This is a genomic window from Escherichia sp. WS1451 (assembly GCF_046487365.1).
Classification (GTDB): domain Bacteria; phylum Pseudomonadota; class Gammaproteobacteria; order Enterobacterales; family Enterobacteriaceae; genus Escherichia; species Escherichia coli.
On record NZ_JBJQJP010000002.1, the window covers coordinates 229,675 to 345,017 of the forward strand.

Annotated in this window: 112 protein-coding genes, 2 tRNA genes, 1 other RNA gene and 1 other annotated feature (2 of these 116 only partly in view); of the genes, 62 read left to right on the forward strand and 53 right to left on the reverse strand. The window is 49.9% G+C overall.

All coding sequences use genetic code 11. The annotated features are described in order from the left end of the window. The 3 genes from ydjY to xthA all read right to left on the reverse strand — a co-directional run. A protein-coding gene (gene ydjY, locus ACJHX7_RS03975) for a lipoprotein YdjY (RefSeq protein ID WP_000939207.1) crosses the window boundary here: on the reverse strand, positions 1-189 show its beginning. 489 nt of this gene lie to the left of the window's left edge; the window shows 189 of its 678 coding nt (coding positions 1-189); the start codon lies at positions 187-189; its stop codon lies beyond the left edge, outside the window. 4 nt (positions 190-193) lie between these two features. Further along, on the reverse strand, positions 194-904 hold the full coding sequence (locus ACJHX7_RS03980) for a TVP38/TMEM64 family protein (protein ID WP_088170228.1): 711 nt from the start codon (positions 902-904) through the stop codon (positions 194-196). 166 nt (positions 905-1,070) lie between these two features. Beyond that, on the reverse strand, positions 1,071-1,877 hold the full coding sequence (xthA, locus tag ACJHX7_RS03985) for an exodeoxyribonuclease III (protein WP_000673939.1): 807 nt from the start codon (positions 1,875-1,877) through the stop codon (positions 1,071-1,073). 445 nt (positions 1,878-2,322) lie between these two features. On the opposite strand from xthA, the gene astC reads away from it, so the two are divergent. The 7 genes from astC (at position 2,323) to ves (ending at position 9,943) form a co-directional block, all read left to right on the forward strand. Continuing rightward, positions 2,323-3,543 (forward strand): succinylornithine/acetylornithine transaminase, encoded by a 1,221-nt coding sequence (gene astC, locus ACJHX7_RS03990; protein ID WP_000081988.1) that lies wholly within the window; start codon positions 2,323-2,325, stop codon positions 3,541-3,543. Beyond that, positions 3,540-4,574, forward strand: coding sequence for an arginine N-succinyltransferase (astA, locus tag ACJHX7_RS03995; protein ID WP_000989419.1), 1,035 nt, complete (start codon positions 3,540-3,542; stop codon positions 4,572-4,574). The genes astC and astA overlap by 4 nt, the downstream gene beginning before the upstream one ends. Next, on the forward strand, positions 4,571-6,049 hold the full coding sequence (gene astD / locus ACJHX7_RS04000; RefSeq protein ID WP_094029633.1) for a succinylglutamate-semialdehyde dehydrogenase: 1,479 nt from the start codon (positions 4,571-4,573) through the stop codon (positions 6,047-6,049). Before astA ends, astD begins: the two co-directional genes overlap by 4 nt. After that, positions 6,046-7,389 carry an N-succinylarginine dihydrolase gene (astB, locus tag ACJHX7_RS04005; protein WP_094029634.1) on the forward strand — a complete coding sequence of 448 codons (1,344 nt, stop codon included), beginning with the start codon at positions 6,046-6,048 and terminating at the stop codon, positions 7,387-7,389. Before astD ends, astB begins: the two co-directional genes overlap by 4 nt. Then, positions 7,382-8,350, forward strand: coding sequence for a succinylglutamate desuccinylase (gene astE / locus ACJHX7_RS04010; protein WP_000368502.1), 969 nt, complete (start codon positions 7,382-7,384; stop codon positions 8,348-8,350). Before astB ends, astE begins: the two co-directional genes overlap by 8 nt. A gap of 329 nt (positions 8,351-8,679) precedes the next feature. Then, positions 8,680-9,165 (forward strand): ATP-independent periplasmic protein-refolding chaperone Spy, encoded by a 486-nt coding sequence (spy, locus tag ACJHX7_RS04015; protein WP_001228990.1) that lies wholly within the window; start codon positions 8,680-8,682, stop codon positions 9,163-9,165. A gap of 202 nt (positions 9,166-9,367) precedes the next feature. Beyond that, entirely contained in the window at positions 9,368-9,943 is a 576-nt protein-coding gene (gene ves / locus ACJHX7_RS04020) for an environmental stress-induced protein Ves (RefSeq protein ID WP_000455601.1), read from the forward strand. Here the strand turns inward: ves and cho are convergent. Then, a complete protein-coding gene (cho, locus tag ACJHX7_RS04025; protein WP_001563456.1) occupies positions 9,903-10,790 on the reverse strand; it encodes an excinuclease Cho in 888 nt (295 codons plus the stop codon). The genes ves and cho overlap by 41 nt on opposite strands. Before the next feature lie 229 nt (positions 10,791-11,019). Continuing rightward, positions 11,020-11,847: an ammonia-dependent NAD(+) synthetase gene (gene nadE, locus ACJHX7_RS04030; RefSeq protein WP_000175037.1), complete on the reverse strand. Its 828-nt coding sequence runs from the start codon at positions 11,845-11,847 to the stop codon at positions 11,020-11,022. Between the two features lie 201 nt (positions 11,848-12,048). Here nadE and osmE point away from each other — a divergent pair, with 201 nt between their 5' ends. The 7 genes from osmE to chbG all read left to right on the forward strand — a co-directional run bounded on the left by osmE (position 12,049) and on the right by chbG (position 17,919). After that, on the forward strand, positions 12,049-12,387 hold the full coding sequence (gene osmE / locus ACJHX7_RS04035) for an osmotically-inducible lipoprotein OsmE (RefSeq protein WP_001039044.1): 339 nt from the start codon (positions 12,049-12,051) through the stop codon (positions 12,385-12,387). Positions 12,388-12,685: 298 nt separating this feature from the next. Continuing rightward, positions 12,686-13,006 carry a PTS N,N'-diacetylchitobiose transporter subunit IIB gene (gene chbB, locus ACJHX7_RS04040; protein WP_000412169.1) on the forward strand — a complete coding sequence of 107 codons (321 nt, stop codon included), beginning with the start codon at positions 12,686-12,688 and terminating at the stop codon, positions 13,004-13,006. An 84-nt stretch (positions 13,007-13,090) separates the two neighbouring features. Beyond that, positions 13,091-14,449, forward strand: coding sequence for a PTS N,N'-diacetylchitobiose transporter subunit IIC (gene chbC, locus ACJHX7_RS04045; protein ID WP_000073041.1), 1,359 nt, complete (start codon positions 13,091-13,093; stop codon positions 14,447-14,449). 50 nt (positions 14,450-14,499) lie between these two features. Beyond that, positions 14,500-14,850, forward strand: coding sequence for a PTS N,N'-diacetylchitobiose transporter subunit IIA (gene chbA, locus ACJHX7_RS04050; RefSeq protein WP_000968919.1), 351 nt, complete (start codon positions 14,500-14,502; stop codon positions 14,848-14,850). A 7-nt stretch (positions 14,851-14,857) separates the two neighbouring features. Beyond that, the gene (gene chbR, locus ACJHX7_RS04055; RefSeq protein WP_000983576.1) at positions 14,858-15,700 is read left to right on the forward strand and encodes a transcriptional regulator ChbR; all 843 of its coding nucleotides are present in this window, start codon (positions 14,858-14,860) and stop codon (positions 15,698-15,700) included. Positions 15,701-15,804: 104 nt separating this feature from the next. Continuing rightward, positions 15,805-17,157 carry a 6-phospho-beta-glucosidase gene (gene celF, locus ACJHX7_RS04060; RefSeq protein ID WP_000078718.1) on the forward strand — a complete coding sequence of 451 codons (1,353 nt, stop codon included), beginning with the start codon at positions 15,805-15,807 and terminating at the stop codon, positions 17,155-17,157. Between the two features lie 12 nt (positions 17,158-17,169). Continuing rightward, entirely contained in the window at positions 17,170-17,919 is a 750-nt protein-coding gene (chbG, locus tag ACJHX7_RS04065) for a chitin disaccharide deacetylase (RefSeq protein ID WP_094029635.1), read from the forward strand. Between the two features lie 46 nt (positions 17,920-17,965). On the opposite strand, the gene katE is transcribed toward chbG, so the two are convergent. After that, complete coding sequence (gene katE / locus ACJHX7_RS04070) at positions 17,966-20,227, reverse strand: catalase HPII (protein ID WP_094029636.1); 2,262 nt, start codon at positions 20,225-20,227, stop codon at positions 17,966-17,968. Positions 20,228-20,409: 182 nt separating this feature from the next. On the opposite strand from katE, the gene cedA reads away from it, so the two are divergent. Both cedA and ydjO read left to right on the forward strand, forming a co-directional pair. Then, entirely contained in the window at positions 20,410-20,673 is a 264-nt protein-coding gene (cedA, locus tag ACJHX7_RS04075) for a cell division activator CedA (protein WP_001241566.1), read from the forward strand. A gap of 288 nt (positions 20,674-20,961) precedes the next feature. After that, positions 20,962-21,765, forward strand: a complete 804-nt coding sequence (ydjO, locus tag ACJHX7_RS04080; protein ID WP_032171366.1) for a protein YdjO — start codon at positions 20,962-20,964, stop codon at positions 21,763-21,765. A gap of 3 nt (positions 21,766-21,768) precedes the next feature. Here the strand turns inward: ydjO and tcyP are convergent, their stop codons facing one another. The 3 genes from tcyP to hxpB all read right to left on the reverse strand — a co-directional run bounded on the left by tcyP (position 21,769) and on the right by hxpB (position 24,714). Beyond that, positions 21,769-23,160, reverse strand: a complete 1,392-nt coding sequence (gene tcyP, locus ACJHX7_RS04085) for a cystine/sulfocysteine:cation symporter (RefSeq protein ID WP_001010711.1) — start codon at positions 23,158-23,160, stop codon at positions 21,769-21,771. Between the two features lie 132 nt (positions 23,161-23,292). Then, positions 23,293-23,883 carry a metal-dependent hydrolase gene (locus ACJHX7_RS04090; RefSeq protein WP_001295408.1) on the reverse strand — a complete coding sequence of 197 codons (591 nt, stop codon included), beginning with the start codon at positions 23,881-23,883 and terminating at the stop codon, positions 23,293-23,295. Between the two features lie 162 nt (positions 23,884-24,045). Beyond that, positions 24,046-24,714 carry a hexitol phosphatase HxpB gene (gene hxpB / locus ACJHX7_RS04095; RefSeq protein WP_000106834.1) on the reverse strand — a complete coding sequence of 223 codons (669 nt, stop codon included), beginning with the start codon at positions 24,712-24,714 and terminating at the stop codon, positions 24,046-24,048. A 146-nt stretch (positions 24,715-24,860) separates the two neighbouring features. On the opposite strand from hxpB, the gene ACJHX7_RS04100 reads away from it, so the two are divergent. After that, a complete protein-coding gene (locus tag ACJHX7_RS04100; RefSeq protein ID WP_000222172.1) occupies positions 24,861-25,397 on the forward strand; it encodes a YniB family protein in 537 nt (178 codons plus the stop codon). A 40-nt stretch (positions 25,398-25,437) separates the two neighbouring features. Here the strand turns inward: ACJHX7_RS04100 and ACJHX7_RS04105 are convergent, their stop codons facing one another. The 3 genes from ACJHX7_RS04105 to pfkB form a co-directional block, all read right to left on the reverse strand. Beyond that, positions 25,438-26,298, reverse strand: a complete 861-nt coding sequence (locus ACJHX7_RS04105) for a fructosamine kinase family protein (RefSeq protein WP_000267670.1) — start codon at positions 26,296-26,298, stop codon at positions 25,438-25,440. Between the two features lie 105 nt (positions 26,299-26,403). Continuing rightward, positions 26,404-26,694: a type V toxin-antitoxin system endoribonuclease antitoxin GhoS gene (gene ghoS, locus ACJHX7_RS04110; RefSeq protein ID WP_000146149.1), complete on the reverse strand. Its 291-nt coding sequence runs from the start codon at positions 26,692-26,694 to the stop codon at positions 26,404-26,406. A gap of 100 nt (positions 26,695-26,794) precedes the next feature. After that, on the reverse strand, positions 26,795-27,724 hold the full coding sequence (pfkB, locus tag ACJHX7_RS04115; RefSeq protein WP_000251740.1) for a 6-phosphofructokinase II: 930 nt from the start codon (positions 27,722-27,724) through the stop codon (positions 26,795-26,797). Positions 27,725-28,010: 286 nt separating this feature from the next. Here pfkB and ACJHX7_RS04120 point away from each other — a divergent pair, with 286 nt between their 5' ends. Further along, positions 28,011-28,769, forward strand: a complete 759-nt coding sequence (locus ACJHX7_RS04120) for a YdiY family protein (protein WP_000771396.1) — start codon at positions 28,011-28,013, stop codon at positions 28,767-28,769. 52 nt (positions 28,770-28,821) lie between these two features. Here the strand turns inward: ACJHX7_RS04120 and yniD are convergent, their stop codons facing one another. Together yniD and espL1 are read right to left on the reverse strand one after the other, a co-directional pair. After that, positions 28,822-28,929 (reverse strand): small membrane protein YniD, encoded by a 108-nt coding sequence (gene yniD / locus ACJHX7_RS04125; protein WP_001142445.1) that lies wholly within the window; start codon positions 28,927-28,929, stop codon positions 28,822-28,824. Positions 28,930-29,095: 166 nt separating this feature from the next. Further along, on the reverse strand, positions 29,096-30,994 hold the full coding sequence (gene espL1, locus ACJHX7_RS04130) for a type III secretion system effector EspL1 (protein WP_094029637.1): 1,899 nt from the start codon (positions 30,992-30,994) through the stop codon (positions 29,096-29,098). A 522-nt stretch (positions 30,995-31,516) separates the two neighbouring features. On the opposite strand from espL1, the gene thrS reads away from it, so the two are divergent. The 14 genes from thrS (at position 31,517) to selO (ending at position 44,135) form a co-directional block, all read left to right on the forward strand. Beyond that, on the forward strand, positions 31,517-33,445 hold the full coding sequence (thrS, locus tag ACJHX7_RS04135; RefSeq protein WP_001144202.1) for a threonine--tRNA ligase: 1,929 nt from the start codon (positions 31,517-31,519) through the stop codon (positions 33,443-33,445). Positions 33,446-33,448: 3 nt separating this feature from the next. After that, the gene (infC, locus tag ACJHX7_RS04140; protein WP_001700733.1) at positions 33,449-33,991 is read left to right on the forward strand and encodes a translation initiation factor IF-3; all 543 of its coding nucleotides are present in this window, start codon (positions 33,449-33,451) and stop codon (positions 33,989-33,991) included. A gap of 96 nt (positions 33,992-34,087) precedes the next feature. Continuing rightward, positions 34,088-34,285, forward strand: coding sequence for a 50S ribosomal protein L35 (gene rpmI / locus ACJHX7_RS04145; RefSeq protein WP_001124225.1), 198 nt, complete (start codon positions 34,088-34,090; stop codon positions 34,283-34,285). A 53-nt stretch (positions 34,286-34,338) separates the two neighbouring features. After that, on the forward strand, positions 34,339-34,695 hold the full coding sequence (gene rplT, locus ACJHX7_RS04150) for a 50S ribosomal protein L20 (RefSeq protein ID WP_000124850.1): 357 nt from the start codon (positions 34,339-34,341) through the stop codon (positions 34,693-34,695). Between the two features lie 116 nt (positions 34,696-34,811). Beyond that, positions 34,812-34,936: a sequence feature (Phe leader region), on the forward strand. Then, positions 34,818-34,862 (forward strand): pheST operon leader peptide PheM, encoded by a 45-nt coding sequence (gene pheM / locus ACJHX7_RS04155; protein ID WP_001386830.1) that lies wholly within the window; start codon positions 34,818-34,820, stop codon positions 34,860-34,862. It overlaps the preceding feature by 45 nt. Before the next feature lie 64 nt (positions 34,937-35,000). Further along, positions 35,001-35,984 carry a phenylalanine--tRNA ligase subunit alpha gene (pheS, locus tag ACJHX7_RS04160; protein WP_000018588.1) on the forward strand — a complete coding sequence of 328 codons (984 nt, stop codon included), beginning with the start codon at positions 35,001-35,003 and terminating at the stop codon, positions 35,982-35,984. A 14-nt stretch (positions 35,985-35,998) separates the two neighbouring features. After that, positions 35,999-38,386, forward strand: coding sequence for a phenylalanine--tRNA ligase subunit beta (gene pheT, locus ACJHX7_RS04165; RefSeq protein WP_094029638.1), 2,388 nt, complete (start codon positions 35,999-36,001; stop codon positions 38,384-38,386). Between the two features lie 4 nt (positions 38,387-38,390). Next, complete coding sequence (ihfA, locus tag ACJHX7_RS04170) at positions 38,391-38,690, forward strand: integration host factor subunit alpha (RefSeq protein ID WP_001229265.1); 300 nt, start codon at positions 38,391-38,393, stop codon at positions 38,688-38,690. Positions 38,691-38,790: 100 nt separating this feature from the next. After that, positions 38,791-39,771, forward strand: coding sequence for a vitamin B12 ABC transporter permease BtuC (gene btuC / locus ACJHX7_RS04175; protein WP_000956528.1), 981 nt, complete (start codon positions 38,791-38,793; stop codon positions 39,769-39,771). Positions 39,772-39,833: 62 nt separating this feature from the next. Then, positions 39,834-40,385, forward strand: coding sequence for a bifunctional thioredoxin/glutathione peroxidase (gene btuE / locus ACJHX7_RS04180; RefSeq protein WP_001154187.1), 552 nt, complete (start codon positions 39,834-39,836; stop codon positions 40,383-40,385). Beyond that, complete coding sequence (gene btuD, locus ACJHX7_RS04185; protein ID WP_000029466.1) at positions 40,385-41,134, forward strand: vitamin B12 ABC transporter ATP-binding protein BtuD; 750 nt, start codon at positions 40,385-40,387, stop codon at positions 41,132-41,134. Before btuE ends, btuD begins: the two co-directional genes overlap by 1 nt. Positions 41,135-41,211: 77 nt before the next feature. After that, complete coding sequence (locus ACJHX7_RS04190) at positions 41,212-41,676, forward strand: NlpC/P60 family protein (protein ID WP_001209780.1); 465 nt, start codon at positions 41,212-41,214, stop codon at positions 41,674-41,676. A gap of 246 nt (positions 41,677-41,922) precedes the next feature. Continuing rightward, positions 41,923-42,636, forward strand: coding sequence for an anti-FlhDC factor (gene ydiV / locus ACJHX7_RS04195; RefSeq protein WP_001330300.1), 714 nt, complete (start codon positions 41,923-41,925; stop codon positions 42,634-42,636). Between the two features lie 62 nt (positions 42,637-42,698). Next, positions 42,699-44,135: a protein adenylyltransferase SelO gene (gene selO, locus ACJHX7_RS04200; RefSeq protein ID WP_094029639.1), complete on the forward strand. Its 1,437-nt coding sequence runs from the start codon at positions 42,699-42,701 to the stop codon at positions 44,133-44,135. A gap of 3 nt (positions 44,136-44,138) precedes the next feature. Here selO and hemP read toward each other — a convergent pair whose 3' ends face one another. The 3 genes from hemP to ppsR all read right to left on the reverse strand — a co-directional run bounded on the left by hemP (position 44,139) and on the right by ppsR (position 46,498). Continuing rightward, positions 44,139-44,330: a hemin uptake protein HemP gene (gene hemP, locus ACJHX7_RS04205; RefSeq protein WP_001270810.1), complete on the reverse strand. Its 192-nt coding sequence runs from the start codon at positions 44,328-44,330 to the stop codon at positions 44,139-44,141. A gap of 131 nt (positions 44,331-44,461) precedes the next feature. After that, positions 44,462-45,508: a 3-deoxy-7-phosphoheptulonate synthase AroH gene (aroH, locus tag ACJHX7_RS04210; RefSeq protein ID WP_089582795.1), complete on the reverse strand. Its 1,047-nt coding sequence runs from the start codon at positions 45,506-45,508 to the stop codon at positions 44,462-44,464. 156 nt (positions 45,509-45,664) lie between these two features. Then, positions 45,665-46,498 (reverse strand): posphoenolpyruvate synthetase regulatory kinase/phosphorylase PpsR, encoded by an 834-nt coding sequence (gene ppsR / locus ACJHX7_RS04215; protein ID WP_000368054.1) that lies wholly within the window; start codon positions 46,496-46,498, stop codon positions 45,665-45,667. A gap of 331 nt (positions 46,499-46,829) precedes the next feature. Between ppsR and ppsA the strand changes: the two genes are divergently transcribed. Further along, positions 46,830-49,208 carry a phosphoenolpyruvate synthase gene (gene ppsA / locus ACJHX7_RS04220; RefSeq protein ID WP_000069370.1) on the forward strand — a complete coding sequence of 793 codons (2,379 nt, stop codon included), beginning with the start codon at positions 46,830-46,832 and terminating at the stop codon, positions 49,206-49,208. Positions 49,209-49,264: 56 nt separating this feature from the next. On the opposite strand, the gene fadK is transcribed toward ppsA, so the two are convergent. Genes fadK through ACJHX7_RS04245 form a run of 5 tightly spaced genes read right to left on the reverse strand, consistent with a single transcriptional unit; the run spans position 49,265 to position 54,324 of the window. Next, the gene (fadK, locus tag ACJHX7_RS04225; RefSeq protein WP_094029660.1) at positions 49,265-50,911 is read right to left on the reverse strand and encodes a medium-chain fatty-acid--CoA ligase; all 1,647 of its coding nucleotides are present in this window, start codon (positions 50,909-50,911) and stop codon (positions 49,265-49,267) included. A 56-nt stretch (positions 50,912-50,967) separates the two neighbouring features. Next, positions 50,968-51,261 carry a ferredoxin family protein gene (locus ACJHX7_RS04230; RefSeq protein WP_000081071.1) on the reverse strand — a complete coding sequence of 98 codons (294 nt, stop codon included), beginning with the start codon at positions 51,259-51,261 and terminating at the stop codon, positions 50,968-50,970. Next, the gene (locus ACJHX7_RS04235; protein WP_094029640.1) at positions 51,258-52,547 is read right to left on the reverse strand and encodes an FAD-dependent oxidoreductase; all 1,290 of its coding nucleotides are present in this window, start codon (positions 52,545-52,547) and stop codon (positions 51,258-51,260) included. Before ACJHX7_RS04235 ends, ACJHX7_RS04230 begins: the two co-directional genes overlap by 4 nt. Before the next feature lie 54 nt (positions 52,548-52,601). After that, positions 52,602-53,540, reverse strand: a complete 939-nt coding sequence (locus tag ACJHX7_RS04240; protein WP_088170233.1) for an electron transfer flavoprotein subunit alpha — start codon at positions 53,538-53,540, stop codon at positions 52,602-52,604. Positions 53,541-53,559: 19 nt separating this feature from the next. Continuing rightward, positions 53,560-54,324 carry an electron transfer flavoprotein gene (locus ACJHX7_RS04245; RefSeq protein ID WP_000692121.1) on the reverse strand — a complete coding sequence of 255 codons (765 nt, stop codon included), beginning with the start codon at positions 54,322-54,324 and terminating at the stop codon, positions 53,560-53,562. 315 nt (positions 54,325-54,639) lie between these two features. Here ACJHX7_RS04245 and ACJHX7_RS04250 point away from each other — a divergent pair, with 315 nt between their 5' ends. Then, complete coding sequence (locus tag ACJHX7_RS04250) at positions 54,640-55,551, forward strand: AraC family transcriptional regulator (RefSeq protein ID WP_000284798.1); 912 nt, start codon at positions 54,640-54,642, stop codon at positions 55,549-55,551. A 42-nt stretch (positions 55,552-55,593) separates the two neighbouring features. Here the strand turns inward: ACJHX7_RS04250 and ACJHX7_RS04255 are convergent, their stop codons facing one another. The 9 genes from ACJHX7_RS04255 to ydiK all read right to left on the reverse strand — a co-directional run bounded on the left by ACJHX7_RS04255 (position 55,594) and on the right by ydiK (position 64,870). After that, positions 55,594-56,745 carry an acyl-CoA dehydrogenase gene (locus ACJHX7_RS04255; protein ID WP_000347850.1) on the reverse strand — a complete coding sequence of 384 codons (1,152 nt, stop codon included), beginning with the start codon at positions 56,743-56,745 and terminating at the stop codon, positions 55,594-55,596. 13 nt (positions 56,746-56,758) lie between these two features. After that, positions 56,759-58,354: an acyl CoA:acetate/3-ketoacid CoA transferase gene (locus ACJHX7_RS04260; RefSeq protein ID WP_000805657.1), complete on the reverse strand. Its 1,596-nt coding sequence runs from the start codon at positions 58,352-58,354 to the stop codon at positions 56,759-56,761. 145 nt (positions 58,355-58,499) lie between these two features. After that, the gene (aroD, locus tag ACJHX7_RS04265) at positions 58,500-59,258 is read right to left on the reverse strand and encodes a type I 3-dehydroquinate dehydratase (RefSeq protein ID WP_000860201.1); all 759 of its coding nucleotides are present in this window, start codon (positions 59,256-59,258) and stop codon (positions 58,500-58,502) included. Between the two features lie 30 nt (positions 59,259-59,288). After that, a complete protein-coding gene (gene ydiB / locus ACJHX7_RS04270; RefSeq protein ID WP_075861829.1) occupies positions 59,289-60,155 on the reverse strand; it encodes a quinate/shikimate dehydrogenase in 867 nt (288 codons plus the stop codon). An 11-nt stretch (positions 60,156-60,166) separates the two neighbouring features. Then, a complete protein-coding gene (locus tag ACJHX7_RS04275; RefSeq protein WP_001296106.1) occupies positions 60,167-61,432 on the reverse strand; it encodes an MFS transporter in 1,266 nt (421 codons plus the stop codon). 226 nt (positions 61,433-61,658) lie between these two features. Then, positions 61,659-62,873, reverse strand: a complete 1,215-nt coding sequence (locus ACJHX7_RS04280) for an MFS transporter (RefSeq protein WP_000795578.1) — start codon at positions 62,871-62,873, stop codon at positions 61,659-61,661. Between the two features lie 99 nt (positions 62,874-62,972). Next, the gene (locus tag ACJHX7_RS04285) at positions 62,973-63,329 is read right to left on the reverse strand and encodes a YdiL family protein (RefSeq protein ID WP_001301287.1); all 357 of its coding nucleotides are present in this window, start codon (positions 63,327-63,329) and stop codon (positions 62,973-62,975) included. Positions 63,330-63,464: 135 nt separating this feature from the next. Beyond that, positions 63,465-63,572: antisense sRNA RprA (gene rprA, locus ACJHX7_RS04290), an RNA gene on the reverse strand. A gap of 185 nt (positions 63,573-63,757) precedes the next feature. Beyond that, positions 63,758-64,870 carry an AI-2E family transporter YdiK gene (gene ydiK / locus ACJHX7_RS04295; protein ID WP_410231529.1) on the reverse strand — a complete coding sequence of 371 codons (1,113 nt, stop codon included), beginning with the start codon at positions 64,868-64,870 and terminating at the stop codon, positions 63,758-63,760. A gap of 388 nt (positions 64,871-65,258) precedes the next feature. On the opposite strand from ydiK, the gene ACJHX7_RS04300 reads away from it, so the two are divergent. From ACJHX7_RS04300 to ldtE, 10 genes are all read left to right on the forward strand, one after another. Further along, a complete protein-coding gene (locus ACJHX7_RS04300; protein ID WP_094029661.1) occupies positions 65,259-68,315 on the forward strand; it encodes an FAD-binding and (Fe-S)-binding domain-containing protein in 3,057 nt (1,018 codons plus the stop codon). Then, the gene (menI, locus tag ACJHX7_RS04305; RefSeq protein ID WP_000637986.1) at positions 68,312-68,722 is read left to right on the forward strand and encodes a 1,4-dihydroxy-2-naphthoyl-CoA hydrolase; all 411 of its coding nucleotides are present in this window, start codon (positions 68,312-68,314) and stop codon (positions 68,720-68,722) included. The genes ACJHX7_RS04300 and menI overlap by 4 nt, the downstream gene beginning before the upstream one ends. Before the next feature lie 99 nt (positions 68,723-68,821). Continuing rightward, the gene (locus ACJHX7_RS04310) at positions 68,822-69,010 is read left to right on the forward strand and encodes a YdiH family protein (RefSeq protein ID WP_001296104.1); all 189 of its coding nucleotides are present in this window, start codon (positions 68,822-68,824) and stop codon (positions 69,008-69,010) included. A gap of 548 nt (positions 69,011-69,558) precedes the next feature. Then, the gene (sufA, locus tag ACJHX7_RS04315; protein WP_000367171.1) at positions 69,559-69,927 is read left to right on the forward strand and encodes a Fe-S cluster assembly scaffold SufA; all 369 of its coding nucleotides are present in this window, start codon (positions 69,559-69,561) and stop codon (positions 69,925-69,927) included. Between the two features lie 8 nt (positions 69,928-69,935). Further along, positions 69,936-71,423 carry a Fe-S cluster assembly protein SufB gene (gene sufB / locus ACJHX7_RS04320; RefSeq protein ID WP_001308677.1) on the forward strand — a complete coding sequence of 496 codons (1,488 nt, stop codon included), beginning with the start codon at positions 69,936-69,938 and terminating at the stop codon, positions 71,421-71,423. A 9-nt stretch (positions 71,424-71,432) separates the two neighbouring features. Beyond that, positions 71,433-72,179, forward strand: coding sequence for a Fe-S cluster assembly ATPase SufC (sufC, locus tag ACJHX7_RS04325; protein WP_000948872.1), 747 nt, complete (start codon positions 71,433-71,435; stop codon positions 72,177-72,179). Next, complete coding sequence (sufD, locus tag ACJHX7_RS04330; RefSeq protein WP_094029641.1) at positions 72,154-73,425, forward strand: Fe-S cluster assembly protein SufD; 1,272 nt, start codon at positions 72,154-72,156, stop codon at positions 73,423-73,425. The genes sufC and sufD overlap by 26 nt, the downstream gene beginning before the upstream one ends. Continuing rightward, positions 73,422-74,642, forward strand: coding sequence for a cysteine desulfurase SufS (sufS, locus tag ACJHX7_RS04335; RefSeq protein ID WP_000222526.1), 1,221 nt, complete (start codon positions 73,422-73,424; stop codon positions 74,640-74,642). Before sufD ends, sufS begins: the two co-directional genes overlap by 4 nt. Before the next feature lie 12 nt (positions 74,643-74,654). Beyond that, on the forward strand, positions 74,655-75,071 hold the full coding sequence (gene sufE / locus ACJHX7_RS04340) for a cysteine desulfuration protein SufE (protein WP_001196530.1): 417 nt from the start codon (positions 74,655-74,657) through the stop codon (positions 75,069-75,071). A gap of 148 nt (positions 75,072-75,219) precedes the next feature. Further along, positions 75,220-76,224, forward strand: coding sequence for a L,D-transpeptidase LdtE (gene ldtE, locus ACJHX7_RS04345; protein WP_032171351.1), 1,005 nt, complete (start codon positions 75,220-75,222; stop codon positions 76,222-76,224). 63 nt (positions 76,225-76,287) lie between these two features. On the opposite strand, the gene lpp is transcribed toward ldtE, so the two are convergent. The 3 genes from lpp to ACJHX7_RS04360 form a co-directional block, all read right to left on the reverse strand. Beyond that, a complete protein-coding gene (gene lpp, locus ACJHX7_RS04350; protein ID WP_000648420.1) occupies positions 76,288-76,524 on the reverse strand; it encodes a murein lipoprotein Lpp in 237 nt (78 codons plus the stop codon). A gap of 310 nt (positions 76,525-76,834) precedes the next feature. After that, on the reverse strand, positions 76,835-78,247 hold the full coding sequence (pykF, locus tag ACJHX7_RS04355) for a pyruvate kinase PykF (RefSeq protein WP_001295403.1): 1,413 nt from the start codon (positions 78,245-78,247) through the stop codon (positions 76,835-76,837). A 7-nt stretch (positions 78,248-78,254) separates the two neighbouring features. Next, positions 78,255-78,449 (reverse strand): protein YnhH, encoded by a 195-nt coding sequence (locus ACJHX7_RS04360; RefSeq protein ID WP_240806354.1) that lies wholly within the window; start codon positions 78,447-78,449, stop codon positions 78,255-78,257. A gap of 354 nt (positions 78,450-78,803) precedes the next feature. Between ACJHX7_RS04360 and fumD the strand changes: the two genes are divergently transcribed. The 7 genes from fumD (at position 78,804) to ydhT (ending at position 85,199) form a co-directional block, all read left to right on the forward strand. Then, complete coding sequence (gene fumD, locus ACJHX7_RS04365) at positions 78,804-79,013, forward strand: fumarate hydratase FumD (RefSeq protein ID WP_000528342.1); 210 nt, start codon at positions 78,804-78,806, stop codon at positions 79,011-79,013. A 455-nt stretch (positions 79,014-79,468) separates the two neighbouring features. After that, positions 79,469-80,095, forward strand: coding sequence for a ferredoxin-like protein (locus tag ACJHX7_RS04370; protein ID WP_001070227.1), 627 nt, complete (start codon positions 79,469-79,471; stop codon positions 80,093-80,095). A 20-nt stretch (positions 80,096-80,115) separates the two neighbouring features. Continuing rightward, positions 80,116-82,218, forward strand: a complete 2,103-nt coding sequence (locus ACJHX7_RS04375; RefSeq protein WP_063814958.1) for an aldehyde ferredoxin oxidoreductase — start codon at positions 80,116-80,118, stop codon at positions 82,216-82,218. Between the two features lie 12 nt (positions 82,219-82,230). Next, entirely contained in the window at positions 82,231-82,869 is a 639-nt protein-coding gene (locus ACJHX7_RS04380; protein ID WP_001571509.1) for a YdhW family putative oxidoreductase system protein, read from the forward strand. 63 nt (positions 82,870-82,932) lie between these two features. Continuing rightward, complete coding sequence (locus ACJHX7_RS04385) at positions 82,933-83,601, forward strand: 4Fe-4S dicluster domain-containing protein (protein WP_001361451.1); 669 nt, start codon at positions 82,933-82,935, stop codon at positions 83,599-83,601. Then, a complete protein-coding gene (phsC, locus tag ACJHX7_RS04390) occupies positions 83,598-84,383 on the forward strand; it encodes a thiosulfate reductase cytochrome B subunit (protein WP_001070011.1) in 786 nt (261 codons plus the stop codon). The genes ACJHX7_RS04385 and phsC overlap by 4 nt, the downstream gene beginning before the upstream one ends. 3 nt (positions 84,384-84,386) lie before the next feature. Further along, positions 84,387-85,199 (forward strand): protein YdhT, encoded by an 813-nt coding sequence (gene ydhT / locus ACJHX7_RS04395; protein ID WP_000587589.1) that lies wholly within the window; start codon positions 84,387-84,389, stop codon positions 85,197-85,199. Positions 85,200-85,210: 11 nt separating this feature from the next. On the opposite strand, the gene ACJHX7_RS04400 is transcribed toward ydhT, so the two are convergent. The 4 genes from ACJHX7_RS04400 to ACJHX7_RS04415 form a co-directional block, all read right to left on the reverse strand. Next, on the reverse strand, positions 85,211-86,815 hold the full coding sequence (locus ACJHX7_RS04400) for an FAD-NAD(P)-binding protein (protein ID WP_094029643.1): 1,605 nt from the start codon (positions 86,813-86,815) through the stop codon (positions 85,211-85,213). 125 nt (positions 86,816-86,940) lie between these two features. Next, positions 86,941-87,246, reverse strand: coding sequence for a monooxygenase (locus tag ACJHX7_RS04405; RefSeq protein WP_000212678.1), 306 nt, complete (start codon positions 87,244-87,246; stop codon positions 86,941-86,943). 108 nt (positions 87,247-87,354) lie between these two features. Then, a tRNA-Val gene (locus ACJHX7_RS04410) sits at positions 87,355-87,431 on the reverse strand. Between the two features lie 4 nt (positions 87,432-87,435). Further along, positions 87,436-87,512, reverse strand: a tRNA-Val gene (locus ACJHX7_RS04415). Between the two features lie 307 nt (positions 87,513-87,819). Here ACJHX7_RS04415 and ACJHX7_RS04420 point away from each other — a divergent pair. Further along, complete coding sequence (locus ACJHX7_RS04420; protein WP_000534266.1) at positions 87,820-89,076, forward strand: AIDA repeat-containing protein; 1,257 nt, start codon at positions 87,820-87,822, stop codon at positions 89,074-89,076. A 40-nt stretch (positions 89,077-89,116) separates the two neighbouring features. Here the strand turns inward: ACJHX7_RS04420 and mdtK are convergent, their stop codons facing one another. Further along, positions 89,117-90,490, reverse strand: a complete 1,374-nt coding sequence (gene mdtK, locus ACJHX7_RS04425) for a multidrug efflux MATE transporter MdtK (RefSeq protein ID WP_001174939.1) — start codon at positions 90,488-90,490, stop codon at positions 89,117-89,119. A gap of 214 nt (positions 90,491-90,704) precedes the next feature. On the opposite strand from mdtK, the gene ribE reads away from it, so the two are divergent. Continuing rightward, the gene (gene ribE, locus ACJHX7_RS04430; protein WP_000493947.1) at positions 90,705-91,346 is read left to right on the forward strand and encodes a riboflavin synthase; all 642 of its coding nucleotides are present in this window, start codon (positions 90,705-90,707) and stop codon (positions 91,344-91,346) included. A gap of 39 nt (positions 91,347-91,385) precedes the next feature. Here the strand turns inward: ribE and cfa are convergent, their stop codons facing one another. Together cfa and punC are read right to left on the reverse strand one after the other, a co-directional pair. Then, complete coding sequence (cfa, locus tag ACJHX7_RS04435; RefSeq protein ID WP_000098896.1) at positions 91,386-92,534, reverse strand: cyclopropane fatty acyl phospholipid synthase; 1,149 nt, start codon at positions 92,532-92,534, stop codon at positions 91,386-91,388. A 290-nt stretch (positions 92,535-92,824) separates the two neighbouring features. After that, on the reverse strand, positions 92,825-94,036 hold the full coding sequence (gene punC / locus ACJHX7_RS04440; RefSeq protein ID WP_094029644.1) for a purine nucleoside transporter PunC: 1,212 nt from the start codon (positions 94,034-94,036) through the stop codon (positions 92,825-92,827). 112 nt (positions 94,037-94,148) lie between these two features. Between punC and punR the strand changes: the two genes are divergently transcribed. After that, positions 94,149-95,081 carry a DNA-binding transcriptional activator PunR gene (gene punR / locus ACJHX7_RS04445; RefSeq protein ID WP_000269493.1) on the forward strand — a complete coding sequence of 311 codons (933 nt, stop codon included), beginning with the start codon at positions 94,149-94,151 and terminating at the stop codon, positions 95,079-95,081. Here punR and purR read toward each other — a convergent pair. Then, positions 95,078-96,103 (reverse strand): HTH-type transcriptional repressor PurR, encoded by a 1,026-nt coding sequence (gene purR / locus ACJHX7_RS04450; RefSeq protein ID WP_000190982.1) that lies wholly within the window; start codon positions 96,101-96,103, stop codon positions 95,078-95,080. The two genes, punR and purR, sit on opposite strands and share 4 nt — an antisense overlap. A 298-nt stretch (positions 96,104-96,401) precedes the next feature. On the opposite strand from purR, the gene cydH reads away from it, so the two are divergent. Together cydH and ACJHX7_RS04460 are read left to right on the forward strand one after the other, a co-directional pair. Beyond that, positions 96,402-96,491, forward strand: coding sequence for a cytochrome bd-I accessory subunit CydH (gene cydH, locus ACJHX7_RS04455; RefSeq protein ID WP_000102278.1), 90 nt, complete (start codon positions 96,402-96,404; stop codon positions 96,489-96,491). Between the two features lie 165 nt (positions 96,492-96,656). Then, entirely contained in the window at positions 96,657-97,826 is a 1,170-nt protein-coding gene (locus ACJHX7_RS04460) for an MFS transporter (protein WP_000701040.1), read from the forward strand. 145 nt (positions 97,827-97,971) lie between these two features. Here ACJHX7_RS04460 and sodB read toward each other — a convergent pair whose 3' ends face one another. Both sodB and mepH read right to left on the reverse strand, forming a co-directional pair. Then, positions 97,972-98,553: a superoxide dismutase [Fe] gene (gene sodB / locus ACJHX7_RS04465; protein ID WP_000007283.1), complete on the reverse strand. Its 582-nt coding sequence runs from the start codon at positions 98,551-98,553 to the stop codon at positions 97,972-97,974. A 127-nt stretch (positions 98,554-98,680) separates the two neighbouring features. Continuing rightward, on the reverse strand, positions 98,681-99,508 hold the full coding sequence (mepH, locus tag ACJHX7_RS04470) for a peptidoglycan DD-endopeptidase MepH (RefSeq protein WP_000101179.1): 828 nt from the start codon (positions 99,506-99,508) through the stop codon (positions 98,681-98,683). Between the two features lie 334 nt (positions 99,509-99,842). On the opposite strand from mepH, the gene grxD reads away from it, so the two are divergent. Further along, positions 99,843-100,190: a monothiol glutaredoxin 4 gene (gene grxD / locus ACJHX7_RS04475; protein WP_000108172.1), complete on the forward strand. Its 348-nt coding sequence runs from the start codon at positions 99,843-99,845 to the stop codon at positions 100,188-100,190. A gap of 50 nt (positions 100,191-100,240) precedes the next feature. Here the strand turns inward: grxD and ACJHX7_RS04480 are convergent, their stop codons facing one another. The 5 genes from ACJHX7_RS04480 to nemR all read right to left on the reverse strand — a co-directional run bounded on the left by ACJHX7_RS04480 (position 100,241) and on the right by nemR (position 107,921). Next, positions 100,241-104,857: an ATP-dependent helicase gene (locus ACJHX7_RS04480; RefSeq protein WP_094029645.1), complete on the reverse strand. Its 4,617-nt coding sequence runs from the start codon at positions 104,855-104,857 to the stop codon at positions 100,241-100,243. A gap of 92 nt (positions 104,858-104,949) precedes the next feature. Next, positions 104,950-105,597: a ribonuclease T gene (gene rnt, locus ACJHX7_RS04485; protein WP_410231530.1), complete on the reverse strand. Its 648-nt coding sequence runs from the start codon at positions 105,595-105,597 to the stop codon at positions 104,950-104,952. A 102-nt stretch (positions 105,598-105,699) separates the two neighbouring features. Further along, positions 105,700-106,107, reverse strand: a complete 408-nt coding sequence (gene gloA / locus ACJHX7_RS04490; protein ID WP_001237796.1) for a lactoylglutathione lyase — start codon at positions 106,105-106,107, stop codon at positions 105,700-105,702. 80 nt (positions 106,108-106,187) lie between these two features. Beyond that, entirely contained in the window at positions 106,188-107,285 is a 1,098-nt protein-coding gene (gene nemA / locus ACJHX7_RS04495) for an N-ethylmaleimide reductase (RefSeq protein WP_000093589.1), read from the reverse strand. Between the two features lie 36 nt (positions 107,286-107,321). Beyond that, positions 107,322-107,921, reverse strand: coding sequence for a DNA-binding transcriptional regulator NemR (gene nemR, locus ACJHX7_RS04500; protein WP_001032934.1), 600 nt, complete (start codon positions 107,919-107,921; stop codon positions 107,322-107,324). Between the two features lie 102 nt (positions 107,922-108,023). On the opposite strand from nemR, the gene ACJHX7_RS04505 reads away from it, so the two are divergent. The 3 genes from ACJHX7_RS04505 to sodC all read left to right on the forward strand — a co-directional run bounded on the left by ACJHX7_RS04505 (position 108,024) and on the right by sodC (position 109,810). Further along, the gene (locus tag ACJHX7_RS04505) at positions 108,024-108,263 is read left to right on the forward strand and encodes a DUF1289 domain-containing protein (protein ID WP_000840481.1); all 240 of its coding nucleotides are present in this window, start codon (positions 108,024-108,026) and stop codon (positions 108,261-108,263) included. A gap of 48 nt (positions 108,264-108,311) precedes the next feature. After that, entirely contained in the window at positions 108,312-109,208 is an 897-nt protein-coding gene (locus ACJHX7_RS04510) for an aldo/keto reductase family oxidoreductase (protein WP_089581809.1), read from the forward strand. A gap of 80 nt (positions 109,209-109,288) precedes the next feature. Next, complete coding sequence (gene sodC, locus ACJHX7_RS04515; protein ID WP_001298528.1) at positions 109,289-109,810, forward strand: superoxide dismutase [Cu-Zn] SodC; 522 nt, start codon at positions 109,289-109,291, stop codon at positions 109,808-109,810. Here the strand turns inward: sodC and ACJHX7_RS04520 are convergent, their stop codons facing one another. Genes ACJHX7_RS04520 through ACJHX7_RS04530 form a run of 3 tightly spaced genes read right to left on the reverse strand, consistent with a single transcriptional unit; the run spans position 109,811 to position 112,919 of the window. Continuing rightward, positions 109,811-111,823, reverse strand: coding sequence for an FUSC family protein (locus ACJHX7_RS04520; protein WP_089582802.1), 2,013 nt, complete (start codon positions 111,821-111,823; stop codon positions 109,811-109,813). Then, positions 111,823-112,680, reverse strand: coding sequence for an HlyD family secretion protein (locus ACJHX7_RS04525; RefSeq protein ID WP_001300356.1), 858 nt, complete (start codon positions 112,678-112,680; stop codon positions 111,823-111,825). The genes ACJHX7_RS04520 and ACJHX7_RS04525 overlap by 1 nt, the downstream gene beginning before the upstream one ends. Positions 112,681-112,682: 2 nt before the next feature. Next, entirely contained in the window at positions 112,683-112,919 is a 237-nt protein-coding gene (locus tag ACJHX7_RS04530; RefSeq protein WP_000670998.1) for a DUF1656 domain-containing protein, read from the reverse strand. A gap of 200 nt (positions 112,920-113,119) precedes the next feature. On the opposite strand from ACJHX7_RS04530, the gene slyA reads away from it, so the two are divergent. Beyond that, complete coding sequence (gene slyA / locus ACJHX7_RS04535) at positions 113,120-113,554, forward strand: transcriptional regulator SlyA (protein WP_000445640.1); 435 nt, start codon at positions 113,120-113,122, stop codon at positions 113,552-113,554. Between the two features lie 46 nt (positions 113,555-113,600). Here the strand turns inward: slyA and slyB are convergent, their stop codons facing one another. After that, positions 113,601-114,068 (reverse strand): outer membrane lipoprotein SlyB, encoded by a 468-nt coding sequence (gene slyB / locus ACJHX7_RS04540; RefSeq protein WP_000597196.1) that lies wholly within the window; start codon positions 114,066-114,068, stop codon positions 113,601-113,603. A gap of 273 nt (positions 114,069-114,341) precedes the next feature. Here slyB and anmK point away from each other — a divergent pair, with 273 nt between their 5' ends. After that, positions 114,342-115,343, forward strand: the 5' portion of a protein-coding gene (gene anmK / locus ACJHX7_RS04545; protein WP_000835076.1) for an anhydro-N-acetylmuramic acid kinase. The gene runs 108 nt beyond the window's last position; 1,002 of the gene's 1,110 nt are visible here — the first part of the coding sequence; it begins with the start codon at positions 114,342-114,344; its stop codon lies off the right edge, out of view.

Consider the following 115,343-nt stretch of genomic DNA (forward strand, 5'->3'; position numbering starts at 1 on the left):
AATTTGCACCAGCATGGTTACCGTATGGTTATTGGCATCGACACGCAGCGGTTGGCTGTTCGAAAGTCCGTCGTATTCCACTTTTGCCGCCGCATTCTCTTTTTGATCGCAGCCGCTAAGCCCAGCAACAGCCAGTAAGCAGAGTGCAGCCAGTCCTTTTTTCCATGACACTGAATAATGTTGCAACATCGTTCTATCCTTTATTTTTTGGGTGAGAAAGTGGGCTGCGGCGAGAAGCAGACAGATCCACATGTTTGTGTCGGGCGTAGAGTTTGGCGAGCTGGACGAGAATAAACAGCGCCAGGCCCGCCAGACAGAGTTGTAAAATAAAGCGCAGCGTAATGCCTTCATTGGCGAGATCGCTTGCCATCACGGTATAAATAACAATACCGGGCAGAGTCGTGAGTGCTGAAATAAGGGTATAAGGCCAGAAGGCGATTGTGGTTAATCCGTAAGCGTAATTTTGAATATTGTAAGGAAACAACGGGATTAAGCGGGTCAGAATAAGAAAATCAATACCGTTACGCGCAATGCCTTTTTCAATGGCCTTAAAAGTATGGCTATGGCCCACATATTTCAGCAGTAAATCACGCCCCAGCCAGCGCGCCAGCAGGAATGAGCACGAGGAGGCCAGCGTGGCGGCAATTAATGAGAGTAGTGTCCCTAAGAACGGGCCAAAAACTATTCCTCCAGCGATCACCAGTATGCTTCCTGGTAACAGAAAGAGGGTGGCAATGATGAATAACAAAATATAGAGGCTATAACCGAACAATCCGCTCTGGCGGATGAGTGTTTGTAAGTGAGGTAAATCGGTGAGCAGATCGAATAAACCGAAAGCGTGGATAGCGTAAATGAGCAGCGCAAAAATAAGACAGGCAAAAAGAAATTTACGCTCAGCGTTCATCGTGGAGTTTCCTATATCAAACTTGATAATAGAGAAGTGGTCAGACAACTAAAAACGCAGTGACGGTATAACAAAGGGCGGCAGGCAACAAATCATTACTGACAGTTTGTTGATTTTTCTCAAGGTTAATTCTCCTGACCCAGTTTGAGCCAGGAGAACAGCTAAATTAGCGGCGGAAGGTCGCCCAGACGGGGGCGTGATCGGACGGTTTTTCCATGCTGCGGATTTCATAGTCGATGCCGGTTTCTACGCAACATTCTGCCAGCGGTTGGCTGGCGAGAAGCAGGTCGATACGCAGACCGCGGTTATCGTCAAAACCTTTTGAGCGGTAATCAAACCATGAGAAACGATCGGCTGTTTGCGGATTCGCATGGCGGAAGGTATCGACCAACCCCCAGCTCATCAGTCTCTCCATCCATTCGCGTTCTTCCGGAAGGAAAGAGCATTTTCCGGTACGCAGCCAGCGCTTACGGTTTTCTTCGCCAATGCCGATATCCAGATCTGTAGGGCTGATATTCATATCGCCCATAATCAGTACCGGATTATCACGTTTGAGTTCGGTTTCGAGATAGTTTTGCAGATTCTGATAAAACTGCGCCTTTGCCGGGAATTTTATCGGATGGTCGCGGCTTTCACCCTGCGGGAAGTAACCGTTGATCACGGTAACATTGCCCAGCGGCGAGGGGATTTCAGCCATAATAATCCGCCGTTGTGCCTCTTCGCCGTCACCGGGAAAGCCGCGGCGCACGGCAATCGGCGTCTCTTTGGTCAGCAGCGCCACGCCATAATGGCCTTTCTGCCCGTGATAAAACACGTTGTAGCCGAGCTTCGCCACCTCTTCGAGCGGAAACATATCGTCATGAACTTTTGTCTCCTGCAGGCCAATCACATCCGGTTGGTGCTTTTCGACGATGGCTTCAAGCTGGTGAGGTCTGGCGCGCAGGCCGTTGATATTAAAAGAGACAAATTTCATAGTCGCTGCCATTTATTCAGATAAAGAGTGCGTGGATGGTAGCAGAATTTCGCTTTGCTTACCGCCTGTTGTTAAGTGATTTGATCGATGGTTGTTAATGATGTCAACGATGGCGCAAAAAATGCCCGCTTTTGGTGCGCGCTGCGTCAGAATGGCGCAGTAATTTCCAGTAAATTTCGTCAATGATCACAATTCCAGAATTATATTTTACTTCTGCATAACATTGCGTTTTTTATTCTTTTTATTCACCCACATCGCAAACGTATTCACTTTATATGCACTTTAAATGCATATGGTTTGGTTATAACTGCTTGATTTCCAGTTAGCCTCCGCCGTTTATGCACTTTTATCACTGGCTGGCACGAACCCTGCAATCTACATTTACAGCGCAAACATTACTTATTATTAACATATAAATAACGAATTATTTACTGTAGAGGTCGCTATGTCTCAGCCAATTACGCGTGAAAACTTTGATGAATGGATGATACCTGTTTACGCCCCGGCACCGTTTATACCGGTACGTGGCGAAGGTTCGCGCTTGTGGGATCAGCAGGGGAAAGAGTATATCGACTTCGCGGGTGGCATTGCGGTGAACGCGCTGGGCCATGCGCATCCGGAACTGCGTGAGGCGCTGAACGAACAGGCGAGTAAGTTCTGGCATACCGGCAACGGTTACACCAACGAGCCGGTACTGCGACTGGCGAAAAAATTGATCGACGCCACGTTTGCCGATCGCGTCTTCTTTTGTAACTCCGGTGCGGAAGCCAACGAAGCGGCGCTAAAACTGGCGCGTAAATTCGCTCACGACCGCTACGGCAGCCATAAGAGCGGCATCGTGGCGTTCAAAAATGCGTTTCATGGTCGCACGCTGTTTACTGTCAGTGCGGGTGGGCAGCCAGCCTATTCACAGGATTTTGCGCCACTGCCGCCGGATATTCATCATGCTGCATATAACGATATTAACTCTGCCAGTGCGCTGATTGACGACGCCACCTGTGCGGTGATTGTCGAACCCATCCAGGGGGAAGGCGGTGTGGTGCCAGCCAGCAACGCATTTTTACAAGGTCTGCGTGAATTGTGTGACCGCCACAATGCGTTGCTGATCTTTGATGAAGTACAAACCGGTGTCGGGCGCACCGGGGAACTGTATGCCTATATGCACTACGGCGTGACGCCTGATCTGTTAACTACCGCCAAAGCGCTGGGCGGCGGTTTCCCGGTTGGTGCGTTGTTGGCAACCGAAGAGTGCGCCAGCGTGATGACCGTTGGCACTCACGGCACCACCTATGGCGGCAATCCGCTGGCCTCGGCGGTGGCAGGCAAAGTGCTGGATCTCATCAACACGCCAGAGATGCTTAACGGGGTTAAACAGCGTCACGACTGGTTTGTTGAGCGTCTAAATTCCATTAATCACCACTACGGTTTGTTCAGTGAAGTTCGCGGCTTAGGTTTGTTGATTGGTTGCGTACTGAATGCCGATTACGCCGGGCAAGCGAAACAGATCTCTCAGGAAGCGGCGAAAGCAGGCGTGATGGTACTGATTGCGGGTGGCAACGTGGTGCGTTTTGCGCCTGCGCTCAATGTCAGCGAAGAAGAGGTGACGACCGGACTGGATCGCTTTGCAGCTGCTTGCGAACACTTTGTTAGCCGAGGTTCATCATGATGGTCATCCGTCCCGTTGAGCGCTCAGATGTCTCGGCGCTGATGCAGCTTGCCAGCAAAACGGGCGGCGGCCTGACGTCGCTTCCCGCCAATGAAGCCACGCTTTCGGCGCGTATCGAAAGGGCAATCAAAACCTGGCAAGGCGAACTGCCCAAAAGTGAGCAGGGCTATGTGTTCGTGCTGGAAGATAGCGAGACAGGCACAGTGGCGGGGATTTGTGCCATTGAGGTGGCAGTTGGGCTGAACGATCCCTGGTACAACTATCGCGTCGGCACGTTGGTTCACGCCTCAAAAGAGCTGAATGTCTATAATGCATTGCCGACGCTGTTTCTCAGTAACGATCACACCGGCAGCAGCGAGCTGTGCACGCTGTTTCTCGACCCGGACTGGCGCAAAGAGGGCAACGGCTATTTGCTGTCGAAATCGCGCTTTATGTTTATGGCGGCTTTTCGCGACAAGTTTAATGACAAAGTGGTCGCCGAAATGCGCGGGGTGATTGACGAACACGGCTATTCACCGTTCTGGCAAAGCCTCGGTAAACGCTTCTTTTCGATGGATTTTAGCCGCGCTGATTTTCTCTGCGGCACCGGGCAAAAGGCATTTATTGCAGAACTGATGCCGAAACATCCGATCTATACCCACTTTTTATCCCAGGAAGCACAGGACGTCATCGGTCAGGTACATCCGCAAACCGCGCCTGCCCGTGCGGTACTGGAGAAAGAAGGTTTTCGCTACCGTAATTATATCGACATCTTCGACGGTGGGCCGACGCTTGAGTGTGACATCGACCGCGTGCGCGCCATCCGTAAAAGTCGGCTGGTGGAAGTGGCAGAAGGGCAGCCTGCGCAGGGCGATTTTCCGGCCTGCCTGGTCGCCAATGAAAATTATCACCATTTCCGCGTGGTGCTGGTGCGTACCGATCCGGCAACCGAGCGTTTGATTTTAACCGCCGCACAACTGGATGCCCTCAAATGCCACGCAGGGGATCGCGTTCGTCTGGTGCGCCTGTGCGCAGAGGAGAAAACAGCATGACTTTATGGATTAACGGTGACTGGATAACGGGCCAGGGCGCATCGCGTGTGAAGCGTAATCCGGTATCGGGCGAGGTGTTATGGCAGGGCAATGATGCCGATGCTGCTCAGGTCGGGCAGGCTTGTCGGGCTGCCCGTGCGGCGTTTCCGCGCTGGGCTCGGCTCTCATTTGGCGATCGTCAGGTAAGAGTTGAACGCTTTGCTGGATTGCTGGAAAGCAATAAAGCCGAATTAACCGCGATTATTGCCAGAGAAACCGGCAAGCCGCGCTGGGAAGCGGCAACCGAAGTGACGGCGATGATCAATAAAATCGCGATATCAATTAAGGCGTATCACGTTCGTACCGGTGAGCAGCGTAGCGAAATGCCGGACGGCGCGGCGAGCCTGCGACATCGTCCACACGGCGTGCTGGCGGTGTTTGGGCCGTATAATTTCCCCGGTCATTTACCGAACGGACATATCGTTCCGGCATTGCTGGCAGGTAACACCATTATCTTTAAACCCAGCGAACTGACACCGTGGAGTGGCGAAGCGGTAATGCGTTTATGGCAGCAGGCTGGCTTGCCGCCGGGCGTGCTGAACCTGGTGCAGGGCGGGCGCGAAACCGGTCAGGCGCTGAGTGCACTTGAGGATCTCGACGGCTTGCTGTTTACCGGTAGCGCCAATACCGGCTACCAGTTGCATCGCCAGCTCTCCGGTCAGCCGGAGAAAATTCTCGCCCTTGAGATGGGCGGTAATAATCCGCTAATTATCGATGAGGCGGCGGATATCGATGCCGCTGTCCATCTGACCATTCAGTCGGCGTTTGTCACAGCCGGGCAACGCTGCACCTGTGCCCGCCGTTTATTGCTGAAAAGCGGGGCGCAGGGCGATGCGTTTCTTGCTCGTCTGGTTGCCGTCAGCCAGCGGTTAACGCCGGGCAACTGGGATGACGAACCGCAGCCGTTTATTGGCGGGCTGATTTCTGAACAGGTCGCACAGCAGGTGGTTACTGCCTGGCAGCAACTGGAAGCATTGGGCGGGCAAACGCTGCTTGCGCCTCGTTTGCTACAGGCGGGAACATCGCTGCTGACGCCGGGGATCGTTGAAATGACGGGCGTTTCAGGCGTGCAGGATGAAGAAGTGTTTGGGCCGCTACTTCGCGTATGGCGTTATGACACTTTTGATGGGGCGATAAAGATGGCGAATAACACCCGCTTTGGCCTCTCTTGTGGGCTGGTTTCCCCAAAACGGGAAAAGTTCGAGCAACTGTTACTGGAAGCGCGGGCAGGGATTGTTAACTGGAACAAACCGCTAACCGGCGCTGCCAGTACCGCGCCATTCGGTGGCATTGGCGCTTCCGGCAATCATCGCCCCAGCGCCTGGTATGCGGCGGATTATTGTGCCTGGCCGATGGCAAGTCTGGAGTCGGACTCGTTAACGTTGCCCGCAACGCTTAACCCCGGGCTGGATTTTTCTGATGAGGTGGCGCGATGAATGCCTGGGAAGTCAATTTCGATGGATTGGTGGGGCTGACGCACCATTACGCTGGCTTGTCGTTTGGTAATGAAGCCTCTACCCGTCACCGTTTTCAGGTATCGAACCCACGACTGGCGGCGAAGCAGGGCTTACTGAAAATGAAAGCCCTTGCCGATGCGGGATTTCCCCAGGCGGTGATCCCGCCGCACGAGCGTCCGTTTATTCCGGTGCTGCGTCAGTTGGGATTCAGCGGCAGCGATGAGCAGGTAGTGGAAAAGGTTGCCCGCCAGGCGCCACACTGGCTTTCCAGCGTCAGTTCAGCATCGCCAATGTGGGTAGCTAATGCGGCCACGGTCGCGCCATCCGCCGATACGCTGGATGGCAAAGTGCATTTCACGGTCGCCAACCTGAACAATAAATTTCACCGTTCGCTGGAAGCGCCGATTACCGAATCGCTGTTAAACGCCATTTTTAACGATAAAGAGAAATTTAGCGTCCATTCGGCGTTGCCACAGGTGGCATTGCTCGGTGACGAAGGGGCGGCAAACCACAATCGACTCGGCGGTCATTACGGTGAACCCGGTGTGCAGATTTTTGTTTACGGGCGAGAAGAGGGTAACGGTACGCGGCCTTCCCGCTATCCGGCGCGGCAGACCCGCGAAGCCAGCGAGGCGGTAGCCAGACTGAATCAGGTTAATCCGCAGCAGGTGATTTTCGCCCAGCAAAACCCGGACGTTATCGACCAGGGCGTTTTTCATAATGACGTGATTGCCGTGAGTAACCGCCAGGTGCTGTTTTGCCATCAACAGGCGTTCGCTCGCCAGTCACAGTTATTGGCAAGCCTGCGTGCGCGGGTGAACGGTTTTATGGCGATAGAAGTTCCGGCGACTCATGTTTCCGTGTCAGATGCGGTGTCTACATATCTGTTTAACAGCCAACTGCTGAGCCGCGATGATGGTTCCATGATGTTGGTGCTGCCTCAGGAGTGTCGGGAACACGCCGGAGTATGGGGTTATCTCAATGAACTCCTTGCCGCTGACAACCCTATTAGCGAACTAAAAGTCTTTGATTTACGTGAAAGCATGGCGAATGGCGGAGGCCCGGCGTGCCTGCGGTTGCGCGTGGTATTGACAGAAGAAGAACGCCGGGCAGTGAATCCGGCGGTGATGATGAACGATACGCTGTTTAATGCGCTCAATGACTGGGTGGATCGTTACTACCGCGATCGCCTTACTGCTGCCGATCTGGCCGACCCGCAATTGCTGCGCGAAGGGCGGGAAGCACTGGATGTATTGAGCCAATTACTGAATCTCGGTTCGGTTTATCCGTTCCAGCGCGAGGGAGGGGGCAATGGATAATTTTCTTGCTCTGACATTAACGGGTAAAAAACCGGTTATCACCGAGCGAGAAATCAACGGCGTTCGCTGGCGCTGGCTGGGCGATGGCGTGCTGGAACTGACGCCATTAACGCCACCGCAAGGCGCACTGGTGATTTCAGCGGGAATACACGGTAATGAGACGGCACCTGTGGAAATGCTGGATGCGTTGCTTGGCGCGATATCTCACGGCGAGATCCCGTTACGTTGGCGGTTGCTGGTGATCCTCGGGAATCCTCCTGCGCTGAAGCAAGGGAAACGTTATTGCCATAGCGATATGAACCGAATGTTTGGCGGTCGTTGGCAGCTATTTGCTGAAAGCGGGGAAACCTGTCGGGCGCGCGAACTGGAGCAGTGCCTGGAAGATTTTTATGACCAGGGCAAAGAATCTGTGCGCTGGCACCTTGATCTACATACCGCAATTCGTGGCTCCTTGCATCCGCAGTTCGGTGTATTACCGCAACGCGACATTCCCTGGGACGAGAAATTTCTGACGTGGCTGGGTGCGGCGGGGCTGGAGGCGCTGGTGTTCCATCAGGAGCCTGGTGGTACGTTTACCCATTTCAGCGCCAGACATTTTGGCGCGCTGGCCTGTACGCTGGAACTTGGCAAAGCGTTGCCCTTTGGGCAAAACGATCTTCGCCAGTTTGCAGTCACTGCCAGCGCAATTGCTGCGCTGCTATCTGGTGAGAGTGTCGGTATCGTGAGAACACCGCCGCTCCGTTATCGGGTGGTTTCGCAAATTACTCGCCACTCGCCGTCCTTCGAAATGCATATGGCAAATGACACGCTGAATTTTATGCCGTTTGAGAAAGGAACATTGCTGGCGCAGGACGGGGAGGAACGTTTTACCGTAACCCATGATGTAGAGTATGTGTTATTCCCTAATCCGTTGGTAGCGTTGGGATTACGTGCGGGATTAATGCTCGAAAAAATAAGCTAATACTTACCCGCAGAAATCATTCTGCGGGTATTAAGTTACTTTCTTATAAATTAATACAGATTAATCCTGGTTATTTGCTTTATTTATCACCAGTCATCCGGTATAGTTCTTCATAATCTCTGCAAAATCATCGTGTTGTAATATTCTCTCATTACTCTCCATCAAATTTTCTTTTTTTCTCCATAATTGGCGAAAAAGTGTTTTTTACACTTTCATTGTTTTACCGTTGCTCTGATTAATTGACGCTAAAGTCAGTAAAGTTAATCTCGTCAACACGGCACGCTACTTAAGAAAGCCGTAATAAATAACTGAAAGGAAGGATATAGAATATGCGTAAATTAACTGCACTATTTGTTGCCTCTACCCTGGCTCTTGGCGCGGCTAACCTGGCCCATGCCGCAGACACCACTACCTCAGCACCGGCTGACGCGAAGCCGATGATGCACCACAAAGGCAAATTCGGTCCGCATCAGGACATGATGTTCAAAGACCTGAACCTGACCGACGCGCAGAAACAGCAGATCCGCGAAATCATGAAAGGCCAGCGTGACCAGATGAAACGTCCGCCGCTGGAAGAACGCCGCGCAATGCATGACATCATTGCCAGCGATACCTTCGATAAAGCAAAAGCTGAAGCGCAGATCGCAAAAATGGAAGAACAGCGCAAAGCTAACATGCTGGCGCACATGGAAACCCAGAACAAGATTTACAACATCCTGACGCCGGAACAGAAAAAGCAATTTAATGCTAATTTTGAGAAGCGTCTGACAGAACGTCCAGCGGCAAAAGGTAAAATGCCTGCAACTGCTGAATAATCTTTCAGCCAAAAAACTTAAGACCGCCGGTCTTGTCCACTACCTTGCAGTAATGCGGTGGACAGGATCGGCGGTTTTCTTTTTTGTTCTCAAACAGATGCAAAAAAAGCCTGATTGCCACTAACGTAAATCACCCGAGTTGCCGATAACCATCCACGGTTACCTGAACGATAACAATGAAAAGAACGGGCCGGGAGCGGGTATGGAATACTTTGATATGCGTAAAATGTCGGTGAATCTGTGGCGAAATGCTGCCGGTGAAACGCGCGAAATTTGCACTTTCCCACCGGCAAAACGTGATTTTTACTGGCGTGCCAGCATTGCATCCATCGCGGCGAATGGGGAGTTTTCTTTGTTTCCAGGTATGGAAAGGATAGTGACGTTGCTGGAAGGCGGCGAGATGTTCCTTGAAAGCGCAGACCGCTTTAACCATACCTTAAAACCGTTACAGCCTTTTGCCTTTGCGGCGGACCAGGTGGTTAAAGCGAAACTGACGGCAGGGCAGATGTCGATGGATTTCAACATCATGACACGCCTGGATGTCTGTAAGGCGAAAGTCAGAATTGCCGAACGTACGTTTACTACCTTTGGCTCACGCGGCGGGGTGGTGTTTGTCATTAACGGGGCGTGGCAACTGGGCGATAAACTGCTCACTACCGACCAGGGCGCGTGCTGGTTCGATGGCAGGCACACCCTGCGGCTTTTACAACCGCAAGGTAAACTGTTGTTCAGTGAAATCAACTGGCTCGCTGGTCATTCGCCGGATCAAGTTCAGTAATTTCATAGTTACCGGAAAGCAGCGGCTTACAAAGAATTTTATAACCGTCGTGATCAAACCCGGCGGGTGTCCGAATTAACATTGTCGCTTCTTCCAGCGAATTAACCGCCCCCAGCCACAGCCAGTTTTGAATAATATGATATTGAGTCATTTCCGGGTGCTGTTCTTTCAGCGCCACCGCACCTTTCCACGGCCAACAAACTACTCGTAAACGTTCCAGAGACTGGCGCAAACGTAGCGCATGATCGTCATGGCTCTCTTTACCGCAGCATGCTCCGGCGCAACGTTTTAGCGCTGAACGAAAACATGCACGACCGCGACTTAACGGCTCCAGTCCCAACAGACCATAACAAAGTTTTTGTTCATCAGCGATGGTCTGCAATGCTTGCAAAGCTGCGCGCCTATTGGCAAACAGGCCAAACAGGTTGGGGGCTCGTGAAAAATCCACCTCTTTGGCATACACCACATCGACGCGCTTTTCATTTAATTGCAGGGCACAGAGCTGGCGATTGCGGCGCAAGCGTTTATTAAACAGCGGCTGCTGCTCTTTGATTAATCGCGCTTCAAGGAGTAGAGCGCCGATTTCACCGGCGGTACATATCCAGCTGATGCGTCGGGATTGCCGTAGCATGGCGGCTTCATCCGGGGTACGTAAATGAGAAAGGACGCGGCTGCGAATGTTAATGCTTTTGCCGATATAGAGCGGCATGGTGTCACTTTCGCCATGAAACAGATACACCCCTGGTCGGGTGGGTAAGTCATTAAGGAATGAACGTAAATGTTCGGGATATTCATAAATTGCCGCAGCTTCAAATTCGAGCCGCGGAGAAGTTAAACGCCGTACCACTGTTGACTCCGAATGCTGGTTATCTATCCAGTGTAACAGGCGGGGAGCGATTAAAAAAGAGGCGGGTTGATGACAAAGGTTACACCGTCAGACGTGCTACGCCTGTCAGGCCTATTCGACTCATGCAATATATTGAATTTGCATAGTTTTGTGGGGCGAATAAGGCGTTCACGCCGCATCCGGCGTGAACAAAGTACTCTTTTTCGCACAAACCAATATGTGCAAATTATTACTTCTTCCAGAAATCATCGAAAACGGTAATTGGCGGACGGCGTTTATGTTCAGTTTTCAGATACCAGTTCTCTATTGTTCTGGCGACCTGTTCAGGTACGTTTTTCCCTTCCAGATAGTCGTCGATATTGTCATAGGTCACGCCGAGTGCCACTTCATCTGGTAGAGAAGGGCGATCATCTTCCAGATCGGCCGTTGGCGCTTTCTTATAAAGGTGTTCCGGGCAACCTAATGCCGCCAGTAACTGTTTACCCTGACGTTTGTTAAGACGATACAGTGGATTAATGTCCGTACCGCCGTCACCATATTTAGTGAAGAATCCGGTAATGGCTTCTGCTGCATGATCGGTGCCCACCACGACACCGCTGGTCATACCCGCAATGCTATATTGTGCTTTCATCCGCTCACGCGCTTTTTCATTGCCACGGACAAAATCGCTCAGTTCAATGCCTGCTTCCCGCAATGCCTGCTCGCTGGCCAATACCGCGCCCTTGATATTAACGGTTAATACGCGATCCGGTTGAATAAAGGCAATGGCATCCTGGCAATCTTGTTCGTCGGCCTGAACACCATAGGGCAGGCGTACGGCAATAAATTGCAGTGATTCGTTGCCGGTTTCCTGGCGCAGCTCATTAATCGCCATCTGGCACAGCTTACCGGCAAGCGTGGAATCCTGACCGCCGCTGATCCCGAGCACCAGTGATTTAATGAACGGATAAGTTTGCAGGTAGCTTTTCAGAAAATCGACACTACGACGAATTTCCTCTTCAGCATTAATCTGCGGTTTTGCGCCCAGCGCCTTTATTATTTGTTGTTGCAATGTCATTGAACCCCTCCAGACAGAAAAGACAAAACTTCCTTAAAGCTAACCCGTTGCTACTGAAACGACAAGCGACAGCGGGCTGAATGGTGGTTAAAACGTCATACAGGAATCCTCTGAAAGCGGAGCCGTTTCGTTCACGGGCTTGAAAAAGCGCCCAATGTATTCCAGGCTTATCTAACACGCTGATAAACAAGAGGACGGAATATGAACAAGAATATGGCAGGAATTCTGAGTGCAGCGGCGGTATTAACCATGCTGGCGGGTTGTACGGCTTATGATCGTACCAAAGACCAGTTTGTACAGCCTGTGGTGAAAGACGTCAAAAAAGGCATGAGCCGGGCGCAGGTTGCACAAATTGCGGGTAAACCTTCGTCTGAAGTGAGCATGATCCATGCTCGTGGTACTTGCCAGACCTACATCCTGGGTCAACGTGATGGTAAAGCAGAAACCTACTTTGTCGCGTTAGATGATACCGGACATGTCATCAACTCCGGTTATCAGACCTGTGCTGAATACGACACTGATCCACAGGCTGCGAAGTAATCACTTCGCCTGAAAGCTTGAGTTACAACGGAAACCGGCCATTGCGCCGGTTTTTTTTGGCCTGAGTTCTTAATTATCTTCGCGAATTATTTGCCCGAAATGTGAAGAGGGTCATAACCGCAGGTCAAGGAGAGACAATTTATAAGGTCAAAGAAATACTATTGCTCAGGTCTATACCGTATACTCCTTTCAGCCACAAAAAAAGTCATGTTGGTTTCGCAAGTTACCCAGAGCATGGAAGCAGGTTAAGGCTTGCGGAGTGTCTGGCTGACAGATAATCGTCGATGAGGGCAGTTTTATGGAAAAGAAACACATTTATCTGTTTTGTTCTGCGGGCATGTCTACCTCTTTACTGGTATCAAAAATGCGCGCACAGGCAGAAAAATATGAAGTTCCGGTCATTATTGAAGCATTTCCGGAAACACTGGCTGGTGAAAAAGGTCAGAATGCCGATGTCGTGTTATTAGGGCCGCAGATTGCTTATATGTTGCCCGAAATCCAGCGTTTGTTACCCAACAAACCGGTTGAAGTAATTGACTCGCTGCTTTATGGCAAAGTCGATGGTTTAGGCGTGCTTAAGGCTGCGGTTGCAGCGATTAAAAAAGCCGCAGCAAATTAATTTATTTTAAATTTTCCCGTCAAAGAGTTATTTCATAAATCAATACCGCAATATTTAAATTGCGGTTTTTAAGGGTATTTTTCTATGAGTAATGTTATTGCATCGCTTGAAAAGGTACTCCTCCCTTTTGCAGTTAAAATAGGAAAGCAGCCACACGTTAATGCAATCAAAAATGGCTTTATTCGCTTAATGCCGTTAACCCTTGCGGGGGCCATGTTTGTATTAATTAACAACGTTTTTCTAAGCTTTGGGGAGGGGTCGTTTTTTTATTCCTTAGGTATTCGCCTGGATGCCTCAACCATTGAAACACTTAATGGTCTGAAAGGTATTGGCGGCAACGTATATAACGGAACATTAGGGATAATGTCTTTAATGGCACCGTTCTTTATTGGCATGGCGCTGGCAGAAGAGCGTAAAGTCGATGCGCTGGCGGCCGGGTTGTTATCCGTTGCAGCATTTATGACCGTCACCCCATATAGTGTCGGTGAGGCCTATGCGGTTGGCGCAAACTGGTTAGGTGGGGCGAATATCATCTCCGGGATTATTATTGGCCTGGTGGTGGCAGAAATGTTTACCTTTATTGTCCGCCGCAATTGGGTCATTAAATTGCCCGATAGCGTACCTGCTTCAGTATCGCGTTCCTTCTCGGCTTTAATTCCCGGCTTTATTATTCTTTCCGTGATGGGGATTATTGCCTGGGCGTTGAATACCTGGGGCACCAACTTCCATCAGATCATCATGGATACCATCTCAACCCCACTGGCATCGTTGGGTAGCGTGGTGGGCTGGGCCTATGTGATCTTTGTTCCACTGCTCTGGTTCTTCGGTATTCATGGTGCGCTGGCGCTGACCGCACTGGACAACGGCATTATGACGCCGTGGGCGCTGGAAAATATCGCGACCTATCAGCAATATGGTTCCGTCGAAGCGGCGCTGGCAGCCGGTAAGACCTTCCATATCTGGGCCAAGCCGATGCTGGACTCCTTTATTTTCCTTGGGGGCAGTGGTGCGACTTTAGGTCTTATCCTGGCTATCTTTATCGCCTCTCGCCGTGCTGATTATCGTCAGGTGGCAAAACTGGCGCTGCCGTCCGGCATCTTCCAGATTAACGAACCGATTCTGTTTGGTCTGCCAATTATCATGAACCCGGTGATGTTTATCCCGTTTGTACTGGTACAACCGATTCTGGCGGCAATCACCCTGGCAGCGTACTACATGGGCATTATTCCTCCGGTGACCAATATTGCACCGTGGACCATGCCAACCGGTCTGGGAGCCTTCTTTAACACCAACGGTAGCGTCGCCGCATTGCTGGTTGCACTCTTCAACCTTGGTATCGCAACGTTAATTTATCTGCCCTTTGTTGTGGTGGCTAACAAAGCACAAAACGCGATTGATAAAGAAGAGAGCGAAGAAGATATCGCTAACGCCCTGAAATTTTAATCGATGCCGGTACGGGTAATCGTGCCGGTAAGAAAAGAGAGGAACGATGTATGATGGATCTCGATAACATTCCCGATACGCAAACAGAAGCTGAAGAGCTGGAAGAAGTGGTGATGGGGCTTATCATCAACTCCGGACAAGCGCGCAGCCTGGCGTATGCGGCACTGAAACAGGCGAAGCAGGGCGATTTTGCCGCAGCAAAAGCCATGATGGATCAGTCACGGATGGCATTGAATGAAGCGCATCTGGTACAGACGAAACTGATTGAAGGCGATGCGGGCGAAGGTAAGATGAAAGTGAGTCTGGTGCTGGTCCACGCTCAGGATCATTTAATGACGTCCATGCTTGCGCGTGAACTGATTACTGAATTAATTGAGCTTCATGAAAAACTGAAGGCATAAGGAGTCGATGATGCAGCCAATGATTAACGCGCCGGAAATTGCCACTGCCCGAGAACAGCAGTTGTTTAATGGCAAAAACTTCCATGTGTTTATCTACAACAAAACTGAGAGTATCAGCGGACTGCATCAGCACGACTATTATGAATTTACTCTGGTATTGACCGGGCGTTATTTCCAGGAGATTAACGGTAAGCGCGTGTTACTGGAACGGGGCGATTTTGTTTTTATTCCGTTAGGTTCGCACCATCAAAGTTTTTATGAGTTTGGTGCCACGCGCATATTGAACGTTGGGATCAGTAAACGCTTTTTTGAGCAGCATTACCTGCCGTTGTTGCCTTATTGCTTTGTAGCTTCGCAGGTATACCGGACCAATAACGCTTTTCTCACCTATGTGGAAACAGTGATTTCTTCATTGAATTTCCGCGAAACAGGGCTGGAAGAGTTTGTTGAGATGGTTACTTTTTATGTCATTAACCGTTTACGTCATTACCGCGAAGAACAGGTGATTGATGATGTACCGCAGTGGCTGAAAAGTACGGTAGAAAAGATGCATGATAAAGAGCAGTTTAGTGAATCGGCACTGGAGAATATGGTGACGTTGTCAGCCAAATCACAGGAATATTTGACGCGAGCGACTCAACGATATTATGGCAAAACGCCAATGCAGATTATTAATGAAATCCGTATTAATTTTGCCAAAAAACAACTGGAAATGACCAACTATTCAGTGACGGATATTGCGTTTGAGGCCGGTTATAGTAGCCCGAGTTTGTTTATTAAAACGTTTAAGAAATTAACGTCCTTTACGCCTAAGAGCTATCGTAAGAAATTGACTGAATTTAATCAGTAAGTCGTTATACCTGACAATTCACATATCTGTCCTGTTGCTGGATTATTTATGTCCGGGGGGGCAGATATGCCAGATATCAGTATTCTGTACTGAAGGGAGAAATTATGAGCCAGAAATTAAAAGTCGTCACTATTGGTGGCGGGAGCAGCTATACCCCGGAGTTACTGGAAGGATTTATTAAGCGTTATCACGAATTGCCGGTCAGCGAATTATGGCTGGTGGATGTCGAAGATGGTAAAGAGAAACTGGATATTATTTTTGATCTCTGCCAACGGATGATTGATAACGCTGGCGTCCCGATGAAGCTTTATAAAACGCTGGATCGCCGCGAAGCATTGAAAGATGCTGATTTCGTTACTACCCAACTGCGCGTAGGCCAATTACCGGCGCGCGAACTGGATGAACGTATTCCATTAAGTCATGGTTATCTTGGTCAGGAAACTAACGGCGCGGGCGGTCTGTTTAAAGGTCTGCGTACCATTCCGGTGATTTTTGACATCGTAAAAGATGTCGAAGAACTATGTCCGAATGCATGGGTGATTAACTTCACTAACCCGGCTGGAATGGTCACTGAAGCCGTTTATCGTCATACCGGATTTAAACGCTTTATCGGCGTGTGTAATATTCCGATCGGCATGAAGATGTTTATTCGCGATGTTCTGATGCTGAAAGACTGCGATGATTTATCTATCGATCTGTTCGGCCTCAACCATATGGTGTTCATTAAGGATGTGCTGGTAAATGGCAAATCACGCTTTGCCGAATTGCTTGATGGTGTGGCATCCGGGCAGTTAAAAGCATCTGGCGTTAAAAATATTTTCGATCTGCCATTTAGCGAAGGCTTAATTCGTTCTCTGAATCTGTTGCCGTGTTCTTATTTGCTTTATTACTTCAAGCAAAAAGAGATGCTGGCTATTGAAATGGGCGAATACTACAAAGGCGGCGCACGAGCGCAGGTAGTACAGAAAGTCGAGAAACAACTTTTTGAGCTGTATAAAAACCCGGAGTTGAAAGTTAAGCCGAAAGAACTGGAACAGCGCGGTGGGGCTTATTACTCTGATGCTGCATGCGAAGTGATCAACGCTATCTACAACGACAAGCAAGCTGAACATTACGTTAATATCCCGCATCATGGGCATATTGATAATATTCCGGCAGACTGGGCGGTAGAAATGACCTGTACGCTGGGGCGCGATGGCGCGACGCCACATCCGCGCATTACGCATTTCGATGATAAAGTGATGGGGCTGATTCACACCATTAAAGGCTTCGAGATTGCTGCCAGCAACGCCGCACTTAGCGGAGAATTTAACGATGTGTTACTGGCCCTAAACCTTAGTCCGTTGGTGCATTCCGATCGCGATGCTGAGCTGCTGGCACGCGAGATGATTCTGGCGCACGAGAAATGGCTGCCAAATTTTGCCGACTGCATCGCAGAGCTTAAAAAAGCACATTAACCGAGGCTGATTATGGAACGCTTACTGATTGTTAATGCCGATGATTTTGGCTTAAGCAAAGGTCAGAACTACGGCATTATCGAGGCCTGTCGCAATGGGATTGTCACGTCGACGACGGCGCTGGTGAATGGGCAGGCTATTGACCATGCGGTGCAGTTGAGCCGTGATGAACCGAGTCTGGCCATAGGGATGCACTTTGTCCTTACTATGGGCAAGCCTCTGACAGCTATGCCGGGGTTAACCCGCGATGGTGTGCTGGGAAAATGGATCTGGCAGTTGGCAGAAGAAGATGCTTTACCGCTGGAAGAAATTACTCAGGAGCTCGCCAGTCAGTATTTGCGTTTCATTGAGCTATTTGGACGCAAACCTACGCATCTTGATAGCCATCATCATGTGCATATGTTCCCGCAGATTTTCCCGATTGTGGCAAAGTTTGCGGCTGAAGAGGGGATTGCGTTGCGGGCGGATCGTCAGATGGTGTTTGATTTGCCGGTCAACCTGCGCACTACCCAGGGATTCAGCAGTGCATTCTACGGTGAAGAGATCAGTGAGTCGCTGTTCCTGCAAGTGCTTGATGACTCCAGTCATCGCGGCGAGCGCTCTCTGGAAGTGATGTGCCACCCGGCGTTTATCGATAATACGATTCGCCAGAGTGCTTATTGCTTCCCTCGGTTAACGGAACTGGATGTGCTGACTTCAGCGTCGTTGAAATATGCGATTGCTGAGCGTGGTTATCGGTTGGGTAGTTATCTTGATGTGTAAGTAAGGTGGTAAGGTCACTCCCCAGGGGGCGTGACCTTATCCATATTTACGCCGGGATTTTGTCAATCTTAGGAATGCGTGACCACACGCGGTGTGCTGCCATCAGCGTTAACAGTTCATCCATAAAACTACCGTCGGCGCTGTCAGCTTCCACAATCCCTTCTTCACCCTTGTCAGCGACCTTGATTGTTGCTTTAAACTTGCGCGCGTCTCCCGCCAGCGCAATCGGTTTAAGGTGTTTGTAGGCTTCCATCAGGTAGTAGTTGGCATCGCCGTTGTCAGCGATATCCGCGATATTGCCGCAAGGGACAATGACCGCATCGACCGTCAGCGAAGGTGCACCGGCAAAGGTAGCGGCTATAGGCAACACCGTACCGTCATCCGCAGTCACTTCACCCATTCGGGAGTAGAGCAGTTTGGCATGAACGCCTTTGGCCTTCAGCGCCTTGAGAATGGTCAGAAGGTCTGCCGATCTCACTTCATCATTAAGTAAAATCGCTACCACGCGACCTTTCACATCACCGTCAGGAATGGCGTACAAACTTAAGGATGGATCCTTTTTCAGACCGTTGACGTCCGGAGGCAGGGTGATATTCAACTGGTCGTCAGTCAGTTCGATACCGAGATTTTTCGCCACCGCCTGGGCCAGAGTGAGATCAATATGTGCCAGCTGGTCAACAACGCGCTCACGAATATACGGACGAACTACTTTGCTTAACTCAAAACTGAAACCATCGACAATATGGCGCTGCTCGAATGGCGTCTGACTTAGCCAGAACAGACGCGGATGGGAATAATATTCGCCAAACGATGGGCTGCGCTCGCGAACTTTATTGCCTTCCACGCGCTCCTGGTATGATTCAAAACCGCCGCGTTTCGGCCCCGGCGGTGTTTCGCGCGGCCAGTTATCGTTGATCGAGTTCGGTTCATAATTCGCCGGGTTAGTGTCGATCCCCATACGATGCATGCCGTCACGCTGGAAATTATGGTAAGGGCAGGTCGGGCGGTTAATCGGAATCTCATGGAAATTTGGTCCGCCAAGACGACTGATTTGTGTATCGGTATAAGAGAACAAACGCCCCTGCAACAGCGGATCGTTGGTGAAGTCCAGACCAGGAACAATATGACCTGGATGGAATGCTGCTTGTTCGTTTTCGGCAAAGAAGTTATCCGGATTGCGATTGAGCACCATTTTGCCGACACGCTGAACGGGCACCAGTTCTTCCGGGATAAGTTTAGTTGGATCAAGAAGGTCGAAGTCGAACTTAAATTCATCTTCCTCAGGAATCAACTGGAAGCCCAGTTCGTATTCCGGAAAATCGCCGGCTTCAATCGCTTCCCACAACTCGCGGCGGTGGAAGTCCGGGTCACGTCCGGTTAGTTTTTGTGCTTCATCCCAAACGAGTGAGGCTTTACCTGCCAGTGGTTTCCAGTGGAAACGTACGAACGTTGCCTTCCCTTCGGCATTAATCAGGCGGAAGGTGTGAATACCGAAGCCTTCCATGGTGCGGTAACTGCGCGGGATACCGCGATCCGACATCGCCCACATCACGTTGTGCAGAGTTTCAGGTTGCAGAGAAACATAATCCCAGAAAGTATCGTGGGCGCTTTGCCCTTGTGGAATTGCCCAGTGTGGTTCTGGTTTTACCGCATGCACAAAATCAGGGAATTTATGCGCATCCTGGATAAAGAAGATTGGCGTGTTATTGCCAACAAGGTCAAAAATACCCTCTTCGGTATAGAACTTGGTGGCAAAGCCACGGATATCACGCACGGTATCGGCAGAGCCAGCACCACCCTGAACGGTAGAGAAACGTACAAATACTGGGGTGATTTTGTTCGGATCTGAGAGGAAATCCGCTTTGGTAATATCGCTTAAGCTTTTATATGGCTGGAAATAACCGTGAGCGGCTGATCCGCGTGCATGAACAATACGTTCCGGGATGCGCTCATGGTCAAAGTGGGTGATTTTCTCGCGCAGAATAAAATCTTCCAGCAGCGTTGGACCACGGTTACCGGCACGCAGTGAGTTTTGATCGTCGGCGATGCGCACGCCCTGATTAGTGGTCAGCGCATAATTTTCACTGCCTTTGCGTACGTCTTCCAGAGAATTAAGTTTTTCGTTACGCGTATCAGGGGCTTTCAGGCTCCCAGGGGCGGTAGGTTGTGCACCTGGCGGTGTTGGTTCAGTCGCTGGACGATGAGATCCGTCCTCAGGTGCCAGTGAGTCCATCCCCGGTTTCGCTTCGCTGGAATCGTGTAGTGGTGACTGGTGCTGATGTGGGTTCTTTTCGTTATGTTGCGACATTGAACTCGTCTCCTTAAATTATTACTGAAAGGGCCGCTGTTTTGGTCAAAAAACCCTCTAACTATAGACCACCAGTCAGATCCCGCTTCGGAGACTATTCTGGAAACGGTGTTATGAAATACACGCAAAGCAGGACGTACAGGGGCTAAATCGGCTAAACTACAGTTTTTCTGATTTTTAATATGCGTTTAGTGAAGCCAGTAATGAAGAAACCGCTCCGTCAGCAAAACCGCCAGATTATTAGCTATGTCCCACGCACGGAACCCGCGCCGCCAGAACATGCGATAAAGATGGATTCGTTTCGTGATGTCTGGATGCTGCGTGGCAAATATGTTGCGTTTGTACTGATGGGGGAGTCATTTATGCGCTCACCGGCGTTTACTGTGCCTGAATCCGCCCAGCGTTGGGCAAATCAGATCCGCCAGGAAGGGGAAGTGACTGAGTAAAGATTACGTACCTCCCGGTTTTGTCGGGAGTTACATGGCCTGAAATTTTGTATTTCATTGCTACATTCATTCAAACCACCTGTAACAAAAAGCTGCCTTTGACGATCTATTGCTATAAATAAGTGAACTTTTTTCTTTAATTGTTTATTTATTTTAAAATGGTTAAGTTTTGCTAATCATGATGAGCTATTTTTGATAGTTCATCCTGTGGCGTCGCTCTTAAACTTATATTGTAAATGACTTAGATTTAAATGAGATAATAATTTTGTTAACAATATGAGGCGGGAGATGCTTTCTACAAACTTAATACAGAGTAATTATGGTGATTTAAATATTAAAAGCCTGGCTTTCGACTCTTTTAAAGAAAGGCTGCAGTCTACTATGACAGCACTCACTTTCTTTATATCAACGGGTCAATGTGACTGCGATGAAATAGCAGAATCAAACTTTAATTATATGATTGCCTATATGTCTAACATTAACTATGATGCCTCAAAGCCAGGAGCGCCAGCACTTAGTTTTGATACATATCTGCAGGACAATGTTAAATATAGAGTAATAATTAATAATCTTTATGGTAGTGAAATTCGGATAAGAGGTATAAATAAAGATTTTATTGGAATGGATGTCACTTCTGTATTTCGCCCAGAAAAAATGACCAATTTGATTAATATAAAAAACAGGTTGGTTATTCACTATTTAAGGACTATATACTATGAACAAAATTATATACATCCTGTCGGGAGCATTTTTGCTGCGATTCAAAAAAATGAGAGTCTCCTAAAGTTTCCTTCGATAATATCAATGCTTAATATCAGTCTTCTTTTTAATCCACTAAATCTTCCGGGAATGGGAAATGGTGTGCTTGAAGATATTATGAGTATTTCAGATAGTTCACTTAGAAAACGTCTCGGGTATGAGGTTTTAAGCTTTTCGCTACAGGCACATTCATTGAGTCAGGAATGTATCGATAAGTTAGCCATTTTTTTCGCTGACGATCTGTTTAAATATGAGTCAGTATGCATCGCCGCGATGGAACATTTAAAAAGTAAGGCAACGGCTCCTATACAAAACGGACCGTTGCCAGCATAAGAATTAACGGTGTGCCAGTTCGGCGTCGTCTTCGCTATCCAGAATGGCTTTATCGGTTTGCTTCAGCCACTGGCTGGTCAGCGTGCCAGCGGTCATCGAGCCACTAACGTTTAGCGCCGTACGCCCCATGTCGATAAGCGGTTCAACGGAGATTAACAATGCCACCAGCGTTACAGGCAGGCCCATCGCAGGCAGCACAATCAGTGCGGCGAAAGTTGCACCACCACCGACACCGGCAACGCCTGCGGAACTAACGGTAACAATACCGACCAGCGTCGCAATCCACATCGGGTCCATCGGGTTAATGCCAACCGTAGGTGCAACCATCACCGCCAGCATCGCCGGATACAAACCGGCACAGCCGTTCTGACCAATGGTTGCACCGAAAGAGGCGGCGAAACTGGCGATGGATTCAGGAACGCCCAGACGACGCGTTTGTGCTTCCACATTCAGTGGGATAGACGCAGCACTGGAACGGCTGGTAAAGGCAAACGTCAGAACTGGCCATACCTTACGGAAGTATTTCAGCGGGCTCACGCCATTAATGCCCAGCAGAATGCCATGCACTGCAAACATAATCAGCAGACCGAGGTAGGACGCGACAACGAAACTTCCCAGTTTGATGATGTCTTGCAGGTTAGAACCTGCAACCACTTTGGTCATCAGCGCCAGAACGCCGTAAGGGGTCAGCTGCATGACCAGGCGAACCAGTTTCATCACCCAGCTTTGCAGGGTATCGATAGCGGTTAAGACGCGTTCACCTTTCGGCGCATCATCCTTCAGCAGCTTCAGCGCAGCTACGCCGAGGAATGCGGCAAAAATTACCACGCTGATAATTGACGTCGGATTGGCTCCGGTCAAATCGGCAAACGGGTTTTTCGGGATAAAGGACAAGACCAGCTGCGGAACGCTCAGGTCAGAGACTTTACCAACATAGTTACTTTCGATGGCGTTCAAACGTGCAGTTTCTGCACCACCCTGAACCAGACCTTCAGCCGTCAAACCAAACAGGTTGGTGACCAGCACACCGACCAGCGCCGCAATCAGCGTGGTAAACAAAAGCGTTCCGATGGTCAGAAAACTGATTTTGCCTAACTGAGATGCGTTATGCAGACGGGCAACCGCGCTCAGAATAGAGGCGAAGACTAACGGCATAACGATCATTTGCAGCAGTTGAACATAGCCGTTACCAACAATGTTAAACCACTGTACAGAATCTTTAAGTACCTGGCTGTCAGAACCATAAATGGTATGCAGGGCGAGGCCAAAAACCACACCCATCACCAGACCCACCAGCACTTTTTTCGCCAGACTCCACTGTTTATGGCGGGTCTGAGCCAGCGCAAACAGCAGTACAACGAACACCACGATGTTCGCAATTAATGGAAAGTTCATCCCCGTTCTCCTGATCTTATTATTTCTATCACTGCGTAGCAGTCATAGTGTTGGCGCAAGATTAACAGAACTGTGAGCTGGCTCTTATATTCAAATGGAATTGCTTATTCCAGAAAGGTGATTTTTGCCTTTTTAGTATTCAACCTGATGCTTAATAAGCCGATGAAACTGGATCTGCAAGGTATTGATCATTTGCGATGACCAACGGACAGCGCTGTTTTCGGGTAATGAATGGGGCATCCATACCGACCAGACAAATAATGCCATGCAGATAAAACGTTCCAGTTGGTTGCCCTTTTGGGGAACCAGGATAGGCAAGCGGAAACGCCAGCGGCATGGCCAGAGCAGGGGAACACCGGCGGGGGTCAGCATATCGGCAAGTATGTGGCTCAAATAACCCAGCACCATTCCTTGTAGCGCATCAGCCGGAATGAACCAGCTTTCAGGAACCTTAAGGTAAAAGGTTGCCAGCAGCGCAAATACCGCCAGCAGACTGTGGGTAAAACCACGATGCCCAAAAGCGCGGGCGATCGGTTTTGATATCCACTTTAATCGCTGCCCAAGAAACGACTTTGGGTGATCGATGTCCGGTAACAAACACGTCAGGATTGCGGAAGGGACAATATGCCACCAGTCACCCTGTGCCAGCACGGGCGTCAGCTCGGCATTTTTGGCAAATACCGCACAAGCAATAGAAAAGAGAAGGTGACCTTCCGCCGTCATGATAAAACTCACTAAACTGTCGATACGTACAGTATAGGATTTTTATACAGTGCGCGGAAGTGGTGACGGTGTAACTCTTTCTCTTAAATTGACGATTAATCCGTCAGTTGAATGCAAATTCAGATAAAGAACCAGGAGCAGTGTGATCACTGCCCCTGGTCATTAACCGAGAAGGTCTTTTGCGGTGAGTTCTGTCAGCGATGAGAGTTTGACGTTTGCTAATACAAAACGTGGATCATTTTGCGCTTCTGGCGCAGGAACGACGATGGAACGCATGCGGGCTGCTTTAGAAGCGATCATGCCATTTACCGAGTCTTCCAGCGCCACGCAGGTCAGTGGGTCAACGCCCAGTTTTGCTGCGCAGTCGAGATATACTTGCGGATGCGGCTTGCTGTAAGGCAATTTTTCAGCCGAGGCGAGGGCATCGAAACTGTCGCGTAAGTCAAACATGGTCAACACTTTTTCCAGCATATGTAGTGGTGACGCGGAGGCCAGTCCCACCAATAAACCTTGTTCTTTGCATAACGCAACGGCTTCACGCACGCCTGGCAATAATGGGCGTGTCTCTTCAACCAGTGAAATGGCACGGGCAATAACCCGTTCTACTACTTCCTGACGGCTTGGCCCATTCCAGGGTTGCCGGGCGTACCAAAGATCGACCACCATATCGATGCGTAAACCTAAAGTGTCCGGCAGCTCGTTACGACGGGAGATATCCACCCCCAGGCTTGCCATCACATCCAGTTCAGCTCGATCCCATAAAGGTTCTGAGTCGATAAGTAATCCATCCATATCAAAAATTGCAGCAAGAATCTGACGCGGGGTTGACATTACAACCTCTCCTTTAGAGCATTATGTGTAAGGTATTAAGCCGTGCTTATGATTAAGCGCCTATCATATCGCCTTTAAAGAATGGGCGAAAACAGATATCTACAGGTAAACTAAGTGAAACGACGCGTCTTAATCAAGGAGAACTCATGACGTATCAACAAGCTGGACGCATTGCTGTTTTGAAAAGGATTTTGGGTTGGGTGATTTTTATACCTGCATTGATCTCTACATTGATTTCTTTGCTTAAATTTATGAATACCCGGCAGGAAAACCAGGAAGGCATTAATGCGGTCATGCTCGACTTTACTCATGTCATGATCGATATGATGCAGGCGAATACGCCTTTTTTGAATCTGTTCTGGTATAACTCCCCGACGCCCAATTTTAATGGTGGCGTGAACGTTATGTTCTGGGTGATTTTCATCCTGATTTTTGTCGGACTGGCGTTGCAGGATTCCGGTGCCCGGATGAGTCGCCAGGCGCGCTTCTTGCGGGAAGGTGTTGAAGATCAACTCATTCTGGAAAAAGCCAAAGGGGAAGAGGGGCTAACGCGTGAACAAATTGAGTCACGTATTGTTGTGCCGCACCATACTATTTTCCTGCAGTTTTTCTCGCTGTATATCCTGCCGGTTATTTGTATTGCTGCAGGTTATGTGTTCTTTTCTCTGCTGGGGTTTATTTAATCAAAAGGCCGCACGGAGCGGCCATTATCCTCACCCCATATTATGCTGCTAATAATCTATCCAGTGACTGCTGAGCAATAACCAAATGCTGACCGCCAAATAACCTTGCACGATTTAACAGCGTGTAGAGTTGGTAAACCGGTTGACGTTCAAGGAAATCGGCAGGTAGCGGGGATACTGACTGATAGCCGTCATAGATTTGTGGCGGCTGTTCAGTATGCAGCGGTAACATCGCCAGGTCGCACTCTCGGTCACCCCAGTAGCAGGCCGGGTCGAAAATGTACGGGCCATCCGGACCCAGCGCACAGTTGCCGGACCATAAATCGCCGTGCAACAGAGAAGGCTGCGGTTGATGCGAGGCCAGACGCTGCTGAATATGCTCGACGATGGCATCGATATTGCCGAAAGCGATCCCTTTTTCTGCCGCCAGTTCCAGCTGCCAGCCAATCCGTTGTTCAGCAAAAAACGTTGACCAGCGACGTTGCCAGGTGTTGGGCTGGGGAGTTGTGGAGAGCGCGTTATCGAAATCGAGGCCAAATTGCGGTTGGTCGCTCCATTGATGTAAACGCGCAATTTGCTGACCAAGAATAAATGCGCTATGCGCATCCAGCGGGCGAGGTGGGAGATAGTCCATCACCAGAAAACTGTAGTCACGGTCAGCGCCAACTGCCCAAACCTTAGGCACGGTGACGGTTTTACTACGCGACAGTAACTCCAGTTGGTCGGCTTCGGCGGTAAAACCGGGAAGCAGTTCCCTTTCATCACATTTGACGAAAAAGTCACGTCCTGCATAGCGCAAATGCCATGCGGCATGGACTTCTCCGCCAGGCAGTTCATTACGCAGTTCGATTTCGCCTTCACCTAACTGCTCGCTCAAAAGACGACTGATTGCCTGCCACATGATGTCTCTCCCATGTTGTCTGCCAGATCATAAGGTTAGCGCAAGAATGCGGTGTAAAAACACGAGCTAACGCACACCACAGACTGATTATTGCCCAAAAACCATTTATTTTCTGTTGCTATTCCATTCCTCCCAGGTCGTGATGGTGATTTCAGGATCTTTGCCGGTTGCACTTTGGGTAAGCCCCGAAACCAGTTCTCTAATTTCTTCTTCACTTTGGGTACTGATAAGTCCAAAAGTGTTAGTCCCCAGCTCATGGATATTTCCATCATCATCCGTCATGGTGAGCAAAAAACCGTCGCGAGTCAGGTAATTATTCAACTCGTTAATTTCAGTCAATGTATCTTCGTGCAACATGACGGTTATGACATAACGGACAAGATCGCCACTGGCCATAGTTCACCCCTTTGTTATCACATGACTTTTGAGCATAGTCGGAGAAACGCGTTGCCGACAGGTTGGTGGTGATTCCCCCAATGCAGGGGGAATGTTTCAGTTAGCGGGAAAGGTAAGCGTAAATTTTTTGTGTATCGTCATGGGAGCACAGGCGTGTTCCCTGATTGAGTGTGGCTGCACTCCCCGCAGCTACGCCAAAACGGACCATCTCTTCAAGAGAGGCATTTTCTGCCAGTTTCAGTGTCATCGCGCCGACCATGCTGTCACCAGCGCCAACGGTGCTCTGGCTTTTCACCGGTGGTGGCACAACCTGAATGCAGTTTTCACTATCAACGCCCAACGCCCCTTGTGGACCCAGGGAAACGACAACTCGTTTGGCCTTGCCGCTATTAACGATTTCCTGCGCGGCTTTGCGGACATCGTCTGGCTGGGTGAGTTCGCGATTCACCAGCGCACTGAGTTCTTTTTGGTTAGGCTTAACCAACTCGATATTACCAATCGCCAGTGCTGCACTTAACGCTTCGCCAGAACTGTCGACGATGCAGCGAATCCCTTGTTTTTGCGCAGCGGAAATCAGTTGGGTTAATTTTTCCAGCTTCACACCTGGCGGCAGGCTTCCGCTTATGACCAGGATAGCACCGGATTCAATTTCCAGAACTTGCTCTTCAAGCTGGCGAAACTCATCTTCACTTAATGCCGCGCCTGGCATGACAAAACGATACTGCTCACCGCTTGCTTCCACATGTACGTGTAAATTCTGCCGGGTCCAGTCTTTGGCTTCTACAGTAGCGACGGGGACATTTTCATCTGCCAACAGTGAAACCAGATGTTCGCCGGTCGCACCACCCGCCGGGAAGATCGCTGTGGCACTGCCTCCAAGATGGGCAATGGCGCGGGCGACGTTGATGCCGCCGCCTCCGGGTTCGAATACCGGTGCGGTACAGCGCAGCTTTCCTTCGGGATAAATTTGCGGGGTAATTGTTGCGCTATCGAGAGAGGGCGCAAGTGTCAACGTATAGATACGTACCATCATTTCCTCCTATAGGCTGATTTCAGTCTGGCACCGAATCAGCGGAAAGTGAAGAAATTAACAATATGATTTATTGGAGCTTTATTTAAAATTTTGCAGATAAATATATATAAATAAAAATCTGTTTTCTTCACATGCTTATTCAAAAAATGAAATAAGAATACATTGCTAAGTTATTCAAGCCTTTTTATAATTCGTTACCTTTCCAGGGACGCTAATCTTTGATCCTTAAGAAAGTTTCCGGGACCGCGATGGTCTCTTTTTTTGTTGTACGGACTCTTGATAAATGAAGCTTTTGAAGACAGTTCCTGCCATCGTTATGTTGGCGGGGGGCATGTTTGCGTCATTGAATGCAGCTGCCGATGATTCCGTTTTTACTGTCATGGACGATCCTGCCAGCGCTAAAAAACCTTTCGAAGGTAATCTGAACGCAGGATATCTTGCACAATCAGGCAATACGAAAAGCTCCTCACTTACGGCTGACACCACCATGACCTGGTATGGACAAACCACTGCCTGGTCGCTGTGGGGGAACGCCAGTAATACTTCTTCTAATGATGAGCGTTCTTCAGAAAAATATGCGGCGGGCGGGCGTAGCCGTTTTAATTTAACTGATTATGACTATTTATTTGGGCAGGCAAGCTGGCTGACAGACCGTTATAACGGCTATCGAGAGCGCGATGTGTTGACCGCGGGTTATGGTCGCCAGTTTTTGAATGGCCCGGTACACAGTTTCCGCTTTGAATTCGGTCCAGGTGTGCGTTACGACAAATATACCGACAATGCCAGTGAAACCCAGCCGCTGGGTTATGCCTCCGGGGCTTATGCATGGCAGTTGACTGACAACGCTAAATTTACGCAGGGTGTTTCCGTCTTTGGCGCGGAAGACACAACGCTGAACTCTGAAAGCGCATTAAATGTTGCTATTAATGAACATTTTGGACTGAAGGTGGCTTACAACGTCACATGGAACTCTGAACCTCCAGAGTCTGCACCGGAACATACCGATCGTCGGACAACCTTATCGCTGGGCTACAGCATGTAAAATTATCTGCCGGACCGTGTTATGCGGTCTGGCTGTCTTCGTTTGTCACTGCTCAGCCCCAAATCATTGCTGCCCAACGTAGCAACAACATAGCGCCACAGATTGCCAGTAGCACCACCACCATCTTCCAGTGTTTTTTATCAAAGCGTTTAGTCGGCATACCAGTGTCCTGCATATCTCTTGTGCGTGATAACGGAGTGTAACAAAAGGGACAGGCATCAAGGGATTTTTTGTTATTACAGCCGTCGGGTGGCGTTGTACACCTGATCACTGTTTTTGCGGTTTATGAAAAAAATAAAATTATGTATCGATATATAAATATTTGGTTATAAATACGTCTTTAGTTCATCAGCACTAAAACTCAGGCTTTGGCTGATTACGTTTATAGCAGCATAATATGTTTCTACAGTTTTATAATGATTATGATGAATGGCTATATGAACAGCTGACATGTTGTCATGATTTTTAGCGGCTAACAATGTGAATAACTGACATTGACTAAAAGAATATTTTTTTGCAAAAGTACCCAGCGTTGATATATAAGATAACACGACGTCTTTATTACCCTTGCTCATGGCGATGTATAAAGCAGGGGTTCCATGTGCTGTTGCGCCTTTTAATAAATCCATGATGTTAATTTTGCTGAGGTTATATTTAACAGCGATTCCATAAACTTTAGAGAGGAACCGTGTGACACACAAAGGGTGATTATTTTCCATTGCGGCATATAATCCTGGTTCACCATCACGTGTTTTCATTGCTAAAATATCCATCACCATTTTTTTGCTTAAAAGCTCTTGTGTTATTGGAGTGGTTAATGCATTCAGAAAGATATCGATTATTTCATCGAATCCATACAACATGGAGATATAGAGTCCAGGTGTTTCGTTAGCACTTTTAGTTTGCAGTAATTTAACCAGATTATCTTCATGAATGATATGATTATCTACCAGTGACTGAATTTCTTGCATAAATATTTTCACGTTGTCAGTATGTCCGTTCATCATAGCCAAAAATAATGCAGGTGTACCAACGCTATTCTGCGCAGTTATTATTTCAATGATTTCTTTTTCAGGGAGTATGGGTAACTGTTTAAATAATGTAATAAGCTGTTGAGTCTGGCCTGTGGCCATTATTAACAACATTGCCGATGGATGTATAGGAGCAAATGGCATTCGTGATGCAATACCCGCGAAAATAGCCCCTGGAACTCCCTCAGGTAATAGGGGCAGAAAAGCAATTGCACAGTTGCGAACATACATATCAGCCCAGGTCTGAGCATCGGGACCTGAACTGATGAATTTATCGAGCGAGAGAAAGCCCCGTGCTGTCCTGTGGGTGCCTCTGACGGCAACGTTGGTATCGTTCGGGTCGTAAACGGACACAACATAATTTAATTGCCCATACGCCGACTGCTTTATTCGTAGCCTTACTGACAAAGTATGATTGTCTATATATAAAATCGCGGACATATGACTGACATTGTTTGCCATCATTCGACAGAAGAAAATATCTAAAGCGGAGCCAAAATCTTTACTCGCGATAACGCGACTCCCTGCAGGAGGATGGCGAAGTAATGATCTGAACTCCGCGTCCCGGACTAAGGGAACATGCTGCTGTATGGATTCAACGGAGGAGTAATGTTTAATCAGATTGACTTTGCCTTTTCCATTTCTCAGTGAATCAAGTGCGTATTGCAATGACAGATGGCGACAAAAAATAGCGTCAGAAGGAGATTGCGAAAAAAATGCACTACCATTGAGATTTACTGTTGGTTGTATAGTTTTTTCTCTATGGATTTTTTTAGACAGTTTCATACAATGGTTACGATTTTCGGCAGTTAACTGTTCCTGTTCAATATAATCCAGTATGCTTCGCAAATGGTTAGCTTTAATAGGCGTGGTTTCCAGTAATAAGGAAATGATTTCTTTTTTATAGTGTAATGTAATGAGTATATTTTCTGCATGGATGGGTGAAGTGGCAAAGTTAATGGTAAAAAGGGCAGTGGAATAACAATTTTGTGATATTTTTCGACAGTTTGCGGTAAATTCCTGAGTAACACAGTATGACAGCATCGAACTTAAGTCAGAGGTATCAAGTAGGGTGATGAGTTGGCGCGCAAATTGATTAATAGGCTCTGATGAAGGCGTTGGTATGTCGCTATCGATGTGCATTCTATGAGGAGACTTATAATGAGTTCTGATAATAATGTCGTTTTGACTCATAATCTTTTTGCCTTATATATGTCTGGAGGTTTTGAGGATGATGATTAATTATTATCGCCAGAACGAAATGTGCACGAAAAATTGCTATAAGAATTGTGTCACTTTTATCATTGTGATATGACCACTTCGTCATTAATCTTATGATCGTTTAAATAGTACCGCCAAATCACGCAACGAACTTTGCTGGATTCAGTTTATGCTGCTGCAAATCCGCTCGCAGTAAACTTTTCAGACGCTCCGTGATGTTATCAGTGGTTCTTTAAGCGTTTTGCTGGTGTACTCACTACAAACGAATTGCGAATCGAATCAATGTGAAACGGAAAGGTACAATCTCCCTTTTTTTAGTGTTAACATCGTTCAACCGGGTGGAAGGTGAGAGGTTAATGTCTTTCATTTGTGTACCTGATTGCGAACCAATTTAGCATTTGTTGGCTAGATGGTTTCGCAATGAACTGTTAATAAACAAATTTTTCTTTGTATGTGATCTTTCGTGTGGGTCACCACTGCAAATAAGGATATAAAATGCCTGTTATAACTCTTCCTGATGGCAGCCAACGCCATTACGACCACGCTGTAAGCCCCATGGATGTTGCGCTGGACATTGGTCCAGGTCTGGCGAAAGCCTGTATCGCAGGGCGCGTTAATGGCGAACTGGTTGATGCTTGCGATCTGATTGAAAACGACGCACAACTGTCGATCATTACCGCCAAAGACGAAGAAGGTCTGGAGATCATTCGTCACTCCTGTGCGCACCTGTTAGGGCACGCGATTAAACAACTTTGGCCGCATACCAAAATGGCAATCGGCCCGGTTATTGACAACGGTTTTTATTACGACGTTGATCTTGACCGCACGTTAACCCAGGAAGATGTCGAAGCACTCGAGAAGCGGATGCATGAGCTTGCTGAGAAAAACTACGACGTCATTAAGAAGAAAGTCAGCTGGCACGAAGCGCGTGAAACTTTCGCCAACCGTGGGGAGAGCTACAAAGTCTCCATTCTTGACGAAAACATCGCCCATGATGACAAGCCAGGTCTGTACTTCCATGAAGAATATGTCGATATGTGCCGTGGTCCGCACGTACCGAACATGCGTTTCTGCCATCATTTCAAACTAATGAAAACGGCAGGGGCTTACTGGCGTGGCGACAGCAACAACAAAATGTTGCAACGTATTTACGGTACGGCGTGGGCAGACAAAAAAGCGCTTAACGCTTACCTGCAGCGCCTGGAAGAAGCCGCGAAACGCGACCACCGTAAAATCGGTAAACAGCTCGACCTGTACCATATGCAGGAAGAAGCACCGGGTATGGTATTCTGGCACAACGATGGCTGGACCATCTTCCGTGAACTGGAAGTGTTTGTTCGTTCTAAACTGAAAGAGTACCAGTATCAGGAAGTTAAAGGTCCGTTCATGATGGACCGTGTCCTGTGGGAAAAAACCGGTCACTGGGACAACTACAAAGATGCAATGTTCACCACGTCTTCTGAGAACCGTGAATACTGCATTAAGCCGATGAACTGCCCGGGTCACGTACAAATTTTCAACCAGGGGCTGAAGTCGTATCGCGATTTGCCGCTGCGTATGGCCGAGTTTGGTAGCTGCCACCGTAACGAGCCGTCAGGTTCGCTGCATGGCCTGATGCGCGTACGTGGATTTACCCAGGATGACGCGCATATCTTCTGTACTGAAGAACAAATTCGCGATGAAGTTAACGGATGTATCCGTTTAGTCTATGATATGTACAGCACTTTTGGCTTCGAGAAGATCGTCGTCAAACTCTCCACTCGTCCTGAAAAACGTATTGGCAGCGACGAAATGTGGGATCGTGCTGAGGCGGACCTGGCGGTTGCGCTGGAAGAAAACAACATCCCGTTTGAATATCAACTGGGTGAAGGCGCTTTCTACGGTCCGAAAATTGAATTTACCCTGTATGACTGCCTCGATCGTGCATGGCAGTGCGGTACAGTACAGCTGGACTTCTCCTTGCCGTCTCGTCTGAGCGCCTCCTATGTGGGCGAAGACAACGAGCGTAAGGTACCGGTAATGATTCACCGCGCAATTCTGGGGTCGATGGAACGTTTCATCGGTATCCTGACCGAAGAATTCGCTGGTTTCTTCCCGACCTGGCTTGCGCCGGTTCAGGTTGTTATCATGAATATTACCGATTCGCAGTCTGAATACGTTAACGAATTGACGCAAAAACTATCAAATGCGGGCATTCGTGTTAAAGCAGACTTGAGAAATGAGAAGATTGGCTTTAAAATCCGCGAGCACACTTTGCGTCGCGTCCCGTATATGCTGGTCTGTGGTGATAAAGAGGTGGAATCAGGCAAAGTTGCCGTTCGCACCCGCCGTGGTAAAGACCTGGGAAGCATGGACGTAAATGAAGTGATCGAGAAGCTGCAACAAGAGATTCGCAGCCGCAGTCTTAAACAATTGGAGGAATAAGGTATTAAAGGCGGAAAACGAGTTCAAACGGCGCGCCCTAACCGTATCAATGGCGAAATTCGCGCCCAGGAAGTTCGCTTAACAGGTCTGGAAGGCGAGCAGCTTGGTATTGTGAGTCTGAGAGAAGCTCTGGAGAAAGCAGAAGAAGCCGGAGTAGACTTAGTCGAGATCAGCCCTAACGCCGAGCCGCCGGTTTGTCGTATAATGGATTACGGCAAATTCCTCTATGAAAAGAGCAAGTCTTCTAAGGAACAGAAGAAAAAGCAAAAAGTTATCCAGGTTAAGGAAATTAAATTCCGTCCTGGTACAGATGAAGGCGACTATCAGGTAAAACTCCGCAGCCTGATTCGCTTTCTCGAAGAGGGTGATAAAGCCAAAATCACGCTGCGTTTCCGCGGTCGTGAGATGGCGCACCAGCAAATCGGTATGGAAGTGCTTAATCGCGTGAAAGACGATTTGCAAGAACTGGCAGTGGTCGAATCCTTCCCAACGAAGATCGAAGGCCGCCAGATGATCATGGTGCTCGCTCCTAAGAAGAAACAGTAAGGCCTTCAAGTAGCACTGTCTGTGGAGCCTTCGGGCTTCACAGGCTTTGTTCGCCTTTGTTTCGTTTATTAACAATGCGAAGTGGAAGTTATTAAAATGCCAAAAATTAAGACCGTACGCGGTGCTGCTAAGCGCTTCAAAAAAACCGGTAAAGGTGGTTTTAAGCACAAGCACGCTAACCTGCGTCACATTCTGACCAAAAAAGCGACCAAACGTAAACGTCACCTGCGTCCGAAAGCCATGGTTTCCAAAGGCGATCTGGGCCTGGTAATCGCGTGCCTGCCGTACGCATAAGCCGTTAACGTTTTTTAACTTTTTAATTAGAATATAGATACAGGAGAGCACATATGGCTCGCGTAAAACGTGGTGTTATTGCACGCGCACGTCACAAGAAAATTTTGAAACAAGCTAAAGGCTACTACGGTGCGCGTTCTCGCGTATACCGCGTTGCCTTCCAGGCTGTTATCAAAGCTGGTCAGTATGCTTACCGTGACCGTCGTCAACGTAAGCGTCAGTTCCGTCAACTGTGGATTGCGCGTATCAACGCAGCAGCACGTCAGAACGGTATTTCTTACAGCAAATTCATCAATGGCCTGAAAAAAGCCTCTGTTGAAATCGACCGTAAGATCCTGGCTGATATCGCAGTATTCGACAAAGTAGCGTTCACCGCTCTGGTTGAAAAAGCGAAAGCAGCTCTGGCATAAGCCAGTTGAAAGAGGGAGCTAGTCTCCCTCTTTTCGTTTCAACGCCATCAAAACATTGACTTTTATCGCCGTAGCCTTTTCAATAAAGGTCTTTTGAAAAGTACCAAAAGGTAACGCAAGCAATGAATGCTGCTATTTTCCGCTTCTTTTTTTACTTTAGCACCTGACTCCAGGAGGCTAGCGCGTGAGAAGAGAAACGGAAAACAGCGCCTGAAAGCCTCCCAGTGGAGGCTTTTTTTGTATGCGCGTTTTGAAAAAATTAAGTCCAACGAACCAGTGTCACCACTGACACAATGAGGAAAACCATGTCACATCTCGCAGAACTGGTTGCCAGTGCAAAGGCGGCCATTAGCCAGGCGTCAGATGTTGCCGCGTTAGACAATGTGCGCGTCGAATATTTGGGTAAAAAAGGGCACTTAACCCTTCAGATGACGACCCTGCGTGAGCTGCCGCCAGAAGAGCGTCCGGCAGCTGGTGCGGTTATCAATGAAGCGAAAGAGCAGGTTCAGCAGGCGCTGAATGCGCGTAAAGCGGAACTGGAAAGCGCAGCACTGAATGCGCGTCTGGCGGCGGAAACGATTGATGTCTCCCTGCCGGGGCGTCGCATTGAAAACGGCGGTCTGCATCCGGTGACTCGTACCATCGACCGTATCGAAAGTTTCTTCGGTGAGCTTGGCTTTACCGTGGCAACCGGGCCGGAAATCGAAGACGATTATCATAACTTCGATGCTCTGAACATTCCTGGTCACCACCCGGCGCGCGCTGACCACGACACTTTCTGGTTTGACGCTACCCGCCTGCTGCGTACCCAGACCTCTGGCGTACAGATCCGCACCATGAAAGCTCAGCAGCCACCGATTCGTATCATCGCGCCTGGCCGCGTTTATCGTAACGACTACGACCAGACTCACACGCCGATGTTCCATCAGATGGAAGGTCTGATTGTTGATACCAACATCAGCTTTACCAACCTGAAAGGCACGCTGCACGACTTCCTGCGTAATTTCTTTGAGGAAGATTTGCAGATTCGCTTCCGTCCTTCCTACTTCCCGTTTACCGAACCTTCTGCAGAAGTGGACGTCATGGGTAAAAACGGTAAATGGCTGGAAGTACTGGGCTGCGGGATGGTGCATCCGAACGTGCTGCGTAATGTTGGCATCGACCCGGAAGTTTACTCTGGTTTCGCCTTCGGGATGGGGATGGAGCGTCTGACCATGTTGCGTTACGGCGTCACCGACCTGCGTTCATTCTTCGAAAACGATCTGCGTTTCCTCAAACAGTTTAAATAAGGCAGGAATAGATTATGAAATTCAGTGAACTGTGGTTACGCGAATGGGTGAACCCGGCGATTGATAGCGATGCGCTGGCAAATCAAATCACTATGGCGGGCCTGGAAGTTGACGGTGTAGAACCGGTTGCCGGTAGCTTCCACGGCGTGGTCGTTGGTGAAGTGGTTGAGTGTGCGCAGCATCCGAACGCTGACAAACTGCGTGTGACAAAAGTGAATGTCGGCGGCGATCGCCTGCTGGACATCGTCTGCGGTGCGCCAAACTGCCGTCAGGGCCTGCGTGTGGCGGTAGCGACCATTGGTGCTGTTCTGCCGGGTGATTTCAAAATTAAAGCGGCGAAACTGCGTGGCGAACCGTCAGAAGGGATGCTGTGCTCTTTCTCTGAGCTGGGAATTTCTGACGATCACAGCGGTATTATCGAACTGCCTGCGGATGCGCCAATTGGCACCGACATTCGTGAATACCTGAAACTCGATGACAACACCATCGAAATTAGCGTAACGCCAAACCGTGCCGATTGCTTAGGCATTATCGGCGTGGCGCGTGATGTTGCCGTGCTGAACCAGCTGCCGCTGGTTGAACCGGAAATCGTTCCGGTTGGTGCGACCATCGACGACACGCTGCCGATTGCAGTAGAAGCGCCGGAAGCTTGTCCGCGCTATCTTGGCCGTGTGGTAAAAGGCATTAACGTTAAAGCGCCAACTCCGCTGTGGATGAAAGAAAAACTGCGTCGTTGCGGGATCCGTTCTATCGATGCAGTTGTTGACGTCACCAACTATGTGCTGCTCGAACTGGGCCAGCCGATGCACGCTTTCGATAAAGATCGCATTGAAGGCGGCATTGTGGTGCGGATGGCGAAAGAGGGCGAAACGCTGGTGCTGCTTGATGGCACTGAAGCGAAGCTGAATGCTGACACTCTGGTCATCGCCGACCACAACAAGGCGCTGGCGATGGGCGGCATCTTTGGTGGCGAACATTCTGGCGTAAATGAAGAAACGCAAAACGTCCTGTTGGAATGTGCTTTCTTCAGCCCGCTATCTATCACCGGTCGTGCTCGTCGTCATGGCCTGCATACTGATGCGTCTCACCGTTATGAGCGTGGCGTTGATCCGGCACTGCAGCACAAAGCGATGGAACGTGCGACCCGTCTGCTGATCGACATCTGCGGTGGTGAGGCTGGTCCGGTAATTGATATCAGCAACGAAGCAACGCTGCCGAAGCGTGCAACCATCACTTTGCGTCGCAGCAAACTGGATCGCCTGATTGGCCATCATATTGCCGATGAGCAGGTCACTGACATTCTGCGTCGTCTCGGCTGCGAAGTGACCGAAGGCAAAGACGAGTGGCAGGCAGTTGCGCCGAGCTGGCGTTTCGACATGGAGATTGAAGAAGATCTGGTCGAAGAAGTCGCGCGTGTTTACGGCTACAACAACATTCCGGATGAGCCGGTACAGGCAAGCCTGATTATGGGTACTCACCGTGAAGCTGACCTGTCGCTCAAGCGCGTGAAAACGCTGCTCAACGACAAAGGCTATCAGGAAGTGATCACCTACAGCTTCGTTGATCCGAAAGTGCAGCAGATGATCCATCCAGGCGTTGAAGCCTTACTGCTGCCAAGCCCGATCTCTGTTGAAATGTCAGCAATGCGTCTTTCTCTGTGGACCGGCCTGCTGGCAACCGTGGTGTACAACCAGAACCGTCAGCAGAACCGTGTGCGCATTTTCGAAAGCGGTCTGCGTTTCGTACCAGATACTCAGGCACCGTTGGGCATTCGTCAGGATCTGATGTTAGCCGGTGTGATTTGCGGTAACCGTTACGAAGAGCACTGGAACCTGGCAAAAGAGACCGTTGATTTCTATGATTTGAAAGGCGATCTTGAATCCGTTCTCGACCTGACCGGTAAACTGAATGAGGTTGAGTTCCGTGCAGAAGCGAATCCGGCACTGCATCCGGGGCAATCCGCAGCGATTTATCTGAAAGGTGAACGTATTGGTTTTGTTGGGGTTGTTCATCCTGAACTGGAACGTAAACTGGATCTTAACGGTCGCACTCTGGTGTTCGAACTGGAGTGGAACAAGCTCGCAGACCGCGTGGTGCCTCAGGCGCGCGAGATTTCTCGCTTCCCGGCGAACCGTCGTGACATCTCGGTGGTGGTCGCAGAAAACGTTCCCGCAGCGGATATTTTATCCGAATGTAAGAAAGTTGGCGTAAATCAGGTAGTTGGCGTAAACTTATTTGACGTGTACCGCGGTAAGGGTGTTGCGGAGGGGTATAAGAGCCTCGCCATAAGCCTGATCCTGCAAGATACCAGCCGTACACTCGAAGAAGAGGAGATTGCCGCTACCGTCGCCAAATGTGTAGAGGCATTAAAAGAGCGATTCCAGGCATCATTGAGGGATTGAACCTATGGCGCTTACAAAAGCTGAAATGTCAGAATATCTGTTTGATAAGCTTGGGCTTAGCAAGCGGGATGCCAAAGAACTGGTTGAACTGTTTTTCGAAGAGATCCGTCGCGCTCTGGAAAACGGCGAACAGGTGAAACTCTCTGGTTTTGGTAACTTCGATCTGCGTGATAAGAATCAACGCCCGGGACGTAACCCGAAAACGGGCGAGGATATTCCCATTACAGCACGGCGCGTGGTGACCTTCAGACCCGGGCAGAAGTTAAAAAGCCGGGTCGAAAACGCTTCGCCCAAAGACGAGTAATCTGATCTAACTAAAAAGGCCGCTCTGCGGCCTTTTTTCTTTTCACTGTCGAAGAGTCACCGTAAAATCAACGCCATGACACTTCAGCAGAACGGATACCATGCTGACACTTGCCCGCCAACAACAGCGACAAAATATTCGCTGGTTATTATGCCTGTCAGTTTTGATGCTGCTGGCGCTTCTCTTAAGCCTTTGCGCCGGTGAACAATGGATCTCGCCAGGTGACTGGTTTACTCCTCGTGGCGAACTGTTCGTCTGGCAAATTCGCCTGCCACGTACGCTGGCTGTATTGCTGGTTGGTGCGGCGCTGGCTATATCCGGCGCTGTAATGCAGGCGTTGTTCGAAAATCCTCTGGCAGAACCTGGACTACTTGGCGTCTCTAACGGCGCAGGCGTGGGGCTTATCGCCGCGGTATTGCTTGGGCAAGGGCAACTCCCCAACTGGGCGCTAGGGCTGTGTGCGATTGCTGGCGCGCTTATCATCACTTTAATACTCTTACGTTTCGCCCGTCGTCATCTTTCGACCAGTCGGTTATTGCTGGCTGGCGTTGCATTAGGGATTATCTGTAGCGCACTAATGACGTGGGCTATCTACTTTTCCACCTCTGTTGATTTACGTCAGCTGATGTACTGGATGATGGGCGGTTTTGGCGGCGTAGACTGGCGGCAAAGCTGGCTGATGCTGGCATTGATCCCCGTGTTGTTGTGGATCTGTTGTCAGTCCAGGCCAATGAATATGTTAGCACTTGGCGAGATCTCGGCGCGGCAACTGGGTTTACCCCTGTGGTTCTGGCGCAATGTGTTGGTGGCAGCGACCGGCTGGATGGTTGGCGTCAGTGTGGCGCTGGCGGGTGCTATCGGCTTTATTGGTCTGGTGATCCCACATATTCTCCGGCTGTGTGGTTTAACCGATCATCGCGTATTACTTCCCGGCTGCGCGCTGGCAGGGGCGAGCGCATTGCTGCTGGCCGATATTGTAGCGCGCCTGGCATTAGCTGCCGCAGAGCTGCCTATTGGCGTGGTCACCGCAACGTTGGGTGCGCCGGTGTTTATCTGGTTATTGTTAAAAGCAGGACGTTAGCCGCAAAAAGACGGTCTATGATTAAAAGCTAAGATTTTTACTGACCACACCCAGGAGAAACGATGCAAGATTCCATTCTGACGACCGTAGTGAAAGATATCGACGGTGAAGTGACCACGCTGGAGAAGTACGCCGGTAATGTGCTGTTGATTGTCAATGTCGCCTCAAAGTGTGGCTTAACGCCGCAATATGAGCAGTTGGAGAATATTCAGAAAGCCTGGGCTGATCGTGGTTTTGTGGTGCTGGGATTCCCGTGCAACCAGTTTCTGGAACAAGAACCGGGCAGCGATGAAGAGATTAAAACTTACTGTACCACCACATGGGGGGTGACGTTCCCGATGTTCAGTAAGATTGAAGTTAATGGCGAAGGACGCCATCCGCTGTATCAAAAATTGATTGCCGCAGCGCCGACCGCAGTCGCGCCGGAAGAGAGCGGATTCTATGCCCGTATGGTCAGCAAAGGTCGTGCACCGCTGTACCCTGATGATATTTTATGGAATTTTGAGAAATTTTTAGTTGGCAGGGACGGATTGGTCATCCAGCGTTTTTCCCCGGATATGACGCCGGAAGATCCCATTGTGATGGAAAGCATTAAACTGGCGTTGGCAAAATAATGTCTATTGTGATGCAGTTACAGGATGTTGCGGAATCTACCCGCCTGGGGCCGCTTTCTGGCGAGGTTCGGGCTGGGGAGATCCTGCACCTGGTGGGGCCGAACGGCGCGGGTAAGAGTACCTTACTGGCGCGAATGGCCGGAATGACCAGCGGTAAGGGAAGCATTCAGTTCGCGGGGCAACCACTGGAAGCATGGTCCGCAACAAAACTCGCGCTGCATCGCGCCTATCTTTCACAACAGCAGACGCCGCCGTTTGCAATGCCGGTCTGGCACTACCTGACACTGCATCAGCACGATAAAACGCGTACCGAACTACTGAATGATGTCGCAGGGGCGCTGGCTCTTGATGACAAACTCGGACGTAGCACCAATCAACTTTCCGGCGGCGAATGGCAACGCGTACGTCTTGCTGCGGTGGTGCTGCAAATCACACCACAAGCCAATCCCGCAGGCCAATTACTACTTCTTGATGAGCCTATGAACAGTCTTGATGTTGCGCAACAAAGTGCATTAGACAAAATTCTGAGCGCGCTGTGTCAGCAAGGACTGGCGATTGTGATGAGCAGTCACGATCTCAACCATACATTGCGTCATGCGCATCGGGCGTGGTTGCTAAAAGGTGGAAAAATGCTGGCCAGTGGACGCAGGGAAGAGGTGCTCACGCCGCCAAATCTGGCGCAGGCCTATGGGATGAATTTTCGCCGTCTGGATATCGAAGGTCACAGAATGCTGATTTCGACCATCTGATTTCATTAGTATCTTGAAAATCGGGTAATTACGACGCTAAATTAATGCAAGAATAAAAAACAGAGGAACCGTACGGAATGCGTTTCTGCCTTATTTTGATCACAGCACTGTTTCTGGCCGGGTGTAGCCACCATAAAGCACCGCCGCCAAATGCCAGACTTTCTGATTCGATTACCGTTATTGCCGGTTTGAACGACCAGCTACAGAGCTGGCATGGCACGCCGTATCGTTATGGTGGCATGACGCGGCGCGGTGTGGACTGTTCGGGGTTTGTGGTTGTGACGATGCGCGATCGTTTCGATTTGCAGCTGCCCCGAGAAACCAAAGAACAAGCCTCTATCGGCACGCAAATTGATAAAGACGAGTTGCTGCCTGGTGACCTGGTCTTTTTCAAAACGGGCTCCGGACAAAATGGTTTGCATGTAGGTATTTATGATACCAACAACCAATTTATCCACGCCTCTACCAGCAAGGGAGTGATGCGTTCCTCACTCGATAATGTTTATTGGCAGAAAAATTTCTGGCAGGCGAGACGAATCTAGTATGTCGAAAAATGGACGGCGATGATACATCTCCGTCCATTTACTCCTGAATACAGTAGTATTTTACAGACAAAAATTCCGTAAATGGATTATTCGTTTATAATCAGGATAATCTAATAAAAGGACCCCTGAAAAAGTGGTTAACATGGAACAAATGAAAGTTACTCCTTCTGTAATTGTTATGTCTTATGGCCTCATCCCTTTTAGCCGGATACTGAAAAACATCCTTCGAGAGGGACGGTTACCATGAAGATTTTTTTGGAGAATCTTTATCATTCTGATTGCTATTTCCTGCCGATAAGAGATAACCAGCAAGACCTTGTCGGTGTTGAGTTAATTACCCATTTCTCCAGTGAAGATGGTACGGTTCGTATACCGACGAGTCGGGTTATAGCGCAACTTACCGAGGAGCAACATTGGCAATTATTTTCTGAGCAGTTGGAATTGCTAAAATCATGCCAACACTTTTTTATTCAACATAAACTCTTTGCCTGGCTTAATTTAACCCCACAAGTGGCTACTTTATTATTAGACAGGGATAATTACGCGGGCGAACTATTAAAATATCCGTTTATTGAACTGTTGATTAATGAGAATTACCCGCATCTCGATGAAGGAAAAGATAATCGCGATCTTTTGTCCTTATCGCAAATGTATCCCCTTGTGTTAGGTAATTTGGGCGCAGGCAATAGCACAATGAGAGCGGTTTTTGATGGTCTTTTCACCCGCGTCATGCTGGATAAAAGTTTTATTCAGCAACAAATCACGCATCGCTCCTTCGAACCGTTTATTCGTGCGATCCAGGCGCAAATTTCCCCATGTTGCAATTGCATCATCGCGGGGGGCATTGATACGCCAGAAATAATGGCACAGATTACCCCCTTTGATTTCCATGCTCTCCAGGGATGCCTGTGGCCTGCCGTTCCTGTAAATCAGATAACGACGTTGGTTCAGCGATAACCCTCCTGTTTGCTGGTGTTTAAGACGAGAGTAACCGTCTACACTATCAAACAGGAGGATCTATGACCCTGTCTTTTATTACCCGCTGGTGCGATGAATTGCCAGAAACCTATACAGCACTTTCCCCTACGCCTTTAAATAATGCCCGGCTGATTTGGCATAATGCCGAACTGGCTAACACGCTGAGTATTCCATCGTCGCTGTTTAAAAATGGCGCAGGTGTCTGGGGCGGCGAAACCCTACTGCCTGGTATGTCACCACTGGCGCAGGTTTACAGTGGTCATCAGTTCGGCGTCTGGGCGGGCCAACTGGGTGATGGGCGCGGCATTTTACTCGGCGAACAACTGCTTGCTGATGGCACTACAATGGACTGGCATCTGAAAGGTGCTGGCCTGACGCCTTATTCGCGAATGGGTGATGGACGGGCGGTTTTACGTTCGACGATACGAGAAAGTCTCGCCAGTGAGGCGATGCATTATCTGGGCATTCCGACGACTCGCGCGTTAAGTATCGTCACCAGCGATTCGCCAGTGTATCGGGAAACGGTGGAGCCAGGCGCGATGTTGATGCGTGTGGCACCAAGTCATCTGCGCTTTGGTCATTTCGAACATTTTTACTATCGCCGCGAGCCGGAAAAGGTTCGTCAGTTGGCTGACTTTGCCATTCGTCATTACTGGTCACATCTTGAAGATGATGAGGACAAATACCGTCTCTGGTTTAGCGATGTTGTCGCACGTACCGCATCGCTAATTGCCCAATGGCAGACGGTCGGCTTTGCTCATGGGGTGATGAATACCGACAACATGTCGCTGCTGGGGCTGACGCTTGATTACGGGCCGTTTGGTTTTCTTGATGATTACGAACCCGGTTTTATTTGTAATCACTCGGATCATCAAGGGCGTTATAGCTTTGATAATCAACCTGCTGTCGCGTTGTGGAATTTACAGCGTCTGGCGCAGACATTGTCACCATTTGTTGCCGTAGATGCCCTGAATGAGGCCCTGGACAGCTATCAGCAGGTTTTGTTGACGCATTATGGACAACGGATGCGGCAGAAACTGGGCTTCATGACGGAGCAAAAAGAGGATAACGCGCTACTGAATGAATTATTCAGTCTGATGGCGCGAGAGCGCAGCGATTATACCCGCACATTCCGCATGCTGAGTCTGACCGAGCAGCACAGCGCGGCGTCACCGCTACGTGATGAGTTTATTGATCGTGCGGCATTTGATGACTGGTTTGCCCGTTATCGGGTACGTTTGCAACAAGACGAGGTTACCGATAGTGAGCGTCAGCAGCTGATGCAAAGCGTTAACCCAACTCTGGTGTTGCGCAACTGGTTGGCGCAACGGGCGATTGAAGCGGCAGAAAAGGGTGATATGACGGAATTGCACCGCCTGCATGAGGCGTTGCGAAATCCTTTCAGCGACAGAGATGATGACTACGTCAGTCGTCCACCTGACTGGGGTAAACGGCTGGAAGTCAGCTGCTCGAGTTAAAGGCTACTTGGTCAACAGCAGCTTGCCAGCCTGAGTTTTACGGAGCAGATATTCTTGCCCGTCATGATCGATAATCAGTTTGCCATCCGGACCTAACAGTGTCTGGCTGGTAATTCGCCGAATGGGCTGCGGGGAAGCGGTCTTGTGATTGGCATCCGTTTCAGGCGTGAGTTTTCTGCTATCCGTATAACGCATAAAAAATAATAATAATTGATATAACAATGATTCTTATTATCAATATTATAGCGGGACAGAGCAAGCAGTAATGTGTTGAGAAGACAACAAGTTGCGCAGAAATGCCCATTCCGTCAGGAATGGGCACGCATTCAGAAGCGGGTATCAACCGCAGAGGCGAGTTTTTCGACCAGGCGTTCGGTATCTTCCCAGCCCAGACACGGGTCGGTAATCGATTGACCGTAAGTGAGCGGCTGACCGCCGACGATTTTTTGCGTTCCTTCGCGCAGGAAACTTTCCGCCATAATTCCAGCAATCGCCGTAGAGCCATTGCGGATTTGCTGACAAATATCCTCACAAACTTCTAACTGGCGACGGTGCTGCTTCTGGCAGTTACCGTGGCTGAAATCCACCACCAGATGTTCAGGTAAATCAAACTCGTGCAGCGTATCGCAGGCTGCGGCGATATCATCGGCATGGTAATTCGGTTTTTTGCCGCCACGCATAATAATATGGCCATACGGGTTGCCACTGGTCTGATAGATGGTCATCTGACCGTTTTTGTCTGGCGAGAGGAACATATGGCTGGCGCGGGCTGCGCGGATAGCATCTACGGCAATCCGCGTGTTGCCATCGGTACCATTTTTAAAACCTACCGGACAGGAGAGTGCCGAAGCCATTTCACGGTGGATCTGACTTTCGGTAGTACGTGCGCCAATCGCGCCCCAACTGATTAAATCAGCAATAAACTGACCGGTCACCATATCGAGGAACTCAGTCGCGGTAGGGACGCCCAGCTCATTTACCTGTAAAAGTAATTTGCGCGCCAGCTCCAGACCGTGATTTACCCGATAGCTGCCGTTTAAATCCGGATCGGAGATGAGTCCTTTCCAGCCGACAACAGTTCGTGGTTTTTCAAAATAGGTGCGCATTACGATTTCCAGCCGTGGCTGGTACTGGTTGCGCAGCGACTGCAGACGGGTGGCGTACTCCATCGCAGCGGTGAGATCGTGGATCGAGCAGGGGCCAATAATGACCAACAGTCGCTTATCTTCACCATTCAGTATTTTTTCAATTCTGCGGCGGGAGTCGGTGACATGGGTGGCGACGCCAGTCGTTACGGGATACCGTAGCGCGAGTTCGGCGGGCGTTACCAGGCTCTCAATACGCGCAGTACGGAGTTCGTCAGTTCTGTTCATTACAAGTCTCAGAAATTTGTTGCTTCTACGGCAGGACTACCGGGAAGTGATGCGCATCACGATAAACCAATCGCAGCTGATTTCAAGTGCGAGGTGTGTCACACCTCGCCGGGTGGTTAGCATGATAACAAAAAAGCAAGCCAATGCACTAGTTTTCTAGTACATTCGGCGGCTAAGGCCCATGATATCGAGGATCTTGGTGGCAATCTCTTCTACCGAATAATTGGTACTGTTAATCCACGGGATCTGATTTTTACGGTACAACGCTTCCACTTCCGCGACTTCCATCCTGCACTGACGAAGCGAGGCATAGCGACTGTTCTCCCGACGTTCCTCGCGAATCGCCGCCAGACGTTCCGGGTCGATAGTCAGGCCGAACAATTTGTGCTGAAGCGGTTTGAGCGACGCGGGTAGCACCAGATTATCCATATCGTCGGCAATAAAGGGGTAGTTTGCCGCGCGGATACCAAATTGCATTGCCAGATACAGACTGGTGGGGGTTTTACCACAGCGAGAAACACCGAGCAGGATCACCTGAGCCTGGTCCAGATTGCGCAACGAAATGCCGTCGTCATGGGCAAGGGTGTAATCAATCGCCGCAATACGCGCATCATATTTATTGAGGTTATTAGGGTTCAGGCCATGGGTACGATGAGCAATCGGCGTGGGATCCAGTTGCATCTCTTGTTGTAGCGGGGCAACCAGCGCCTGAACGATATCCTGGCAAAAGCCCTCACTTTGCAAGATGATGGCGCGAATCTCCGGCAACACGATGGAGTAGAAGACCAGCGGGCGCACGCCTGTCTGGTGATAAATTGCGTCAATCTGATCCTTCACTGCCCGTGCACGGCTCTCATTTTCGACAAACGGCAGCGTAATGCTGCTGATAGTGACGGGAAATTGTGACATTACTGCGTGTCCTAATACCTCCGCAGTTATTGCCGTACCATCAGAAATATAAAAAACGTGGCGATCAACAGCATTATCCATTTTGTTCTTCCCGTGATGTAGACATAATTCTATGAAAGCATAAATTAAAAACGCACAGAAGCGTAGAACGTTATGTCTGGTTTATAAATGAACCTTCAATTTTATTTTTTATGAAAACAGCATTTCATTTTTATGGTTTCGTTTATACCGATGGTTTATGTGGAAATTGTCGAAGAGAGCAGATTTGCGCAACGCTGGGATCAGTCTTAAAAAGTAAAAAAATATATTTGCTTGAACGATTCACCGTTTTTTTCATCCGGTTAAATATGCAAAGATAAATGCGCAGAAATGTGTTTCTCAAACCGTTCATTTATCACAAAAGGATTGTTCGATGTCCAACAATGGCTCGTCACCGCTGGTGCTTTGGTATAACCAACTCGGCATGAATGATGTAGACAGGGTTGGGGGCAAAAATGCCTCCCTGGGTGAAATGATTACTAACCTTTCCGGAATGGGTGTTTCCGTTCCGAATGGTTTCGCCACAACCGCCGACGCGTTTAACCAGTTTCTGGACCAAAGCGGCGTAAACCAGCGCATTTATGAACTGCTGGATAAAACGGATATTGACGATGTTACCCAGCTTGCGAAAGCGGGCGCGCAAATCCGCCAGTGGATTATCGACACTCCCTTCCAGCCTGAGCTGGAAAACGCCATCCGCGAAGCCTATGCACAGCTTTCCGCCGATGACGAAAACGCTTCGTTTGCGGTGCGTTCCTCCGCTACTGCAGAAGATATGCCGGACGCTTCTTTTGCCGGTCAGCAGGAAACTTTCCTCAACGTTCAGGGTTTTGACGCCGTTCTCGTGGCAGTGAAACATGTATTTGCTTCTCTGTTTAACGATCGCGCCATCTCTTATCGTGTGCACCAGGGTTACGATCACCGTGGCGTGGCGCTCTCCGCCGGTGTTCAGCGGATGGTGCGCTCCGACCTCGCATCTTCTGGCGTGATGTTCTCCATTGATACCGAATCCGGCTTTGACCAGGTGGTGTTTATCACTTCCGCATGGGGCCTTGGTGAAATGGTCGTGCAGGGTGCGGTTAACCCGGATGAGTTTTACGTGCACAAACCGACACTGGCGGCGAATCGCCCGGCTATCGTGCGCCGCACCATGGGGTCGAAAAAAATCCGCATGGTTTACGCGCCGACCCAGGAGCACGGCAAGCAGGTTAAAATCGAAGACGTACCGCAGGAACAGCGTGACATCTTCTCGCTGACCAACGAAGAAGTGCAGGAACTGGCAAAACAGGCCGTACAAATTGAGAAACACTACGGTCGCCCGATGGATATTGAGTGGGCGAAAGATGGCCACACCGGCAAACTGTTCATTGTGCAGGCGCGTCCGGAAACCGTGCGCTCACGCGGTCAGGTCATGGAGCGTTATACGCTGCATTCACAGGGTAAGATTATCGCCGAAGGCCGTGCTATCGGTCATCGCATCGGCGCGGGTCCGGTGAAAGTCATCCATGACATCAGCGAAATGAACCGCATCGAACCTGGCGACGTGCTGGTTACTGACATGACCGACCCGGACTGGGAACCGATCATGAAGAAAGCATCTGCCATCGTCACCAACCGTGGCGGTCGTACCTGTCACGCGGCGATCATCGCTCGTGAACTGGGCATTCCGGCGGTAGTGGGCTGTGGAGATGCAACAGAACGGATGAAAGACGGTGAGAACGTCACTGTTTCTTGTGCCGAAGGTGATACCGGTTATGTCTATGCGGAGTTGCTGGAATTTAGCGTGAAAAGCTCCAGCGTAGAAACGATGCCGGACCTGCCGTTGAAGGTGATGATGAACGTCGGTAACCCGGACCGTGCTTTCGACTTCGCCTGCCTGCCGAACGAAGGCGTGGGACTTGCGCGTCTGGAATTTATCATCAACCGTATGATTGGCGTCCACCCACGCGCACTGCTTGAGTTTGACGATCAGGAACCGCAGTTGCAAAACGAAATCCGCGAGATGATGAAAGGTTTTGATTCTCCGCGTGAATTTTACGTTGGGCGTTTGACTGAAGGGATCGCGACGCTGGGTGCCGCGTTTTATCCGAAGCGCGTCATTGTCCGTCTCTCTGATTTTAAATCGAACGAATATGCCAACCTGGTCGGTGGTGAGCGTTACGAGCCAGATGAAGAGAACCCGATGCTCGGCTTCCGTGGCGCGGGCCGCTATGTTTCCGACAGCTTCCGCGACTGCTTCGCGCTGGAGTGTGAAGCAGTGAAACGTGTGCGCAACGACATGGGGCTGACCAACGTTGAGATCATGATCCCGTTCGTGCGTACCGTAGATCAGGCGAAAGCGGTGGTTGACGAACTGGCGCGTCAGGGGCTGAAACGTGGTGAGAACGGGCTGAAAATCATCATGATGTGTGAAATTCCGTCCAACGCCTTGCTGGCAGAGCAGTTCCTCGAATATTTCGACGGCTTCTCAATTGGCTCAAACGACATGACGCAGCTGGCGCTCGGTCTGGATCGTGACTCCGGCGTGGTATCTGAACTGTTCGATGAGCGCAACGATGCGGTGAAAGCACTGCTGTCGATGGCGATTCGTGCCGCGAAGAAACAGGGCAAATATGTCGGGATTTGCGGTCAGGGTCCGTCCGACCACGAAGACTTTGCCGCATGGTTGATGGAAGAGGGGATCGATAGCCTGTCTCTGAACCCGGATACTGTGGTGCAAACCTGGTTAAGCCTGGCTGAACTGAAGAAATAAAATAAATCCCCGGCGGCGTTTTGTCGCCGGGTTTATGTGATCCCCGAAGATGAAACTTATTCAATCTCTTCACAGACATCCTGAGTTAATCGCCGCATAATATCTTTCCTTAACAAAAACTTTTGTATTTTACCTGAGGCAGTGCGCGGTAGTTTTTCGATTACCACGATATGTTCAGGATATTTATATTTCGCGACCCGTTTACGGCTAAAAAATGCCACTACATCTTCCAGCGATAATGAATGATGCGGTGCTTTCAGCACGACATAAGCGCATGAACGTTCACCTAAGCGTTCATCGGGCATTGCAACCACACAAGCATCGTGAATTTTAGGATGCTGCAATAAAATATCTTCTACTTCACGGCTGCTAATATTTTCGCCGCCGCGGACAATAATATCTTTCTTGCGCCCGGTTATTTTTATATAGCCAGCCGCATCCATGCGGCAGAGATCGCCGCTGTAATACCAGCCTTCTTCATCCAGCGCACGGGCGGTTAATTCAGGTTCATCAAAATACCCCATAAACACATTGGGGCCACGCGAGGCTTCTTCACCTTCGCAACCTGGCGGTAAAGTCTTGCGTGCGTCATCGACCACTTTAATCTCTACACCTGCGGCAGCGTAACCGTCGGTGTGCATAAAGCGCGGCAAAGGATCGTCGAGATTCACCACCGCATGCGGCGAACTTTCTGTGGAACCATAAACACTTAATAATTTAATGCCGCGCTGCTGGCATTCTCGCGCCACTTTTTTGGGGATTGTGGTACCTCCGCAAAGAAAGAAGCGCAGCGCTGAAAGGTCTGCGGGTTGTTTCTCTAGTAAATTCAAAAGATCATAGACAAACGGCGTTGCGCCGAGCATACAGGTGCAACGCTGCTGCTCAAGCAGCGCGAGACACGCATCAGGAGTGAAAATATCTAACAACACGCTGCGAGCACCAATCAAAAAAGGTGCTGTTACGCCATGCAGAAAGCCCGTTGCGTGACCAAGTGGCGCAGGCATCATAAAGACATCCTGCCAGTTCAGATTCAGCCGCGCGCAATAAGCCCGCTCACTGGCGAGAATATTGTTATGCGTTAGCATCACGCCCTTTGGCAGACCCTCGGTTCCGGAGGTAAACAGCACCGCGGCTAATTCATCGCCGTGGACCGTTATCGCCGTGGTCAGAGGAGTATTGTCGGCGATAATCTGACTTAATGAGAGGGAAGAGGTGGCGGGAGCCAGTTTGTCCACGCCGACAATTTGTTGTAGTTGTGGAAGCTGATTTTGCAGTGGCAGGATTAAATCTACCGGACGCGTTTGTTTAAACAACGTCGGTGCAAAGAACATTTTTGCCTGACACTTATTGAGCACCCACACCAGTTCTGCTTCCCGCCAGGAAGGTAACAGCGGCACGGAAACCGCACCGGTTTTCAGGCAGGCAAGATAGATAACGGTAAATTCACACCAGCCTGGCAGTTGAAATGCGATGCGATCGCCTGATTCAATACCCTTCGCTAACATCCAGTTTGCCAGACAGCTCGCGGCGTGATCGAGCGCGCTATAGGTGTACGTTGCACCATGATTATCGACCACGGCAATTTTGTCTGGCATCGCACGAGCGGTCTGCTGCCAGTAATCGGCCAGCGAAGCATCGCCCCATAACCCTTGCTGACGATACGCCGCACGACGTTGTTCGTTGAACGTTAATGTCACTTTCATTTTGGACTCTCGAAACAGAACATCAGGCCCGAGATGCGGGCCTGTGGGATGCATGATTAGCCGTAGCGAAAATCAATACCGAAGGTGCCTGCGGGATATTGCCACTGTTCGAGAATAGTGTTACCGCACAGCACCCGACAGGTGCCGCACTCCAGACAACCGGCAGAATCAAAATGAATGTTGCCGGCATCATCCTGCTTATAAAGTCCGGCAGGGCAGGCTTTCATTAATTTACGGAATTCATTGATATCGGGATTTGCCGCCAAAATGATATGCGGGTGGCCCTCATCAACATGGAATTTATTGACGCCTAATTTGATGTCGACGTTAACCGTAGCGTTCTGGCTCATAGCGCGGTTGCTCCCTTAATGCCATCTTTCAGCAAGTTGATCAGCCCAATTTTCTTCGCGTGTCCCATGATCATTTTGCGTACCGGCTGGTTTGGTTTGCCGTCAATGGTGAACATCTCGTTCATGATGTCGGCGACCATGCGCGGATACTGACTAAACAGGCGCGGATTTTCCATCAGCGCCGGGATCTTGCGGAAATGCTGCATATCGCGCATAACACAACTTTGTTCCAGCTCACGTTTGTATTGCGCCAGACTGCTGGCGGAGAAATCCGCGCGTTCTTTGGCTGCAATCACTGTTGTGGCGGCAGCCTGAGCTGATGCAATGGCTAAATCCATGCCGCGAACTGTAAAACCCAAATTCAGGCAGAAGCCTGCGGCGTCACCAACGATCATCACGCCATCGTTAACCAGCTGCGGCACCATTGCCAGACCGCCCTCCGGCACCATATGCGCGGAATATTCAAGCAGTTTGCCTCCGCTAATCAGCGGGCGAATGGCGGGGTGTTGTTTAAAATCTTCCAGCATTTGTGGCACGCTTTTTTGCGCATGGGCGATATCACCCAACCCACAAACCAGCCCCAACGATATGGAATCCTTATTGGTATAGAGGAATCCGCCGCCCATCAGGCCGTCAGAAGGGGAACCGGCAAACAGCCAGGCGGCACCTTCCTCGCCCGTAATATTAAAGCGATCCTTGATCTGTTCTGGTGTGAGGCCAATAACCTCTTTAACACCAACAGCGTAATGATGCGGATCGGAAGCGGGAACCATTCCCAGCGAGCGGCCAAGCATCGAGTTAACGCCATCAGCCAGAATCACCACATTCGCTTCGAGAATATCATCCCCAGCCTGGACGCCAGTGACCTTATTTCCTTCACGAACCAGCGCATCGACACGAACGCCCGGGATAAACTGCGCGCCAGCCTGTTCGGCTTGTTCCATCAACCACGGGTCCAGACGATTACGCAATACGGTATAAGACGCGTGTTGCGGAACATCTGGTTGCTCGCGGTGAAAATCGAGGGTAACGGCACTCTCATCGGTTAAGAAGGAGATTTTCTCGCGTGTGACCTTGCGTTCTACCGGCGCTGATGCTGCAAAGCCTGGAATAATCGCTTCAAGTGTGTGGGCATAAAGACGCCCGCCGGTCATGTTTTTACATCCGGCACTGTCGCCGCGTTCTATCACCAGGACATCCAGCCCGGCTTGCGCCATGACCAGTGCGGCAACGCTACCGGCAACGCCCGCACCGACCACAATGGCATCAAATTTGTCATCCGACATGCGTTATGCTCCCTTCCCGCTGCGTTTACAGCGGGAGATGTGGTTGAAAGGGAATTAGCGACTCAACTGGCTAATCAGGGCAGGGACGACTTTGTAGATATCGCCCACCAGACCGTAGTCGGCATAGTTGAAGATTGGCGCATTTTTATCTTTATTGATGGCGACAATCACTTTTGCGCCGTTGCCGCCAACCATATGCTGGATCTGCCCGGAGATCCCCAGCGTCAGGTAGAGATCGGATTTCAGCAACACGCCGGAGACACCGATATAACGTTCACGCTCCATCCAGTTCTCGCCTTCGGCAATTGGACGTGAACAGCCGACTTCAGCATTCAGCACTGCCGCCAGTTCGTGGACCATTTTCAGGTCATTCTGCGCCGCCAGACCACGACCGACGCCAACCACACGTTTTGCTTTGCTCAGGTCCACGCTGCTTGCCGCTTTCGCACGGCGTTCGCGACAGAGAATTTCATGACGCGGGGCAACATAAGGTACCGTTTCTGTCGGGCACTGATGAGAGATATCACGGGTGCACGGTTCCTGAACACCGGGTGCAAGGGTAATGATCGCCAGCGGGCTGTTGATCTTTTCCTGAGCGAACGCTAACCCGCCATACATCCGGTGTTCGGCGCAAATGTGACCATCGACAATATCCACCGCAGTGGCATCGTTCACCAGCGCCGCATTCAGTTGCACACTTAACCGTGCTGCCAGAGCTTTACCACGTTTCGTCGCGGCCAACAGCAACATAGCGGGGTGTTTATCTTTCAGCAGGGCAGCAATGCTTTCGGCGTAATTTTCAGTACGTTGCAGCGCGTCGTTTTGCTCAAGAACATAAATGCATTTTGGCCCATAAGGCATAACTGCCTGCGCCTGCTCGGTATTTTGGACAATGGCATACACCTGTTGGCCCCATTGCTGAGCGCCGCCAAACAGTTCAGCATAACGTTCAGGATTATCGCTAAAGACCCAGACGCTGTTTAATTGACTCATCGTTTCTTCTCCGTAGGCTTCAGTTCAGGGCTTTCTTCAGATGTTCCGCCAGCTCGGCAATGGCCTCCGGCGAATCGTTATCGAGAATGATGTGCTTACGTTCTGTTTGCGGCGGTACGCGAATACCGGTCAGTTCAGCAAGTGGTGCGCTCTGGCTCCAGCCAATGTCACTTGCCTGCCACTGATTTACCGGTTTTTTACCCGCGCCGAGAATGGCTTTCATCGAAGGAATGCGTGGCATGTTAATATCGGAGGTGACGCAGAGCACGGCTGGAACAGAGAGCTCAATAACTTCAACATCATCTTCAAGCGTGCGTTCAATCACCAGTGTATTGCCCTGACGCTGAATAGCACTCACTGCATTAATCACCGGAAGTTGCAGAATTTCTCCGACCAGCAAGCCAACCTGCTGGGCATAAAGGTCGCCGGAACCTTCACCAAAGATCAGTAAATCGAAGCCGATCTTTTCAACTGCTGCCGCCAGCGCCTTTGCGGTATCGAGAGGCAGTGCATGTTCAAGTTGCGCATCCTGCACCAAATACAGGCTATGCGGCCCGCGGGATAGCACGTCTTTTCGCACTTTCGAGTTCTGCAACAATGAGCCACCAATGGTCAGCGCGGCTATCTCATCGTCATCTGATGCAAGCTGGCTTGCAGCTTCAATGGCATTGAGATCGAACTGGCTGATTTTGGCGTCGGCATTGTCGAAATTCAGGGTATATTCTGGAGTGACAACAATGTCCTGTTCTTCAGGCACCAGCTTAAAGCAGGTTATTATTTTCATGATTTCTCCTGTGAGTCGCATACGGAACCATCTCCGATGGAAGGTAAATATGGCCTGAAAATAGTGTGCGATAGCGGTGCGGGGTTTTCGACGGAGCAAGCTGTTTTCCTTGCCAACAATCTTGCAAAAAAAATGCGATCGCTAAAACAAAAGTGCAATTTGCGGCAATGTTGTTATTCCATGACCGTACAATCTTGCATTCAGTGTAAATAATCTTGTTTAGCTCTCGCTAAACGCGGTTGTATAACCGCAATACACGCCGTATTTTATCCGGCATATATTGTTTTTGCTTGCTCATGGAATAGGGAGGTTGTCATGTATCAACGCTGTTTTGATAACGCCAGCGAAACGCTGTTTGTCGCCGGTAAAACGCCACGGCTTTCACGTTTTGCATTTAGCGATGATCCAAAATGGGAGTCCGGACATCACGTTCATGACAATGAAACCGAGTTGATTTACGTCAAGAAAGGGGTAGCAAGGTTTACCATCGATTCTTCGTTATATGTCGCGCATGCCGATGACATTGTGGTGATAGAACGTGGCAGGCTGCATGCGGTGGCCTCTGACGTTAACGATCCGGCAACGACGTGTACCTGTGCGCTGTACGGCTTTCAGTTTCAGGGGGCTGAGGAAAATCAGCTACTGCAACCGCATTCTTGCCCGGTAATTGCCGCAGGGCAGGGAAAAGAAGTCATTAAAACCTTATTTAATGAGCTAAGTGTGATTTTGCCGCAAAGTAAAAATAGCCAAACATCTTCGTTATGGGACGCATTTGCCTATACGTTAGCAATTCTTTATTACGAAAACTTTAAAAATGCTTATCGTTCGGAGCAGGGGTATATTAAAAAAGATGTTCTGATAAAAGATATTCTTTTCTATCTGAATAATAACTATCGCGAAAAAATCACTTTAGAGCAGTTATCGAAAAAATTTCGTGCCAGCGTCAGTTATATCTGCCATGAATTTACCAAAGAGTATCGTATTTCCCCTATTAACTATGTTATTCAACGGCGTATGACGGAAGCGAAATGGTCACTCACTAATACTGAATTATCACAGGCAGAGATCTCCTGGCGTGTGGGTTATGAAAATGTCGATCACTTTGCCAAACTGTTTTTGCGCCATGTCGGCTGTTCGCCCAGCGATTACCGCAGGCAATTTAAAAACTGTTTTGCGGAACAAGAAATCTTATCTGAATTTCCTCAACCGGTAAGTCTTGCCGGATAAATCTGGCGGCGCAGTTTGTTAAGAAGCTGCGCCGCCTGCAGATTATTTGTTCTGATAATCTTTCAGGATCTGCCGACCCGCTACGTAAATCATAATTTCGTCTGTACCGCCGCCGATACGTTCACAACGGACATCACGCCAGAAGCGGGAGACGCGCGCCTCATCGGTATAGCCCAGACCGCCCATGATTTGAATCGCATCATCAATGACTTCCATTGCGGTACGTGCGCAGTACAGTTTTGCCAGCGCCGCGCTGGTGCGCAGTGACTGATGCTGATCGGCTTGCCATGCCACTTTCAGCACCATGTTGCGCATGTTGTCGATCTTAATCGCCATCAGCGCCAGTTTTTCCTGGATCATCTGGTTATGACCAATGGGCTTACCAAAAGCGATACGCTGGTTGGCATAGCGGGCGGCATCTTCGAATGCGCATTCGGCAAAGCCGGTGCTGCGCGCGGCGTTGATCAGGCGCTCCATCTCAAAGTTGTACATCACATTGAGGAAACCCATTCCTTCTTCGCCCACCATGTCGCTCTCTTCAACTTCCACGTTGTCGAGATAGACTTCGCAGGTGCTGAGCATATGCCAGCCGATTTTATGCAGTGGATTGATTTTAATGCCGGGCTTACTGGAGTCGACCCACCACAGAGTAAAGGCCTTTTTCGGATCTTTCGGTTGCGGATCGCGCGCCAACACCAGCATATATGGATACTCTTTCGCACCGGTAATAAAGGTTTTCTGTCCGTTGATGTAAACCTTGCCGTTTTTACGCGTGTAAGTGGTAGTGGCACTGTTGTTGTCTGAGCCTGCGCCTGGCTCCGTCAATGCCAGGGCATAGGCGGGATCACCCGTTTCCAGTGTGCTCTCTGCCGTTTTACGTAGCTGCTCTGCAGAACCGAAACGGCGCATACTGTGAATACATTGACCGTTGGTAATCAAAAATGCCGGAGCACCGCATTTTGACACTTCCATCAGCGCCAGCATTTGGGTGACGTAATCCGCAGGGATACCACCAAATTCTTCCGGCACGCCAAGCATGGAAATACCGTTATCCGCCAGTGCCCGCATAAACTCACGCGGGTATGTCCCGTTTTGATCGCAGGTGCGGAAATACTCTTCCGGAAAGTTAGTCGTAATCAGTTCGCGAATACTGGCCAGCAGCAGTTCTTGTTCTTCAGTTAAAGAAAAATCCATCATTATACTCCTGTTAATGAGCCGCTTCAGGCAGGACAAAACCCATCGCCGCATCGATAAATAATCTTTCGTCCATCAGTTTGAGTTCTGGCGAAATCACTGGGGTGAAATCCATTTTGTCGAGAATATCTTTTTGTAAATCGACGCCAGGAGCGATTTCGATTAAATGCAGGCCGTCTTCTTTTAACGTGAATACAGCGCGCTCAGTGATATAACGAACATCCAGCCCTCGCTCGAGAGCGATTTTTCCGCTGAAAGTTATTTCCGGTAGTTCCCGAATAAATTTCTTCACCCGTCCTTCCTGGACGATATTTAATTTGCCGTCGGTAATTTCTGTTTTTAAACTGCCCGCAGTTAATGTGCCGCAGAACACGATTTTCTTCGAAGTGGCACTGATATCAATAAATCCACCGGTGCCCATGATTTTACCATTGAATTTATGCACGCCGACGTTACCGTGCTGGTCGACTTCAGCAAAACTCAAATAACAAACATCCAGACCACCACCGTGATAAAAATCAAACTGGGACGTCATATCCAGAATGGCGCGGGTATTCACGTTCGCGCCAAAGGCGATCCCCTGTGAAGTAATACCGCCAATCGGACCTGTTTCTACCGTCAGAATAAAGTCATCAGCACAACCTTCTTCCCGGGCGACCAGGCCAATGCCGTCAGCAATACCGACGCCGACATTCCCCACTGCGCCTTTGCGCATTTCGAATAATGCGCGCCGTGCAACTAATTTACGTTGGTTTAGGGGCAGGCTAAGTTTGGTGCTGTCATCAAGGGTGAAGTCACCAGAAATAAAGCGGTTAACCGGCGCACCGCCATACAGTTGGGTTTGATCCGGATCGACCACCACAATATCCACCAGATAACCCGGAATACGGACAGATTTAGGATGCAGCGTGGCTTTCTTAACCATTTTCTGCACCTGCATCATCACAATACCGCCGTTATTGTGCACCGCCTGGGCAATAACCAATGCGTCGAGATACATCACCTCATCTTCAAAAGTGGCGTAGCCTTCGCTGTCGCAGGTGGTAGCGCGAATGAAGGCGATATCTGGCGCAATCGCTTTGTAATAGAGATATTCTTTGTTATCAAACTCGACCAGTTTAATCAGGTCTTCTTTAGTGACTTCATTCAGTTTGCCGCCTTGCTGGCGTGGATCGACAAATGTTCCGATGCCAATATCACTAATAATACCAGGCTGGTGGGCTGCGGCGGCGCGTAAGGTTTGTGTAAGTACTCCTTGTGGATAGTTATAAGCAATAATTTTATTTTGTTCTGCGAGATCAGAAATACGCGGCGATTGTCCCCAGTGACCGCATAATGCCCATTTCACCAGACCTTCTTGTGCCAGCGGACTAATACCACGGTCGGCGCGATCGCCAAGCCCTGTTGGACTAATAATCGATAAATTACGTGGTGTTTGAGTCTGTTTATATTTATCAGCAAGAGCAGTAATTAACGTGGTGGCTTCCAGAATACCGCCGCCAGCGCCTAACACACAAAGTGTTGCTTCGTCGGGAATATAATTCACCGCTTCCTGTGCCGACAGGACCGGCACTCGTCCATTAATACGAGGTGGTTTTACAGGTTTCATTGTTAATTCCTGATTCAGGTGTGATTTTCCCTACGCCAGATGGAGAATTAGCGCACAGAGACTCACGAAATATTTTTATTAAATACGGTTAAAAATACTTTTTTTAGTTCGGCGGGGGAGGGTATTCCCGCCGAAATATTATTGCTTATGCCTGATGTAAAATAGTTAATACCGTACGCAAATCATTTACCGAGATTTGCCCTGGCGCAGAGGCTTTTTTTACCGCACCAAAAGTTGCCGCCGACCCAAATACTTCACCAGCCAGACGAGAAATTACGCCAGTTTTTGCCATCGACATCGTGATGATTGGACGATCGGCATACTGCTCCTGCATCTCCAGGGTCGCGGCAAGCAACGTCAGCACATCGCTGGTACTTTGCGGCATCAGCGCAATCTTAGGAATATCGGCGTCGAAGGACTGCATTTTGCGCAGACGGGCAATGATTTCTTCGGCTTCCGGCGTTTTATGGAAGTCATGGTTGGACATGACAACTTTCACATCATGCGCGTGGGCGTAGGCGACGGTTTCTTTAACCTGATCATCGCCGGTAAATAACTCCAGATCGATCATATCAACCAGGCCACTGTCGATGGCTGCACGATTGAGTGCAATATAAGCCTCGGTGGAAATCGCCTGCTCGCCGCCTTCTTTGGCACTGCGGAAGGTAAACAGCAGCGGTTTTTCTGGCATGGTTTCACGGAGAATTTTTGCTGCCGCCATGACAGACTCCACATTGGAGAGGTCGGCATAGTGGTCCACACGCCATTCCAGAATATCAAAGTCCGCTTCACGATAGGCGAGAGCTTCGGATTTCACGCTGGCGATATCTTTCGCCATCAGCGAGACGATGATTTTAGGTGCGCCCGTACCAATGACGAGATCTTTTACAGTTACGGTTTTCATTTTTTACCCTTTCTGCACGCGGTCAGCCTGTCAGGCACCGAACCCCATGACCTGTTTAACATATTCCAGAGGGAAATCTTTGCCAGTCCATAACGTGAACTGTTCAGCCCCTTGCCACAACAACATGCCGTATCCATCAATCGTTTTGCAACCCGCTTGTTGCGCCTGCTGCAATAACTTCGTCATATGCGGGTTATACACGCATTCAGTGACCAGAAGTCCCGGATGTAACAGACTGATATCATTAACCAATGATTCATTCTCAAGGGGTTTCATACCCACTTTGGTGCCATTGGTTAAAATGTCGGCGGAAGCCAGGGCTTCAGCAAAGGCTTGCTGATCGGCGAGATCGGTGACTGTCACGACGCAATCGGTGTTTTCGTTAACCCGCTGCGCGAAGGCGAGGGCTTTATCGAAGAACTCATCCCGACGGTTAAAGAGTTTAATTTCTTTTAAACCTTCAATTGCCCCCTGCGCGCCAATTGCCGTTGAGGCACCACCGGCCCCTAATAGCACCATCGTTTTGCCTTTGATATCAAAACCGCTCTCTTTAATGGCGCGAATATGACCCGTGCCGTCGGTGTTATAGCCACGCAGATAGCCATCATCATTAACGATGGTGTTGATTGCACCCACCAGTTTGGCCGCTGGCGTTAATTCATCAACATATTCACACGCCAGTTGTTTGTTCGGCATCGACACACCAGTTCCACGCATTTTGAGGGCTTTTAATCCTTCAATTGCTGCGGGAAAAGTATCGTTATCCACTTCAAAGGCCATATAGGTAAATGGCAATCCCACTTTTTCTAAGGCTTTATTCTGCATTTCAGGCGATAAACTGTGGCGGATGGGATAGGCCATCAACCCAATCAATTCGTATTTTGCGGTAACATCCATAATTAACTCCTTTAACCTCTATGCTTAATTGTGTTTAACCGGGTGCTAAATTTATGCTCGCCAAACCGCACATCATTTTCAGGAATAATGAAAACGCGGTAATAGCGGATAAAAACAATAATTGCGGTAATCAGGGCCAGCAGCGCGAAAGTAAAATCGAGAACAATGATATATTGCAGGCCGATGTTCGACAGATAACCGGTAATCAGCGGAATAACAAAGTTAGCCAGTCCACCCATCATCATATATATACTGGTGACTTTGGCTTTGCTTTTTGGGAAAAACTCTGACATGACCGAAACGCCGAGCTGTAAAATGCCGCCAGCTGCTGAGAAACCGATAACAAAGGCTCCGGCATTACACACCAATGGAGAAGGGTACAGGTAGATAATGGCAGCTGTTATTGTTGCCAGTGCAGAGTTAAATACATTAGCCCAGATGGGCCGGACCATTTTTTTCAGCAGTGCGGCAAAAATAAAGACACAGACCAGCGAACCCATACTGTAATAAGAGATGGTTTTTAATGCCTCAGCTTCTGACATACCAGCAAAAGCCATCGCATATTTGGGCATCCACACCACAATCACATAAAAGGTCGAGAATGCGGCTACACCGAACAGTACTGATGAAACACCTTCCAGCCAGACTAACGGTTTGCTGTTCATTTGCGGTAATTCATTAGCTACGCTGGCGTCCACCAACTGGCTGGGGAATTTGCTTTTCAACAGCATCAGCGTGATCAGTACAAACAGAATACCCGGAATAATCAGCCCATAGCCGTACCAGATGTTATTGAGCAACATATAGCTCACCAGCATTGGGTAGAACATTTGCCCGAATGACACCATCGCTTTAACCAGTATGACCGCCGAACCAGAGGCTTTCGGAAAGCATTCCATGAGCGCGGGGTAGCCACCCGTATCCAGCGCTGAGTTAGCGATACCTACGCACACTGCCAGACAGTAGGCGAGAGTTAAATTCGGGCAAGCAGGAATACCAAAGAAGAATAGCAGATACATTATTACTGCCATTAATATCACCGCCCGACGACCAAACTTATCGGAGATCACTCCGAAGAATAAAATACTGATCAATCGCCCCAATCCGATACCGGAAATTAAATAGGCAATGCCCGCGTTGTCAGTGGAAAACTTTTCTGCCAAAGATGTCATGTTTTGGGCAAGCGTAATAACACTAATGCCGTGCAGGAAATAGCTGAAGTAAATACAAAGAACAGCCAGGATAAATGGCGTGCTGAAAGCCTTATTTTGAGACATTTTCACAGCTCCTTGCTGAAAGATAATTTCGTTACCGTACGTATTGTTCTCCGACGGTTTACATAATTACTATACTGAAGATGATTTTCCCTGGGTACATGGCATAAAGTTTATGTTTCCAGGAATATTGCATGTCATAGTTTGTTTTTGATCGCGATTTTCCTTAGTTAGCGCAGAAAGAGTTATTTATCCGTAAGATCTTGCATAACCTGAAAAGAATATTGCATTACCCACCCGGAGCGATATTTTCCTTTAGCGTGTGATGCCGCGTTTCTTTGCGACTGCGTAAGCCAATAAACAGTGCCAGTATAAAGCCGATAGCAGCGATGGCGGTATCGAACCACATAATATCGGCAATACTTCTTTGCGAAAGATGAGCCGTAATCAACGGAATGGTAAATGTTGCAATGCTGCCCGCACTGTAATAGATCCCCGTTGCTTTTCCTTTAGCGTAGGGAAAACGTTCCGCCATTAACGTCAGGCCAATTTGTACAACACCGCCTGCGGAGGTAAAACCGATGACGAAAGCAAATATTATCACCACATAAAATGTGGGATGCAGGCAGACGGTGAGCAGGGCGATAAATGAGATAAAGGTGTACAGCATCAGTAATGTTGTTGGGCGAACGGTATTACGAATGAGTGGAGCAGTAATAAATACACACAGCAGCGAACCCACGGTGTAGATACTGAGTAATTTGATCGACATGGTGTATGACATGCCAGCGACAAATTGTCCGTATTGTGCCAGCCACTGGCTAACCAGATAAAACGTTGCCATTGAGATATAGCCATATAGGGAATAACTGGCTAAATCGATAATTGAACAGCGATGTTCCGTAGAGCTGGTGGTTTTCTTTATGACAGGTAAGTGACGACCCGGATGGGGTGGGAACGTACAACGGTATAAAAACAGAGCGTTAATAAACATAATGCCTGCGGCAATCATAAAGGACCAACCGAACCACAGTTCAGCCCACACTAACAGGCTGATAATTAGCGGTAATAAAAATTGTCCGCTGGAAACAAATGCTTTAATTAAAATATTGGCTGTACCCGGTGAGCGTGGAAAAGCTTCCATCAAACTGGGATAGGTGCCTGCATCGAGAAAACTGTTTGCCATTCCCGCCAGAAAGCCAAAAACATAAGCGATAATGATGTTATTGGTGTGCAGGATGCCAAAAAAGAAGGCCATATAGCAGCACATCCCGAGCATGATAAAAGGGCGGCGACCAAAGCGATCGGATAATAATCCTGCAAAAAGCAAGACACTTAATCGACCAATGCCCAGTGATGAGATAACTATCGAGACGCCCGCGGCATTAGTCTGCCAAAGCGTCTCCAGCGAGGCCATATTCAGGCTCATCAAAATGACGCCCATACCATGCACCAGATAATTAAAATACAACCCCAGTGCGGTAGGGTAATAGGGATTTTTCATAGGTTCTACTTAGCAAAGGTGCTTTAAAAAGTGTAGCGATGTTGTGTCAGTATCCGTTCATTATTGTTGTAACAACGACAATTCCTTTCTGTGGGGAAATTAACAAAGCCGCTCCAGATCGTGTGCATATAATTCAGCGGCTACCGATTGATAGATCTTCCAGTCAATAAAATTGCCATCAGGGTAGACTTGTTGAAACGCGGTTAAGTCGGGGAAAAAACGCATGGTGTTGTTGCCGATGCGGTTATTTATTTTCTCTATGATGGCATGAAGATGTTTTTTTCGTTGCTGACGCATAGCCAACAGTTGCTCGACTACACAATCAGGAATGGCGCATTTGCCATTTTCCCACTGACGCCAGCTTTCACTGTCACCGGTCTGGGCAATCCAGGTCGCGCATTCATCAATAGTCATGGCAAAAATATGGCGAAGTGCCTGGAGTTCATAAGCGTTCATCGTGTAATGGCTGCATGAAATAAACAATAAAATATAAATAACATTATCAGCCTGCTGACGGCTTGAAGAGAGTCACAGTATCTTGTGCAACATTATTGGAAAGCGTGAGGGGCGAGGTGGCGAAGCGGAAAAATGTTAAAAAAAAGCCCATCGTGGGAGATGGGCAAAGACTACACACAGCAATTCGTTGTTTCACTCAGGGGATTTCCATGCTTATAAATCAATATGTTGATTTATAACCGTGAGCTAATAGTAGGCATACGGACTTTTTGCGTCGATCAGATTCGTCTCATTAGTTTAAAAACTGTAAAGAATTTGCGACAGGTACTACCAGCTGAATGGCGGTAAGCAGGAAAATATGGGGAAGAGCAAGCAAATATCAATTAGCAGGGGTTAACAATCAGGCGGCAGAGCCGCCTGATGAGAAATTACTTATTCGATTTCTCGATTTCGCCAAGTTCTTCGAGAATTTCTTCCGGTTGGTCCGTCGGCGGTGGGACTTCTTCCACCCACGCGGCAAAAAGACGCCAGGAAACGGCTAACAGAACCGGACCAATAAACAGGCCGATCATCCCGAAAGCAATCAAACCACCAATAACGCCAGAGAGAATCAGGATCAGCGGTAAATCGGCACCCATGCGAATTAACATTGGGCGGATGACGTTATCCAGCGTGCCAACCACAGCGCTCCACACTAACAATACCGTTCCCCAGGTGGTATCGCCAGTCCAGTAGAGCCAGATAATCGCCGGAATCAGTACCGGCAACGGTCCAAGCTGGACAAGGCAGGAGAGGATCATTAACACCGTGAGCAAAGTTGCATAAGGTACGCCGGATACGGCGAGGCCGATACCGCCAAGCACTGCCTGTACTAACGCTGTCACCACAACACCCAGCGCCACCGCGCGGATAGCCTGTGCCGCCAGCAGCACGGCGGCATCTCCACGAACGCCTGCCAGACGGGTTGCAAAATGGCGAATGCCTTGTGCCACCTGTTCACCGCGCCAGTACAGCAGGGCGCTGAAGAGAAGCATCAGCGCACAATGCACCATAAAGCGCCCGATATGCGCCGCCTGCCCAACGAACCAGGTGGTGGTGGTGCCAATATAAGGACGGACTTTTGCCATGATCGCCGTCCCCCCCATATCCAGCAAGTTGTGCCAGCCTGCATATAGCTTCGCGCCAATCACCGGAATGGTATTAAGCCACGCCAGATCGGGTAACGTCATGTCACCGCTGGAAATGGCTTTAATTAGCGGGCCGCTGCCGTCGACGATACTGTTAACCAGCAAGGCAATAGGGATGATAAACACCATCACTAATAACAGCGTCATCACCAGAACGGCGAGAGAGCGGCGACCAAACATGAACTTTTGCAAACGTAACAATACCGGCCAGGTGGCGATAACCACCGTACCAGCCCATGCAAAGCCGAGAATAAAGGGTTGTACAATCCACAGACATGCCACAATCATGATGGCTAAAAAGAGCACCGAAAGCAGAATTTGTGCGACATCCCTGGGCTGACGAACATTTACCATAACTACTTTTCACCTTTTTTGTGCGTCAAATCGTCGACGCGACGTGAACACGCGAAACTCACCTGCATAATGATGAGCAATTTCAGCGGTTTTTAACAGGCCGATTCTGCCCTTAATTCTGATGGGCGTGTTAGAAAAAAATGTGGTACAACAACTCAGGCAACACGCAAACGATTTACTCGTCGTATTTCAAATTGCATGTGCTGCGGCTACGTTCGTTCACCCCAGTCACTTACTATTGTAAGCTCCTGGAGTTCACTCGCTTGCCGCCTTCCTGCAACACGAAATCCATAGAGTAAACAAACATCACCTTTCAGTGCGCTATTGCAGCAGCCTGAAAGAACAGTGTATCGACCTACATCACAGACCGCAGGAAAGGGTCAATATAATGATTCCACAGATTTCCCAGGCACCCGGCGTCGTTCAACTGGTGCTTAATTTTTTGCAAGAGCTGGAGCAACAAGGTTTTACCGGCGATACGGCGACAAGTTATGCCGATCGTTTGACAATGTCGACCGACAACAGTATTTACCAACTTCTCCCCGATGCGGTGGTATTTCCGCGTTCAACCGCAGATGTGGCGCTGATCGCCCGTCTTGCCGCGCAGGAACGCTATTCATCGCTGATCTTTACCCCCCGAGGCGGCGGCACCGGCACTAACGGTCAGGCGCTCAACCAGGGGATTATTGTTGATATGTCCCGCCATATGAACCGCATCATCGAAATTAACCCTGAAGAGGGCTGGGTGCGCGTTGAGGCCGGGGTGATAAAAGATCAACTCAATCAGTACCTGAAACCGTTCGGCTACTTTTTTGCGCCGGAACTTTCCACCAGCAACCGGGCAACGCTCGGCGGGATGATCAATACCGATGCATCCGGTCAGGGATCGCTGGTCTATGGCAAAACGTCAGATCACGTACTTGGCGTACGCGCGGTGTTGTTGGGGGGCGATATTCTCGATACGCAACCTTTACCCGTCGAACTGGCGGAAACGCTGGGTAAATCCAATACCACAATCGGGCGAATTTATAACACGGTTTATCAACGTTGCCGTCAGCAACGCCAGTTAATCATCGACAACTTCCCCAAGCTTAACCGCTTTCTTACCGGTTACGATCTGCGTCATGTCTTTAACGATGAGATGACCGAGTTCGATCTGACGCGCATTCTGACGGGTTCAGAAGGGACGCTGGCCTTTATTACCGAAGCGCGGCTGGATATTACGCGCTTGCCTAAAGTGCGCCGTCTGGTGAACGTCAAATATGACTCTTTTGACTCTGCGCTGCGTAACGCGCCGTTTATGGTTGAGGCGCGGGCGCTTTCGGTAGAGACGGTTGACTCAAAAGTGCTGAATCTGGCGCGGGAAGATATTGTCTGGCATTCCGTCAGCGAGTTGATTACCGATGTACCTGACAAAGAAATGCTCGGGCTGAATATTGTTGAATTTGCCAGCGATGATGAGGCGCTGATTGACGAGAGGGTAAGTGCACTCTGTGCGCGACTGAATGAGTTAATCGCCAGCCAGCAAGCAGGTGTGATCGGCTGGCAGGTATGCAGTGAGCTGGCAGGTGTTGAACGTATCTATGCGATGCGCAAAAAAGCTGTCGGCCTGCTCGGTAATGCCAAAGGAGCAGCCAAGCCAATTCCGTTTGCTGAGGATACCTGCGTACCGCCGGAACATCTGGCCGATTATATTGCTGAATTTCGCGCGCTGCTCGACAGCCACGGCTTAAGCTACGGTATGTTCGGTCACGTCGACGCAGGTGTCTTGCACGTCCGTCCGGCACTGGATATGTGCGATCCACAACAAGAGATTTTGATGAAGCAAATCTCTGATGACGTGGTGGCGCTGACTGCGAAATACGGTGGTTTGTTGTGGGGCGAGCACGGCAAAGGTTTTCGCGCTGAATACAGCCCGGCGTTTTTCGGTGAGGAACTTTTTGCAGAACTGCGCAAAGTGAAAGCGGCATTTGACCCGCATAACCGACTCAACCCAGGGAAGATTTGCCCGCCAGAAGGTCTCGATGCGCCGATGATGAAAGTGGACGCGGTGAAGCGCGGTACATTTGATCGGCAGATCCCCATTGCGGTACGCCAGCAGTGGCGCGGTGCGATGGAGTGTAACGGCAACGGTTTATGCTTCAACTTTGATGCCCGTAGTCCGATGTGTCCGTCGATGAAGATCACCCAGAACCGGGTTCATTCACCGAAAGGGCGCGCAACGCTGGTGCGTGAATGGCTGCGCTTGTTGGCGGATCGCGGCGTTGACCCACTCAAACTGGAACAAGAACTGCCTGAATCCGGCGTCAGTTTACGGACGTTAATTGCCCGCACGCGCAATAGCTGGCATGCGAATAAAGGCGAATACGACTTCTCACACGAAGTCAAAGAGGCTATGTCGGGCTGTCTGGCCTGTAAAGCGTGTTCGACCCAGTGCCCCATCAAAATTGATGTGCCGGAGTTTCGCTCTCGTTTTCTGCAGCTCTATCACACCCGTTATTTACGCCCGCTTCGCGACCACCTCGTTGCTACGGTCGAGAGCTACGCACCGCTGATGGCACGCGCGCCGAAAACCTTTAACTTCTTTATTAACCAGCCGCTGGTGCGCAAACTCTCGGAAAAACATATCGGCATGGTTGATTTGCCACTGCTGTCAGTCCCCTCGCTACAACAACAAATGGTGGGGCATCGCTCGGCAAACATGACGCTGGAACAGCTTGAAGCTCTCAATGCAGAGCAGAAAGCGCGCACGGTGTTGGTGGTGCAGGACCCCTTTACCAGCTATTACGATGCGCAAGTGGTGGCGGATTTTGTCCGTCTGGTCGAAAAATTAGGTTTCCAGCCTGTGTTACTGCCATTTTCGCCAAATGGCAAAGCCCAGCATATCAAAGGCTTTCTTAATCGTTTTGCGAAGACGGCGAAAAAGACGGCGGATTTCCTCAACCGTATGGCGAAGCTGGGGATGCCAATGGTGGGCGTCGATCCGGCGCTGGTACTTTGTTATCGCGATGAATATAAACTGGCGCTGGGCGAGGAACGTGGCGAGTTTAACGTCTTACTGGCGAATGAATGGCTGGCAAGCGCACTTGACTCACAGCCAGTGGCTACAGTCAGCGGTGAATCATGGTATTTCTTTGGTCACTGTACCGAAGTTACCGCTTTGCCGGGCGCGCCAGCACAATGGGCCGCGATATTTGCCCGTTTTGGCGCGAAACTGGAAAATGTCAGCGTGGGTTGCTGCGGCATGGCAGGGACTTACGGACATGAAGCGAAAAACCATAAAAATTCGCTCGGGATCTATGAGTTATCCTGGCATCAGGCTATGCAGCGACTGCCGCGTAATCGCTGTCTGGCGACCGGATATTCCTGCCGTAGCCAGGTAAAACGGGTCGAAGGCACGGGGGTACGCCATCCTGTGCAGGCTTTACTGGAGATTATTAAATGATATGGAAACGAAAAATCACCCTGGAAGCACTGAATGCCATGGGTGAAGGAAACATGGTGGGGTTGCTGGATATTCGCTTTGAACATATTGGTGATGACACCCTTGAAGCGACAATGCCAGTAGACTCGCGGACAAAGCAGCCTTTCGGGTTGCTGCATGGAGGCGCGTCTGTGGTGCTGGCCGAAAGTATCGGTTCCGTTGCCGGTTATTTATGTACCGAAGGTGAGCAAAAGGTGGTTGGTCTGGAAATCAATGCTAACCACGTCCGCTCGGCACGAGAAGGGCGGGTGCGCGGCGTATGCAAACCGTTGCATCTCGGTTCGCGTCACCAGGTCTGGCAGATTGAAATCTTCGATGAGAAAGGGCGTTTGTGCTGTTCGTCACGATTGACGACCGCCATTTTGTGACGTTGTCACCAGAAAAGTGTGACGCATATTGCTTTTGGTCATTATCTGCACAGTAAACGGTGGTATACTGTGCAGGTCTTGTCTAAAAGCGAGGATGCTATGTCTACTCAACTTGATCCCACCCAGCTGGCCATTGAATTTTTACGCCGTGACCAGAGCAATCTTTCACCTGCCCAATATCTCAAACGTCTGAAACAACTAGAACTTGAATTTGCTGACCTGCTTACTCTCTCTTCTGCTGAATTAAAAGAAGAAATCTACTTTGCCTGGCGTCTGGGCGTGCATTGATCCTGACTTAATGCCGCAAGTTCGCCATATCGACCTGGATTAATCTCCGTCCAGGTTCGATGGCCTTCTTAATACTGCTTATCTACCCGCCTGATATTGTTCAAAAATAATACTAATCGCAGTTTGTGTTAAAACGGCGGGTTAGCTTTATGAGATTATTCTTATCGCCCCTTCAAGAGCTAAGCCACTGAGAGTGCCGGAGATAAGCGCCGGATGGGGTAGAAACCCTTAAGCCTGTGTCGCACAGACTTAAGGGTTTTCTTATTTCTGAACGCTGCACTTTTTTACCTATCTCTTAAATAGTCATTTTCAATACAACTTTTTCTTTTTCATCACAGCCTTAATGCTCCTTAGATAATAATCATTATCTAACAATGAGATACCTAATTCTTAGCGTGCCTGTTAACCCACACATCAGGGTCTATGCTTATTAAAAGCAGGAAAAAAGCATGTTTTACGGTAAAGCCCCTGCGTTTGCTGGGTTGAACTGATAATCATTATCACTAACATGCTGTTATACGCTGAAAGCGATGAAGTGAGGTAAATCGATGGACATGCATTCAGGAACCTTTAATCCACAGGATTTCGCCTGGCAGGGCTTAACGCTGACACCCGCAGCCGCTGTCCACATCCGCGAGCTGGTGGCAAAGCAGCCGGGTATGGTCGGCGTGCGCTTAGGCGTGAAGCAAACGGGCTGCGCGGGCTTTGGCTATGTGCTCGACAGTGTTAGCGAGCCGGACAAAGACGATCTGCTGTTTGAACACGACGGCGCGAAGCTGTTTGTCCCGCTGCAAGCGATGCCGTTTATTGATGGCACGGAAGTCGATTTCGTTCGTGAAGGACTTAATCAGATATTCAAATTTCACAACCCTAAAGCCCAGAATGAATGTGGCTGTGGCGAAAGCTTTGGGGTATAGGCGGTACTATGTCTCGTAATACTGAAGCAACTGACGATGTCAAAACCTGGACCGGCGGCCCGCTGAATTATAAAGAAGGATTCTTCACCCAGTTAGCCACCGATGAGCTGGCAAAGGGAATAAACGAAGAGGTGGTGCGCGCAATTTCGGCGAAGCGTAATGAGCCGGAGTGGATGCTGGAGTTTCGTCTCAACGCCTATCGCGCATGGCTGGAGATGGAAGAACCGCACTGGTTGAAAGCGCACTACGACAAGCTGAATTATCAGGATTACAGCTACTACTCAGCACCATCGTGCGGTAATTGTGACGACAACTGCGCGTCTGAACCCGGCGCGGTGCAGCAAACTGGCGCGAACGCCTTTTTAAGTAAAGAGGTGGAGGCGGCGTTTGAGCAGTTGGGCGTTCCCGTGCGGGAAGGCAAAGAGGTGGCGGTGGATGCCATTTTCGACTCTGTTTCGGTTGCCACCACTTATCGCGAAAAACTGGCGGAGCAGGGAATTATTTTCTGTTCCTTTGGCGAGGCGATCCACGATCACCCGGAACTGGTGCGTAAATATCTCGGCACCGTGGTGCCGGGGAATGACAACTTCTTTGCCGCACTTAATGCGGCGGTAGCCTCTGACGGTACGTTTATTTATGTGCCTAAAGGCGTGCGCTGCCCGATGGAACTTTCCACCTATTTTCGTATTAACGCGGAAAAAACCGGGCAGTTTGAGCGCACCATTCTGGTGGCCGACGAAGACAGCTACGTCAGCTACATTGAAGGCTGTTCCGCTCCGGTGCGTGACAGTTATCAGTTACACGCGGCGGTGGTGGAAGTCATCATCCATAAAAACGCCGAGGTGAAATATTCCACGGTACAAAACTGGTTCCCTGGTGATAACAACACCGGCGGTATTCTCAACTTCGTCACCAAGCGTGCTTTGTGCGAAGGCGAAAACAGCAAAATGTCATGGACGCAATCAGAAACCGGGTCAGCGATTACGTGGAAATATCCTAGCTGCATTTTGCGCGGCGATAACTCCATTGGTGAGTTTTACTCAGTGGCACTGACCAGCGGTCATCAGCAAGCGGATACCGGCACCAAGATGATCCACATCGGTAAAAACACCAAATCGACCATTATCTCGAAAGGGATCTCTGCCGGACATAGTCAGAACAGTTATCGCGGCTTAGTGAAAATCATGCCGACGGCAACCAATGCGCGCAATTTCACTCAGTGCGACTCAATGCTGATTGGCGCTAATTGTGGGGCGCATACCTTCCCGTATGTCGAATGTCGCAATAACAGCGCACAACTGGAGCACGAGGCAACGACATCACGTATTGGTGAAGATCAACTGTTTTACTGTCTGCAACGCGGGATCAGCGAAGAAGACGCCATCTCGATGATTGTTAACGGTTTCTGCAAAGACGTGTTCTCAGAACTGCCGCTGGAATTTGCCGTTGAAGCACAAAAACTCCTCGCCATCAGTCTTGAACACAGCGTCGGATAAGGAATAAACATGTTAAGTATTAAAGATTTACACGTCAGCGTGGAAGATAAAGCTATCCTGCGTGGATTAAGCCTCGACGTTCGTCCCGGCGAAGTTCACGCCATTATGGGGCCAAACGGTTCTGGCAAAAGTACCTTATCGGCAACGCTTGCCGGGCGAGAAGATTATGAGGTGACGGGCGGCACGGTTGAGTTCAAAGGCAAAGATTTGCTTGCGCTGTCGCCGGAAGATCGTGCAGGTGAAGGCATCTTTATGGCCTTCCAGTATCCGGTGGAAATTCCCGGCGTCAGTAACCAGTTTTTCCTGCAAACGGCACTTAATGCGGTGCGCAGCTATCGCGGCCAGGAAACGCTCGACCGCTTTGATTTTCAGGATTTGATGGAAGAGAAAATCGCTCTCCTGAAGATGCCGGAGGATTTATTAACCCGTTCGGTAAACGTTGGTTTTTCCGGCGGCGAGAAAAAGCGCAACGATATTTTGCAAATGGCGGTGCTGGAACCGGAGTTATGCATTCTTGATGAGTCGGACTCTGGGCTGGATATTGACGCATTAAAAGTGGTTGCCGATGGCGTGAACTCGCTGCGTGACGGCAAGCGTTCATTCATCATTGTTACGCACTACCAACGCATTCTCGACTACATCAAGCCTGATTACGTCCATGTGCTGTATCAGGGACGAATTGTGAAATCCGGTGATTTCACGTTGGTCAAACAACTGGAGGAGCAGGGTTATGGCTGGCTTACCGAACAGCAGTAACGCGCTGCAACAGTGGCATCATTTGTTTGAAGCCGAGGGTGCAAAACGCTCCCCGCAAGCACAGCAGCATTTACAACAATTGCTGCGTACCGGACTGCCGACACGTAAACATGAAAACTGGAAATATACGCCGCTGGAAGAGCTGACCAATAGCCAGTTTGTCAGCATTGCGGGAGAAATATCCCCACAGCAGCGTGATGCCTTAGCGTTAACGTTAGACGCTGTGCGGCTGGTATTTGTCGATGGACGTTACGTGTCAGCACTGAGCGATGCAACTGAAGGCAGCGGATATGAAGTGAGCATTAACGACGACCGTCAGGGGTTACCCGACGCTATTCAGGCGGAAGTGTTTCTGCATTTGACGGAAAGCCTGGCGCATAGCGTGACGCATATCGCCGTGAAGCGCGGTCAACGGCCGGTAAAGCCATTGCTGTTAATGCATATCACCCAGGGCGTGGCAGGTGAAGAGGTGAATACTGCCCATTACCGACATCATCTGGATCTGGCGGAAGGTGCCGAAGCAACGGTGATCGAACATTTTGTCAGCCTTAATGATGCTCGTCACTTCACCGGCGCACGGTTCACTATCAACGTCGCAGCGAACGCCCACTTGCAGCATATCAAGCTGGCGTTTGAAAACCCGGTCAGTCACCACTTTGCCCATAACGATTTGTTGCTGGCTGACGATGCCACCGCATTTAGCCACAGTTTCCTGCTGGGTGGCGCAGTGTTACGACACAACACCAGTACGCAACTCAATGGCGAAAACAGCACGCTGCGGATCAATAGCCTGGCGATGCCGGTGAAAAACGAGGTGTGTGATACCCGTACCTGGCTGGAACACAATAAAGGTTTTTGTAACAGTCGACAGTTGCATAAAACTATCGTCAGCGACAAAGGCCGCGCGGTATTTAACGGTTTGATCAACGTCGCGCAGCACGCCATCAAAACGGATGGTCAGATGACCAACAATAATCTGCTGATGGGCAAACTGGCGGAAGTGGATACGAAACCGCAGCTGGAAATCTATGCAGATGATGTGAAATGCAGCCACGGCGCGACGGTGGGGCGTATTGATGATGAACAGATGTTCTATCTGCGCTCGCGCGGGATCAATCAGCAGGATGCCCAGCAGATGATCATTTACGCCTTTGCTGCTGAACTGACGGAAGCACTGCGTGATGAGGGGCTTAAACAGCAGGTGCTGGCCCGAATCGGTCAACGGCTGCCAGGAGGTGCAAGATGACTTATTCCGTCGACAAAGTGCGGGCCGACTTTCCGGTGCTTTCGCGTGAGGTAAACGGTTTGCCGCTGGCTTATCTCGACAGCGCCGCCAGTGCACAGAAACCAAGCCAGGTGATTGACGCCGAGGCCGAGTTTTATCGTCATGGCTACGCGGCGGTGCATCGCGGTATTCATACCTTAAGCGCCCAGGCGACCGAGAAAATGGAGAACGTGCGCAAGCGGGCATCGCTGTTTATTAATGCCCGTTCGGCGGAAGAGCTGGTGTTCGTCCGCGGCACGACGGAAGGGATCAATCTGGTCGCCAATAGCTGGGGTAACAGCAATGTGCGGGCGGGCGATAACATCATCATCAGTCAGATGGAGCACCACGCTAACATTGTCCCCTGGCAGATGCTTTGCGCACGGGTTGGCGCAGAGCTGCGTGTGATCCCGCTCAACCCCGACGGTACGCTGCAACTGGAGATGCTACCTAATCTGTTCGATGAGAAAACTCGCCTGCTGGCAATTACTCATGTCTCCAACGTGCTGGGAACGGAAAATCCGCTGGCGGAAATGATCACGCTTGCGCACCAGCATGGCGCAAAAGTGCTGGTGGATGGCGCTCAGGCGGTGATGCATCATCCGGTGGATGTTCAGGCGCTGGATTGCGATTTTTACGTGTTTTCCGGGCATAAACTGTATGGCCCCACTGGGATTGGCATTCTTTATGTCAAAGAAGCCTTGTTGCAGGAGATGCCGCCGTGGGAAGGGGGCGGTTCTATGATCGCCACCGTCAGCCTGAGTGAAGGCACTACCTGGACCAAAGCACCTTGGCGGTTTGAAGCCGGTACACCCAATACCGGGGGCATCATTGGTCTTGGCGCGGCGCTGGAGTATGTGTCGGCGCTGGGGCTTAATAACATAGCCGAGTATGAACAGAATCTGATGCACTACGCGCTATCACAGCTGGAATCTGTACCGGATCTCACTCTCTATGGCCCACAGAACAGGCTTGGCGTTATTGCTTTTAATCTCGGTAAACACCACGCCTATGATGTTGGCAGTTTTCTCGATAACTACGGCATTGCTGTGCGTACCGGACATCACTGCGCTATGCCATTAATGGCCTATTACAACGTCCCTGCGATGTGTCGGGCATCGCTGGCCATGTATAACACCCATGAAGAAGTGGATCGTCTGGTGACCGGCCTGCAACGTATTCACCGTCTGCTGGGATAACAGGGAGGCACTATGGCTTTATTGCCGGATAAAGAAAAATTGCTGCGTAATTTTTTACGCTGCGCCAACTGGGAAGAGAAATATCTCTACATTATTGAGCTGGGCCAGCGTCTGCCAGAATTACGCGACGAAGACCGAAGCCCACAAAATAGCATTCAGGGCTGCCAGAGTCAGGTGTGGATTGTCATGCGCCAGAATGCGCAGGGAATTATTGAATTGCAGGGTGACAGCGATGCGGCGATTGTGAAAGGGCTTATTGCGGTCGTATTTATTCTCTACGATCAGATGACGCCACAGGATATTGTCAATTTCGATGTGCGTCCGTGGTTTGAAAAAATGGCGCTGACCCAACATCTCACCCCATCTCGTTCACAAGGTCTGGAAGCGATGATTCGCGCAATTCGCGCCAAAGCCGCTGCACTTAGCTAAACTAAAGGGACAGCTTTCATCCGGTTGGCTCACATTGCCGGATGGTCAATGTTTACACTGACCTGCACAGGAGTGTTTTGGTTTCAGGTGAACATAAGCACCATCCGACGTTTCAGCGTGAGTCTCCGGCAAATACAGGAGGTTTACAATGAAACGCGCGTCTTTGCTTACACTCACGCTTATCGGCGCTTTTAGCGCCATCCAGGCAGCCTGGGCGGTTGATTATCCGCTACCTCCAACCGGAAGCCGACTGGTTGGGCAAAATCAAACGTATACGGTGCAAGAAGGGGATAAAAACCTTCAGGCCATCGCCCGACGTTTTGATACTGCGGCAATGTTGATCCTTGAAGCTAATAACACTATCGCTCCGGTGCCAAAACCCGGTACGACGATAACTATTCCTTCGCAACTGTTATTACCTGATGCGCCGCGTCAGGGGATTATCGTTAACCTGGCAGAGCTGCGCCTTTATTATTATCCGCCGGGAGAAAATATCGTGCAGGTTTATCCGATTGGTATTGGTTTGCAGGGGCTGGAAACGCCGGTGATGGAAACGCGTGTGGGGCAGAAAATCCCTAACCCAACCTGGACGCCTACGGCGGGCATTCGTCAGCGTTCGTTGGAGCGTGGCATTAAATTACCGCCAGTCGTTCCTGCCGGGCCAAATAACCCACTAGGACGTTACGCACTGCGCCTCGCGCATGGTAATGGCGAATACCTCATTCATGGTACCAGTGCGCCGGACAGCGTCGGTTTGCGCGTCAGTTCGGGCTGTATTCGCATGAATGCGCCGGATATTAAAGCCTTATTCTCCAGCGTGCGGACGGGAACGCCGGTGAAAGTGATCAACGAACCGGTGAAATATTCCGTGGAGCCGAACGGGATGCGTTATGTTGAAGTACATCGACCACTATCAGCAGAAGAACAGCAGAACGTTCAGACAATGCCATACACACTGCCAGCAGGCTTTACGCAATTTAAAGACAATAAGGGTGTAGATCAGAAGTTAGTCGATAAAGCGTTGTATCGTCGGGCAGGGTATCCGGTTGCGGTGAGCAGTGGAGCAACTCCCACAGCCAGCAATGCGCCTTCAGTAGAGTCAGCGCAGAATGGTGAACCAGAGCAAGGGAATATGTTACGCGCGACGCAGTAGCGGTAAATGGCAGGCAAAAAAAATGGCGCACAATGTGCGCCATTTTTCACTTCACAGGTACTATTACTTGCGGTATTTAGTAGCCATGTTGTCCAGACGCTGGTTAGCACGAGCTGCGTCATCTTTAGCAGCCTGAACGTCGGAACGCATTGCGTTCACGTCGTTGCTCAGCTGGTCAACTTTAGCGTTCAGAGTCTGAACGTCAGAAGACAGCTGATCGATTTTAGCGTTGCTGGAGCAACCTGCCAGCAGAGTAGAACCCAGGATTACCGCGCCCAGTACCAGTTTAGTAGCTTTCATTATTAATACCCTCTAGATTGAGTTAATCTCCATGTAGCGTTACAAGTATTACACAAAGTTTTTTATGTTGAGAATATTTTTTTGATGGGAAGGCACTTATTTTTGATCGTTCGCTCAAAGAAGCATCGAACGCTGGGTTTTAGATAAAAAAATTGAGAGAAAACAGGATGCTTCCATCGGATTCATCTTAGATAAAGTGAGATTATATAGTGAAATCCGATTTGATTTTTTATTGCTTCTGGTTATCGATTAAATAAAAAAAGCGCCCATCAGGGCGCTTCGATATACAAATTAATTCACAAAAGCAATATTACAGGACGTGAACAGATGCGGTGTTAGTAGTGCCGCTCGGTACCAGTGCACCAGAAACCATAACTACAACGTCACCTTTGTGTGCCAGACCGCTCTGCAGAGCCAGTTCTTTACCCAGACGGTAGAAATCATCAGTAGAAGTGATCTCTTTAACCAGCTGCGGCACAACGCCTTTGCTCAGTACCAACTGATGAGCCGTTTTTTCGTTGGTGGTCAGTGCCAGGATGGTGGCATCCGGGAAGTATTTACGTACTGCGCGAGCAGATTTACCGCCCTGGGTAGCAACCACGATCAGCGGAGCATCCAGTTTTTCAGCAGTTTCAACGGCACCACGGCATACCGCTTCGGTAATGCGCAGTTTACGGTTGTCATTGTTGAACTCGAGACGGCTGTTCATCACGCGGTCGGTACGTTCGCAGATGGTCGCCATGATAGAAACCGCTTCCAGCGGGTATTTACCTTTTGCGGATTCACCAGACAGCATCACTGCGTCAGTACCGTCGAGGATGGCGTTTGCAACGTCACCGGCTTCTGCGCGAGTCGGGCGTGGGTTTTTGATCATGGAATCCAGCATCTGGGTCGCAGTGATAACGACTTTACGTGCACGGATACATTTTTCGATCATCATCTTCTGGGCGAAGATAACTTCTTCTACCGGGATTTCTACACCCAGGTCGCCACGCGCAACCATGATGCCGTCAGAGGCTTCGAGGATTTCGTCGAAGTTGTTGAGGCCTTCCTGGTTTTCGATTTTGGAGATGATGTGGATGTTTTCGCCGCCGTGCGCTTTCAGGTGCTCACGGATTTCGATAACGTCAGAACGCTTACGAATAAAGGAAGCAGCGACAAAATCTACGCCTTGTTCGCAACCAAAGATCAGGTCCTGTTTGTCTTTTTCAGCCAGTGCTGGCAGGGCAATGGAAACGCCAGGCAGGTTCACACCTTTGTTTTCACCCAGGTCGCCGTTGTTCAGTACTTTACAGATAACTTTGTTACCTTCAATGGCGGTAACTTCCATACCGATCAGACCGTCGTCAACCAGTACGGTGTTGCCAACAGACAGGTCAGTAGTGAAACCTTCATACGTTACCGCAACCATTTCGCTGTTGCCGATAACAGATTTATCAGTAGTGAAAGTAAAGGTCTGACCCGCTTTCAGAGAAACGTCGTTACCGCCTTCCAGTTTCATGGTGCGGATTTCCGGACCTTTGGTATCAAGCAGGATAGCGGCGGTTTTACCAGTTTTGCTCATCACGTTGCGCAGATTCTGAATGCGCTGACCGTGTTCTGCATAGTCACCATGAGAGAAGTTCAGACGCATAACGTTCATGCCAGCGTCCAGCATTTTAGCTAACATCTCTTCAGATTCGGTTTTCGGTCCGATGGTGCAAACAATTTTGGTCTTTTTCATGACAGTCTTAGTCTTTAAGTTGAGAAGGATGGGAGAAACTTGCTTTCTGGGCGCACTGCCGGAAAGCGAATCCGGTATTACGAAAGTGGTGGTGCCTCGCTCTAAGGATAGGTGACATCGAAAAAGCGTGCAGAGGAATGTGTGCTTGTGTCTCAGCCCAACGTGAGTGCCTGTTTTTGAGTCGTTGAGTTCTACAGTCCAAAGTGCTGAAACCATTCAAGAGTCAATTGGCGCGCATTATACGCTGAAATTAATCCAAAAGGAAAACAAAAACAGCGTTTCAAAAAATATACAACTTGTTAGACAATAAATTGTTATCAAAGATTTAACGTTCCAGGGAAAAGGTTACGCAAAAACTTCGCTGTTTGCGCAACGTCTGGTGCCGGGGTTGTCACTGTGAAGATAAGTGAAAGTTCATCCGGTGTATAAATACATCATCGCTCAATTGCTACAGTTAAAATAATTTATCGCGTTATTTGTCTGATTTTGTTTGATTTTTGTCTAATTGGTTAGATTGATATATGCTGATAGTTGGCATGATAAATAGGTATAAAGAATGGGAAATCGGACAAAAGAGGATGAACTGTACCGAGAAATGTGCAGAGTTGTCGGTAAAGTTGTGCTGGAAATGCGCGATCTGGGGCAGGAACCAAAGCATATTGTTATCGCAGGCGTATTACGTACAGCATTAGCCAATAAACGCATTCAGCGCAGTGAGCTGGAAAAGCAGGCGATGGAAACCGTCATTAACGCACTGGTAAAATGACCATTCAGGATGAGGCGATAAGCTTCATCCTGATATTCTTGCTTCAGTTGCGGTCGAGTTAATCATTCTAAATAACAACTGCTGAAATTATACGAATTTCGATATGTGTTTTAATTTATAACGATAATATTATTTTTGTTTTCTGCAATGACCGTCACAAATAATTGTCGCTTAAGTTAAATTTATTTCAAATGATAATAAATATCAGTTCACTTATAATTTCTTGCTTTGTGATTTTAATTGATAACGATCAATGTTAAGGGCTCAGAATAATCACATTATTTTTTCTCCTAACCATAAAGGATTAGTTTATCGGCGTTAAATCTTTTCTCATACACTATCAGGTTAGGGAAAATATCTGGTGTTGAGGACAGAGTCAGCAGCGTATTAGTTGAATGCTTAATATCAATCTGCTGAATTGTCAGCACTGTGTTTGCGAAGAGGATGCGAAATAAATGAACCCGGTTGATCGTCCACTATTAGATATTGGCTTAACGCGATTAGAATTCTTGCGTATATCAGGAAAAGGCCTTGCTGGTTTAACAATTGCCCCTGCGTTACTGTCACTTTTGGGTTGCAAACAGGAAGATATTGATAGCGGCACAGTAGGGTTGATAAATACACCCAAAGGAGTGCTGGTGACCCAACGTGCTCGATGCACGGGTTGCCACCGCTGTGAAATCTCTTGTACCAACTTCAACGATGGCTCAGTAGGGACATTCTTCTCCCGTATCAAAATCCATCGCAATTATTTCTTTGGCGATAACGGGGTTGGCTCTGGTGGCGGCCTGTATGGCGATCTCAACTATACCGCGGACACCTGCCGCCAATGCAAAGAACCGCAATGCATGAATGTCTGCCCGATTGGTGCGATTACCTGGCAACAGGAAGAAGGCTGTATTACCGTCGATCATAAACGTTGTATTGGCTGTAGCGCCTGTACGACGGCGTGCCCGTGGATGATGGCCACCGTAAATACTGAAAGTAAAAAATCCTCGAAATGTGTGTTATGCGGTGAATGCGCAAACGCCTGCCCAACAGGGGCGTTAAAAATTATCGAGTGGAAAGATATTACTGTGTGAATCTTGCAAAGGAAAAAATCATGGCTAACGGTTGGACAGGTAATATATTAAGAGTCAATCTCACGACAGGAAATATTACCCTCGAAGATTCCAGTAAGTTTAAAAGTTTTGTCGGTGGTATGGGCTTCGGCTACAAAATTATGTATGACGAAGTACCGCCAGGCACGAAACCTTTCGATGAAGCGAATAAATTAGTCTTTGCTACCGGCCCATTAACTGGATCTGGTGCCCCCTGTAGTTCTCGTGTAAATATCACCTCACTTTCTACTTTTACCAAAGGAAATTTAGTCGTCGATGCCCATATGGGTGGCTTTTTTGCAGCGCAAATGAAATTCGCTGGCTACGACGTCATTATTATCGAAGGGAAAGCGAAATCACCGGTATGGCTGAAGATTAAAGATGACAAAGTTAGCCTGGAAAAAGCCGATTTCTTATGGGGAAAAGGGACGCGCGCAACGACGGAAGAAATTTGTCGCTTGACCAGTCCGGAAACCTGTGTGGCGGCTATTGGTCAGGCTGGGGAAAACCTTGTTCCTCTCTCTGGCATGTTGAATAGCCGTAACCACAGCGGTGGTGCGGGAACTGGCGCAATAATGGGTTCGAAAAACCTGAAAGCGATTGCGGTTGAAGGGACGAAAGGGGTCAACATTGCCGATCGTCAGGAGATGAAGCGTCTCAACGATTACATGATGACTGAACTTATCGGTGCGAATAACAACCATGTCGTGCCAAGTACGCCGCAATCGTGGGCAGAGTATTCAGATCCCAAGTCACGTTGGACAGCACGTAAAGGGCTGTTTTGGGGCGCGGCTGAAGGTGGTCCGATTGAAACGGGTGAGATTCCGCCAGGCAATCAGAACACGGTCGGCTTTCGTACCTATAAATCCGTTTTTGACTTAGGTCCGGCGGCAGAGAAATACACAGTAAAAATGAGCGGCTGCCACTCTTGCCCGATCCGTTGTATGACCCAAATGAATATTCCTCGGGTGAAAGAGTTTGGCGTGCCTGGCACCGGTGGTAACACTTGTGTAGCAAACTTTGTCCATACCACTATCTTCCCAAACGGGCCGAAAGATTTTGAAGATAAAGACGATGGTCGTGTGATTGGTAACCTGGTTGGTCTGAATCTGTTCGATGACTACGGCCTATGGTGTAACTATGGTCAGCTTCATCGCGACTTTACCTATTGTTACAGCAAAGGGGTGTTCAAGCGTGTTCTGCCTGCTGAAGAGTATGCGGAAATTCGCTGGGATCAACTGGAAGCGGGTGACGTTAACTTCATTAAAGATTTTTACTACCGTCTGGCGCATCGTGTGGGTGAGCTGAGTCACCTGGCTGATGGTTCATATGCCATCGCAGAACGCTGGAATTTGGGTGAAGAGTACTGGGGCTACGCGAAAAATAAACTCTGGTCGCCGTTTGGCTATCCGGTTCACCATGCCAATGAAGCGTCAGCGCAGGTCGGTTCCATTGTTAACTGTATGTTCAACCGTGACTGCATGACGCATACCCATATCAACTTTATTGGTTCCGGCTTGCCATTGAAACTGCAACGTGAAGTGGCGAAAGAACTTTTTGGTTCTGAAGATGCTTACGACGAAACCAAAAACTACACGCCAATCAATGACGCAAAAATTAAATATGCTAAGTGGTCGCTGCTGAGGGTCTGTTTGCATAACGCCGTCACCCTGTGCAACTGGGTCTGGCCAATGACCGTTTCGCCGCTGAAAAGCCGTAATTATCGGGGCGATCTGGCGCTTGAAGCCAAATTCTTCAAAGCGATCACTGGCGAAGATATGACTCAGGAAAAATTAGATTTAGCTGCAGAGCGTATCTTTACGTTGCATCGCGCCTACACGGTAAAACTGATGCAAACCAAAGATATGCGTAATGAACACGATCTTATCTGTTCCTGGGTATTCGACAAGGATCCGCAGATCCCGGTCTTTACTGAAGGTACTGACAAAATGGATCGTGACGATATGCATGCTTCGCTCACGATGTTCTACAAAGAAATGGGCTGGGACCCACAGCTTGGTTGTCCGACCCGCGAAACATTGCAGCGTCTGGGGCTGGAAGATATTGCCGCCGATCTGGCAGCACACAATCTACTGCCTGCGTAAGGAATGGGTGAGATGAACCATCAGGATGAATTGCCGTTAGCGGAAGTCAGCGAAATTGACGAGGCGAAGCGGCAATGGTTGCAGGGGATGCGTCACCCCGTTGATACGGTAACCGAACCAGAACCTGCTGAAATCCTGGCAGAGTTCATTCGCCAGCATTCTGCGGCTGGGCAGCTGGTGGCGCGCGCCGTGTTTCTCTCGCCGCCCTATTCGGTTGCAGAAGAGGAACTGTCAGTTTTGCTGGAAAACATTAAGCAGAACGGAGACTACGCGGATATCGCGTGTATGACGGGAAGCCAGGATGATTACTATTACTCAACGCAGGCCATGAGTGAAAACTACGCGGCGATGTCTTTGCAAGTTGTGGAGCAGGACATTTGTCGCGCTATTGCACACGCCGTTCGTTTTGAGTGCCAGACGTATCCTCGTCCTTACAAAGTCGCCATGCTGATGCAAGCGCCATATTACTTCCAGGAAGCGCAGATTGAAGCCGCGATCGCCGCGATGGATGTTGCACCTGAATATGCCGATATACGGCAGGTGGAGTCATCGACGGCGGTGTTGTACTTGTTTAGCGAGCGATTTATGACCTATGGCAAGGCGTATGGCTTATGCGAATGGTTCGAGGTAGAGCAGTTTCAGAACCCCTGAAATTTCAGGGAGATGTCATGGATAGGGTGGACAGTTGCAGCCACTGCATTAGGGGATAATCAGATGTCCTTCACTCGACGCAAATTTGTTCTGGGGATGGGAACAGTAATCTTTTTTACTGGTTCTGCGTCTTCTCTGTTAGCGAACACGAGGCAAGAAAAGAAAGTTCGGTATGCCATGATTCATGACGAGTCACGGTGCAATGGCTGTAATATTTGCGCCCGCGCATGCCGTAAAACCAATCACGTCCCCGCTCAGGGAAGCCGTTTATCGATAGCACACATTCCAGTCACCGATAACGACAACGAAACGCAGTATCACTTTTTTCGCCAGTCATGTCAGCACTGCGAAGATGCTCCGTGCATCGACGTTTGTCCGACAGCGGCATCGTGGCGTGATGAGCAGGGGATCGTACGGGTAGAAAAATCGCAGTGCATCGGCTGCAGTTATTGCATTGGCGCTTGTCCTTACCAGGTTCGCTACCTTAACCCTGTCACTAAAGTGGCAGATAAATGTGATTTCTGCGCTGAGTCCCGACTGGCAAAAGGCTTTCCGCCCATTTGCGTCAGCGCCTGCCCGGAACACGCCTTGATCTTTGGTCGCGAAGATAGCCCAGAAATTCAGGCGTGGTTGCAGGAAAATAAATACTATCAATATCAGCTACCTGGTGCCGGGAAACCGCACCTGTATCGCCGGTTCGGTCAACATTTGATTAAAAAGGAAAATGTATGAACCCGTCGCAACATGCTGAACAGTTTCAGAGCCAGTTGGCGAACTATGTGCCACAGTTCACTCCCCAATTTTGGCCGGTGTGGTTGATCATTGCCGGACTATTGCTGGTAGGGATGTGGTTGGTGCTGGGGCTGCATGCCTTGCTTCGTGCTCGTGGCGTGAAGAAATCAGCCACCGACCATGGTGAGAAGGTTTATCTTTACAGCAAAGCGGTCAGATTATGGCACTGGTCGAATGCGTTACTCTTTGTATTGTTGCTGGCAAGTGGGCTGATAAATCACTTTGCGCTGGTGGGCGCAACTGCGGTTAAAAGTCTGGTTGCGGTGCATGAAGTTTGCGGATTTTTGTTACTGGCATGCTGGCTCGGCTTTGTTCTGATCAATGCCGTTGGGGGTAATGGTCACCACTATCGCATTCGTCGTCAGGGGTGGCTGGAGCGAGCGGCAAAACAAACGCGATTCTATTTGTTTGGCATTATGCAGGGGGAAGAACATCCTTTCCCGGCAACAACCCAGTCTAAATTTAATCCCTTACAGCAGGTCGCCTATGTTGGTGTCATGTATGGGTTGCTGCCGTTGTTACTATTGACGGGGCTGCTGTGTCTCTATCCGCAAGCCGTGGGAGATGTGTTTCCTGGCGTAAGATACTGGTTATTGCAGGCGCATTTTGCTCTGGCATTTATAAGCCTCTTTTTTATCTTCGGTCATCTTTATCTTTGCACCACGGGGCGTACGCCACACGAAACCTTTAAAAGCATGGTCGATGGCTATCACCGGCACTAACGAATGATCATTACACGAGCAGACCTGCGAGAATGGCGTATCGGAGCGGTGATGTATCGCTGGTTCCTGCGCCATTTCCCACGCGGCGGTAGTTATGCCGATATTCATCATGCACTGATTGAGGAAGGATATACGGACTGGGCGGAGAGTCTGGTTGAGTATGCGTGGAAAAAATGGCTGGCGGATGAAAACTTCGCGCATCAGGAAGTTTCTTCTATGCAAAAACTGGCCACACATCCCGGAGAGAGACCATTTTGCAGTCAGTTTGCCCGCAGCGACGATCATGCTCGCATCGGCTGTTGTGAGGATAACGCCAGAATCGCAACCGCTGGGTATGCTGCACAAATTGCCAGTATGGGTTATAGCGTGCGGATTGGAAGTGTCGGCTTTAACAGTCACATTGGCAGCTCCGGCGAACGCGCACGGGTTGCTGTAACCGGTAATTCTTCGCGGATAAGCAGCGCTGGAGATAGCAGTCGGATTGCGAATACCGGAATGCGAGTACGCGTTTGTACATTGGGTGAACGGTGTCATGTCGCCAGTAATGGTGACCTGGTGCAAATCGCCAGCTTTGGCGCAAACGCCAGAATTGCCAACAGCGGCGACAATGTACACATCATTGCCAGCGGTGAAAATTCAACGGTAGTGAGCACGGGCGTGGTCGACTCAATTATTCTCGGGCCAGGAGGAAGCGCCGCACTGGCATATCATGACGGTGAAAGAGTTCGCTTCGCCGTCGCCATTGAAGGTGAAAACAATATTCGAGCCGGAGTCCGCTATCGTCTTAATGAACAGCATCAGTTTGTTGAGTGCTGATAGCTTTACCTTTAATCAAACGAAAGACGTTTACGTGCACGGGAGGCAGGTTTTACGACAGCCCGAGCCATCGCCTCACCAATTTCTGCACATGCCGTAAGCCCCTGAACGAAAGGCTGGTCGTGCATTAACCAGGGCAACGCGCCGAACGCTACGCGCCCACGAATTTCTTCGGGTTGCTGTAGCGTATAATCTTCGCCAACATCAGGGATTTCATCCCCTGTTTTCTGTAATTGTTCGCGTAGTCCAGGGAAAGGAATATCTTTCACTTTAAGCGGACGCTGCCCGCGGGCATCAATAAAAACGTCAAACGAGTAGCTATTGTCTTCCGTTTTCAGGACGGTGCGCGACTCATTAATTTCCATTTCGTAGTCTTCACCGAGGGCGAGTATATGAATGATTCCCGCTTCACGTAAGGCCAGCAGCCGACGAATAGACTCTGAAGGGATTGCGGCATAATTATCTATGAAAACTCGGGCAAGGCCTTTACTGAACCGTTTATGGTCGTGTTCATTCAGATGTGGAACAATTTCCTGTACAGCTTCATGCAGGCGCAGAATGACATAACGCCAGGGAACAGTATGTTTTTCTCGTTTATTGCGTTCGACTTCCTGGAGATTTTTTTCTGCCCAGTCAAATGGGGCGCGTTGTTTGCGCTCGGCAAACCAGGCTTGAGCAAAGGAATCGACATTCAGGCTCTCTAAGGCTATGCGTTGGCTCCAGCCTGGATCAGCAAACTTGATTTCCTCTACTATCAATCTAAATACCCGATCCAAAAGGCCATATTCGCCTTTTTGAATCTCAGCATTTAATGCCTGATCAGTGACGATGTGTAAGGGCTCGTAGGGAATAGGGCAATAGAAATCGGCTTCGGGTAAAATACCCGTGCGCGACATTAACGTAATATTTAGCTTTTCACTTGCGTTATCGCGGTGAAAAACGACGTGTTGTTTATCATCTTCAATGAACGAACCATGCTGAATAGCCACTGCCATTGCCGCATCCAGTCCGCTCAAGGATGTTCCCATAATACCCACGTTACACGCATCGACCTTTGCTTCCATCAGGCCTGACCACGGGCTGGGAAAATACGTTCTGGTTGCTTCTTCTTCATCAGGCCAGACGTGACCCGTGGCAATCACCGCTAAATCAAACGTCTCGCTGGGTAAATCCTGATTTGTAGCGATCATGACGCCAGCATTTGTAATTTGCAGATCGGTAACCTGGCATGATTCATAAACAGCCACTGCAAATTTTTGCTGTCGTGCCTGGTCTACTAATCGTAAAAATTGATCGCGGAAATATTCGCCCAGCAGAATTCGCGGTAAAAACTGACGATCGTGCAAAGTTTCTTTTTTAACGCCATAACGTTGGAGATGGCTGGCTTCTTGCTTTTGTAGCCATTCGAGATACGTACAATAAATCGGCGGTATTTCAATACTGGCAATATTTGCCAGCATCAGTTTTGAGTTTTCCTCATCACTGTATGGCATCCCGACACCGGCTTCATCAGCCTGCTCGAAGATAGAAATAGAAAGTGGCGTTTGTTGCTGTAGAAGCGAGAATAAGGTGTAGATCCCCGTAGGCCCGGCACCCACAATAGCAATTTTTTTCATTGTTACTTACCTGTACGCATTCTTTCGAATTTAGTGTTATCAGATAAGTTTGGTTGAGATTTTTAGAATTTGAGAAATTTCAGACAGGGATGAAAAGGGCGCTAACCGCCCTTGATTAAATTCTGTCAGGCGAGTTTTGCCTGATTGATTTGACTCAGTGGCTCATTGACATCGAAAACTTTGGCGACAACTTCCTCAACGCCGAGATTTTTCAGTCGGGCAGTATGTTTTTCCAGATAGGCAAGGGCGCTTTTTTCATCAGTAAAAAGGTAGATCCCACCGGCTTCGTGGTTCTTTTCACTTTCTGTCCATACCTTCCACAGAAAACCAGGTTCCTGATTAATCGACTCAGCAAGCGGTTTAAGCTGCTCAGCCATTGCGTCGCCAAATGGGCCATTGAAAGAAAAATGAAGTTGTAACAAAGTTGCCATAGCGATTCTCCTTCTGATAACGCATACGAAGACAGTGTAAATCTTTTAACGTATTGGATACAGAGAAGAAACAGAGGGAAAAAAGGAGAAGACCAGATTAAGAAAATCTGGTGCGTCCGAGTGGACTCGAACCACCGACCCCCACCATGTCAAGGTGGTGCTCTAACCAACTGAGCTACGGACGCAGGATGGTGCGTTCAATTGGACTCGAACCAACGACCCCCACCATGTCAAGGTGGTGCTCTAACCAACTGAGCTATGAACGCAACGTTGTAGGTGACAACGGGGACGAATATTAGCGGCAGAGTGGGAAGGTGGCAAGAGGCAAAACGTAATTTTCTGCGCTATTTCGACCGTTTGCAGAGCTTTTAAGCAAATTGGCTATATTTTGTTGATTTGCAAGGGCGATTTTTATTCAGGATCGCATTTACATCTGATACAACCCAATAATCCGTGTATCAGAGTTTAAACAGAGTTGTTTGCCACCATCTCAAATCTGTCGTGGATAAATCCTTCGTAGCCTTTACACTTAGGTAGCAATAAAGGCACACAGATGCAGCAAAGGAATAAATCATGGGATCTGATGCGAAAAACTTGATGAGCGACGGGAACGTGCAAATTGTTAAGACCGGCGAGGTCATTGGCGCGACGCAACTTACTGAAGGCGAGTTAATTGTTGAGGCTGGCGGAAGAGCCGAAAATACCGTGGTCACGGGGGCTGGCTGGTTGAAAGTGGCAACCGGTGGGATCGCCAAATGCACACAGTACGGCAACAATGGCACGCTATCGGTCAGCGACGGTGCCATTGCCACAGATATTGTTCAGTCCGAGGGAGGCGCAATTAGTCTCTCTACGCTCGCTACGGTTAATGGCCGCCATCCCGAAGGTGAATTCAGCGTTGATAAAGGTTATGCCTGCGGTTTGTTGCTGGAAAATGGCGGTAACCTGCGTGTACTGGAAGGCCATCGCGCGGAAAAAATTATTCTCGATCAAGAGGGTGGCCTGTTGGTCAATGGGACAACCTCAGCGGTCGTGGTAGATGAAGGTGGTGAATTGTTGGTGTATCCAGGTGGGGAAGCCAGCAATTGTGAGATTAATCAGGGCGGCGTTTTTATGCTGGCGGGGAAAGCCAATGATACGTTGCTTGCTGGTGGCACCATGAATAATCTCGGTGGTGAAGACTCTGACACTATTGTTGAGAATGGAGCCATCTATCGTCTGGGGACGGATGGTCTTCAGCTCTACAGTTCCGGTAAGACGCAAAACCTGTCCGTTAATGTGGGTGGTCGGGCTGAAGTGCATGCTGGTACGCTGGAAAACGCGGTAATACAAGGTGGGACAGTGATCCTGTTGTCACCCACCAGCGCGGACGAAAATTTTGTCGTAGAGGAAGATCGCGCACCGGTTGAACTGACCGGTAGTGTTGCATTACTGGACGGCGCTTCAATGATTATTGGCTATGGCGCAGATCTGCAACAATCAACGATTACTGTACAGCAGGGCGGTGTATTGATTCTCGACGGCAGTACGGTAAAAGGTGACAGTGTCACTTTCAGTGTTGGTAACATCAATCTCAATGGCGGAAAACTGTGGCTAATCACTGGTGCGGCAACGCATGTGCAACTGAAAGTGAAACGCCTGCGCGGAGAGGGAGCGATTTGCCTGCAAACCAGTGCGAAAGAAATTTCACCTGACTTCATCAATGTGAAAGGGGAAGTTACTGGTGATATACACGTTGAGATAACAGATGCCAGTCGGCAAACTCTGTGTAACGCACTGAAACTACAGCCAGACGAAGACGGGATTGGCGCAACGCTCCAGCCTGCGTAAAAACACAGGCGCAACCCGTGAAGGTTGCGCCTTGTCTTTACTAGCGAGCTGCTCGTTGCAGAATGATGGCTGACGGCAGACGTTGCAGGAACCGCATACGCAGCATCATCATAATGGCTGCCGAAGTCAGGCCAATAATAAAGCCTATCCAGAAGCCTGCTGGCCCCATAGGTTCAACGACCAGATCGGTCAGTGCCAGAATATAGCCGCTTGGCAAGCCCAGCACCCAGTAAGCCGTAAAGGTGATATAGAAAATGGAACGTGTATCTTTATAACCACGCAAAATCCCACTGCCAATCACCTGGATAGAGTCAGAAATCTGATATACCGCCGCCAGCAGCATCAAATGCGCAGCCAGCGTTACAACCTCGGGATTGTCGTTGTACAACAGGGCGATTTGCTCTCGCAGTGAAACCGTGAATATGGCCGTCAGGGTTGCCATACAGACACCCACCATAAGCCCGGTCCGCGCAGCGGTTTGCGCATCCAGCGTTGAGCCTTGACCCAGACGATAACCTACGCGGATAGTTACCGCTGCCGCCAGCGACATGGGAAGCACGAACATCAGTGAACTAAAGTTCAGGGCAATCTGATGTCCTGCGACATCAACAATACCGAGCGGAGACACTAACAGAGCCACGACGGCAAACAGCGTTACTTCAAAGAACAGTGCCAGCGCAATTGGCAAACCGAGTTGAATCAGTCGTTTCATAACCGCAGGATCGGGCTTCGCGGTGCCTTTTTCGTTACGAATATCGCGCATCGAGCGGGCGCGTTTAATGTAAGAAACCATGGCAAGGAACATGACCCAATACACCGCCGCAGTAGCCACGCCACAACCAACGCCACCGAGCTCAGGCATACCGAAATGACCATAAATAAAGATATAGTTCACCGGAATGTTCACCAGCAGGCCGATAAAGCCCATCACCATACCCGGCTTGGTTTTTGCCAGACCTTCACACTGGTTACGGGCAACCTGGAAGAAAAGATAGCCCGGCGCGCCCCATAGCAACGCACGCAGATAACCCACGGCTTTGTCCGCCAGAGCCGGATCGATGTTTTCCATGGAGCGGATAATGTAGCCTGCATTCCACAGCACCAGCATAATGAGAACGGAAACAAAACCTGCCAGCCAGAAACCTTGTCGCACCTGATGCGCAATGCGCTCACGTCGACCGGAGCCATTTAATTGCGCGATAACCGGCGTTAATGCCAGCAGCAGTCCGTGACCAAAGAGGATCGCCGGAAGCCAGATAGAAGTTCCGATAGCGACCGCCGCCATGTCGGTGGCACTATAGCCGCCCGCCATCACGGTATCGACAAAACCCATCGCAGTTTGGGCGATTTGCGCGAGAATCACCGGGATTGCTAATGCTAATAACAGACGCGCTTCACTGATATACTTCTGCACGTGAACACCTTTTATTTGTAGTTATATGAGAGACTAAAAAGCCGCCTGAATGGGCAGCAAAAAGAAGAAGCAGGGGAAATTCAGTCTATTGTAGCGAGGATTTATTAATTCTCCAGAGAAAAAATAGCCATTCTTACCCCTTCACTGGTAAGGGCGTTTTCCACCTGCTATTGTGCTGAACAGAATGTCTTAACTGATTTCAGGAGTTGTAAGTATGTTTACGGGGATTGTACAGGGCACCGCAAAACTGGTGTCGATTGACGAGAAACCAAATTTTCGCACGCATGTGGTGGAGTTACCCGACCACATGCTGGACGGTCTGGAAACCGGTGCTTCCGTGGCGCATAACGGTTGCTGCCTGACCGTGACGGAAATTAACGGCAACCATGTCAGTTTTGACCTGATGAAAGAAACGTTACGCATTACTAATCTTGGCGATTTAAAAGTGGGGGATTGGGTAAACGTTGAGCGTGCGGCGAAATTCAGCGATGAAATTGGCGGACACTTAATGTCAGGTCATATTATGACCACCGCTGAAGTAGCGAAAATATTAACCTCGGAAAATAATCGTCAGATCTGGTTTAAAGTCCAGGATAGTCAGTTGATGAAATATATCCTGTACAAAGGATTTATTGGCATCGACGGTATTAGCCTGACCGTCGGCGAAGTCACGCCAACGCGTTTTTGCGTCCATTTAATTCCGGAAACACTGGAACGCACGACTCTTGGGAAGAAAAAACTTGGCGCACGCGTCAACATTGAAATCGATCCACAAACTCAGGCAGTGGTTGATACGGTAGAACGTGTGCTGGCGGCACGAGAAAATGCCATGAATCAACCAGGTACAGAAGCCTGAACTGAAATCGCCCCCGGAGCGGGGGCGATAGAATAGCCTCTAGCGAGCGACTCGAAGGCCGTTTTCGACTCCGCGAGAGAACACCACCTGCCAGAGCTGAATATCACGTGCGCGGAAAGCACCTGCACAGGCATTCAGATAATAGGTAAACATCCGTTTAAAGCGTTCACTGTAGTTATCCGCAATTTCTGGCCATGCGGCGAGGAAACGTTCATACCACGCCATCAACGTAGTATCGTAATCAGCACCGAAGTTATGCCAGTCTTCCATCACAAAGTGGGGTTCGCTGGACTGAGCAATCTGGCGTACAGAGGGCAGGCAACCGTTCGGAAAAATATATTTATTAATCCAGGGATCAACATTCAGATCGGTTTTTTTCGAACCGATGGTATGGAGCAGGAATATACCTTCCGGTTTCAAATTACGATCCACCACCGCAAAATAGGTATCGTAATTTTTCGGTCCGACGTGTTCGAACATCCCCACAGAAACAATACGGTCAAACTGGTCGTTCAGGTCACGATAATCTTGCAGCAAAATGGTGACATCCAGGCCTTCACAGCGTTCCTGAGCCATTTTTTGCTGTTCGGCAGAAATGGTTACGCCGACCACGCTTACGTCATAATTAGACGCCATGTAGTGCGCCAGTCCGCCCCAGCCACAGCCAATATCCAGTACGCGCATCCCTGGTTTTAACTGCAATTTTTCACAAATCATTTTGAGCTTCGCCTGCTGGGCAGATTCCAGATTATCGGCATCTTTCCAGTAAGCACAGGAATATTGCATGAAGGGATCAAGCATGCGGCTGAACAAGTCATTACCCAAATCGTAATGCTCTTTGCCGACTATCCAGGCACGTTTTTTACTCTGCAGATTGAAGAGACGAGCGCCGGCAATACGCAGCGTGTCTTTGAAATGATGGGGGAGTTGGTTCTCGAGACCTGCGCGTAAGACTTTGCTAAAAAACATATCCAGTCGGTCACATTCCCACCAGCCATCCATATAACTTTCGCCTAACCCCAACGATCCTTCCTGCAGAACGCGTTTAAAAAAATCGGGGTTTTTGACACGAATATCCGCCGGGGCAGAACCGTTAATGGCTATACCGGCACGGCTAAGTAATTCGTTGGCGATACGGTACCAGTTGTCATCCGGTACACTGACTTCTTCTATACACGATGAACTCATAGTTTCTCCATCACTGGTCGGTGATCAGAACCTTAAAACAGCGTAGACGCTTTTTGGGCTTTGTGAGAAATCTCGCAGAAAAAACCGCGAGTCTATAATCCGACGTAGAACAGAGGGAAAGGAGGAACCCTTGCCGAAATGACCATCCATAGTGAGTCGGGAACGATCCTGTCCCCGTAAAAACATAATATTTATCGTAGCTTTAACAACTCGAAATTAGTATAGGCCGCTAATTTCAATCATACAACAAAATTTTGTTAGCAGCCTAAGTATAAGTATATCGATATAGATCAGTGTGATTCGCTATGAGCGACTTCGGCATTGCCATGATTCTGGCAGCCAACTTCTTCACAACGTTGCATCATGTAACCCAGAGCGACCAGCACTACTGTTGATAACATCACGCTGGTGGTGGTGAGCAATGGCGTGCTGATACTGATAAGCCAGGAAACTACCAGACTTGCGAGGAAGCACAGACCCAGTTGCAGAGTGTTCTGCAACGCTGCGGCGCGACCAGTTGCATGTGGGAAGGGACGCAGCGCCTGGGCGACAACAATCGGGTAGATCGCGCCATTGGCAATCGCCATCACACAGAATGGGATCAGGATTTCGACTAGCGACACATGGCTAATGAAGCCCGCAGCCCAGGTCGCAATGACGCTGACAGCAAACAGTACCAGCAACCACGGTAATAACTGCTTGCCTTGCCATTTCTGCAGTGCGGCGCGACAGCCATAACCACCAATCAGAAACGCGATAGTTTGCGGGACATAACTTAAACCAATAACTGCCGGGCTGTAACCCATTTCACTAAGGATGAACGGTGAGCCGGTCAGCCATGCAAAAAAACTGGCTGAACAGGCCGCATATATCAGCACGTTGCCGCGATAGGTTTTAGAACGTAGCAGGTCGGTAAAGGTCAGACCATCCTGACTATTGTTACGGGCCTTCGTCGTGGGTTTGAGCCAGAAAATAGGCAGAATCAGCACCACGGTAATGGCAAACAGGGTGGCGAAAATCGCCTGCCAGGAAAAATGGACCAGCAGCCAGCTTCCTAACAGAGGAGCCAGTGCCGGAGATAGACCCACCAGCGGCATGATGGTCGCAAAAATACGGTTAACTTTCTGTGAAGGATAATAATCCGTCACTAACGCTTGCCAGATAACCGCCGCGGCGCAGACACCTATAGCCTGTACAAAACGCAATACCAGCAGCGTAGCGGCGTTTTCTACCCACAGCATCCCCAGACTACCTAACGCAAAAATTGTCAGGCCGATTAATAATACCGGTTTACGACCATAGCGGTCGGAGAGCGGCCCCCACAGAAGCTGGGCTGCGGCAAAACCGGCAAGGAACAGACTAAGGCTGGCACTGACAGCAGACGCAGGCGTTTGCAGGTCGGCCTGTATGGCGGCGAAAGCAGGCAGATACATATCGGTTGCCAGAAAACCGAGTACGCTCAAACCCGCCAGCCAGACTAAAAATCTTTTCCCAGGTTGCATGTATATTCTCTAAATCTCTCAATTAAACACCGCCGCAAAGTGTAGGGAGTGAAATTAGTGTTGTGAAACGGTAATATTTGATGACTGGTTTCAAAAATTTTGCAGGCAGACTATGTGGTCAGAATATTCACTCGAAGTTGTTGATGCAGTAGCGCGTAATGGTAGTTTTAGCGCTGCGGCACAGGAGTTGCATCGCGTTCCTTCTGCGGTCAGCTATACCGTGCGTCAGCTGGAAGAGTGGCTGGCGGTGCCGCTGTTTGAACGACGTCACCGTGATGTGGAACTGACCGCTGCCGGGGCGTGGTTTCTCAAAGAAGGGCGCTCTGTTGTCAAAAAAATGCAGATCACCCGGCAGCAATGTCAGCAGATAGCGAACGGCTGGCGCGGTCAGTTAGCTATCGCAGTGGATAATATTGTCAGGCCAGAACGTACACGGCAGATGATCGTTGATTTTTATCGCCATTTTGATGATGTCGAACTTCTTGTCTTTCAGGAAGTGTTCAACGGTGTCTGGGATGCGCTTTCCGACGGGCGCGTGGAACTGGCGATTGGCGCAACACGCGCGATTCCGGTAGGCGGTCGTTATGCCTTCCGGGATATGGGGATGCTAAGCTGGAGTTGCGTTGTTGCCAGTCACCACCCGCTGGCGTTGATGGATGGCCCGTTCAGCGATGATACGTTGCGCAACTGGCCGTCATTGGTGCGCGAAGACACCTCGCGAACGCTACCTAAACGTATTACCTGGTTGCTGGATAACCAAAAAAGACTTGTCGTGCCTGACTGGGAATCATCGGCAACCTGTATCTCTGCAGGATTATGCATAGGGATGGTGCCAACACATTTCGCCAAACCGTGGCTTAATGAGGGTAAGTGGGTAGCACTAGAACTGGAAAACCCCTTCCCGGATTCGGCATGTTGTCTGACATGGCAGCAAAATGATATGTCGCCTGCGTTAACCTGGTTGCTTGAGTATCTCGGCGATAGTGAGACGCTGAATAAGGAGTGGCTGCGGGAGCCGGAAGAGACTCCCGCAACGGGTGATTAACGACGATAGTCGCGGAACGGGCCGTCAGCCACGGAGCGGCGTTCAATCAAGCGCGGATGCACTTCAATGGACTGCGGTTCTTCACGTTTGTTGACGATACGATCCAACAGCATGTTGAACGCTGTTTCACCCAGCGAATCTTTTGGCTGATGGATCGTGGTCAGCGCCGGCGTAAAATAGCGGGCGTTGCGCACGTTATCATAACCGATCAGCGAAACATCCTGCGGCACGCGCAGACCCATTTCATCAGCAGCACAAAGTGCGCCCATTGCCATGATATCGCCACCACAGAAGACGGCAGTAGGGCGATGCGGCTGCGACAGGATTTGCTGCATGGCGCGATAACCGGATTCAGGTTCAAAGTCACCCTGTACAATCCAGCTTTCCGGCACCTTGATCATCGCTTCTTCCATCGCCTTCATAAAACCGGCAAGGCGGCCTGCGCCAGTGTTACGTTCCAGCGGGCCGGGGATAACGCCGATTTCGCGGTGACCGCGTTCAATCAGATAACGCCCGGCCATGTAGCCGCCTTCGAACGCGTTATCAATGACCGCATCGGTGAAGTCAGCTTTTGCTTCACCCCAGTCCATTACCACCATTGGGATATGGCGATACTCTTCCAGCATCGCCAGCAACGGCTCTGGGTACTCAGAACACATCACCAGCAGACCATCGACGCGTTTTTGCGCCATCATCGACAGATAAGCTCGCTGTTTCTCAAGATTGTTCCACGCATTGCCCAGAATCAGGGTGTAACCTTTCTGGAAGCAATTTTTTTCGACCGCTTCAATGATCTCGGCAAAATAGGCCGCTTCGCTGCTGGTCGCCAGCAAACCGATAGACTTAGTGTGGTTAACCTTCAGACTACGCGCCACCGCGCTAGGGGAGTAGTGTAATTCTTTGATCGCTGCCCACACGGCGTTGCGCGTTTCTTCAGCGACGAAACGTGTTTTGTTGATCACGTGTGACACAGTTGTAGTGGAAACGTTTGCTCGTTTCGCTACATCTTTTATTGTTGCCATTCCATTTCACTCCAGACCCTAACTTCAGCTCCTGCAAAATCGCAAGGTAAACGTTTGCCTTTACACACCTTACGCACAACAAAAGTGTTGCGGTACGCCGGAAAAACGACACGGAGCGTCAGGAAGGGGTCAATGGCCAGTACGCAAATAGTGTAAGCGTGGAATTTTGGCCGATCTTGACGAAAAGGGGAAGTGGTAAAAACACTTATCATTATAAATGACGGGAGATTTTTTCATCATAGTGTGTAAAAATGCGTAATATCACTTTTTGTGTGGTAATAAAAAAGGAGAAAACTTGATGAGCACCGACCTTAAATTTTCACTGGTAACAACGATTATCGTCCTCGGTTTGATCGTGGCCGTGGGTTTGACTGCCGCGCTGCACTGATTTCCTCTCGAGGGAGCGCGTTCTCCCTCGCATCTCCTTCCTGTTTGTTAGCAAAATGGCAAAAGTGTTTTCTCTTTTTGTTATTTTCATTTTTTTGTGATTGCTGTCATGCTTTCGCCACTTTAATGAATATCGCGTAATGACGCGAAGAGGTGGAGATAAGGCATGAAAATTAACTATCCGTTGCTGGCGCTGGCGATTGGCGCGTTTGGTATCGGGACAACGGAGTTCTCGCCAATGGGCTTGTTGCCCGTCATTGCGCGCGGTGTGGATGTCTCGATTCCCGCTGCCGGAATGTTAATCAGTGCCTATGCAGTTGGCGTAATGGTGGGCGCGCCGCTGATGACGCTTCTACTTTCTCATCGTGCCCGCCGCAGTGCGTTGATTTTCCTGATGGCGATTTTCACGCTCGGCAACGTACTTTCCGCCATCGCGCCGGATTATATGACCCTGATGCTTTCTCGCATTTTGACCAGCCTGAATCACGGAGCATTTTTTGGTTTGGGTTCAGTCGTGGCCGCAAGCGTGGTGCCAAAACATAAACAGGCCAGCGCAGTTGCCACTATGTTTATGGGGTTAACCCTGGCAAATATCGGTGGCGTGCCGGCGGCGACCTGGTTGGGTGAAACCATCGGCTGGCGGATGTCATTTCTGGCAACGGCGGGGCTGGGAGTGATTTCAATGGTAAGTCTGTTCTTCTCATTACCTAAAGGTGGTGCAGGGGCACGACCTGAAGTGAAAAAAGAGCTGGCGGTATTAATGCGTCCGCAGGTGCTGTCTGCATTGCTGACGACGGTACTGGGAGCTGGTGCAATGTTTACCCTCTACACCTATATCTCTCCGGTACTGCAAAGTATTACCCACGCAACACCGGTGTTCGTCACAGCAATGCTGGTGCTGATTGGTGTCGGATTCTCTATCGGTAACTATCTCGGCGGCAAACTGGCAGATCGTTCAGTTAACGGCACGTTGAAAGGCTTTTTGTTGCTGCTGATGGTGATTATGCTGGCAATCCCGTTCCTGGCCCGCAATGAGTTCGGCGCAGCTATTAGCATGGTGGTGTGGGGCGCTGCAACCTTTGCGGTCGTACCGCCGTTACAGATGCGCGTGATGCGTGTCGCCAGTGAAGCGCCAGGTCTGTCTTCATCAGTCAATATTGGTGCCTTTAATCTTGGAAATGCGCTGGGAGCAGCTGCTGGTGGTGCGGTAATTTCCGCTGGGCTGGGATACAGCTTTGTGCCGGTGATGGGGGCGATTGTCGCGGGACTGGCATTATTGCTGGTGTTTATGTCAGCCAGAAAACAACCTGAAACAGTTTGCGTTGCCAACAGCTAATTAAACAAAAACGCAGAAGGATAACCTTCTGCGTTACAGTTGCTGACAACGTGCGATTTATCTTGCCGGATGCGGTGTTAACGACTCATCCGTGTTGGCATGGTAAGCGAAGCGCATCAGGCAATGCTGCATTTGCCATCAGTTATTATGCAGCGAGATTTTTCGCTACGAATTCCCAGTTCACCAGCGCCCAGAAGTGCTCCAGATAGCCAGGACGTGCATTGCGATAGTCGATGTAATAAGCGTGTTCCCAGACATCAACGGTCAGCAGCGGAGTCGCATCGGTGGTCAGTGGAGTACCCGCGTTAGAGGTTGAAACGATAGCCAGCTTGCCATCGCTGTTTTTCACCAGCCAGGTCCAGCCAGAACCAAAGTTTTTGATCGCTGCATCAGTAAACTGAGCTTTGAAATCGGCAAAGCTGCCAAAAGATGCGGCGATAGCTTCAGCGACTTTTCCAGTCGGTTCGCCACCCGCGTTCGGTGCCAGGCAGTTCCAGTAGAAAGTATGGTTCCAGACCTGAGCTGCGTTGTTGAATACGCCACCTTCAGAGCTGCGAATAATCTCTTCCAGTGATTTACCTTCAAACGCGGTACCTTTAATCAGGTTGTTCAGGTTAGTCACATAAGTCTGATGATGCTTGCCGTAGTGATACTCGATGGTTTCCGCAGAAATGTGCGGTGCCAGAGCATCTTTAGCATATGGTAGTGCAGGTAATTCGAATGACATTGCTACTCTCCTTTATTATTAATTTGCATACGTACAATAGCCTTATTGTGCGTATGGATAGGGTAGCAAATTAAAAGGTGAGACAAAAGATGAACTTACCCTGTTGCCGTAACAACAGGGTAAAGTTTTAGCGAAGTGTTTTTGGGGTCATTACCCGGCGAGCGCCAACATAGTGGCGCTGCCAGTAGTCTTCACTGAGAGAAGTGATTTGAATTTCCTGACCCGTACGCGGTGACTGAATAAATTTGCCGTTGCCGACATATACGCCGACATGATCGGCTGTACCGCGTCCCTGAGTACGGAAAAAGACCAGGTCGCCGTTTTTCAGTTCACTACGTTCGATTGGCGCTGCATCACGCAGGTGATACATTTCATTCGCCGTACGCGGAATACGAATTTTCACCAAATCTTTATAAGCGTAATAAACCAGGCCGCTGCAATCAAAACCGGTACGCGGTGAGCTGCCGCCCCAACGATATGGCTTACCAATTTGCTGCATCAGTTTATTCATTGCCACTTTCGTGGCTTTTTGCACCTTCGCTTTGTGCGCGTCGGCAAGGGTTCCTGACGCGGCATTTTTGACTTTCACACAATGCGATTTATAGCCCTTACGTTTGGTACACTTTTCGGTAAAGTTGGCTGAGGCCGTTTTATTGACGGCGTGTTTGCTGCGAGTTTTGGCGTTTTTAGAAGCGGTAATGGAAGATTTTTTAACGGAAGAAGCGGTTTTGCTTTTGATCGTACTTTTACTGGCGGCTTTTTTCGCTGTTTTCTGGCTGGCTTTCTGGGTCTTTTTGGTGGTTGCCGTGCTTTTCTTTTTATCTGCTTTTTTGGTGATATGAGTAGTAGCAGAACTCTCCCTGGCTTGCTTTGAAGCATGGGCCATAGGCGTTAAAGGCAGGGTGGTAAAAAGTAAAGCACAGAGCGTGATCGAAATACGGTTTATCCGCGCCACTGAGCGTCCCTCTGTTAAGGCAGGTCTATCATGCCTGCGTCTGATTTACAAAACTTGATGATTCTAATGCATAGAAGAAGAGAAAGTTAATAGCTTTTATTGTTAAAAAATACGTTTCGTCGGCGAGCGCAAAAAAATGCAGCAGTGAAAGCTAAAAATGGTCATAAATACGCCAGTTTGCCTTGCGTCAGGGAAGAAACGAATGTTTGAAATGCAACAATTAGAGCAAAGGGATAAAATAGCAAAAGCGTGATGAAAATGTTATTTCCCGATGCCGCACTGACCCGCTACAATGTCAGATTACTGCCGTAAAGAAGTTTGAGGAAGCAAGACAATGAGCACCACTATCGAAAAAATCCAACGCCAGATTGCTGAAAACCCGATCCTGCTGTACATGAAAGGTTCACCGAAACTGCCGAGCTGCGGTTTCTCTGCCCAGGCAGTCCAGGCGCTTGCCGCATGTGGCGAACGTTTTGCCTATGTTGATATTCTGCAGAATCCGGATATTCGTGCGGAACTGCCGAAATATGCTAACTGGCCGACTTTCCCGCAACTGTGGGTTGACGGCGAGCTGGTCGGCGGTTGTGATATCGTGATCGAAATGTATCAGCGTGGCGAACTGCAGCAGTTGATCAAAGAAACTGCCGCTAAATACAAGTCTGAAGAGCCGGACGCGGAATAATCCGTCCTGCAATACTGACGGATGCGAACGGGCATCCGTCAGTTCTTTATCTATTCCCAATCCAGCCCTTGTGGCGAACTTGAAAATCCCGCCTCACGCAGCAGCGTAAACATCGGCGTTTGTCGGACTGGTAGATCATTCACTTCTGTCAGCGTAAAGCGCAGCCGTGGTTCGCGACGCAGTGCGGTAGTCAGCGCGTGGAAAACCTCTGGGGCGAGTAATTCCTCTTTTTCCTGCCAGACCAGCATTTTTTTGCCACCTTGCGCCAGATAAAGTAACAATTTGCCGCCAGAAACGACCACCAGCGCACCCGCCCGACGCGTTGGAACCAGCGTTGCCGGATGTGCAGGCCAGGGCAGAAGATTTCCCCACACATTAGCCGGATCGTTGGCGGAGAGCGCCACTGGTGTATAGTGGCGCGTTTGCGCGGTTTGTGTCGCCAGGTCACGCAATCGGTCAATAGTCAGACGTTCAGCGAATTGCGCGCCACCCAGACCTTCTACAAAACGACCCCGCATAATTCGCCCGGAGTCTTCCATACTTCGACAAAGCGTTTGCATCGATGGAAAACCGCCAGGGATATTTTCGGCTATCACCGCCTGACGACTGATGATGCCGTAGCGGTCGAGCATATTTTCCGCCAGCGCCAGCATCCTTTCGGTATCGTTTAGTGGCTCCACCTGCAATAACGACCAGCGTCCGGCCAGCTTTGGTGTGTTGTAAGATACCAGCGGCGAGACGGGTTGCGCATAGACAGGACGCCCACGACGAGCCCGGTGACTGCGGCGAGTCGAGGTGCGTGCGTTGGAACTGCTACGGGTGAGGGCGCGTAACGGTGCCCAAATGTCGCTGGTAATGACGCCTTGCCAGACCAGCGCCCATAACGCCTCTTGCAGAGCCGAGGGATCAACCGATTCGCCGATTTTATCGCGTATCCGTTGGCTGATTTGTTGTGCAAACCAGGCTCCTCCGTCAGCCAGAACAGCGATTATCGCTTGCTGCAGCGCCGAACGATTCGCCTGATCTGCTTCGGCGGGAGTGAACGATTCTGCGGCATATTCCTGTAGATGCAGTGCCACCAGACCGTCATCTTCACCCAGCTTTTTTTGCCCCGACCAGATAACCGCACCGGTTGCCAGTAATTCATCGAGCATTTCTGGCGAATAGTCGCGTACGCGGGCAGGCAGGATCTGGCTTTCCCAGAGTGAGGCGGGTAAACCGACTCCTGCAAGCTGTTCGATCACCCGCATGACGCCATCCACGCCCTCATAAACGCCTGGCGATGTTGAGGCAAAGAGTGCCGGGCTACCATCGGTGGCGGGTAATACGCCCTGACGTTCCAGCAGCAATCGCGCATAGGTCGTGGCTGCAACGGGACGTGTCGCTTCTCTGGCGGCTTGCAGCGAGCGCAAACGCAGACGACGAAATACTTCATCGCTCACCCAGATGTCTTGCTGCAGATTCATCACCAGACCCTGTTCGCGCAGTTGCTGAAGTTGCTCTTCGACAATGGCAATACCGAGACTAAACTCATGAGCCAGTTGTTCAGCCGTGACCAGAGCATGAGCCCGGAGATAGCGCAGAAAGAGGTCGCGAAGCGGGTAACTGACTCGGTGCAAATAAATCTCTGGCAGTGACTCTGGTAGTCGTACGCCGAGGGCATCGCGCAGCCTGGCGGCATCATCCATACAGGCAAGACGCTCCTGCCCGCTAATCATCGTCGGGAAGATTCGTTTTACTGCAAGAAGATTTTCCAGATACGACGCAATATCTTCACTGCTGCCTGTATGCCGTTGCGCCAGGTCTTCAACGGTCATTGGACCCAGTTCGCGCAGCAGGTCGAACAATCCTTCTTCACCTTTCGCTCTTCTGCCAGGAGCCAGTCGTTGCAACTCTTCTTCCACCTGGCGAATGACCTGCGGGTCGAGTAATTCCCCCGGATCGACCTGTCCGAGTAGATTGCGCAGTAACTCGCTGTCCAGCGACAGTACGGATGCCCGGCGCTCTGCCAGCGGGGCGTCGCTCTGGTACATAAATTCCGCGACATAGCCGAACAATAAACTGGCGGCGAAAGGCGAGGGCGTAGTGGTCGTTACATCGGATATTTGAATTTCGCCACCGTTCAGGCGACGCATCAAACGTTCCAGCGCGGGAAGATCATAAACATCTTGCAGACATTCGCGTAGGGTTTCGAGAATGACCGGAAAATCCGGATATCCCTGAGCGATTTCCAGCAACTGACTGGCGCGCAGTCGTTGTTGCCAGAGCGGGGTGCGATGGCCCGGCGTGCGGCCCGGCATTAATAATGCCCGCGCGGCGCATTCGCGAAAACGGGCGGCGAAAAGTGCCGAGCTGCCTACCGCCTCGCGGACAATTTGCAGCAACTTTTCTGGTTCAAACAAAAAAATCGCGGCATCAGGCAATTTACCATCGGTGTCAGGAATGCGCGCAACAATGCCGTCATCACTGGCAACCACAGACGCGTCAGCGCCCCATAGTGCATGTATTCGCCCGGCAATCGCCAGCGCCCAGGGTTCATGCACCCGTCTTCCATAGGGAGAGTGCAAAATAATACGCCAGTCACCAATTTCATCACGGCACCGTTCGAGGACAAGATGACGACTACCTGGAACGATACCCGTCGCGTTGCGCTGCTCGTCAATCAACCCCTGAATATTGGCGATCGTATTTTCTTCTGCCAACCACGGGGGAATAGTCCCGGAAAAGAACGCGCCATCCGCCAGTAAATGGAGAAAGTCGCCGATCATCTCGCCTAATTCTGCCGGACGTCCGTTACCTTCACCACGCCAGAAGGGAAGGCGGGCAGAACGACCTGGAGCAGGAGTCACAATCACCTGATCGCGGGTGATTTGCTGGATCCGCCATGAGGTTGCGCCAAGAGTGATAATATCGTTCACCCGTGACTCATATACCATCTCCTCATCCAGTTCACCCACCCGCCGCGAACCGGCCTGTTCTTCACCTTCGGGTAATAACACGCTATACATGCCACGATCCGGAATGGTGCCGCCGCTGGTAACCGCCAACAATTGAGCGCCAGGTCGGGCGGTCAATATCCCGGTCTCCCTGTTCCAGACCAGTTTGGGGCGAAAAGCAGAAAAATCGCCAGAGGGATAGCGCCCGGAAAGCATATCCAGCGTGGCGTCAAAAACACGTCCTGGCAGATCTTTCCACGGTGCGGCACGGCGTACGCGGGAGTACCATTCGTCTACCTGTAATGCATCCATCGCCGCGGCGGCAACGGTTTGCTGCGCAAGGACGTCGAGTGGATTATGCGGTGGTGTCAGGTTTTCCAGCCTGCCTGCGAACATACACTCTACAATGACTGCGGAATCGACTAAGTCACGCCGGGTTCGGGGGAAAAAAAGCCCTTTAGATACACCGCCAACCTGATGTCCGGCACGTCCAATGCGTTGTAACCCACTGGCAACAGAAAGCGGCGTTGCCACCTGAATCACCAGATCCACCGCGCCCATATCAATCCCCAGTTCGAGACTGGAGGTTGCGACCACGCAGCGTAATTCACCCGATTTCAGCGCCTGTTCGGTGATTGCTCGTTGTTCTTTAGAGACGGAGCCGTGGTGTGAGCGGGCAATAAAAATGTCGCTACTTTGTACACGGTTAGAGGTTGCGCCGGAGGTCGACTCGAAATGGGCCGCATCAACGGCGATAGACGGGGAACGCTGTAAGCGAGCGGCGTAAAGCTCATTTAATCGTGCCGTCAGTTTTTCCGCCAGCCCGCGCGAATTAGTAAAGATAATGGTCGAGCGATGGCGCAACACTTCATCAAGGATACCCGTTTCAATATATGGCCAGATGGAGCCTTCCCGGCCGGCATGGCTGTCTTCGCCGGTGCCGCTGGCGACTGATGAGACATCATCCATATTGGCGACCGGTACGACAATCCGTATCTGCGGATGGCGCATTGCGGGCGGGTTGACTACCGTAACCGGGCGATCGCCACCAAGAAATGCTGCCACATCGCTCGCTGAGCGCACAGTGGCAGAAAGGCCAATTCGCTGTGCTGAGGTGTGGAGCAGCGCATCGAGCCGCTCCAGACTTAACGCCAGATGCGCACCACGTTTACTGCCTGCTACCGCGTGGACCTCATCAATAATTACCGTTTCGACGCCGCGTAGCGTTTCGCGCGCGCGGGAGGTCAGCATCAGATAGAGTGATTCGGGTGTGGTGATCAGAATATCCGGCGGATTACGGGTGAGTTTGCTGCGTTCCTGTGCAGGCGTATCGCCAGTACGGATCCCCACGCGAAGATTGACTTCCGTTTCGCCGCGCCGCCGCCGTTCATCGGCAATACCCTGTAACGGGATCTGCAAGTTGCGCTGAACGTCGGTGCCCAGAGCTTTGATCGGTGAAATATAGAGAATGCGTGAGGTTTTACGCTTATGCGCCTCGCGGGTATCTTCGCCGCCTTCGCGGAAGAGCTGATCGAGGGCGTAGAGAAATGCTGCCAGCGTTTTCCCGGAGCCAGTCGGTGCAATCACCAGCGCATGTTCGCCTCGCGCCGCCACATGCCAGGTTTGCGACTGGACAGCGGTCGGCTGTTTAAAGGCGCGAAGAAACCAGTCGCGGGTCGCCGGTGAAAACACGTCCGGCAGGGGCGAGGAAGGGTTTAGATTATCTGCCATTAACGCTATTCCCCGTGAATATCATGCATGATGCGTGGAATAGCCTCACTATAGATGCCTGAATCATTGCATGTCATCAGGCATCGACTCGATTACACCTCTTCGGCGGCAGGTAGCGGCCAGCCTCCCAGACGTTTCCAGCGGTTGACGATTTCACAAAACAGCACAGCAGTGCGTTCGGTGTCGTACAACGCGGAGTGCGCCTGGGTGCTGTCGAAGTCCATGCCAGCGGTCTGGCAAGCCTTTGACAATACGGTTTGTCCGAGTGCCAGCCCGGCCAGTGCAGCAGTGTCAAAAGTGGCGAAAGGGTGGAACGGGTTACGTTTCAGTGAGGCGCGTTCTGCGGCGGCCATCATAAAGCTGTGATCGAAATTGGCGTTGTGCGCCACCATAATGGCGCGGTTACAGCCGCTCGCTTTAATGCCTTTACGTACAACTTTAAAAATTTCGTGCAGCGCCTCGTATTCGCTGACCGCGCCGCGATCGGGATCGTTCGGGTCAATACCGTTGAAGGCGAGGGCCTCTGGCTGCAAATTTGCGCCGACAAATGGTTCGACGTGGAAATGTAATGTGGTGTCCGGCATCAGCCAGCCTTGTTCATCCATTTTCAGGGTGATGGCGGCAATCTCAAGCAGCGCATCGGTTTTGGCGTTAAATCCGGCTGTTTCAACATCGATCACAACAGGATAAAAACCACGAAAACGGTCGCACAGACCGGCAAGTTGAGCGTTATCGGACATCTGATTCTCTTAATACGGATAAATTGCAGCGCGCATTATGACAAATATTACTTGTCGATGCAGTAAAGATGCGGGCGCGAGGAGTTCACGCCCGGCAGGAGATTAGTTGCCCAGACCGCGACCGGCGTCTTTCTCTTCGATTAACTCAATTTTGTAACCGTCCGGATCTTCCACAAACGCGATAACCGTAGTACCGCCTTTTACCGGACCCGCTTCACGGGTCACGTTACCCCCGTTTTGACGGATTTTTTCGCACGCTTCAGCGGCGTTATCAACGCTAAGCGCGATGTGACCATAAGCAGTGCCGAGTTCGTATTTATCCACGCCCCAGTTGTAGGTCAGTTCAATCACCGCTTCTTCGGTTTCCGGGCCGTAGCCAACAAACGCCAGTGAGTATTTGTATTCCGGGTTTTCGCTGGTACGCAGCAGTTTCATGCCCAGTACTTTGGTATAAAAATCGATGGAGCGTTGCAGATCGCCAACGCGCAGCATGGTATGAAGAAGACGCATCTTTATATCCTCAAAATGGCTAACAGATTCAAAATGTTGTTTTAGTATAGCGGCGGCTTTGCGCCGCTCGCAATGTTGGATTACAGCGTCGGGTAATCAGTGTAGCCTTCCGCGCCGCCACCGTAAAAACTTTCGGCACGCTGTGGGTTAAGCTCAGCTTTGCGTTGCAAGCGGGCGACCAGATCCGGGTTCGCAATCCAGTCACGACCAAATGCCACCGCATCAATTAACCCTTTGCCGATCAGTGTTTCGGCTTTTTCTACTGTGTATGCACCTGCGCCGATAATCGGACCGTGGAAACGGGCGCGTACTTTTTCGCGGAACGCATCAGTATACGGCTCACCCCCCGCCCAATCTGGTTCTGACATATGCAGATAAGCAATGCCGCGTTTACCCAGTTGTTCAATCAGATACAGTGCATCGGCTTCTTCATTCGGGCCGTTATCTGTGTTCTGGAAAGTACCGATTGGCGAAACGCGAATGCCAATGCGATCGGCACCCCATTCTTCAATCCCTGCATCGACCACTTCCAGCACCAGACGTGCGCGATTTTCCACGCTGCCGCCGTACTGATCGGTACGATGGTTTGAAGAAGGAGAAAGGAACTGATGCAGCAAATAACCATGAGCAGAGTGGAGCTCTACCAGATCAAAACCGGCTTCACGCGCGTTAGCAATGGCCTGACGGAAATCATTGACGATACCCGGAATCTCTTCCAGTTCAAGCGCACGCGGCATGGATGTTTCAACACGGATCGCCTGACCATTTTCATCGCGCAGAGAAGTACGTGTTCCCGCGCTAAGTGCGGAAGGCGCTACCGGTGCCTGACCGCCAGGTTGCAGGCTGGCGTGAGAAATGCGTCCGGTGTGCCACAGCTGTACGGCCATATGACCATTTTCAGCATGAACGCCAGCGGTAATTTTTTTCCATGCGGCAATTTGTTCCGGACTATGGATGCCAGGTGCACCAGCATACCCTTTTGCCTGGGCAGAAATTTGCGTGGCTTCGCTAATAATCAAACCGGCACTGGCACGTTGGCGATAGTATTCCGCCATCAACGGGGTAGGGATGTCACCCGGTTCAATACTGCGCAGACGCGTCAGCGGTGCCATAAAAATACGGTTTGCCGCCGTGATCGCGCCCACTTTCAGTGGGGAATACAGTTTTTCAGATGACATAAAGGCTCCCGGTCGTCTGGTGATAAAAAATGCCTGCTAAACGGCAGGCGTCGCAATAATGGTTTTTACATGTGCCAGCGCGTTTTCCAGTGGCTCGGAATTGCGCGAAATTTTGGCCTGCAGATTCGCACCCAGCCATAGAGCGTAAAGCACTTGTGCCTGTTGCAGCGGTTCGCCACAAAAGGTTAAACAATGGCTATCACGGCCATTTTCCAGCGCCTGCGAGAGCAGGGCGATCACGCCGCGAGCGCCTTTATCCATCGCGCTACGCATATCTTCTGACAGATCGCACACTTCGGCAGAGAGTTTTACTGTCAGGCAACCACTGATGGTTCCATGTTGGCAAAACTGGTTCAGTGTTTGCTGGTAATAAGCCAGTATGCGGTCGCGGTAGTTACCTTCGCCGGATTGCAGCAACTCAGTCAGTCGCTGGTGATATGCGGCGTAATGGCGCTCAAGCATGGCAACGCCAAACGCTTCTTTAGAGCGAAAGTAGTGATAGAAGGACCCTTTCGGCACTTCAGCAGTTTTTAGGAGTTCGCTTAGCCCCATCCCGGTGAACCCACGTTGCAGGCAAAGTTGCTCGCCCGTCGCCAGGAGATGTTCGCGAGTATCATGTTCGGTGTGTTTGTTCATGCGTTGGAGTGTAGTAGACCAGTCGGTCTAGTGCAAGCAAAGTTGCTACTTTGGGCATTAACAGCTTCAATAGTGGTAATAATCTTATCTGAGGAGGGCGAAGTGGCGGAGCAATTAGAGTTCTTTCCCGTCCAGAGCCCGTGCCGGGGAATTTGCCAGTCTGACGAACGCGGATTTTGTCGCGGCTGCTTTCGCAGTCGGGATGAGCGTTTTAACTGGAATAAAATGAGCGATGGCGAAAAACAAGAGGTACTGCGCCTTTGTCGGCAGCGATTAATGCGCAAATTACGCGCAAATAAGCCAGCGTCATCAGACGAACCGGAGCAACCATCACTCTTTTGAGCCTAATCTTGCGTATACTCCTCTCATATCTGATAAGAGGAAGCGATTATGGTTCAGCGTATTACTATTGCGCCGCAAGGCCCGGAGTTTTCCCGTTTTGTGATGGGCTACTGGCGATTGATGGACTGGAATATGTCCGCCCGCCAGCTGGTCAGTTTTATTGAAGAGCATCTGGATCTCGGCGTGACCACCGTGGACCATGCTGATATTTATGGTGGCTATCAGTGCGAAGCGGCGTTTGGCGAGGCGCTGAAACTGGCTCCTCACCTGCGTGAACGGATGGAAATCGTCAGTAAATGCGGTATCGCGACGACCGCGCGTGAAGAAAACGTCATTGGTCATTACATCACTGACCGCGATCACATCATTAAGAGCGCCGAACAGTCGCTAATTAATCTCGCGACCGATCATCTGGATCTGCTGTTAATCCACCGACCAGACCCGTTAATGGATGCCGATGAAGTGGCGGACGCGTTTAAACATCTGCATCAGAGCGGCAAAGTGCGCCATTTTGGTGTATCCAACTTCACGCCCGCGCAATTTGCCCTGTTGCAATCACGCCTGCCGTTTACCCTTGCCACTAATCAGGTGGAAATATCCCCGGTGCATCAGCCGTTACTGCTGGATGGCACGCTCGACCAACTGCAACAACTGCGTGTTCGTCCGATGGCGTGGTCCTGCCTTGGTGGTGGTCGTCTGTTTAATGATGATTATTTCCAGCCGCTGCGTGATGAACTGGCTGTGGTGGCGGAGGAGTTAAACGCGGGCTCGATTGAACAGGTGGTTTACGCCTGGGTATTACGTTTACCGTCGCAGCCGCTGCCAATTATCGGCTCAGGTAAAATTGAGCGCGTACGGGCAGCTGTCGAAGCTGAAACACTGAAAATGACCCGTCAACAATGGTTCCGTATCCGTAAAGCGGTATTGGGTTACGACGTACCGTAAGCACTTTTAGGAATAGCCGCCGTTCAAAAATGTGTCACTGGTTTACACTTATTCAGGAATGCACAATGAACGGAGGTCCTATGAAACGTTTTAGTCTGGCCATTCTGGCGCTGGTTGTTGCGACCGGCGCACAAGCTGCCAGTGAAAAAGTCGAGATGAACCTCGTCACGTCGCAAGGGGTTGGGCAGTCAATTGGTAGCGTTACCATTACTGAAACCGATAAAGGTCTGGAGTTCTCACCCGATCTGAAAGCATTACCTCCCGGTGAACATGGCTTCCATATTCATGCCAAAGGAAGCTGCCAGCCAGCCACCAAAGATGGCAAAGCCAGCGCCGCGGAATCCGCAGGCGGGCATCTTGATCCACAAAATACCGGTAAACATGAAGGGCCAGAAGGTGCCGGGCATTTAGGCGATCTGCCTGCACTGGTCGTCAATAATGACGGCAAAGCCACCGATGCCGTCATCGCGCCTCGTCTGAAATCACTGGATGAAGTCAAAGACAAAGCACTGATGGTCCACGTTGGCGGCGATAATATGTCCGATCAACCTAAACCGCTGGGCGGTGGCGGTGAACGCTATGCCTGTGGTGTAATTAAGTAATTAAGAGGCCAGCGTACCTTGCGGCGGTGCTTGCTCAAGTTGCGAAAGCGAGCAGTACAGCCGCCAGACAATTGCCGCCAGCTCACGGGCGGCAGGTTGATGATGACGGGCAAGGCTGTCGCAAATTCGCTGTAATTCTTCAAGTGTGGCCGCCAGTGATTTTTGCTGAACGCCACGCTCACTCATCACTCCGCGCAACAGTGAAATACAGTTATCCCGTACTCGCGATAACGGATCGGAACGCGATTCCCAGTCGCGCAATTGCCAGACAACATGAGAACAGTTCAGCAGCACTACACCCCAGCGTAATAACCAACGGCGAGCCATCGCATCCTGGCTGTTACTCAACTGACTGACGTGATGATAAGTGAGCGATTCAAATTCGCTTTCACTCAGTGATGGATGGCGGCTTAGTTGATCGACAAAATCCCGGCGCAGCGCGCGAATATGACGGCGACTTTTACGAGCATCCGATCCTGGACGCAGAATGGCGAACGCTAACCACGCCAGCGCAACGCCAACGATTTTTGCCAGATTATCGTTAAGAAAATCAGCAAAATCATACACCGGGGGATTAGTGACAGCGATAAACGAACCCATAAAAACAATCAGTTGCCCCCACAGTGCGGCAAATTTGGGCATCTGCAATTTAAGAAGCTGCATCGTCGCCAGCAGTGGAAAGAGAAACAGTAAAAATTGCCACAGATCGCTAATCTGGACCATCAGGCCAAATTTGACCACAAAGCTGAATAGCGAAAGTAACACCAGCGTACGCATCAGCAGTGACAACGACTTAAACGGAGCTGCGACGGCGGAGTAGAGTACGCAGCTAATCGCTGCCAGCGTTAATGCATTGGCACCGGCATCCCATTGCGAAGCAATACTCCATGTGCCAATCATCATCAACGTACAAAATGTACGCAGCCCGCTCCACATAGCTTCGGCGTTATCGGTATGACGAGCCAGGCCGGATGTCCGTGGGAGTCTGGTATGATCATCTACACCGCTTTGCAGACGATGTAATTCCTGACTACTTTGCAGATAAAGTCGGCAAAAATAACGTAGTCGCTGCCAGAAGGCGACGTGCCGATAGTCGGCGACGTTGGTCGGGCGTAGCGGGGCGATAATACGTGCGACGGTGTAAACATCTGTTTGCGAACTGGCGAGCGCCGTCAGCAACTGTTCGAGAATTTTTCGCGTGGCACCTGGCGGTGAGGGCCAGTTGAGCAACATACGTCGCAGGCTGGAGATGATACTGGTCATACGTAATTGCTGGTGGAGTAGCGCATTAAGGCGCGCGTTTTGCTGACGAAAACGATAGTGGCTCCAGAAAGCCTGGATACGGAGCAAATTCATGGTCAGTATCTGCCCAATCACCCCCTCATGTGCTGCACGAATGGCATCGGTTGTTTCTGGCTGCCAGAGTAAACTGGCATGTTCCAGTAATCGGGCGTGCATGTTTTTCAATGCGGTTAAAAGGGCTGTAGCATCGGAACTGCTCGGCAGGATCATCATCATCATGCCGCCGCACAAAATACCGACAATCACCTCGCAAACGCGCGCCTGAGCGATATCCCACAGCTGGCTGGCCTCAGTAATATTAACCATCGGAAAGGCGATGATGGCAGCCGTGTAGCCCGCCAGTTGAAATGCATACGCGACATTATTCGTGAAGTGCGCACAGGCCCAGGTACAAAAGCCAAGCCACGCCGCCATGCTCAAAAGAAAAAACCACGGCTCATTAAGTGTATGTCCGGCAAGAAGCAGTGCCGCAATGGCTCCGAGCAAACTGCCAGCGATGCGTCCGAGGCTTTTGCTGATGACACCGCCAACGGTGGGAAAGCTAACCACGGCAGCCGAGGTCATCGCCCAATAGGGTTCATCCAGATTTAAATAATAGGCAACCGTCAGCGCCAGACACATGGCAATAGTATTGCGTAACGCATAACGCCATTGCGCCAGCGTGGCCCTGAACCAGGGCAAATTGCGCAAGGACCATGACGATGCGTTCATTATTGACCTACGGCAATGCTACAGGTGGTGCCCGACACCAGCGTGACATCGCCTGGGACTTTATCCAGCGCAAAGCGGACGGGAACGCGTTGGGCGAGTCGAACCCAGGGGACGTTAGGTTTCACATCCGGAATAAGGCTTGAGTCACTTTCAACGCTCTGATCATAAATCGCCCGACCGATACTGGAAACGTGACCCTGTAACGTTTTGTTATCACTATAGAGGGTAATTTGTGCTGGTGCACCTTCGCGGATATGGCGCAACTTGGTTTCTTCAAAATAACCAATGACGTAAAACGAGTGGCTGTCGACAAGGGCAAACAGCGGTTTCCCGGTGTCTGCGTAATCGCCGATGCGGGTAGTGAGGTTAGTCACCCATCCACTCACCGGGGCGCGAATTTCCGTTTGCGCCAGTTGCCATTGTGCCTGTTTCAGCGTCGCCTGTGCGGCATCAACACTGGCCTGCATCGCTTTAACATTGAGGTTAGCGGTATCGAGTTCTTCGGCAGAAATAAAATTTTGTGAGAGATGACGACGACGATTCGCTTCATTATTGGCTTTTGCGAGGTCAGATTGCGCTTTCGCCAGCTGAGCCTGTGCGTTCAGCTCGGCGATCTGAAAGGGCGTTTTATCGATCGTGAGCAGAAGATCCCCCGCGTTAACCAGTTGGTTGTCTTTTATATTCAGCTCAACAATACGTCCCGACACCTGAGGGGTGATAGAAACCTGTTCTGCGCGTATTTTCCCGTCGCGTGTCCACGGAGATTGCATGTAATAATTCCACAGCCACCATCCGGCAAGAACCGCAACTACCGCTACAATGATTGTTGAGAAATACTTAATTGTTTTAATTGACATAGTTACCACGCAATCAGTATTGCCAGGGCAAGGCAAACGCAAATCGCAAACAGCGATAAATCCATTAACAAGGGATGCCAGATGTCACCGGCGTAGATCCAGCCACGAAGCAGGCGGTGTACGACAAGCCAGATGACGAATCCAAACGCGAAGGCTTTGAAAAACGGAGGAAAGTAGACGGACGCACCGAACACCAGATCTTGTAAGGGCAATCCTGTTGCATTGAGCATAAACTTCACAAAGTAGATTCCTTTACGACCGAATATATTGCGTTAGATTAATAAATATTCTTTAAGTGCGAAAAATTTACGCGCAATTTCTGAAAAATATGTCTGACGGTAACCAAATGCAGCAATACATTTGTTTTAGCAATACAATTGCTGCACACTATTCTAAAAGCCGCATAATATCTTAGCAAGCTAATTATAAGGAGATGAAATTGGAATCGCCACTAGGTTCTGATCTGGCACGGTTGGTGCGCATATGGCGTGCTCTGATAGACCATCGCCTGAAACCGCTGGAGTTAACACAAACCCATTGGGTTACGTTACACAATATCCATCAGTTACCTCCAGACCAGTCGCAAATTCAACTGGCAAAAGCGATTGGCATCGAGCAGCCATCACTGGTCCGTACTCTGGACCAACTGGAAGAAAAAGGGTTAATTTCGCGTCAAACTTGTGCCAGCGATCGTCGGGCTAAACGTATTAAACTGACGGAAAAGGCAGAGCCGCTGATCAGCGAAATGGAAGCTGTTATTAACAAAACCCGCGCGGAAATTTTACATGGCATCTCCGCAGAGGAACTGGAACAACTGATTAAGCTCATCGCAAAACTTGAGCATAATATCATTGAGTTACAGGCCAAAGGGTGAAATGAAGGGGGCGTGTGGTCAGTAACCTGACCACACGCAAACTTATTTAGCGCGGGGAAACGGTCACCTGACTGCCATTGCTGGCCAGTACGACACGTTGGCCCGGAGAGAAACGAGTGTTGCCTTGTTTCTGTACCACCATGATGGTATTACCATCGTCTTTACGAATTTCCAGCTCGACACCCTGCGTTTTGTTCATTGCACTCTGTACGCCCTGACCGGCTACGCCACCTGCAACAGCGCCTGCTGCAGTAGCCAGAGAACGCCCGGTTCCGCCACCAACAGTATTCCCCAGGAAACCACCAAGAACAGCACCGCCAATTGCACCGATAACGTTAGAATCATCACCGCCCTGAATCTGTACCGGACGTACGTTAACGATGGTGCCATAGCTGACATTCTGTACTTGTTTCGCTTCAGAAGCGGTATAAACATCCCCTGACAGGGTGTCGTTATTAACACAACCGACAAGAGACAGACCTACCATTGAAACAACCAATACGCGTTTAATCATTGAAAAATCTCCTGTTCACCATGAAACGCCACGCAAGCATCCCTCATGGTCAAAGTATATGGCATATGTGAATCCATGGTTACATGTTCTACCAAATATGAGCAAATCATAATGAAAGTAGGATCAACCAATTATAAACAAAACATTCATGATGATTATTGATTTGAAGATAATGTTTTACTACCAACGATAAAAATCGGTCATTCCGCATGGTATTCACGAAAAGTTTATGTTTGAGTGGTGCGCAAACGTCAGATTGAAAAAGGATGAACTATGAAATCGGGCCGCTTTATTGGCGTTATGTCAGGCACCAGCCTTGATGGTGTTGATGTTGTGTTGGCGACAATTGATGAACACCGGGTCGCACAGCTGGCAAGTTTGAGCTGGCCGATCCCGGTGTCTCTGAAACAGGCTGTACTGGATATTTGCCAGGGCCAGCAGCTTACACTTTCGCAGTTTGGACAGCTTGATACTCAACTCGGGCGACTTTTTGCTGATGCGGTCAATGCCTTGCTTAAGGAACAAAACCTGCAGGCGAGAGATATCGTTGCGATCGGCTGTCACGGTCAAACCGTCTGGCATGAACCGACGGGCGTGGCACCACACACTTTACAGATTGGCGATAACAATCAAATTGTGGCACGCACCGGAATTACGGTTGTCGGTGATTTTCGCCGTCGCGATATTGCCTTGGGAGGACAAGGCGCACCGCTGGTACCTGCGTTCCATCATGCGCTGCTGGCTCACCCAACCGAGCGACGAATGGTGCTCAATATTGGCGGCATCGCCAATCTGTCACTGCTCATTCCTGGGCAGCCGGTAGGGGGCTACGATACCGGCCCTGGTAACATGCTGATGGATGCCTGGATCTGGCGTCAGGCCGGTAAACCTTACGATAAAGATGCCGAGTGGGCACGGGCGGGTAAAGTCATTCTCCCACTGCTGCAAAATATGCTCAGCGACCCATATTTCTCGCAACCTGCACCGAAAAGTACCGGACGCGAATACTTTAACTACGGCTGGCTGGAGCGCCATTTGCGCCATTTTCCGGGGGTTGATCCCCGAGATGTACAGGCGACACTGGCAGAACTCACCGCCGTGACCATTTCTGAACAAGTTTTGTTGAGCGGTGGCTGCGAACGATTGATGGTATGTGGTGGAGGTAGTCGTAATCCGCTACTCATGGCGCGTCTGGCGGCATTACTGCCAGGCACAGAAGTCACCACCACCGATGCCGTTGGCATTAGTGGCGATGACATGGAAGCATTGGCTTTC

Coding starts and splice junctions, on each gene's coding strand:
- ACJHX7_RS03980 (WP_088170228.1), bottom strand. CDS start 904: ATGAACGCTGAGCGTAAATTTCTTTTTGCCTGTCTTATTTTTGCGCTG.
- xthA (WP_000673939.1), bottom strand. CDS start 1,877: ATGAAATTTGTCTCTTTTAATATCAACGGCCTGCGCGCCAGACCTCAC.
- astC (WP_000081988.1), top strand. CDS start 2,323: ATGTCTCAGCCAATTACGCGTGAAAACTTTGATGAATGGATGATACCT.
- astA (WP_000989419.1), top strand. CDS start 3,540: ATGATGGTCATCCGTCCCGTTGAGCGCTCAGATGTCTCGGCGCTGATG.
- astD (WP_094029633.1), top strand. CDS start 4,571: ATGACTTTATGGATTAACGGTGACTGGATAACGGGCCAGGGCGCATCG.
- astB (WP_094029634.1), top strand. CDS start 6,046: ATGAATGCCTGGGAAGTCAATTTCGATGGATTGGTGGGGCTGACGCAC.
- astE (WP_000368502.1), top strand. CDS start 7,382: ATGGATAATTTTCTTGCTCTGACATTAACGGGTAAAAAACCGGTTATC.
- spy (WP_001228990.1), top strand. CDS start 8,680: ATGCGTAAATTAACTGCACTATTTGTTGCCTCTACCCTGGCTCTTGGC.
- ves (WP_000455601.1), top strand. CDS start 9,368: ATGGAATACTTTGATATGCGTAAAATGTCGGTGAATCTGTGGCGAAAT.
- nadE (WP_000175037.1), bottom strand. CDS start 11,847: ATGACATTGCAACAACAAATAATAAAGGCGCTGGGCGCAAAACCGCAG.
- osmE (WP_001039044.1), top strand. CDS start 12,049: ATGAACAAGAATATGGCAGGAATTCTGAGTGCAGCGGCGGTATTAACC.
- chbB (WP_000412169.1), top strand. CDS start 12,686: ATGGAAAAGAAACACATTTATCTGTTTTGTTCTGCGGGCATGTCTACC.
- chbC (WP_000073041.1), top strand. CDS start 13,091: ATGAGTAATGTTATTGCATCGCTTGAAAAGGTACTCCTCCCTTTTGCA.
- chbA (WP_000968919.1), top strand. CDS start 14,500: ATGATGGATCTCGATAACATTCCCGATACGCAAACAGAAGCTGAAGAG.
- chbR (WP_000983576.1), top strand. CDS start 14,858: ATGATGCAGCCAATGATTAACGCGCCGGAAATTGCCACTGCCCGAGAA.
- celF (WP_000078718.1), top strand. CDS start 15,805: ATGAGCCAGAAATTAAAAGTCGTCACTATTGGTGGCGGGAGCAGCTAT.
- chbG (WP_094029635.1), top strand. CDS start 17,170: ATGGAACGCTTACTGATTGTTAATGCCGATGATTTTGGCTTAAGCAAA.
- katE (WP_094029636.1), bottom strand. CDS start 20,227: ATGTCGCAACATAACGAAAAGAACCCACATCAGCACCAGTCACCACTA.
- cedA (WP_001241566.1), top strand. CDS start 20,410: ATGCGTTTAGTGAAGCCAGTAATGAAGAAACCGCTCCGTCAGCAAAAC.
- ydjO (WP_032171366.1), top strand. CDS start 20,962: ATGCTTTCTACAAACTTAATACAGAGTAATTATGGTGATTTAAATATT.
- tcyP (WP_001010711.1), bottom strand. CDS start 23,160: ATGAACTTTCCATTAATTGCGAACATCGTGGTGTTCGTTGTACTGCTG.
- ACJHX7_RS04090 (WP_001295408.1), bottom strand. CDS start 23,883: ATGACGGCGGAAGGTCACCTTCTCTTTTCTATTGCTTGTGCGGTATTT.
- hxpB (WP_000106834.1), bottom strand. CDS start 24,714: ATGTCAACCCCGCGTCAGATTCTTGCTGCAATTTTTGATATGGATGGA.
- ACJHX7_RS04100 (WP_000222172.1), top strand. CDS start 24,861: ATGACGTATCAACAAGCTGGACGCATTGCTGTTTTGAAAAGGATTTTG.
- ACJHX7_RS04105 (WP_000267670.1), bottom strand. CDS start 26,298: ATGTGGCAGGCAATCAGTCGTCTTTTGAGCGAGCAGTTAGGTGAAGGC.
- ghoS (WP_000146149.1), bottom strand. CDS start 26,694: ATGGCCAGTGGCGATCTTGTCCGTTATGTCATAACCGTCATGTTGCAC.
- pfkB (WP_000251740.1), bottom strand. CDS start 27,724: ATGGTACGTATCTATACGTTGACACTTGCGCCCTCTCTCGATAGCGCA.
- ACJHX7_RS04120 (WP_000771396.1), top strand. CDS start 28,011: ATGAAGCTTTTGAAGACAGTTCCTGCCATCGTTATGTTGGCGGGGGGC.
- yniD (WP_001142445.1), bottom strand. CDS start 28,929: ATGCCGACTAAACGCTTTGATAAAAAACACTGGAAGATGGTGGTGGTG.
- espL1 (WP_094029637.1), bottom strand. CDS start 30,994: ATGAGTCAAAACGACATTATTATCAGAACTCATTATAAGTCTCCTCAT.
- thrS (WP_001144202.1), top strand. CDS start 31,517: ATGCCTGTTATAACTCTTCCTGATGGCAGCCAACGCCATTACGACCAC.
- rpmI (WP_001124225.1), top strand. CDS start 34,088: ATGCCAAAAATTAAGACCGTACGCGGTGCTGCTAAGCGCTTCAAAAAA.
- rplT (WP_000124850.1), top strand. CDS start 34,339: ATGGCTCGCGTAAAACGTGGTGTTATTGCACGCGCACGTCACAAGAAA.
- pheS (WP_000018588.1), top strand. CDS start 35,001: ATGTCACATCTCGCAGAACTGGTTGCCAGTGCAAAGGCGGCCATTAGC.
- pheT (WP_094029638.1), top strand. CDS start 35,999: ATGAAATTCAGTGAACTGTGGTTACGCGAATGGGTGAACCCGGCGATT.
- ihfA (WP_001229265.1), top strand. CDS start 38,391: ATGGCGCTTACAAAAGCTGAAATGTCAGAATATCTGTTTGATAAGCTT.
- btuC (WP_000956528.1), top strand. CDS start 38,791: ATGCTGACACTTGCCCGCCAACAACAGCGACAAAATATTCGCTGGTTA.
- btuE (WP_001154187.1), top strand. CDS start 39,834: ATGCAAGATTCCATTCTGACGACCGTAGTGAAAGATATCGACGGTGAA.
- btuD (WP_000029466.1), top strand. CDS start 40,385: ATGTCTATTGTGATGCAGTTACAGGATGTTGCGGAATCTACCCGCCTG.
- ACJHX7_RS04190 (WP_001209780.1), top strand. CDS start 41,212: ATGCGTTTCTGCCTTATTTTGATCACAGCACTGTTTCTGGCCGGGTGT.
- ydiV (WP_001330300.1), top strand. CDS start 41,923: ATGAAGATTTTTTTGGAGAATCTTTATCATTCTGATTGCTATTTCCTG.
- selO (WP_094029639.1), top strand. CDS start 42,699: ATGACCCTGTCTTTTATTACCCGCTGGTGCGATGAATTGCCAGAAACC.
- hemP (WP_001270810.1), bottom strand. CDS start 44,330: ATGCGTTATACGGATAGCAGAAAACTCACGCCTGAAACGGATGCCAAT.
- aroH (WP_089582795.1), bottom strand. CDS start 45,508: ATGAACAGAACTGACGAACTCCGTACTGCGCGTATTGAGAGCCTGGTA.
- ppsR (WP_000368054.1), bottom strand. CDS start 46,498: ATGGATAATGCTGTTGATCGCCACGTTTTTTATATTTCTGATGGTACG.
- ppsA (WP_000069370.1), top strand. CDS start 46,830: ATGTCCAACAATGGCTCGTCACCGCTGGTGCTTTGGTATAACCAACTC.
- fadK (WP_094029660.1), bottom strand. CDS start 50,911: ATGAAAGTGACATTAACGTTCAACGAACAACGTCGTGCGGCGTATCGT.
- ACJHX7_RS04230 (WP_000081071.1), bottom strand. CDS start 51,261: ATGAGCCAGAACGCTACGGTTAACGTCGACATCAAATTAGGCGTCAAT.
- ACJHX7_RS04235 (WP_094029640.1), bottom strand. CDS start 52,547: ATGTCGGATGACAAATTTGATGCCATTGTGGTCGGTGCGGGCGTTGCC.
- ACJHX7_RS04240 (WP_088170233.1), bottom strand. CDS start 53,540: ATGAGTCAATTAAACAGCGTCTGGGTCTTTAGCGATAATCCTGAACGT.
- ACJHX7_RS04245 (WP_000692121.1), bottom strand. CDS start 54,324: ATGAAAATAATAACCTGCTTTAAGCTGGTGCCTGAAGAACAGGACATT.
- ACJHX7_RS04250 (WP_000284798.1), top strand. CDS start 54,640: ATGTATCAACGCTGTTTTGATAACGCCAGCGAAACGCTGTTTGTCGCC.
- ACJHX7_RS04255 (WP_000347850.1), bottom strand. CDS start 56,745: ATGGATTTTTCTTTAACTGAAGAACAAGAACTGCTGCTGGCCAGTATT.
- ACJHX7_RS04260 (WP_000805657.1), bottom strand. CDS start 58,354: ATGAAACCTGTAAAACCACCTCGTATTAATGGACGAGTGCCGGTCCTG.
- aroD (WP_000860201.1), bottom strand. CDS start 59,258: ATGAAAACCGTAACTGTAAAAGATCTCGTCATTGGTACGGGCGCACCT.
- ydiB (WP_075861829.1), bottom strand. CDS start 60,155: ATGGATGTTACCGCAAAATACGAATTGATTGGGTTGATGGCCTATCCC.
- ACJHX7_RS04275 (WP_001296106.1), bottom strand. CDS start 61,432: ATGTCTCAAAATAAGGCTTTCAGCACGCCATTTATCCTGGCTGTTCTT.
- ACJHX7_RS04280 (WP_000795578.1), bottom strand. CDS start 62,873: ATGAAAAATCCCTATTACCCTACCGCACTGGGGTTGTATTTTAATTAT.
- ACJHX7_RS04285 (WP_001301287.1), bottom strand. CDS start 63,329: ATGAACGCTTATGAACTCCAGGCACTTCGCCATATTTTTGCCATGACT.
- ydiK (WP_410231529.1), bottom strand. CDS start 64,870: ATGGTAAATGTTCGTCAGCCCAGGGATGTCGCACAAATTCTGCTTTCG.
- ACJHX7_RS04300 (WP_094029661.1), top strand. CDS start 65,259: ATGATTCCACAGATTTCCCAGGCACCCGGCGTCGTTCAACTGGTGCTT.
- menI (WP_000637986.1), top strand. CDS start 68,312: ATGATATGGAAACGAAAAATCACCCTGGAAGCACTGAATGCCATGGGT.
- ACJHX7_RS04310 (WP_001296104.1), top strand. CDS start 68,822: ATGTCTACTCAACTTGATCCCACCCAGCTGGCCATTGAATTTTTACGC.
- sufA (WP_000367171.1), top strand. CDS start 69,559: ATGGACATGCATTCAGGAACCTTTAATCCACAGGATTTCGCCTGGCAG.
- sufB (WP_001308677.1), top strand. CDS start 69,936: ATGTCTCGTAATACTGAAGCAACTGACGATGTCAAAACCTGGACCGGC.
- sufC (WP_000948872.1), top strand. CDS start 71,433: ATGTTAAGTATTAAAGATTTACACGTCAGCGTGGAAGATAAAGCTATC.
- sufD (WP_094029641.1), top strand. CDS start 72,154: ATGGCTGGCTTACCGAACAGCAGTAACGCGCTGCAACAGTGGCATCAT.
- sufS (WP_000222526.1), top strand. CDS start 73,422: ATGACTTATTCCGTCGACAAAGTGCGGGCCGACTTTCCGGTGCTTTCG.
- sufE (WP_001196530.1), top strand. CDS start 74,655: ATGGCTTTATTGCCGGATAAAGAAAAATTGCTGCGTAATTTTTTACGC.
- ldtE (WP_032171351.1), top strand. CDS start 75,220: ATGAAACGCGCGTCTTTGCTTACACTCACGCTTATCGGCGCTTTTAGC.
- lpp (WP_000648420.1), bottom strand. CDS start 76,524: ATGAAAGCTACTAAACTGGTACTGGGCGCGGTAATCCTGGGTTCTACT.
- pykF (WP_001295403.1), bottom strand. CDS start 78,247: ATGAAAAAGACCAAAATTGTTTGCACCATCGGACCGAAAACCGAATCT.
- fumD (WP_000528342.1), top strand. CDS start 78,804: ATGGGAAATCGGACAAAAGAGGATGAACTGTACCGAGAAATGTGCAGA.
- ACJHX7_RS04370 (WP_001070227.1), top strand. CDS start 79,469: ATGAACCCGGTTGATCGTCCACTATTAGATATTGGCTTAACGCGATTA.
- ACJHX7_RS04375 (WP_063814958.1), top strand. CDS start 80,116: ATGGCTAACGGTTGGACAGGTAATATATTAAGAGTCAATCTCACGACA.
- ACJHX7_RS04380 (WP_001571509.1), top strand. CDS start 82,231: ATGAACCATCAGGATGAATTGCCGTTAGCGGAAGTCAGCGAAATTGAC.
- ACJHX7_RS04385 (WP_001361451.1), top strand. CDS start 82,933: ATGTCCTTCACTCGACGCAAATTTGTTCTGGGGATGGGAACAGTAATC.
- phsC (WP_001070011.1), top strand. CDS start 83,598: ATGAACCCGTCGCAACATGCTGAACAGTTTCAGAGCCAGTTGGCGAAC.
- ydhT (WP_000587589.1), top strand. CDS start 84,387: ATGATCATTACACGAGCAGACCTGCGAGAATGGCGTATCGGAGCGGTG.
- ACJHX7_RS04400 (WP_094029643.1), bottom strand. CDS start 86,815: ATGAAAAAAATTGCTATTGTGGGTGCCGGGCCTACGGGGATCTACACC.
- ACJHX7_RS04405 (WP_000212678.1), bottom strand. CDS start 87,246: ATGGCAACTTTGTTACAACTTCATTTTTCTTTCAATGGCCCATTTGGC.
- ACJHX7_RS04420 (WP_000534266.1), top strand. CDS start 87,820: ATGGGATCTGATGCGAAAAACTTGATGAGCGACGGGAACGTGCAAATT.
- ribE (WP_000493947.1), top strand. CDS start 90,705: ATGTTTACGGGGATTGTACAGGGCACCGCAAAACTGGTGTCGATTGAC.
- cfa (WP_000098896.1), bottom strand. CDS start 92,534: ATGAGTTCATCGTGTATAGAAGAAGTCAGTGTACCGGATGACAACTGG.
- punC (WP_094029644.1), bottom strand. CDS start 94,036: ATGCAACCTGGGAAAAGATTTTTAGTCTGGCTGGCGGGTTTGAGCGTA.
- punR (WP_000269493.1), top strand. CDS start 94,149: ATGTGGTCAGAATATTCACTCGAAGTTGTTGATGCAGTAGCGCGTAAT.
- purR (WP_000190982.1), bottom strand. CDS start 96,103: ATGGCAACAATAAAAGATGTAGCGAAACGAGCAAACGTTTCCACTACA.
- cydH (WP_000102278.1), top strand. CDS start 96,402: ATGAGCACCGACCTTAAATTTTCACTGGTAACAACGATTATCGTCCTC.
- ACJHX7_RS04460 (WP_000701040.1), top strand. CDS start 96,657: ATGAAAATTAACTATCCGTTGCTGGCGCTGGCGATTGGCGCGTTTGGT.
- sodB (WP_000007283.1), bottom strand. CDS start 98,553: ATGTCATTCGAATTACCTGCACTACCATATGCTAAAGATGCTCTGGCA.
- grxD (WP_000108172.1), top strand. CDS start 99,843: ATGAGCACCACTATCGAAAAAATCCAACGCCAGATTGCTGAAAACCCG.
- ACJHX7_RS04480 (WP_094029645.1), bottom strand. CDS start 104,857: ATGGCAGATAATCTAAACCCTTCCTCGCCCCTGCCGGACGTGTTTTCA.
- rnt (WP_410231530.1), bottom strand. CDS start 105,597: ATGTCCGATAACGCTCAACTTGCCGGTCTGTGCGACCGTTTTCGTGGT.
- gloA (WP_001237796.1), bottom strand. CDS start 106,107: ATGCGTCTTCTTCATACCATGCTGCGCGTTGGCGATCTGCAACGCTCC.
- nemA (WP_000093589.1), bottom strand. CDS start 107,285: ATGTCATCTGAAAAACTGTATTCCCCACTGAAAGTGGGCGCGATCACG.
- nemR (WP_001032934.1), bottom strand. CDS start 107,921: ATGAACAAACACACCGAACATGATACTCGCGAACATCTCCTGGCGACG.
- ACJHX7_RS04510 (WP_089581809.1), top strand. CDS start 108,312: ATGGTTCAGCGTATTACTATTGCGCCGCAAGGCCCGGAGTTTTCCCGT.
- sodC (WP_001298528.1), top strand. CDS start 109,289: ATGAAACGTTTTAGTCTGGCCATTCTGGCGCTGGTTGTTGCGACCGGC.
- ACJHX7_RS04520 (WP_089582802.1), bottom strand. CDS start 111,823: ATGAACGCATCGTCATGGTCCTTGCGCAATTTGCCCTGGTTCAGGGCC.
- ACJHX7_RS04525 (WP_001300356.1), bottom strand. CDS start 112,680: ATGTCAATTAAAACAATTAAGTATTTCTCAACAATCATTGTAGCGGTA.
- slyB (WP_000597196.1), bottom strand. CDS start 114,068: ATGATTAAACGCGTATTGGTTGTTTCAATGGTAGGTCTGTCTCTTGTC.